The 84,570-nt window shown below is 36.1% G+C and carries 94 protein-coding genes, 3 pseudogenes and 1 riboswitch; of the genes and pseudogenes, 62 read left to right on the plus strand and 35 right to left on the minus strand.

From position 1 onward, the window contains the following. The first annotated feature begins 286 nt into the window (after window positions 1–286). From ACLBXA_RS11250 to ACLBXA_RS11285, 8 genes are all read left to right on the plus strand, one after another. Entirely contained in the window at window positions 287–2,071 is a 1,785-nt protein-coding gene (locus tag ACLBXA_RS11250; RefSeq protein WP_000416287.1) for an acyl-CoA dehydrogenase family protein, read from the plus strand. A 138-nt stretch (window positions 2,072–2,209) separates the two neighbouring features. Beyond that, window positions 2,210–2,932: an MBL fold metallo-hydrolase gene (locus ACLBXA_RS11255; RefSeq protein WP_001242581.1), complete on the plus strand. Its 723-nt coding sequence runs from the start codon at window positions 2,210–2,212 to the stop codon at window positions 2,930–2,932. Window positions 2,933–2,935: 3 nt separating this feature from the next. After that, window positions 2,936–3,484, plus strand: a complete 549-nt coding sequence (locus tag ACLBXA_RS11260) for a TetR/AcrR family transcriptional regulator (protein WP_447617216.1) — start codon at window positions 2,936–2,938, stop codon at window positions 3,482–3,484. A 465-nt stretch (window positions 3,485–3,949) separates the two neighbouring features. After that, entirely contained in the window at window positions 3,950–4,663 is a 714-nt protein-coding gene (locus ACLBXA_RS11265) for a CPBP family intramembrane glutamic endopeptidase (RefSeq protein WP_001232991.1), read from the plus strand. A 143-nt stretch (window positions 4,664–4,806) separates the two neighbouring features. Beyond that, window positions 4,807–4,992, plus strand: coding sequence for a hypothetical protein (locus tag ACLBXA_RS11270; RefSeq protein ID WP_001180555.1), 186 nt, complete (start codon window positions 4,807–4,809; stop codon window positions 4,990–4,992). Between the two features lie 13 nt (window positions 4,993–5,005). After that, window positions 5,006–5,254 carry a spore coat protein gene (locus ACLBXA_RS11275; protein WP_001002992.1) on the plus strand — a complete coding sequence of 83 codons (249 nt, stop codon included), beginning with the start codon at window positions 5,006–5,008 and terminating at the stop codon, window positions 5,252–5,254. 245 nt (window positions 5,255–5,499) lie between these two features. Then, on the plus strand, window positions 5,500–6,450 hold the full coding sequence (locus ACLBXA_RS11280) for an L-lactate dehydrogenase (RefSeq protein WP_000820660.1): 951 nt from the start codon (window positions 5,500–5,502) through the stop codon (window positions 6,448–6,450). Window positions 6,451–6,472: 22 nt separating this feature from the next. Continuing rightward, window positions 6,473–7,486 (plus strand): PTS transporter subunit IIC, encoded by a 1,014-nt coding sequence (locus ACLBXA_RS11285; protein ID WP_000666176.1) that lies wholly within the window; start codon window positions 6,473–6,475, stop codon window positions 7,484–7,486. Window positions 7,487–7,545: 59 nt separating this feature from the next. Here the strand turns inward: ACLBXA_RS11285 and ACLBXA_RS11290 are convergent, their stop codons facing one another. Continuing rightward, window positions 7,546–8,193 carry a phosphatase PAP2 family protein gene (locus tag ACLBXA_RS11290; RefSeq protein WP_000713769.1) on the minus strand — a complete coding sequence of 216 codons (648 nt, stop codon included), beginning with the start codon at window positions 8,191–8,193 and terminating at the stop codon, window positions 7,546–7,548. Between the two features lie 144 nt (window positions 8,194–8,337). Between ACLBXA_RS11290 and ACLBXA_RS11295 the strand changes: the two genes are divergently transcribed. The 16 genes from ACLBXA_RS11295 to ACLBXA_RS11370 all read left to right on the plus strand — a co-directional run bounded on the left by ACLBXA_RS11295 (window position 8,338) and on the right by ACLBXA_RS11370 (window position 24,463). After that, a complete protein-coding gene (locus tag ACLBXA_RS11295) occupies window positions 8,338–8,865 on the plus strand; it encodes a hypothetical protein (RefSeq protein WP_000826875.1) in 528 nt (175 codons plus the stop codon). A gap of 411 nt (window positions 8,866–9,276) precedes the next feature. Continuing rightward, window positions 9,277–9,642 carry an arsenate reductase family protein gene (locus ACLBXA_RS11300; protein WP_000218968.1) on the plus strand — a complete coding sequence of 122 codons (366 nt, stop codon included), beginning with the start codon at window positions 9,277–9,279 and terminating at the stop codon, window positions 9,640–9,642. Between the two features lie 41 nt (window positions 9,643–9,683). Further along, complete coding sequence (gene gcvH / locus ACLBXA_RS11305; protein WP_000026896.1) at window positions 9,684–10,067, plus strand: glycine cleavage system protein GcvH; 384 nt, start codon at window positions 9,684–9,686, stop codon at window positions 10,065–10,067. A gap of 611 nt (window positions 10,068–10,678) precedes the next feature. After that, the gene (locus ACLBXA_RS11310; protein ID WP_000640870.1) at window positions 10,679–11,023 is read left to right on the plus strand and encodes a toprim domain-containing protein; all 345 of its coding nucleotides are present in this window, start codon (window positions 10,679–10,681) and stop codon (window positions 11,021–11,023) included. A gap of 3 nt (window positions 11,024–11,026) precedes the next feature. Beyond that, window positions 11,027–11,335 carry a thioredoxin family protein gene (locus tag ACLBXA_RS11315; protein ID WP_003280640.1) on the plus strand — a complete coding sequence of 103 codons (309 nt, stop codon included), beginning with the start codon at window positions 11,027–11,029 and terminating at the stop codon, window positions 11,333–11,335. Window positions 11,336–11,487: 152 nt separating this feature from the next. Next, window positions 11,488–11,832: a hypothetical protein gene (locus tag ACLBXA_RS11320; protein WP_001242141.1), complete on the plus strand. Its 345-nt coding sequence runs from the start codon at window positions 11,488–11,490 to the stop codon at window positions 11,830–11,832. 125 nt (window positions 11,833–11,957) lie between these two features. After that, window positions 11,958–12,065: riboswitch (SAM riboswitch) on the plus strand. Between the two features lie 180 nt (window positions 12,066–12,245). Continuing rightward, window positions 12,246–13,271 (plus strand): methionine ABC transporter ATP-binding protein, encoded by a 1,026-nt coding sequence (locus ACLBXA_RS11325; RefSeq protein WP_000601782.1) that lies wholly within the window; start codon window positions 12,246–12,248, stop codon window positions 13,269–13,271. Continuing rightward, entirely contained in the window at window positions 13,264–13,929 is a 666-nt protein-coding gene (locus ACLBXA_RS11330; protein ID WP_000359401.1) for a methionine ABC transporter permease, read from the plus strand. Before ACLBXA_RS11325 ends, ACLBXA_RS11330 begins: the two co-directional genes overlap by 8 nt. 23 nt (window positions 13,930–13,952) lie before the next feature. Beyond that, window positions 13,953–14,765 carry a methionine ABC transporter substrate-binding lipoprotein MetQ gene (gene metQ / locus ACLBXA_RS11335; RefSeq protein WP_000735090.1) on the plus strand — a complete coding sequence of 271 codons (813 nt, stop codon included), beginning with the start codon at window positions 13,953–13,955 and terminating at the stop codon, window positions 14,763–14,765. A gap of 71 nt (window positions 14,766–14,836) precedes the next feature. After that, the gene (gene metQ, locus ACLBXA_RS11340) at window positions 14,837–15,643 is read left to right on the plus strand and encodes a methionine ABC transporter substrate-binding lipoprotein MetQ (RefSeq protein ID WP_079246114.1); all 807 of its coding nucleotides are present in this window, start codon (window positions 14,837–14,839) and stop codon (window positions 15,641–15,643) included. A 238-nt stretch (window positions 15,644–15,881) separates the two neighbouring features. After that, window positions 15,882–16,667: a Fe-S cluster assembly ATPase SufC gene (sufC, locus tag ACLBXA_RS11345; RefSeq protein WP_000929162.1), complete on the plus strand. Its 786-nt coding sequence runs from the start codon at window positions 15,882–15,884 to the stop codon at window positions 16,665–16,667. Window positions 16,668–16,682: 15 nt separating this feature from the next. Beyond that, window positions 16,683–17,975 (plus strand): Fe-S cluster assembly protein SufD, encoded by a 1,293-nt coding sequence (sufD, locus tag ACLBXA_RS11350; RefSeq protein WP_000152177.1) that lies wholly within the window; start codon window positions 16,683–16,685, stop codon window positions 17,973–17,975. Continuing rightward, a complete protein-coding gene (sufS, locus tag ACLBXA_RS11355; RefSeq protein ID WP_001020767.1) occupies window positions 17,975–19,195 on the plus strand; it encodes a cysteine desulfurase SufS in 1,221 nt (406 codons plus the stop codon). Before sufD ends, sufS begins: the two co-directional genes overlap by 1 nt. Next, window positions 19,185–19,616 carry a Fe-S cluster assembly sulfur transfer protein SufU gene (gene sufU, locus ACLBXA_RS11360; protein ID WP_000009525.1) on the plus strand — a complete coding sequence of 144 codons (432 nt, stop codon included), beginning with the start codon at window positions 19,185–19,187 and terminating at the stop codon, window positions 19,614–19,616. Before sufS ends, sufU begins: the two co-directional genes overlap by 11 nt. A gap of 48 nt (window positions 19,617–19,664) precedes the next feature. After that, on the plus strand, window positions 19,665–21,062 hold the full coding sequence (gene sufB, locus ACLBXA_RS11365) for a Fe-S cluster assembly protein SufB (protein WP_001118824.1): 1,398 nt from the start codon (window positions 19,665–19,667) through the stop codon (window positions 21,060–21,062). Window positions 21,063–21,307: 245 nt separating this feature from the next. After that, window positions 21,308–24,463 carry an Eco57I restriction-modification methylase domain-containing protein gene (locus ACLBXA_RS11370; protein WP_447617217.1) on the plus strand — a complete coding sequence of 1,052 codons (3,156 nt, stop codon included), beginning with the start codon at window positions 21,308–21,310 and terminating at the stop codon, window positions 24,461–24,463. 270 nt (window positions 24,464–24,733) lie between these two features. On the opposite strand, the gene ACLBXA_RS11375 is transcribed toward ACLBXA_RS11370, so the two are convergent. Then, window positions 24,734–25,480 (minus strand): VanZ family protein, encoded by a 747-nt coding sequence (locus ACLBXA_RS11375; RefSeq protein WP_447617218.1) that lies wholly within the window; start codon window positions 25,478–25,480, stop codon window positions 24,734–24,736. Beyond that, window positions 25,480–25,809, minus strand: a complete 330-nt coding sequence (locus tag ACLBXA_RS11380) for a PadR family transcriptional regulator (RefSeq protein ID WP_144615275.1) — start codon at window positions 25,807–25,809, stop codon at window positions 25,480–25,482. The genes ACLBXA_RS11375 and ACLBXA_RS11380 overlap by 1 nt, the downstream gene beginning before the upstream one ends. Window positions 25,810–26,154: 345 nt before the next feature. Between ACLBXA_RS11380 and ACLBXA_RS11385 the strand changes: the two genes are divergently transcribed. The 3 genes from ACLBXA_RS11385 (at window position 26,155) to yunB (ending at window position 28,700) form a co-directional block, all read left to right on the plus strand. Continuing rightward, window positions 26,155–27,546: a bifunctional metallophosphatase/5'-nucleotidase gene (locus tag ACLBXA_RS11385; protein WP_098900256.1), complete on the plus strand. Its 1,392-nt coding sequence runs from the start codon at window positions 26,155–26,157 to the stop codon at window positions 27,544–27,546. A gap of 65 nt (window positions 27,547–27,611) precedes the next feature. Further along, entirely contained in the window at window positions 27,612–27,914 is a 303-nt protein-coding gene (locus ACLBXA_RS11390; RefSeq protein ID WP_000248466.1) for a YunC family protein, read from the plus strand. Window positions 27,915–27,968: 54 nt separating this feature from the next. After that, the gene (gene yunB, locus ACLBXA_RS11395; protein WP_000021796.1) at window positions 27,969–28,700 is read left to right on the plus strand and encodes a sporulation protein YunB; all 732 of its coding nucleotides are present in this window, start codon (window positions 27,969–27,971) and stop codon (window positions 28,698–28,700) included. Between the two features lie 72 nt (window positions 28,701–28,772). Here the strand turns inward: yunB and ACLBXA_RS11400 are convergent, their stop codons facing one another. Beyond that, window positions 28,773–29,756, minus strand: coding sequence for a M23 family metallopeptidase (locus ACLBXA_RS11400; protein ID WP_000944693.1), 984 nt, complete (start codon window positions 29,754–29,756; stop codon window positions 28,773–28,775). A gap of 189 nt (window positions 29,757–29,945) precedes the next feature. Here ACLBXA_RS11400 and lipA point away from each other — a divergent pair, with 189 nt between their 5' ends. Beyond that, entirely contained in the window at window positions 29,946–30,842 is an 897-nt protein-coding gene (gene lipA, locus ACLBXA_RS11405) for a lipoyl synthase (protein WP_000166367.1), read from the plus strand. A 20-nt stretch (window positions 30,843–30,862) separates the two neighbouring features. On the opposite strand, the gene ACLBXA_RS11410 is transcribed toward lipA, so the two are convergent. Together ACLBXA_RS11410 and ACLBXA_RS11415 are read right to left on the minus strand one after the other, a co-directional pair. Next, window positions 30,863–31,342 (minus strand): YbaK/EbsC family protein, encoded by a 480-nt coding sequence (locus ACLBXA_RS11410; protein ID WP_000272752.1) that lies wholly within the window; start codon window positions 31,340–31,342, stop codon window positions 30,863–30,865. Between the two features lie 74 nt (window positions 31,343–31,416). After that, the gene (locus tag ACLBXA_RS11415) at window positions 31,417–31,971 is read right to left on the minus strand and encodes a histidine phosphatase family protein (protein ID WP_016078135.1); all 555 of its coding nucleotides are present in this window, start codon (window positions 31,969–31,971) and stop codon (window positions 31,417–31,419) included. 133 nt (window positions 31,972–32,104) lie between these two features. Here ACLBXA_RS11415 and ACLBXA_RS11420 point away from each other — a divergent pair. Then, window positions 32,105–32,549: pseudogene (locus tag ACLBXA_RS11420) on the plus strand (hypothetical protein). 24 nt (window positions 32,550–32,573) lie between these two features. On the opposite strand, the gene ACLBXA_RS11425 reads toward ACLBXA_RS11420, so the two are convergent. Continuing rightward, window positions 32,574–33,389 carry a YhfC family intramembrane metalloprotease gene (locus tag ACLBXA_RS11425; RefSeq protein WP_139788894.1) on the minus strand — a complete coding sequence of 272 codons (816 nt, stop codon included), beginning with the start codon at window positions 33,387–33,389 and terminating at the stop codon, window positions 32,574–32,576. Window positions 33,390–33,489: 100 nt separating this feature from the next. Here ACLBXA_RS11425 and ACLBXA_RS11430 point away from each other — a divergent pair, with 100 nt between their 5' ends. Continuing rightward, window positions 33,490–34,224 (plus strand): MerR family transcriptional regulator, encoded by a 735-nt coding sequence (locus ACLBXA_RS11430; RefSeq protein WP_000178110.1) that lies wholly within the window; start codon window positions 33,490–33,492, stop codon window positions 34,222–34,224. Window positions 34,225–34,251: 27 nt separating this feature from the next. Here the strand turns inward: ACLBXA_RS11430 and ACLBXA_RS11435 are convergent, their stop codons facing one another. Beyond that, window positions 34,252–34,830, minus strand: coding sequence for a YhcN/YlaJ family sporulation lipoprotein (locus tag ACLBXA_RS11435; protein WP_000744128.1), 579 nt, complete (start codon window positions 34,828–34,830; stop codon window positions 34,252–34,254). Window positions 34,831–34,945: 115 nt separating this feature from the next. Between ACLBXA_RS11435 and ACLBXA_RS11440 the strand changes: the two genes are divergently transcribed. Next, window positions 34,946–35,257 (plus strand): YutD family protein, encoded by a 312-nt coding sequence (locus ACLBXA_RS11440; RefSeq protein ID WP_000970508.1) that lies wholly within the window; start codon window positions 34,946–34,948, stop codon window positions 35,255–35,257. 45 nt (window positions 35,258–35,302) lie between these two features. Here the strand turns inward: ACLBXA_RS11440 and ACLBXA_RS11445 are convergent, their stop codons facing one another. The 3 genes from ACLBXA_RS11445 to glpX all read right to left on the minus strand — a co-directional run bounded on the left by ACLBXA_RS11445 (window position 35,303) and on the right by glpX (window position 37,428). Continuing rightward, entirely contained in the window at window positions 35,303–35,800 is a 498-nt protein-coding gene (locus ACLBXA_RS11445) for a hypothetical protein (protein ID WP_001174586.1), read from the minus strand. A gap of 373 nt (window positions 35,801–36,173) precedes the next feature. Next, on the minus strand, window positions 36,174–36,440 hold the full coding sequence (locus tag ACLBXA_RS11450; protein WP_000392611.1) for a DUF3055 domain-containing protein: 267 nt from the start codon (window positions 36,438–36,440) through the stop codon (window positions 36,174–36,176). A 16-nt stretch (window positions 36,441–36,456) separates the two neighbouring features. Continuing rightward, on the minus strand, window positions 36,457–37,428 hold the full coding sequence (glpX, locus tag ACLBXA_RS11455) for a class II fructose-bisphosphatase (protein ID WP_000439090.1): 972 nt from the start codon (window positions 37,426–37,428) through the stop codon (window positions 36,457–36,459). A 147-nt stretch (window positions 37,429–37,575) separates the two neighbouring features. Here glpX and ACLBXA_RS11460 point away from each other — a divergent pair, with 147 nt between their 5' ends. The 3 genes from ACLBXA_RS11460 to ACLBXA_RS11470 all read left to right on the plus strand — a co-directional run bounded on the left by ACLBXA_RS11460 (window position 37,576) and on the right by ACLBXA_RS11470 (window position 39,603). Next, the gene (locus ACLBXA_RS11460) at window positions 37,576–38,016 is read left to right on the plus strand and encodes a DUF86 domain-containing protein (protein ID WP_000274010.1); all 441 of its coding nucleotides are present in this window, start codon (window positions 37,576–37,578) and stop codon (window positions 38,014–38,016) included. An 80-nt stretch (window positions 38,017–38,096) separates the two neighbouring features. After that, the gene (locus ACLBXA_RS11465) at window positions 38,097–38,729 is read left to right on the plus strand and encodes a helix-turn-helix transcriptional regulator (protein WP_000503340.1); all 633 of its coding nucleotides are present in this window, start codon (window positions 38,097–38,099) and stop codon (window positions 38,727–38,729) included. Between the two features lie 109 nt (window positions 38,730–38,838). After that, on the plus strand, window positions 38,839–39,603 hold the full coding sequence (locus ACLBXA_RS11470) for a TIGR01457 family HAD-type hydrolase (RefSeq protein ID WP_000276467.1): 765 nt from the start codon (window positions 38,839–38,841) through the stop codon (window positions 39,601–39,603). A 39-nt stretch (window positions 39,604–39,642) separates the two neighbouring features. Here ACLBXA_RS11470 and ACLBXA_RS11475 read toward each other — a convergent pair whose 3' ends face one another. From ACLBXA_RS11475 to ACLBXA_RS11495, 5 genes are all read right to left on the minus strand, one after another. Continuing rightward, a complete protein-coding gene (locus ACLBXA_RS11475) occupies window positions 39,643–40,224 on the minus strand; it encodes an NAD(P)H-dependent oxidoreductase (protein ID WP_016078134.1) in 582 nt (193 codons plus the stop codon). 552 nt (window positions 40,225–40,776) lie between these two features. Next, window positions 40,777–41,592 (minus strand): HAD family hydrolase, encoded by an 816-nt coding sequence (locus tag ACLBXA_RS11480; RefSeq protein WP_081144084.1) that lies wholly within the window; start codon window positions 41,590–41,592, stop codon window positions 40,777–40,779. Continuing rightward, window positions 41,589–42,701, minus strand: a complete 1,113-nt coding sequence (locus tag ACLBXA_RS11485; protein WP_044783123.1) for a cysteine protease StiP family protein — start codon at window positions 42,699–42,701, stop codon at window positions 41,589–41,591. The genes ACLBXA_RS11480 and ACLBXA_RS11485 overlap by 4 nt, the downstream gene beginning before the upstream one ends. A 5-nt stretch (window positions 42,702–42,706) precedes the next feature. Beyond that, entirely contained in the window at window positions 42,707–44,053 is a 1,347-nt protein-coding gene (locus ACLBXA_RS11490; RefSeq protein ID WP_000856294.1) for a phosphoribosyltransferase family protein, read from the minus strand. Next, window positions 43,998–45,101, minus strand: a complete 1,104-nt coding sequence (locus tag ACLBXA_RS11495) for an HpcH/HpaI aldolase/citrate lyase family protein (RefSeq protein ID WP_001106085.1) — start codon at window positions 45,099–45,101, stop codon at window positions 43,998–44,000. Before ACLBXA_RS11495 ends, ACLBXA_RS11490 begins: the two co-directional genes overlap by 56 nt. 161 nt (window positions 45,102–45,262) lie before the next feature. On the opposite strand from ACLBXA_RS11495, the gene ACLBXA_RS11500 reads away from it, so the two are divergent. Further along, window positions 45,263–45,742: a GNAT family N-acetyltransferase gene (locus ACLBXA_RS11500; protein ID WP_000351144.1), complete on the plus strand. Its 480-nt coding sequence runs from the start codon at window positions 45,263–45,265 to the stop codon at window positions 45,740–45,742. A gap of 23 nt (window positions 45,743–45,765) precedes the next feature. Here the strand turns inward: ACLBXA_RS11500 and ACLBXA_RS11505 are convergent, their stop codons facing one another. Then, window positions 45,766–46,257, minus strand: a complete 492-nt coding sequence (locus ACLBXA_RS11505; RefSeq protein WP_000665102.1) for a phosphatidylglycerophosphatase A family protein — start codon at window positions 46,255–46,257, stop codon at window positions 45,766–45,768. A 120-nt stretch (window positions 46,258–46,377) separates the two neighbouring features. Between ACLBXA_RS11505 and yutH the strand changes: the two genes are divergently transcribed. Then, complete coding sequence (yutH, locus tag ACLBXA_RS11510; protein ID WP_000614219.1) at window positions 46,378–47,379, plus strand: spore coat putative kinase YutH; 1,002 nt, start codon at window positions 46,378–46,380, stop codon at window positions 47,377–47,379. A gap of 59 nt (window positions 47,380–47,438) precedes the next feature. Here the strand turns inward: yutH and ACLBXA_RS11515 are convergent, their stop codons facing one another. Then, window positions 47,439–47,654, minus strand: coding sequence for a hypothetical protein (locus ACLBXA_RS11515; RefSeq protein WP_001125497.1), 216 nt, complete (start codon window positions 47,652–47,654; stop codon window positions 47,439–47,441). A gap of 314 nt (window positions 47,655–47,968) precedes the next feature. After that, window positions 47,969–48,205 (minus strand): NifU family protein, encoded by a 237-nt coding sequence (locus tag ACLBXA_RS11520; protein WP_000431159.1) that lies wholly within the window; start codon window positions 48,203–48,205, stop codon window positions 47,969–47,971. Window positions 48,206–48,400: 195 nt separating this feature from the next. Between ACLBXA_RS11520 and ACLBXA_RS11525 the strand changes: the two genes are divergently transcribed. The 5 genes from ACLBXA_RS11525 (at window position 48,401) to ACLBXA_RS11545 (ending at window position 52,804) form a co-directional block, all read left to right on the plus strand. Then, window positions 48,401–48,709: a YuzD family protein gene (locus ACLBXA_RS11525; protein WP_000248588.1), complete on the plus strand. Its 309-nt coding sequence runs from the start codon at window positions 48,401–48,403 to the stop codon at window positions 48,707–48,709. A gap of 52 nt (window positions 48,710–48,761) precedes the next feature. Beyond that, window positions 48,762–49,556 (plus strand): nucleotidyltransferase domain-containing protein, encoded by a 795-nt coding sequence (locus tag ACLBXA_RS11530; protein WP_002162985.1) that lies wholly within the window; start codon window positions 48,762–48,764, stop codon window positions 49,554–49,556. A gap of 273 nt (window positions 49,557–49,829) precedes the next feature. After that, complete coding sequence (locus ACLBXA_RS11535) at window positions 49,830–51,104, plus strand: tripartite tricarboxylate transporter TctB family protein (RefSeq protein ID WP_000506012.1); 1,275 nt, start codon at window positions 49,830–49,832, stop codon at window positions 51,102–51,104. 216 nt (window positions 51,105–51,320) lie between these two features. Further along, complete coding sequence (locus ACLBXA_RS11540) at window positions 51,321–51,989, plus strand: hypothetical protein (RefSeq protein WP_081144088.1); 669 nt, start codon at window positions 51,321–51,323, stop codon at window positions 51,987–51,989. 11 nt (window positions 51,990–52,000) lie between these two features. Further along, window positions 52,001–52,804, plus strand: a complete 804-nt coding sequence (locus ACLBXA_RS11545) for a hypothetical protein (protein ID WP_000483947.1) — start codon at window positions 52,001–52,003, stop codon at window positions 52,802–52,804. Between the two features lie 2 nt (window positions 52,805–52,806). Here the strand turns inward: ACLBXA_RS11545 and ACLBXA_RS11550 are convergent. Then, window positions 52,807–53,445, minus strand: a pseudogene (locus ACLBXA_RS11550) (DUF4304 domain-containing protein). Then, the gene (locus ACLBXA_RS11555; RefSeq protein ID WP_000843111.1) at window positions 53,432–53,902 is read right to left on the minus strand and encodes an SMI1/KNR4 family protein; all 471 of its coding nucleotides are present in this window, start codon (window positions 53,900–53,902) and stop codon (window positions 53,432–53,434) included. Before ACLBXA_RS11555 ends, ACLBXA_RS11550 begins: the two are co-directional and overlap by 14 nt. Before the next feature lie 86 nt (window positions 53,903–53,988). Here ACLBXA_RS11555 and ACLBXA_RS11560 point away from each other — a divergent pair, with 86 nt between their 5' ends. From ACLBXA_RS11560 to phnA, 4 genes are all read left to right on the plus strand, one after another. After that, window positions 53,989–55,647: an outer membrane protein assembly factor BamB family protein gene (locus tag ACLBXA_RS11560; RefSeq protein ID WP_447617219.1), complete on the plus strand. Its 1,659-nt coding sequence runs from the start codon at window positions 53,989–53,991 to the stop codon at window positions 55,645–55,647. A 298-nt stretch (window positions 55,648–55,945) separates the two neighbouring features. Further along, entirely contained in the window at window positions 55,946–56,743 is a 798-nt protein-coding gene (locus ACLBXA_RS11565; RefSeq protein WP_003280627.1) for a DUF2628 domain-containing protein, read from the plus strand. A gap of 70 nt (window positions 56,744–56,813) precedes the next feature. Beyond that, a complete protein-coding gene (locus ACLBXA_RS11570; protein WP_000622252.1) occupies window positions 56,814–57,095 on the plus strand; it encodes a hypothetical protein in 282 nt (93 codons plus the stop codon). A 159-nt stretch (window positions 57,096–57,254) separates the two neighbouring features. Further along, on the plus strand, window positions 57,255–57,596 hold the full coding sequence (gene phnA / locus ACLBXA_RS11575; protein WP_000212735.1) for an alkylphosphonate utilization operon protein PhnA: 342 nt from the start codon (window positions 57,255–57,257) through the stop codon (window positions 57,594–57,596). Between the two features lie 221 nt (window positions 57,597–57,817). Here the strand turns inward: phnA and ACLBXA_RS11580 are convergent, their stop codons facing one another. The 4 genes from ACLBXA_RS11580 to ACLBXA_RS11595 form a co-directional block, all read right to left on the minus strand. After that, entirely contained in the window at window positions 57,818–58,615 is a 798-nt protein-coding gene (locus ACLBXA_RS11580) for an ABC transporter permease (protein WP_447617220.1), read from the minus strand. After that, a complete protein-coding gene (locus tag ACLBXA_RS11585) occupies window positions 58,599–59,258 on the minus strand; it encodes an ABC transporter ATP-binding protein (protein WP_000470267.1) in 660 nt (219 codons plus the stop codon). The genes ACLBXA_RS11580 and ACLBXA_RS11585 overlap by 17 nt, the downstream gene beginning before the upstream one ends. Before the next feature lie 54 nt (window positions 59,259–59,312). Next, a complete protein-coding gene (locus ACLBXA_RS11590; RefSeq protein ID WP_141403422.1) occupies window positions 59,313–59,486 on the minus strand; it encodes an aspartyl-phosphate phosphatase Spo0E family protein in 174 nt (57 codons plus the stop codon). 233 nt (window positions 59,487–59,719) lie between these two features. After that, window positions 59,720–60,790 (minus strand): NAD(P)/FAD-dependent oxidoreductase, encoded by a 1,071-nt coding sequence (locus ACLBXA_RS11595; protein WP_000682066.1) that lies wholly within the window; start codon window positions 60,788–60,790, stop codon window positions 59,720–59,722. A 352-nt stretch (window positions 60,791–61,142) separates the two neighbouring features. Here ACLBXA_RS11595 and ACLBXA_RS11600 point away from each other — a divergent pair, with 352 nt between their 5' ends. The 3 genes from ACLBXA_RS11600 to ACLBXA_RS11610 all read left to right on the plus strand — a co-directional run bounded on the left by ACLBXA_RS11600 (window position 61,143) and on the right by ACLBXA_RS11610 (window position 62,882). Beyond that, on the plus strand, window positions 61,143–61,382 hold the full coding sequence (locus ACLBXA_RS11600; RefSeq protein ID WP_000595025.1) for a YuzB family protein: 240 nt from the start codon (window positions 61,143–61,145) through the stop codon (window positions 61,380–61,382). Window positions 61,383–61,620: 238 nt separating this feature from the next. Continuing rightward, window positions 61,621–62,487 carry a diaminopimelate epimerase gene (gene dapF, locus ACLBXA_RS11605; RefSeq protein ID WP_000077409.1) on the plus strand — a complete coding sequence of 289 codons (867 nt, stop codon included), beginning with the start codon at window positions 61,621–61,623 and terminating at the stop codon, window positions 62,485–62,487. 41 nt (window positions 62,488–62,528) lie between these two features. Beyond that, entirely contained in the window at window positions 62,529–62,882 is a 354-nt protein-coding gene (locus tag ACLBXA_RS11610; RefSeq protein WP_000573830.1) for a HesB/IscA family protein, read from the plus strand. 105 nt (window positions 62,883–62,987) lie between these two features. Here ACLBXA_RS11610 and ACLBXA_RS11615 read toward each other — a convergent pair whose 3' ends face one another. Beyond that, window positions 62,988–63,551 (minus strand): GNAT family N-acetyltransferase, encoded by a 564-nt coding sequence (locus ACLBXA_RS11615; RefSeq protein ID WP_447617221.1) that lies wholly within the window; start codon window positions 63,549–63,551, stop codon window positions 62,988–62,990. A gap of 422 nt (window positions 63,552–63,973) precedes the next feature. Between ACLBXA_RS11615 and ACLBXA_RS11620 the strand changes: the two are divergent. From ACLBXA_RS11620 to ACLBXA_RS11635, 4 genes and pseudogenes are all read left to right on the plus strand, one after another. After that, a pseudogene (locus ACLBXA_RS11620) lies at window positions 63,974–64,051 on the plus strand (hypothetical protein); the annotation flags it as partial. 479 nt (window positions 64,052–64,530) lie between these two features. Then, window positions 64,531–65,355 (plus strand): hypothetical protein, encoded by an 825-nt coding sequence (locus ACLBXA_RS11625; RefSeq protein ID WP_079246073.1) that lies wholly within the window; start codon window positions 64,531–64,533, stop codon window positions 65,353–65,355. A gap of 402 nt (window positions 65,356–65,757) precedes the next feature. Beyond that, entirely contained in the window at window positions 65,758–65,943 is a 186-nt protein-coding gene (locus ACLBXA_RS11630; RefSeq protein ID WP_002083726.1) for a methyltransferase, read from the plus strand. Window positions 65,944–66,048: 105 nt separating this feature from the next. Beyond that, the gene (locus ACLBXA_RS11635; protein ID WP_000833121.1) at window positions 66,049–66,402 is read left to right on the plus strand and encodes a YxeA family protein; all 354 of its coding nucleotides are present in this window, start codon (window positions 66,049–66,051) and stop codon (window positions 66,400–66,402) included. A gap of 30 nt (window positions 66,403–66,432) precedes the next feature. Here ACLBXA_RS11635 and ACLBXA_RS11640 read toward each other — a convergent pair whose 3' ends face one another. Then, window positions 66,433–66,894 (minus strand): DUF523 domain-containing protein, encoded by a 462-nt coding sequence (locus tag ACLBXA_RS11640; RefSeq protein WP_081144094.1) that lies wholly within the window; start codon window positions 66,892–66,894, stop codon window positions 66,433–66,435. Between the two features lie 80 nt (window positions 66,895–66,974). On the opposite strand from ACLBXA_RS11640, the gene ACLBXA_RS11645 reads away from it, so the two are divergent. Next, the gene (locus ACLBXA_RS11645) at window positions 66,975–67,856 is read left to right on the plus strand and encodes a helix-turn-helix domain-containing protein (RefSeq protein ID WP_081144095.1); all 882 of its coding nucleotides are present in this window, start codon (window positions 66,975–66,977) and stop codon (window positions 67,854–67,856) included. A 17-nt stretch (window positions 67,857–67,873) separates the two neighbouring features. Here ACLBXA_RS11645 and ACLBXA_RS11650 read toward each other — a convergent pair whose 3' ends face one another. The 3 genes from ACLBXA_RS11650 to ACLBXA_RS11660 form a co-directional block, all read right to left on the minus strand. Then, complete coding sequence (locus ACLBXA_RS11650) at window positions 67,874–69,121, minus strand: MFS transporter (protein ID WP_000391930.1); 1,248 nt, start codon at window positions 69,119–69,121, stop codon at window positions 67,874–67,876. Between the two features lie 228 nt (window positions 69,122–69,349). Continuing rightward, window positions 69,350–69,826, minus strand: a complete 477-nt coding sequence (locus tag ACLBXA_RS11655; RefSeq protein ID WP_000662574.1) for a GyrI-like domain-containing protein — start codon at window positions 69,824–69,826, stop codon at window positions 69,350–69,352. 125 nt (window positions 69,827–69,951) lie between these two features. Next, window positions 69,952–70,941, minus strand: coding sequence for an NAD(P)/FAD-dependent oxidoreductase (locus ACLBXA_RS11660; RefSeq protein ID WP_000829785.1), 990 nt, complete (start codon window positions 70,939–70,941; stop codon window positions 69,952–69,954). Between the two features lie 461 nt (window positions 70,942–71,402). Between ACLBXA_RS11660 and ACLBXA_RS11665 the strand changes: the two genes are divergently transcribed. The 5 genes from ACLBXA_RS11665 (at window position 71,403) to pepA (ending at window position 75,898) form a co-directional block, all read left to right on the plus strand. After that, window positions 71,403–72,611 carry an NAD(P)/FAD-dependent oxidoreductase gene (locus tag ACLBXA_RS11665; RefSeq protein WP_000856602.1) on the plus strand — a complete coding sequence of 403 codons (1,209 nt, stop codon included), beginning with the start codon at window positions 71,403–71,405 and terminating at the stop codon, window positions 72,609–72,611. Window positions 72,612–72,734: 123 nt separating this feature from the next. Beyond that, on the plus strand, window positions 72,735–73,241 hold the full coding sequence (locus ACLBXA_RS11670) for an NUDIX hydrolase (protein WP_000415307.1): 507 nt from the start codon (window positions 72,735–72,737) through the stop codon (window positions 73,239–73,241). Continuing rightward, a complete protein-coding gene (locus ACLBXA_RS11675; protein WP_000027012.1) occupies window positions 73,238–73,555 on the plus strand; it encodes a YuiB family protein in 318 nt (105 codons plus the stop codon). Before ACLBXA_RS11670 ends, ACLBXA_RS11675 begins: the two co-directional genes overlap by 4 nt. Before the next feature lie 86 nt (window positions 73,556–73,641). Further along, window positions 73,642–74,268, plus strand: coding sequence for a 3D domain-containing protein (locus ACLBXA_RS11680; protein ID WP_000920103.1), 627 nt, complete (start codon window positions 73,642–73,644; stop codon window positions 74,266–74,268). A 145-nt stretch (window positions 74,269–74,413) separates the two neighbouring features. Beyond that, a complete protein-coding gene (gene pepA, locus ACLBXA_RS11685) occupies window positions 74,414–75,898 on the plus strand; it encodes a cytosol aminopeptidase (protein WP_000487966.1) in 1,485 nt (494 codons plus the stop codon). A gap of 181 nt (window positions 75,899–76,079) precedes the next feature. Here pepA and cdaS read toward each other — a convergent pair whose 3' ends face one another. After that, window positions 76,080–76,685: a sporulation-specific diadenylate cyclase CdaS gene (cdaS, locus tag ACLBXA_RS11690; protein WP_447617222.1), complete on the minus strand. Its 606-nt coding sequence runs from the start codon at window positions 76,683–76,685 to the stop codon at window positions 76,080–76,082. A 143-nt stretch (window positions 76,686–76,828) separates the two neighbouring features. Here cdaS and ACLBXA_RS11695 point away from each other — a divergent pair, with 143 nt between their 5' ends. Both ACLBXA_RS11695 and galU read left to right on the plus strand, forming a co-directional pair. Then, a complete protein-coding gene (locus ACLBXA_RS11695) occupies window positions 76,829–78,553 on the plus strand; it encodes a phospho-sugar mutase (protein WP_001104214.1) in 1,725 nt (574 codons plus the stop codon). Between the two features lie 107 nt (window positions 78,554–78,660). Continuing rightward, entirely contained in the window at window positions 78,661–79,548 is an 888-nt protein-coding gene (gene galU, locus ACLBXA_RS11700) for a UTP--glucose-1-phosphate uridylyltransferase GalU (protein WP_000757823.1), read from the plus strand. A gap of 45 nt (window positions 79,549–79,593) precedes the next feature. Here the strand turns inward: galU and ACLBXA_RS11705 are convergent, their stop codons facing one another. Both ACLBXA_RS11705 and ACLBXA_RS11710 read right to left on the minus strand, forming a co-directional pair. Next, window positions 79,594–80,187, minus strand: coding sequence for a biotin transporter BioY (locus tag ACLBXA_RS11705; RefSeq protein ID WP_001252163.1), 594 nt, complete (start codon window positions 80,185–80,187; stop codon window positions 79,594–79,596). A gap of 50 nt (window positions 80,188–80,237) precedes the next feature. Beyond that, entirely contained in the window at window positions 80,238–80,981 is a 744-nt protein-coding gene (locus tag ACLBXA_RS11710) for a DUF3298 and DUF4163 domain-containing protein (RefSeq protein ID WP_000810323.1), read from the minus strand. A 95-nt stretch (window positions 80,982–81,076) separates the two neighbouring features. On the opposite strand from ACLBXA_RS11710, the gene ACLBXA_RS11715 reads away from it, so the two are divergent. Further along, window positions 81,077–81,460 (plus strand): hotdog fold thioesterase, encoded by a 384-nt coding sequence (locus ACLBXA_RS11715; RefSeq protein ID WP_001140616.1) that lies wholly within the window; start codon window positions 81,077–81,079, stop codon window positions 81,458–81,460. 39 nt (window positions 81,461–81,499) lie between these two features. Here ACLBXA_RS11715 and ACLBXA_RS11720 read toward each other — a convergent pair whose 3' ends face one another. Both ACLBXA_RS11720 and ACLBXA_RS11725 read right to left on the minus strand, forming a co-directional pair. Next, a complete protein-coding gene (locus ACLBXA_RS11720) occupies window positions 81,500–82,876 on the minus strand; it encodes a glycine--tRNA ligase (RefSeq protein ID WP_000287148.1) in 1,377 nt (458 codons plus the stop codon). 346 nt (window positions 82,877–83,222) lie between these two features. Further along, window positions 83,223–83,936, minus strand: coding sequence for a DNA alkylation repair protein (locus tag ACLBXA_RS11725; protein ID WP_000553316.1), 714 nt, complete (start codon window positions 83,934–83,936; stop codon window positions 83,223–83,225). A gap of 117 nt (window positions 83,937–84,053) precedes the next feature. Here ACLBXA_RS11725 and ACLBXA_RS11730 point away from each other — a divergent pair, with 117 nt between their 5' ends. After that, window positions 84,054–84,521: a hypothetical protein gene (locus tag ACLBXA_RS11730; protein WP_000390065.1), complete on the plus strand. Its 468-nt coding sequence runs from the start codon at window positions 84,054–84,056 to the stop codon at window positions 84,519–84,521. Window positions 84,522–84,570 lie beyond the last annotated feature (49 nt).

Raw genomic sequence — 84,570 nt, forward strand, 5'->3', positions numbered from 1 at the left:
CCGCTGGAACTGGATTAGATAAAAAGTGCAGGTGGCTCGCTCAGAACAGGAGGGCGTTGGAAGCCCTGACGAAGAGGCGCTTTTTGCCTCACAGGAAGGGGTGAAACGACCGACTGTTCTAGCCACTGGAACTGGATTATAAAAAAAGTGGAAGCGGTTCGCTCAGAACGAGACGACGCTAAAGCAAAGAATGGAAGCAACCAAGGTTTATAAAAAATAAAATTGAGAGCCAGCTTCTTTCAAAAAGAGAGAAGCGGCTCATGAAAATATGAAGGAGGAAATTTTCATGGAAAAAACAGTAGGAAATGCGGTTAAAGGCGGTAGCTTTTTAGTTGATGAGATTACGATTGATCAAGTGTTTACGCCAGAAGATTTTTCATCTGAGCATAAAATGATTGCAAAAACGACAGAGGACTTTATCGTAAATGAAGTTCTTCCAGAGCTTGAATATTTAGAACAACATGAGTTTGATCGTTCTGTTCGTCTTTTAAAAGAAGCTGGGGAGCTTGGTTTATTAGGCGCTGACGTACCAGAAGAGTACGGCGGAATTGGTCTTGATAAAGTAAGCTCAGCGTTAATCGCAGAGAAATTCTCTCGCGCTGGCGGCTTTGCAATTACTCACGGTGCTCACGTAGGTATCGGATCGTTACCAATCGTATTATTCGGTAACGAAGAGCAAAAGAAAAAGTATTTACCATTACTTGCAACTGGTGAGAAATTAGCTGCATACGCATTAACAGAGCCAGGTTCAGGATCTGACGCATTAGGTGCAAAAACAACTGCACGTTTAAATGCAGAAGGTACACATTATGTATTAAATGGTGAAAAACAATGGATTACAAACTCTGCATTCGCTGACGTATTTATCGTGTATGCAAAAATTGATGGAGAGCACTTCTCAGCATTTATCGTAGAGAAAGAATATGCTGGCGTATCTACAAGCCCAGAAGAAAAGAAAATGGGTATTAAATGTTCTTCAACTCGTACGTTAATTTTAGAAGATGCATTAGTACCGAAAGAAAACTTACTTGGTGAAATCGGTAAAGGTCATATTATCGCTTTCAACATTTTAAATATCGGCCGTTATAAATTAGGTGTTGGTACAGTTGGATCTGCGAAACGTGCAGTAGAAATTTCAGCACAATATGCAAACCAACGTCAACAGTTCAAGCAACCAATCGCTCGCTTCCCATTAATTCAAGAGAAACTTGCGAATATGGCAGCAAAAACATATGCAGCTGAAAGCTCTGTATATCGTACAGTAGGTTTATTCGAAAGCCGCATGAGCACATTATCTGAAGAAGAAGTAAAAGACGGTAAAGCAGTAGCAGCTTCTATCGCTGAATATGCAATCGAGTGCTCTTTAAACAAAGTATTCGGTTCTGAAGTATTAGACTATACAGTAGATGAAGGTGTTCAAATTCACGGTGGTTACGGGTTTATGGCAGAGTACGAGATTGAAAGAATGTACCGTGATTCTCGTATTAACCGTATTTTCGAAGGAACGAACGAAATTAATCGCCTAATCGTACCAGGTACGTTCTTACGTAAAGCGATGAAAGGTGAATTACCACTTCTTCAAAAAGCACAAAAATTACAAGAAGAGTTAATGATGATGATGCCAGAAGAAGTAGGCGATGAGCCATTAGCACTTCAAAAATATTTAGTAACTAACGCGAAGAAAATCGGCTTAATGGTAGCTGGATTAGCTGCTCAAAAATACGGTAAAGCATTAGATAAAGAGCAAGAAATTCTTGTGAATATCGCTGACATTGTAAGCAATCTATACGCAATGGAATCAGCTGTTCTTCGTACAGAAAAAGCAATCAAAACAACTGGTCTTGAAAAGAATAAACAAAAAGTGTTATACACTGAAGTATTCTGCCAAGAAGCATTTAACGAAATCGAAGCAGATGCGAAAGAAACACTTATCGCAGTTGAAAACGGCGACATGCTGCGCATGATGTTATCATCATTACGTAAATTAACTCGCCACACACCACTTAACGTAATTCCGAAGAAACGTGAAATCGCTGCGAAAATTTTAGAAGATGAGCGTTACACAGTTTAATATCTTTAAAGAACAGTAGTCGTTTATACGGCTACTGTTCTTTTTTCTGAAAAAATGAAATTTTTAGTGGTATAAAACTAATACCATTAGTATAATAAAACTAATGGTATTAGTTTTCGTGAAGAGGGAGATGGGAATATGAGAATGATGCATGAAAAAACGGTATATCAATTGTCATTTTTGCCAAGAGCGTTTCCTGTGAATTGTTACTTTGTGGAGGAAGAGGATGGTTTAACTTTAATTGATGCTGCTTTGCCATATAGCGCAAAAGGAATTTTACAGGCGGCTGAGAAAATAGGAAAACCAATTACGAATATTGTATTAACACATGCGCATGATGATCACATCGGTGCATTAGACGCATTAAAGGAAGTACTCCCTCATGTTCCAGTCTACATTTCTAAGCGGGACGCAAAGCTGTTAGAAGGAGATACGACGTTACAAAAGGATGAACCAAATACGCCAATAAAAGGCGGTGTACCTAAAAAGATAAAAACGGTACCTGATGTTTTATTGGAAGATGGCGACCGTGTTGGATCGCTTCTTGCGATTATGACACCGGGACATACGCCGGGCTCCATGTCGTTTCTTGATGTACGAAATAAAGCTCTTATTGTTGGGGATGCATTTCAAACAAGAGGAGGTATGGCTGTTTCGGGACAAATGAAATTTTGGTTTCCGTTTCCAGCGATGGCAACGTGGAGCAAAGAAATATCATTACAAAGTGCACAGAAGCTAAGCGAATATGAACCTTCCTTGCTTGCGGCAGGGCACGGAAAAATGATAAAGGATCCAGGGGCTGTCATAGAGCTTGCTATTCAGGAAGCGAAGCGGAATATAGAAAGTAAGAAAGAGGGTTAATTTATGTCACCTAGAATCGGACTTACATTACAGAGAATTGTAGAAACAGCTGCAGAAATTGCAGATACAAATGGAATACAAGAAGTAACGTTAGCTTCATTAGCGCAAAGATTAGGGATACGTTCGCCCTCACTATATAATCATGTAAAAGGGTTACAAGATGTACGGAAAAATCTTGGTATTTACGGAATACAACAGCTGCATAACAAACTGGAAGAAGCAGCCGAGGATAAACAGATGGATGAAGCAATTCATGCATTAGGAGAAGCATATGTAGCATTTGTCCGAAAACATCCTGGACTATATGAAGCAACTTTTTTACGAGATGAAGAAGTAAGAAAAGCAGGTGATGGAATTGTAAAGCTTTGTCTTCAGGTTTTACAACAGTATGGCTTAGAAGGAGAGAATGCACTTCATGCGACACGCGGATTCAGAAGTATTTGTCATGGATTTGCTTCGATTGAACAGCAGGGCGGATTTGGTTTGCCGTTAGATTTAGATATAAGTTTACATGTATTGTTGGAAACGTTTATTAAAGGGTTACGTGAATAAGAAGCGAGGCAAACAAAAACCTTAGAAGTGATTCTAAGGTTTTTTAGTGCATATAATTCGAAAAGAGCGGTAGGCTTTTTCTCATTACATGATATTATTTAGCAGGTTTGAAAAATGTGTATATAGCTACGGAAAGGCAAACGAAAATAAAAGCAATAGGATCTTGATATGGACTAGGCTCAGAGCCCTTCTGGATTTCTGTAAGGAAGTCATGTGTTTTCATGTTCATTGCTCCTTTAACTAATAAGTTTTATATGATGCGAGGGTTATGGTGGATAGATAAGAAATTTTTGGAATTTCATCTAATAATTATTCTATAGTAATCTAATTCCAAAAACTATATAATACAAAGCTTTCATGATATGTAAAATTGCATATTATTCTTTTTGAAAAATTTGTTATATTATCTATATATTTGTATTAAAGGGTTTTTGTTAAGGTAATGAAAACAAATGGAGGAATAGTATGAGAAAAACAGTATTAGACGCGTATAATGCAGAAAGAGAAGTAGATAACATAACATATAAAAATCTAGTTGTAACGATTGCAAGCATTCTAGGGTTCTCACTCTTAGGGGGATTATTCCTTGCTTTAGCCCTTGGGATTTTTGGAGAAGAGGTATTACGTGCTAATTTAGAGGGATATTATTTACTTCTATTTGATGCAGCTGTTGTTACTATTGTTTTATTTGCGTATAAACCAGTGCTTCATTTTATTAAGAACATATGGGATGTATCTATTTTAAAAAATGGGAAAACCTACTTGTATTTATTAATAGGTTTTATCATCATTGCATTAACTCAGTATGTAATGTTAGAGTTGTTTAGCTTTGAAAGTGCAGAGCAGCAACGAGATCAATTAGGGAGCTTAGGACTTCAAAATAGTCTACAAAGTATTATATATGTGTTAAGTGTTGCTATAATTACACCAATTAAAGAAGAAATTTTATATAGAGGTATTTTGTATCGATTTTTTGAAAAGAAATATAGTTTTCTAGTTGGTATCATTATTTCTTCCTTTATCTTTGGGATTCTTCATGGTGGTTTTCCAGTTACGGCAATGATTATGGGGATTGTATTTGCTATGTTATATAAGAAAACACAATCTATTTTACCTAGCATTATTTTACATATTGTATGGAACCTACTTGTGAGTATAAGTATGATTGTTTCTTTATAAAATTGAATGAATATTTAGCATAAAAGATGAATGGCCTAGCTATTCATCTTTTATTTTGTTTATATGTGCGAAAAGTTGATGAATACAATCCAAAAAGAACCAAATACTAATGATGAATGAACAAAGAAAGGCGGGTATGTTATATGCAAAATTTAACAGAGCTTGAAGTAGAAAACTTACGTCATTTAATTGGTGGACACGCAACAATTATTAACAAGTTGGAGCAGTATGCACAGACGTGTACAGATCCACAACTGAAACAAATGCTACAAAAAGATGCGCAAGATGCAAGAAATACGAAACAGCAATTAATGACTTTCCTAGGATAGGAGGAAGAGAAAGATGAATGAAAAAGATATGGTAAATGATTATTTAGCAGGATTAAATGCAAGTTTAACAAGTTATGCAAATTATATTTCTCAGTCTGATAATGAACAGTTACATCAAACGTTAATCCAAATTCGTAATCAAGATGAAATGCGTCAACGTAATATGTATGAGTACGCAAAGCAAAAGAGTTATTATAAACCAGCAGCACCTGCGAATCCGATGATTGTGCAGCAATTGAAAAGTCAGTTAAGTGCAGAATAATAGGATGAAAAAACGAGCGAAAATGAATTCGCTCGTTTTATTTTTTGTATGTCAATAAATACATAATAAATATTTTTCCAGTTGTAACAAATATGACGAAAATGGAATATAACAATTCACAAAAAGGACAAAAACTTTGTTCAATATTTCACAAAGTATCCATGGTTTCTATCGTGGGAACCTCTATAATTAAGAATGTAAAGAACAAAAGAAATAGATTATATGATCAATTAGGAGAGATTGCTATGAAAAGACATACAAGAAAAATTGCAATTATCGGTACTGGATTAGTTGGATCAAGTTGTGCGTATTCCATTGTAAATCAAGGGATTTGCGAAGAGCTATTATTAATTGATATAAATCATGAACGTGCAGTTGGGGAAGCAATGGATTTATCACATTGCATTAACTTTACAAATACAAGAACAAAAGTATATGCAGGAAGCTATGAAGACTGCAAAGATATGGACATTGTCATTATTACAGCAGGACCAGCACCAAAACCAGGGCAAAGTCGCTTAGATACTTTAGGAGCGAGTGCGAAGATTATGGAAAGTGTTGTTGGTGGCGTAATGGAAAGTGGATTTGATGGTATTTTCTTACTTGCATCGAACCCAGTTGATATTATTACATATCAAGTTTGGAAATTATCTGGATTACCTAGAAATCGCGTAATCGGTACTGGTACATCACTAGATTCTTCTCGCTTAAGAACAATTTTATCTGAAATGCTACATGTAGACCCTCGTAGTATTCATGGGTATTCATTAGGAGAACATGGTGATTCTCAAATGGTTGCTTGGTCTCACGTAACTGTTGGTGGAAAGCCAATTCTGCAAATTTTAGAAGAACAAAAAGAACGATTTGGTGAAATAGATTTAGATGAAATCGTTGAGAAGACTGCAAAAGCCGGATGGGAAATTTATAAACGTAAAGGAACTACTTATTACGGAATCGGAAATTCTCTAGCATATATTGCAAGCTCAATCTTTAATGATGATCACCGTGTCATTGCTGTATCAGCCATTTTAGATGGTGAGTATGGTGAATATGATATTTGTACAGGAGTACCAGCTATTATTACTAGAGACGGTATAAGAGAAGTTGTAGAACTCAATTTAACAGAGGATGAAGAATCTCGATTCGCAAAATCAAACGATATTTTACGTGATTATATGAAAACAATTGGTTACTAACTTATAGAAGAAGGTGAAACAAATGAAGGAATATATAATGTCTCGTGTATTTAAAGCATCTGCTGGAATCGCACAAGGTATTTTCGTATCCCTCGGAATTGGTTTACTGATCGAAAATATAGGAAGAATTGTTGATATACCATTACTTATTACAATCGGAGTTGTTGCAAAATCACTTATGGCACCAGCAATTGGTGCCGGAATTGCTTTTATGCTCGGTGCAAATGGCCTTGTAATCTTCTCGGCTATGGTGGCTGGAGCAATTGGTGCCGGATCCATTTCAATTACTGAAGCAGGTCTAATTATTAAAACAGGTGAGCCAATCGGTGCTTTATTAACAGCAACTTTAGCTGTATATATTGGTAAACGTTTAAGCGGAAAAACTGCGTTAGATATGATGCTCGTTCCATTTGCGGCAATATTAGGTTCTGGTTTAGTAGGTATTTGGTTATCTCATAATATTACTCCTGTTTTAAATACAGTTGGAGCATTTATTAAAGATAGCTCAGCTGGTAGCCCGTTTATCGCTTCTATCGTCATTGCAGTAGTTTGGGGATTATTACTTATCTCTCCAGCTTCATCAGCTGCGTTAGCGATCGCACTTAGCTTAGACGGTGTTGCAGGTGGTGCTGCTCTTGCAGGCTGCGTTGCTCAGTTTATCGGATTCTCTGTTATCTCAGCGAAAGAAAACAATTTAGGTGGCATATTAGCTCAAGCACTTTGTACTCCGAAAGTACAGTTACCAAATATCACTAAAAATCCAATGATTCTCGTCCCAACTGTCGTCGCCAGTGCTATAGTTGGTCCAGTATCCGCATTAATTTTCCAACTGGAAGCAGGAAAGGAAATTGCAGGTCTTGGATTAAGTTCTCTTATCGCACCAATTAATTTAATTTCTAGCGAAGGATGGGAAGTTGTCCCAGCGATGGTAATCACTTATATCATCATTCCAGTAGCTGTTTCTTATATACTTTACATTGCTCTTAAAAAAGCAGGTCGTATTCACTCTGGTGATATGACTGTACCGCAATCTTAAATTGAAAATCTCCTTAATAATAGATAAAAGCAGACTGAGCCACAGTCTGCTTTTTTATGTTACATTTTATGATTTTGTTTTACTGGAACTTTTATTGGTTCTTTTGCTAATAAGAGCTGAACGCCGAAGTATAGTATGCTTGCAAGTGTCATTCCAGAAACGGCATCTAAAAAGGCATGCTGCTTCGTAAATAGCGTTGATAAAATAATAAGTGTACCGAAGAAAGTAAGGATGTAATATTCAAAAGCATGTTGTTCTCTACGCTTAAAGGCAGCTAACATAATTACAAATGTAGTAAGAACGTGAATGCTAGGGAAACAGTTTACCGGTTGATCGATACTATAAATATAGCGAACTAGTTCAGAAAATACATCTGTTCCAACGACAGTCGGACGCGGTACAGTTGTTTGCCAAAAATAATAAATAGAAAAACAAGCAAGCTTTCCAAAAATAACACTACTTAAAGTGACATAATATTGCTTTCGGTCAGCGAAGCAGTAATAAATAAGTGCGCCGTATAAGTATGGAAACCAAAGTAAATAAGGAATAATAAATGCTTTTACAAATGGAATCCAATCATCTACTACAGTTGTAACGTCTACTGCGTGAACAGTCGATTTATTTAATACGTCGTAAAGGGGACTTACGAGTACGAGTAGAAGTATATAACTTAACGGAAGAAAAGATGAAAGTTTAAATTTCTTCATGTTGATCTCCTATGTTTAGTAATGTAAGTAAATTCAATTGATTATAATATAGAAACGTGAATTGGGCTATCGATTTTACTTACATTTTCTTGAATTAACCTTACGTTTTTGTCACTTGACTAAAAAGAAGGGGGAGGGTGCTAAATGAAGCGTTTATCGTATTTCTTATTTTTTATATTGATATGCCTAGTCGGTGCTGGGTGTGCAAAGGATAAAGAAGGAGAGAAATTAGAATATAACGGAAGAGCACTCGTAATTGGAGTTGTTGGAGAAAAGCCGAAAGATACGTTTAGGAATGTAAAGTTTGAGGAAATGAAGTTAGAGGCACTGGAAAAGAAATCTAAGGAAGTGGATGGTTTTCTAATAATGAAAGATCACTTTCAAGAAGCCTCAACAGAGCAGTATAAAAATGTATTTTCATCGCTAAAGAAACCAGTATTTTTTATCGGTTTACAAGATAAATTATATTCAATTTTTATTACAAAAGGGATAGAGTATAACAGTGCACGAAAAGATGTAAATGCGATGTATACGCAAGGTTTTGCGAATATCGGAAGTGGTGAAGGGCAACAATGGGCAATTGGTTTATCAAATGGTGGAAACACAGAAGAAAGTATTCATAATATGTATATCGTAGTATTTCAAACAATTGCAGATTATTTGAATAGATGATGAAGGAGCCTGCAAAAGAGGCTTCTTATTTTTTTAAATAAACGTTTGTTTAAGCTGTATGTTCGGTAGGAAGAAACCGATGTAACTTAAGGGTTAAGAAAGAAAAATGGAGAATTAATCAAACGTTTGTTTAAGCTGTATGTTCGGTAGAAAGAAACTCATGTAGTTCAAAGGTTAACGAAGAAAAATGGAGAATTAATCAAACGCTTGTTTAAGATATATGTTTGGTGCAGAATCTAAAAAAATTATATATTTATTTTTTTCTTAACAAATGGCGGAAAAATAAGAAAAATTCGCAGGATTATTAAAAATTATCACGAAATAAGTAAAAGTTTAGCGAATAATGGTTTGAAATAATAAAACGTTTTCTATATGATAAAGGTAAAGGTTAGTAAAAAAGTAGGTGAATTTATGACAGTAACATTTTATTCATATCCAAAGTGTGGCACATGTCAAAAGGCAAAGAAATGGTTTGAGGCAAACGATGTAGCATATGAGATGATTCATATTGTTGAAAATCCACCATCAAAAGAAGATTTACGTAATTTACATGAAAAAAGTGAATTACCATTAAAAAAATTCTTTAATACAAGTGGAATGCGTTACCGTGAACTTGGTCTGAAAGATAAGTTGAAAGATGCAAGCGAAGACGAAATGTATGAGCTTTTAGCATCTGATGGCATGTTGATTAAACGTCCAATTGTAACAGATGGAACGAATGTAACACTTGGTTTTAACGAAGAGCAGTTTGAAAGTGTGTGGAAAAAGTACCAATAAGGTATTTTTACATAATTAATACATTCACTGGAGGTACAGTCATGAGCATTCCAAATAATTTACGTTACTCTGAAGAACACGAATGGGTAAAAACTGAAGGTAATGAAGTTGTTATCGGTATCACTCACTTTGCACAAGGTGAGCTAGGCGATATCGTATTCGTTGAACTTCCTGAAGTAGGTGCAACAATCGAAGCTGACGAGCCATTCGGAAGCGTAGAATCTGTTAAAACAGTTTCTGAGTTATACGCACCTGTAAGCGGTAAAGTTGTAGCAGTAAACGAAGAATTAAGTGACCAACCAGAACTTGTTAACGAATCTCCATACGAGGGTGCATGGATGGTTAAAGTTGAACTTTCTGATGCAAGCCAAGTTGAGAAGTTATTAACTGCAGAAAAATATGCAGAAATGACAAACCAAGACTAATTATAGTCGACTAAAGGACAGCCTTTGTGCTGTCCTTTTTTATTTTGTGTAAAATAATGAATGTAGAATCATATACTAATTATCGTGTAGGAGAACGTTTTTTGAAAAAACTTTTTCGTTTAATCTTTATGCAGGTCTAGCCGTTTTTGTTTTTCGTTGTCTAGCTCCAGCGACTAGATTGTTCGGTGGCTTCGCTTCTTCCTACAAGGCAAAAAGCGCCTCTACGTCAGAAGCTCCATCCCCCTCACAATCTAAACGAGCCGCTTCCGCTTTTCATTGTCCATCTCCAGCGGCTAGATTGTTCGGTGGCTTCGCTTCTTCCTACAAGGCAAAAAGCGCCTTTACGTCAGAAGCTCCATCCCCCCTCACAATCTGAACGAGCCGCTTGCGCTTTTCATTGTCTAGCTCCACCTCCTAGCCCTTCATGTCTAAGAACCTTCCGCACGAGAAGACAAAAAGCGTCTTCTGTACGGAAGAACCTTAGCCAACAGGGCTAAACAGTCGGTTTCGCTTTTCTTTTGCAAAAATAAACAGGAAACAACATGAAAATAACGAATATACTATATACTAAGTTCAAGGTTATATAGTATATGGTGATCGGGTGATGACATATGATTTATGTAGAAAAAGTCATTATTGTAGAAGGTACATCAGATAGAAGAAAGATTGAATCTATTATTCGTGAACCGGTGGAAATTGTTTGTACAAATGGTACAATTGGTTTATCGAAAATGGATGAGCTCGTTGATCAGTTTTTTGATAAGGAAGTGTATGTGCTAGTAGATGCTGATGATGCTGGAGAAAAGTTAAGGAAACAATTTCGAAAAGAATTTCCGCAAGCCGAGCATATCTATATTGATCGCTCGTACCGAGAAGTGGCAACTGCGCCATCTACACACTTAGCAAATGTATTATGGGGAGCCGACATTGACGTTTATACAGAATATTTACGGTAAGGAATGATAGAAGTGATTGATTGGACAGGAGCCGAAGCTACATCCCTAATAGAGAACGAAGAAAAAACAGTGTTATATGTATATACTCCAATGTGTGGAACATGCCAATTAGCAAAAAAGATGTTAACAGTCGTTGAGATGACAATTGAAGAGTTGAAAATTGGGATGTTAGATTTAAATTATGCTCCACATTTAGCAAAAGAGTATGGGATTGAAAGTGTACCTTGTTTACTTGTTTTTGAAAATGGGACACTGATGAAGAAGATATACGCATTTCATTCGGTTGAATATTTATATACGGAATTAAAGTAGGCGGCAAAATTTTTGCCGCCTCGACATATTTCTTGGGAAATATGTCGAGATGCAGGATGGATACAGTATTTGTCGAGCGAAAATAACAGGATTGCTCTTTAGTGAGAGGGAATGGTATGTAATAGAAAGTGATATGAAGGATGTGATTTAGGGTGAGATTATATTCTTTGCTTCAATCATTTGTAAATTACGCTAATGGTCAATATCATTTAGAGCCGCTTTTAAGACAAGAGGAAAAAACTGTTAATTTCCGTTTGGGAGATGAAAGTTGTTCGTTACAAATTTCAAGAGATTATATAGAGCTGGTACATGAGGAAAGAGGAACGGAACAAATCATTTGCTTAGACGAAAAGGATATAGAACAATTGGTTAATGGAAATGTACGATTGCAAATGTTAATGAACGATGGACGTGTACAATATTCGGGAACGTATCGAACGATGCTATTAGTCGAATCGATGTTTCATATATGTAAACCGATGTCAGTAGGTGCTTAAAATTCTGAAGGTTCATTTTTTGCGAAAATTTCTGTTGACATGGTGTTTGGATATTGATACAATTCAATTCATAAAATATAGACAATTTCATAAATTACAAATCAGACGAAAATTGAATCTGATTTCTCTTATCAAGAGAGGTGGAGGGACTGTGCCCTGTGAAGCCCGGCAACCGTCAACTTATGTTGAAATGGTGCCAATTCCTGCAAAGCAAATGCTTTGAGAGATGAGAGAGAGGGATAATGTTGTTATATACGCACATAAACCTTTCTGCTTCTCTAAAGCAGAAAGGTTTTTTTATTGTTTGAATGTGGAGGACATTCAAACAATAAAAGTAGTGATAACGGTGGACTACACGCATTAAACATAAAAAATTGCGGAATCGACCTAAACAAAAAAAGGGGTGATACATCATGATTCTATTAGAGAATGTAAAGAAAATATATAAAGCAAAAAGCGGTGATGTCACTGCTGTAGATAACGCCAATTTAAAAATAGAAAAAGGCGAAATATTTGGTGTTATCGGATATAGCGGCGCTGGGAAAAGTTCTTTAATCAGATTGTTTAATCAGTTAGAAAAACCGACTTCTGGCCAAATTACAATTGCGAATCGTGTTATATCAACAATTACAGGAAGTGAACTTCGTAAGGCAAGGCAAGAAATCGGAATGATTTTTCAACACTTCAACTTACTTTGGTCACGAACTGTACGTGAAAATATTGAGTTTCCACTTGAAATTGCAGGTGTTGATAAAACGAAGAGAAGAAAACGTGTTGATGAATTAATTCATCTTGTCGGATTAGAAGGAAGAGGAGACGCGTACCCATCTCAGCTGAGCGGGGGACAAAAACAACGCGTTGGGATTGCAAGAGCATTAGCTAACAACCCACAAGTACTTTTATGTGATGAAGCAACGTCGGCTCTTGATCCAGAAACGACAGATCAAATTTTGGATTTACTATTAGACATCAATAAGCGCCTTGGTTTAACAATTGTACTCATTACACATGAGATGCACGTAATTCGAAAGATTTGTAATCGAGTGGCGGTAATGGAGAGAGGAAAGATTGTAGAAACGGGTCCAGTACTTGATGTATTCCGTAATCCGAAGCAAGATATTACGAAACGATTTGTACAGCAGTTAACAGATTCTGAAGATACAAATGAAACGATTGAAAGTTTAATTGAAAAATATCCAGATGGAAAAGTAATTCGTTTGCAGTTTATTGGTGAGGCTGTAGAAAGACCAGTGCTTCAACGATTGATGCAACGCAGTGATATAGAAGTTAGCATTTTGCAAGGAAATATCGCACAAACGAATAACGGTTCTTACGGTAGTTTAGTTGTTCATTTAAATGGTGAGGAAACAGCAATCCAGCAAGCAATAGAAGGAATTCATCAAGATCAAGTAGAGCTGGAGGTGATTGCACATGGATAAGTTACTCGCAAATGTTGATTGGAATCAAATGTTAGAAGCAACGGGTGAAACGTTATATATGACGGCAATCGCAGCTCTTGCGACATTTGTTTTAGGACTAATTTTAGGATTGTTACTCTTCATGACAGCGAAAGATAATTTATGGGAAAACAAATCAATTAATACGGTGATTGGAGCATTCGTAAATATATTCCGTTCTATACCGTTCATCATTTTAATTATTTTATTAATCCCATTCACAAAGATTCTTCTTGGAACAATTCTTGGAGCAAGTGCAGCGCTGCCGGCTTTAATTATTGGAGCGGCACCATTCTACGCGAGAATGGTTGAAATCGCACTTCGCGAAATTGATAAAGGTGTAATTGAAGCTTCAAAAGCAATGGGAGCAAAAACAAGCACAATTATTTTGAAAGTGTTAATTCCAGAATCGTTACCAGCATTAGTATCTGGTATTACGGTTACGACAATTGCTTTAGTAGGATATACAGCAATGGCGGGAGTTGTTGGTGCTGGTGGCCTTGGAACACTTGCTTACTTAGAAGGATTCCAAAGAGGAAATAACGATGTAACAATCGTTGCGACAATTTGTGTATTACTAGTTGTATTTTTAATTCAGTGGATTGGTGATAGTTTAACGACTCGAATAGATAAACGATAATAAAAAACGGGAGGATGTTTCAAATGAAAAAATTATTACTTACGGCACTTATTTCAACTTCAATTTTTGGCTTAGCTGCTTGTGGCGGGAAAGATAAAGATGAAAAGAAGCTTGTTGTTGGTGCTTCTAACGTACCGCACGCTGAAATTTTAGAAAAGGCAAAACCGTTACTTGAGAAAAAAGGAATTGAATTAGAAGTGAAAAAATTCCAAGATTACGTGTTGCCAAATAAATCGTTAGCGGATAAGGATTTAGATGCAAACTACTTCCAGCACATTCCGTATTTAGAAAAAGAAATTAAAGATAAAAAGTATGACTTTGAAGTAGCAGGGAAAATTCATTTAGAGCCAATTGGTGTATATTCTCAAAAATATAAGAGCTTAAAAGAACTTCCGGACGGAGCGACAATTATTATGAGTAATTCTGTTGCTGACCATGGACGTGGTTTAGCAATTTTACAAAAAGAAGGTATTTTAAAAGTTAAAGATGGGGTAGATCCAGTTAAAGCAACTCCAAAAGATATTGCAGATAATCCGAAAAATCTAAAATTCAAAACGGATATCGAGCCTGGTTTATTGCCACAAGTGTATAACAATAAAGAAGGCGACGCTGTTTTAATTAACTCTAACTATGCAATTGATGCAAAGTTAAATCCAGAAAAAGATGCAATTGCAATTGAAGGAAATGATTCACCGTACGCAAACATAGTAGCTGTTCGTAAAGGCGATAAAGATAAGAAAGAGATTAAAGCTCTTGTAGAAGTATTACATTCTAAAGAAATTGAAGACTTCATTAATAAAGAATATAAAGGGGCAGTTGTTCCTGTAAAAGAATAATTGCTGAAAAGGGCTGGTGTATGCCAGCCTTTTTTATAACTACATAACTATAGGGGAGAAGGGGACATCATATGAGAAAGATTCTATTGTCAGTTGTTACAGCGCTGTCTGTATTTACATTAGCTGCTTGCGGAGGGAAAGAAGAGAATAAGCTTGTTGTTGGAGCTTCTAACGTGCCGCACGCTGTTATTTTGGAGAAAGCACAGCCAATCTTAGAGAAAAAAGGCATTAAGTTAGAGATTAAAAAGTTCCAGGATTATGTACTGCCAAATAAAGCGTTAGCGGATAAGGAAATTGATGCGAACTACTTCCAACACATTCCTTACTTAGATAAAGAAATTCAAGAAAAGGGATATAAAATTGTAAACGCAGGAAAAATCCATTTAGAGCCAATGGGGATTTATTCTAAGAAATATAAAAGTTTAAAAGAATTGCCAGATGGCGGAACAGTTATTATGAGTAATAACGTAGCGGAGCGTGGCCGTATGCTCGCATTGTTACAAAAAGGCGGCGTTATTAAATTAAAAGACGGTGTAGATGTTGTTAAAGCGACAGTAAAAGATGTTGTAGAAAATCCGAAAAACTTAAAGTTTAAAACAGATGTAGAGCCTGGATTGTCACCAAAGCTGTATGAAAATAATGAGGGAGATGCTTTATTTATTAATTCGAACTATGCAATTGATGCAAAATTAAATCCAACGAAGGATGCAATTGCGATTGAAGGATCAGACTCTCCGTATGCAAACATCATTGCAGTTCGTAAAGGTGACGAGAAGAAAAAAGAAATTAAAGAATTAGTAGAAGTATTGTATTCAAAAGAAATTCAAGACTTTATTAATAAAGAATATAAAGGTGCTGTACTTCCGATAAGTGAATAATTATAAGGAAAGGACTGGGAATTTACCGGTCCTTTTTTCTTTATATAAATAAGAAGAAAGGTGTATCATATAAAGGTGAAAAGGAAATACTTATATACATTTGTGAAAAAACGGTTACTTTTTTTCGTCGTTTGCGATATCATTTTATTTGATATAAAATTAGAATGAGAATAAAATGAGAATATGAACGTTTTAGGAATTTTTAAAATGTATATATAGGATTAATGGAGGTATTGAGATGGCTGGTTCTACATTAACGGTTAAAGACTTACACGTATCAATTGACGGCAAAGAAATTTTAAAGGGTGTAAACCTTGAAGTAAAAGGTGGAGAAATCCACGCAATTATGGGACCTAACGGAACAGGTAAATCAACTTTATCTTCTGCAATTATGGGTCACCCAAAGTATGAAGTAACAGAAGGTAGCATCATCATCGACGGTGAAGATGTATTAGAAATGGAAGTAGACGAGCGCGCACAAGCGGGTCTATTCCTAGCAATGCAATATCCAAGTGAAATTAGCGGAGTAACAAACGCTGACTTCTTACGTTCTGCAATTAACGCACGTCGTGAAGAAGGCGATGAAATTTCTCTTATGAAATTTATCCGTACATTAGATAAAAACATGGAATTCCTAGAAATGGATCCAGAAATGGCACAACGTTACTTAAACGAAGGTTTCTCTGGTGGAGAGAAAAAACGTAACGAAATTCTTCAATTAATGATGATTGAGCCAAAAATCGCAATCTTAGACGAAATCGACTCAGGTCTTGATATCGATGCATTAAAAGTTGTATCTAAAGGTATTAACCAAATGCGCGGCGAAGAGTTCGGTTGCCTAATGATTACGCATTACCAACGTTTATTAAACTACATCACTCCAGACTTCGTTCACGTTATGATGAACGGTCGTATTGTTAAATCTGGTGGCCCTGAGCTTGCACAACGTCTAGAAGCTGAAGGTTACGACTGGATTAAAAAAGAATTAGGTATTGAAGACGAAACAGCAGAGCAAGAAGCGTAAGAGAGGAGCATAAACATGACAATCGGTACATTACCTTTCGATCAAGAAACAATCCGTCAGCGCGCAAGCGAAGTAAACGAAGCTGCTTGGTTGACTGAGTTCCGCTTACAAGCTCTTGCACAAGCAACAGAACTTCCAATGCCAACGCCTGATAAAACGAAAATTGAAAAATGGGACTTTATCGGAAAAGGCGACGCTGCTAAGCAAGAGCCTGTAAGTTCTTTAACAGAGCTTCCAGAAGCAGTGAAAAACTTAATCGATGAAAATAACAGTGTATTAGTACAACGTACTGGTACAACTGCGTTCGTTTCTTTAGCAGACGAAGCAAAAGAAAAAGGTGTTATTTTTACAGACATCGTAACAGCTGCAACAGAGCATGCTGAACTATTACAAAAGTATTTAATGAAAGACGGCGTGAAGGTAGACGAGCATCGTTTAACTGCACTTCATGCTGCATTAATCAACGGCGGTGCATTCGTATATGTTCCGAAAAACGTTGTTCTTGAAACTCCACTTCAAGCTGTATTCTTAGTAGACGGCGAAGAAGCTAACGTATATAACCATGTATTATTCGTAGCTGATGCGAACAGTACTGCAACTTATGTAGAAAACTATGTTGCAAATGAAAATGCTAAAGGTATTGCAAATATCGTAGCAGAAGTAATCGTGGAACAAGGCGCACAAGTTAAATTTGGTGCGGTTGATCTATTAGCAAAAGACGTAACAACTTACGTTAACCGCCGCGGTGTTGTTGGACGCGACGGTCGCATTGATTGGGCTCTAGGCCTTATGAATGACGGAAATACAATTTCAGAGAACGTTACAAACTTAATGGGCGACGGTTCATATGCTGATACGAAAACAGTAACAATTGGCCGTGGTAACCAAACACAAAACTTTACAACTAAAGTTGTTCACTTCGGTAAACACTCTGAAGGTTGGATTTTAAAACACGGTGTACAAAAAGATAGTGCAACATCTATCTTTAACGGGATTGGTAAGATTGAACACGGTGCATCTAAATCAAACGCACAACAATCTTCTCGCGTTCTTATGTTAGATGAGAAAGCACGCGGTGATGCAAACCCAATTCTTTTAATCGACGAAGATGATGTAATGGCAGGTCACGCAGCTTCAGTAGGCCGCGTAGATCCGTACCAATTATACTACTTGATGAGCCGTGGTATTCCAAAACGCGAAGCAGAACGTTTAGTCATCCACGGATTCTTAGCACCTGTAGTAAATGAGCTTCCAATTGAAGGAGTAAAAGCACAGCTTGTTGAGGTAATTGAAAGGAAAGTTCGCTAATGAATATTCATGAAATACGCAAACAGTTTCCAATTCTTGATCAAAAAGTGAACGGCAAACAACTTGTATATTTCGATAGTGCAGCAACTTCTCAAAAACCAATTCAAGTCATTGAAACGTTAGAACGTTACTATAAAGAATATAATTCTAACGTGCATCGCGGTGTTCATACGCTCGGTACGAAAGCTACCGACGCGTATGAAGGTGCACGCGAGAAAGTTCGCAAGTTTATTAACGCGAAATCAATGGAAGAGATTATTTTCACGCGCGGAACGACAACTGCATTAAATACAGTAGCGGCTAGCTATGGTCTTGAAAATGTAAAAGAAGGCGATGAAATCGTTATTTCTTACATGGAGCACCATAGTAACATCATTCCGTGGCAACAAGTTGCGAAGAAAACTGGTGCAACTTTAAAATACCTTCCGCTTCAACCAGACGGTACAATTTCTTTAGAAGATGTTCGTCAAACAGTTACACCGAATACAAAAATCGTTTCTATTATGCAAGTTTCAAACGTGCTTGGAACGATTAACCCTGTAAAAGAAATCGGAGCGATCGCACACGAAAATGGCGCAATTATGGTCGTTGACGGTGCACAAAGTACACCTCACATGAAAGTAGATGTACAAGATTTAAACTGTGATTTCTACGCATTATCTGCTCATAAGATGTGCGGACCTACAGGCATCGGCGTATTATATGGTAAAAAAGAATTGCTGAACAATATGGAGCCAATTGAATTTGGCGGTGAAATGATTGATTTCGTAGATTTACAAGAATCTACTTGGAAAGAGCTTCCGTGGAAGTTTGAAGCAGGTACACCGATTATCGGTAATGCAATCGGACTTGGTGCGGCAATTGATTTCCTAGAAGAAATCGGTCTTGATAATATTGAAAAGCATGAACATGAATTAGCGCAATACGCTTTAGAAAGACTATCAGAAGTAGATGGCGTTACAATTTATGGTCCAAAGCATCGCGCTGGTCTTGTTACATTTAATATTGAAGACGTACATCCTCACGATGTAGCGACTGTATTAGATGTAGAAGGCATTGCAGTTCGTGCAGGACATCACTGTGCACAACCGCTTATGAAGTGGCTAAAAGCTTCTTCAACAGCACGTGCGAGCTTCTATTTATATAATACAAAAGAAGAAATTGATACATTTGTTGAATCGCTAATCAAGACAAAGGAGTATTTCACAAATGTCATTTAATAATTTAGATACGTTATATCGTCAAGTTATTATGGATCATTATAAGAATCCTCGTAACAATGGCGTGTTAGAAGATAGTGTTACTGTTAACTTGAACAATCCAACTTGCGGCGATCGTATTCAACTTACGATGAAAGTAGAAGAAGGTATTGTGCAAGAGGCGAAGTTTGAAGGCGAAGGATGTTCAATCTCAATGTCTTCAGCTTCAATGATGACACAAGCAGTAAAAGGTAAGAAAATTGAAGAAGCACTTCAGCTTTCGAAAATTTTCTCTGACATGATGCTAGGAAAAGAGTACGATGACAGCATCGATTTAGGAGATATTGAAGCATTACAAGGCGTATGCAAGTTCCCTGCACGTATTAAATGTGCAACATTAGCGTGGAAAGCGTTAGAAAAGGGCTTAAACGAAGATAAGTAATGTTAAAGGTTCCTAAAAATGAGGTTATCTAAGGAGGGACACACCAACATGGCGAAGCAACTGCCAGATATCGGCGATTACAAATATGGTTTCAAAGACAAAGACGTTTCGATTTTCCGTGCTGGACGCGGTTTAACAAAAGAGATCGTTGAAGAGATTTCACGTATGAAAGAAGAACCACAGTGGATGTTAGACTTCCGTTTAAAATCACTGGATAAGTTCTATGAAATGCCAATGCCACAATGGGGCGGCGACTTAAATGACTTAGATTTCGATGAAATTACGTACTACGTAAAACCATCTGAGAAATCTGAGAAGTCTTGGGATGAAGTACCTGATGAAATTAAAGCAACATTTGATAAATTAGGTATTCCAGAAGCTGAGCAAAAATATTTAGCTGGTGTATCTGCACAGTACGAATCTGAAGTTGTATACCACAACATGAAAGAAGACCTAGAAGCTCTAGGAATCGTCTTCAAAGATACAGATAGCGCATTAAAAGAGAACGAAGATATTTTCCGTGAGCATTTCGGAAAAGTAATCCCACCAACAGACAACAAATTCTCTGCATTAAACTCTGCAGTTTGGTCTGGTGGATCATTCATCTACGTTCCAAAAGGTATTAAAGTTGATACACCACTTCAAGCGTATTTCCGAATTAACTCTGAAAATATGGGACAATTCGAGCGTACGCTTATCATCGTAGACGAAGGTGCACACGTACACTACGTAGAAGGTTGTACAGCACCTGTTTACACTACTAACTCACTTCACAGTGCGGTAGTAGAAATCATCATTAAAAAAGATGCGTATTGCCGTTATACAACAATCCAAAACTGGGCGAACAACGTATACAACCTAGTTACAAAACGTGCGGTTTGTGAAGAAAACGCGACGATGGAATGGATTGATGGTAACATCGGATCTAAATTAACGATGAAATACCCAGCAGTTATCTTAAAAGGCGAAGGCGCTCGTGGTTTAACATTATCAATCGCGATTGCTGGTAAAGGCCAACACCAAGATGCTGGTGCGAAAATGATTCACTTAGCACCAAACACGTCTTCAACAATCGTTTCTAAATCGATTGCGAAGCATGGTGGTAAAGTAACTTACCGTGGTATCGTACACTTCGGACCAAAAGCGAAAAACTCTCGCTCTAACATCGAGTGTGACACGTTAATCATGGATAACCAATCTACATCTGATACAATTCCTTACAACGAAATCAAAAACGATTACGTTTCACTTGAGCATGAAGCGAAAGTATCGAAAGTATCAGAAGAACAATTATTCTACCTAATGAGCCGCGGTATTTCTGAGCAAGAAGCTACAGAAATGATCGTAATGGGCTTCATCGAGCCATTCACACGCGAACTTCCAATGGAATACGCAGTTGAAATGAACCGCCTAATCAAGTTTGAGATGGAAGGTTCTATTGGTTAAATAGAGTATGTGTTTTAAGGTGTGAAATTTTGGTATGTGGATCTCATACCGATTTGAGTGAAGGAGGCGAACTTTTTAAGTTCGTCTCCTTCTATTTTTTCTGTGATACAAAGGTAAGGTATCTACCGTTGTTTTTATTGTATTAGAATTCAATGGATTTGAAACATAATCATTTTCCGTGCGTATGTATGTTCCTTTTTCCGTGCTATAATCAATTTAATTAAAAGGTTTAAGAGGTGAATACTTTGTACAAAGATTTATTTGATACACTAAATACTGCAAAAAATAAATGTGAGAACGAAGAGGAACTCAGGATTAGTTGGATTAGGGCTCTTTCAGATTCGCTTGGCATAGACCTTCAAGCGGAAAGAGATCGTAATGATTCTAGTTATAACGAGGTAATTATAGAGTTTAAATCAAAAGGATTGTTTAAGGGGAAAACAACAAGTCGTGCTTTTAAAGAGGCAATTTATAGTCGTTTGAAGCCTTATATTGAAAAAAAAGCTAGAGCTGAAGGGTTAAGTGAGGAAGACTATATAGGTATTGCGATTGATGGTGAACATATTTGTTTTGCAAAAATGTTAGATGGAGAAATCAAACATGATGAATTATTACCATTTTCACCTGAGTCAGTAACTATGGTGGCTAATATTTTAAAAGGTTCTTCTAGAAGAGCTGTTACAGCAAAAAACCTAGTAGAAGACTTTGGATTGGCATCTGAAACGGGGCATGAATTGATGCAGGCATTATCAGATGCTTTATCTATAAATTTATTGGATGCAAAAAACAATAAAATAAAGATGCTTTTTGAAGAGTGGAGAACGCTTTTTGGTCAGGTCGCTGATTTAACTAGCACACAAATAAGTGGTATTAAAAAATCCATTGGTTTCAGTGTTTCGTCGAATCTTCCAGTTCATCTTCAAATTCCTTCCAGTCTTTTTGTAATTCATTCTTATAATTCCTTAATTATCAAATTATTGGCTGCTGAAATAGTTTCAGCCCATGGAATGACCTCTAGAAAAGCATTTGCGCAAAATGCTGCTACTTATGATGATCAGAAACTTATGAGTAGTTTAAGTCAAGAAATTGAAAAAGGGAGGCTTTTTGAAGCAGCAGGTATTAATGGTTTTGTTGAAGAAGCTATTTTTGGTTGGTACTTAGATGCTTGCCAGCATAAAGAAATGAAAGAAGTAATTTTATCTTCTTTGCGTAACACCTTGGTTAAAATGTCTGATTATCGTACGGATGTACTTGTGGAAGCAAGAACTCAGGATGTTCTAAAAGGTTTTTATCAAGCGTTGGTGCCAACAGAATTAAGGAAGTCACTTGGAGAATATTATACTCCTGATTGGCTTGTAGAGTTCACGTTAAATAAATTTGAAGAGATTAATTGGCTTGGAAATCGTTTTTTAGATCCTACATGTGGATCAGCCTCCTTTCTACTAGGGTTAATTAAGAAAATTAGGAGTGAGGCTGAAAATGAGAGGTTATCACCTCGGCAAACGGTGCAGTTAATAACAGAGAATGTATGGGGATTTGACCTTAATCCATTAGCAGTTCAAACCGCAAGAGTAAATTATCTTATTGCAATTGCTGATTTGTTAAAGCTTTCACCTGGGCGAAGTATAGAAATACCGATTCTGATGGCAGATGCTATTTATGCTCCAGCTGATGATCCGAAAAGTGATGAAGAAGTGGTAACTTATTCGATTGGTAGTCAGGTAGCGAATTTAACAGTACAAATCCCAAAAGCTTTGGCTTTTGATCGGAATAGGCTAGATAGAGTATTCGAGATAATGGGAGAACAAGTAGAGCAAGGGATAGAGTTTGAAAAAGTGATAGAACGTTTAGTTAGAATTAGGGTATTAAGCGAAGATGAGTGCAAAAATTGGACAGAGCCTTTAAAGGCGACTTATAATCGCATTTTAGAATTACACAGAGAAAATTGGAATGGTATATGGTTCCGTATTATAAGAAATTTCTTTTGGTCAGCTAATGCGGGTGAATTTGACATTATTGTAGGGAATCCACCTTGGGTTCGGTGGTCCAAATTACCGGAATTATATCGTCAGAGAGTAAAACCAACATGTTTACAGTATGAGATATTCTCAAGTACACCATATCATGGGGGGAATGAGCTAGATATATCAGGAATGATAACATATACAGTAGCAGATAAATGGTTAAAGGAAGGTGGCTATTTAGCATTTGTTATCACACAGACACATTTTCAGTCTCCTTCATCTGAAGGGTTCCGGAGCTTCAGAATCAATGATAAGGAAATGCTTGTGCCAATTTCTATTGATGATATGAAGGAATTAAAGCCTTTTAATGATGCAGCCAATAAAACAGCAGTTGCCCTTTTTAAAAAAGAATTTAAAAATACTATTGATTATCCTGTTCTATATAATGTTTGGAGGGCAAGAACTGGTTGTAAGAGAGCAATCCTTCCTTATTTATCTTTATGCAAAGTATATGAACAAATTCAAATGTTTGAGATGGAAGCAAATCCAGTAAATGAAAAGAAATCGCCATGGGCAATCCTTCCTACAGGAAGATTTGAAGATATGAAAAATATTAATGGAAAGAGTAGTTGGGTTCAGGGAAGAAAAGGAATTACTGCAGATTTAAATGGGGTTTATTTTGTTAATATAGTTGCTGTAAATGAAGAGGATGGTTTGGTGCAAATAGAGACTAGACCAGAAGCAGGTAAAAAAGATATTGGTCCTAAAAGCAGGTATTGGATTGAACCAGGTATGTTACATCCATTGTTAAAAGGAGCAAGCGACTTTAAAAAGTTTCAAGTCCAGCCAAAAAATAATCTGTACGTACTTTTGCCTAACGAGGGTATAAAAAAAGATCATTTTGAGATAAGTGAAGAACTTTTAGATACAGAATACCAACTTACTAAGAGATATCTTGCAGACTTTAGGGATTTGCTTCTGCAAAGATCTACGAGAAAACTTTACTTAAAAGACAAACCTTACTATGGAGTTTATAACGTTGGAGATTACACTTTTGCACCATTTAAGGTTGTTTGGGCAGAACAATCGAGCAAGTTTGTATCTGCTGTAGTTACAGAAAAAGATGTTCCTTTGGTAGGGAGTAGGCCTTATGTTCCGGATCATAAAGTGTTTTTCGTTGACTTTATGGTTGCTGAACCAGCGTATTATTTGTGTGGTTTACTGAATTCTAATTTAGTCCGAGAGTTTGTAGAGAGCCATAATATCGCAATACAAGTTGGGAATATTTTTAAACATATGAATTTACCGTTATTTGAACAAGATAATGAACAACATGTTGAACTTGCCAATCTTGTAAAAGAAGCGCATTGTGCAGGTCTTACAAAAGAGTTAGAGCATGACATCGAAGAACTGTCTGATTTGATATTAAGGCTATAAACTATTATGTATAAGAAGCGAATGAAAGATTGAATTGTAGTAAAGGGAATGAGATTGATATAGAAAAGTGTAGAAATTGAATTTAATTTGTCTTGTAGGTTCTTAAAGATTTGATTGCTTATTTTTTAATATATTAAAGAAGCGCCCTGCTATGCAGAGTGCTTCTTTATGTTGGCTGAGTTCCGTTCAGCCAAATATATCGACGATTCAACAAGGGATGTCCATTTATCAACAAATTAAGAATGGTGGAGAGGGAAATATCCCCCGAACCTAAATCGTATCCACCTTATCCACAGACTTAACACGTTCCAAAATATACTTCATCCCAACAAAAGAACCATATCCAATTAAAGCACCTAACATATTCAATATGATGTCATCAATATCGAAAACACCAGTAAAAGTAAGAAGTTGTAACGATTCAATTAATAAAATAAACTTAATAAAAATTGTAGATGCCATTTTTAAATTGTTTATTTGTTTAAATAATAAAGGTAGAAGGAATCCGAATGGGATGAATATGATGACGTTTCCTAATGTATTCATAAGTACGATGTCTATATTATAAGGATCTAGTAGATGAGTAGGATCGAATCCACTTAAATAGCTGATTGTACTTCTGAAAGGAATTAAGTTTATTAATCCGCCGTGTATAGAATGCCAGTCACCTGTTTTAAAGAAGTACTCCAGATTACCAAAGTAAAAAGCTGGCCTCCCGAGCAACAGTTTAAATAACAAAACAAATGAATACGGTAAAAATAATCCCCAACCAAGCCACTGTACATATTTTTGTGTAGAAAATTGCATCGCTTTTTCAATTTCAGTTCCTAAAGTAGAGGCTTCTCCAAAATTTTGAATGGCTAATGTAGTAGCTTCTTCTTCAGATTTTCCTTGATCGAGAAATTCTTGTTTTAAGCTTGTAAGATGATCATAAATTTCGAAGTATAGTTCGTCTCTATCAGATTGGGATAGGTTTGTTTTTTGAACGATACTCTTTATGTATTCTTCAATCGTCATTAATTTAAAGCTCCTTTCTGACAAGTTTTAATAAGAGCTGTAATTGAATCCCACGCTGTTAGTTTTTCTTCTAAAATTTTCTTTCCGCTCGTAGTAATGCAATAAAACTTTCGTTTCATACCAGTTTCAGATTCACCCCAGTATGAATTGATGAAATCCTTTTGTTCCAAGCGTTTGAGTGCGGGGTAGAGTGTACCTTGGCTCATCGTGTATAAATCATTGCTGTTTTCTTTTAGCTTTTGAATCATTTCATATCCGTACGTATCGTGCTGTTTAATGATGGAGAGAAGTAAAATATCAATACTTCCTTTTAATATCTCTTTATCCATTTTATGGTTCACCACCTTATGATGAGATTGTAACACGACATATGTCGTGTTACAAGGTATAAATGTAGAATAATCTTCCATATAGGAGTTGGCAAAACAATCTTCGCCAAGCCACCCAACAAACTTCCTGACAAATGTCGCCCCTCTGACTAATCCACAGATTTGAAAAAATAAAGTTTCTCATATTAAAAGGGCAATCTTTTGCTTTTTCTCTCAATGCGAGTACAATGTAAAATAGCAAGAAAAGACGAAAAGTATTTACAGGATTATTGCGTACGTGTAGCGTAAATGGCAGTAAGGAACTGAGAGGAGGTTTTTTCTCTGAATATAAATAAAGAAACAATCATCCACCTTTATCATACAAACGATATACATAGTCATTTTGAAAATTGGCCGCAAATTTCTCGGTTTGTACAGGGAGAGAAAAAGCGAAGACAGGAAGCGGGAGAGACCGTTTTGACGGTTGATATCGGCGATCATGTGGATCGTTTTCATAGTATTTCGGAAGCGACGAATGGGCTTGGCAATACGAAGCTTTTGAATGAGGCGTTATATGATTATGTAACGATCGGAAATAATGAAGGAATTACGTTAGCGAAGGAGCATTTGAATCGTCTATATGATGATGCTGGATTTGAGGTGCTCGTTGCGAATTTATTTGAAAAAGAAGGGGTACGTCCAGAATGGGCAAAGCCTTATAAATTACATACAACGACAGATGGGATTACGATTGCTTTTATCGGGTTAACGGTAGCTTATCCAGAGTTTTATCATATGCTCGATTGGCATATTGAAGATCCGCTTATCCATTTAGAGTTTATTTTAGAAGAAGTGCGAGATGAGGCTCATATTACAGTTGTCCTTTCTCATCTTGGTAAAAGCATGGATGAGTATATGGCGGAGCATTATGATATAGATGTTATTTTAGGGGCACATACGCACCATTTATTTGAGCGTGGCGTTCTTATGAATAATACGTTACTTTGTTGTTGTGAAAAGTGGGGGCGTTACGTTGGTCACGTACAGCTTACTGTGGATATAGAGACGAAGAAACTACTGAAAAAAGACGGTAGAGCAATTAAGACGGAACGGTTAGGGGCTTATAGCGAGCCGTTATCCACAATTGAAATACTGCAGGAAGAAAGTAAGCATATAATGGCAGAGCCTGTCGTTCATTTAAAAGAGTCATTACCGGTTGATTGGTTTCATGAGGCGCCGTTTTCTCATATGTTAGCAAGTGCGCTGAAAACATGGTGCAGTGCAGAAATTGGAATGGTGAATGCTGGTGTACTTCTTGAAGGATTAGAAGAGGGTGTTGTAACGCGCGGAGATATTCACAGAATTTGTCCACATCCAATTAATCCGTGTGCTTTGAAAGTTCCAGGAAAGATATTAAGAGAAGTTATTTTGAAAGCACGTAAACCGAATATGGAAAACCTTGAGGTAAAAGGATTCGGATTTCGTGGAAAAGTGATGGGGAAAATGATTTACGCTGGTGTAGAAGTAATTCCAGATACGATTCCTGGGAATAAAATTTTATTAGAAGATGTATTGATTAACGGCGAATCGCTGGAGTTAGACCGTATATATACAGTAGGAACAATTGATATGTTTACGTTTGGATACTTATACCCAGAGCTATCCACACTTTCTAGCAAACAATATTATATGCCAGAACTACTTAGAGATGTGTTAACAGATATGTTAATAACTTATACATCTTCCGTTAAACTATAGGCTAGTTAACTTGTAACACTCATTTTTCTCTTGTCATACAGATAAGAAAGAGAGGAGTGTGAACTATGGTTAATGTGGAGCCAATTATAATTGATAATTATACGTTTATTGCGGTTAGCGTCAAACTTCCAAAGACGAATTTGCTAGCTGTAATGAGCGATAAAGGATATATTATGTGTGGTGCATTAGATGTAGGTCTTTTAAATGAGAAGTTAGGTGATCGAGGAATTATTGCTGGCCGTGCGGTTGGTGTAAGAACGATTGAACAACTTCTTGAAGCGCCACTAGAATCGGTAACGACTGGAGCTGAAGCATTAGGCATTCCAGCAGGAACGATTGGAAAAGAAGCATTATTAAAAATGAGATAAGCATATATCGTCCCTCCTTCTTGCATAGAAATGATATAAGAAGGAGGTTTTTTTATGAGTATATTTCGCTCGAAAAACTCGCGGTTTCGAAAGGGACCTATCGCCTTTCGGTATATACTGCTTATGTCGTTTATTCTTTTTGTTATATTACTTACGCAAGGGCTGTGGATTGTGAATAATAGTATTCAGCCGACCTTAATTAAATATGGAGAAGTAGAGACAAAGAAAATGGCGACGGCAATTATGACGAAGGCGGTAAAGGATCGAATTAATGAAGGATTCGATGTCGATTCGTTAATGAAAGTACAAAATGATAAAAACGGGAAAGTATCCACAATTAATTTAAATACGAAGCAAGTAAATGAAATCGTAACGTCAACGACTACGTACATAGAAAAATATTTGCAGCAAGTAGAACAAGGGAAGTTGAAGGAGCTAGGTATTTCTGAAAAAAACGGGGCGACTATGGCAGTTCCTTTTGGGCGTGTAACTGATAATGCGCTTCTTGGTAATATAGGACCAGATATTCCGATTCAGTTCACGCCAATTGGGCATGTGAATACAGATATTAAACAAAAAATTGAGCCGCACGGGATCAACACTACAGCGATTCAAATTGTTATGGAAATGGAAGTAACGTTGCAAGTAATCATTCCATTTCATACGAAAGAGATAACGGTGAAACAAAATGTTCCGATTGCGACGCGTATCGTTCAAGGGGAAGTGCCTACGTATTATGGAAGCGGAAGTGTTGCTGTACCTGATAAAAAGAAAACAGATAGTTAATTGCATATAAAGTGAAACTTGAATCAATCGGGCTTTTACTGGATAAAAAATAACCGTAGCAATGCGCTACGGTTATCGTTTTGTATTTGCTCGTTCTTTGCGTTCCCAAAGGCTTAAATGCATATATGGATCGAAGGCCCATTCTGTATAGCCATTGTCTTTATATATGCCAAAATGTAAGTGGGGTGGGAATTTTCCGGCTGTACCAGGGGGGCCATAGCCAGTGCTACCAACAAACCCGATTACTTTTCCGGGCTCAACAATTTGTCCAAGCTGTATTTCTTTTGAGAACCCGCCTAAATGAGCGTAATAATGGTAATTGTTATGAAGGTCGCGAATACCAATGCGCCATCCACCAAGGCGGTTCCAACCTTTCGTTTCAATAATGCCATAGCAAGTCGATCTTACTGGCACGCCATATCCGGCAAAAATATCGGTTCCTTCATGAACTCGTCTGCCCCCAAAACTTCTTCCAGCACCGAAAGTACTACGGTAGCTATGGTCACTACGAATCGGAAGAGGAAAAGCATTTCCTTCTAAATTAATACGTCCATAATGTTTATAAATTTGGGCGTATTCGCTAATTAAATCAACTGTTTTTGCACGTCTATAATATTCCCAAAGCATAATTTTAATACGGTCTTCTGACGTTCCTTGTTTCCTTAAAATAGTCGCTGCGGTATGCAGAAGATCACGGTCGCTATTTGCATTTGCAAATCCATCTTTGTCACCATCTAAACCTATTCCGCCAAATAGAGAAATTGTATGGGGGAGAGTGTCGTTACTATTAACAGGTCCAGCCCATATTTCTGGTTTGAAATAAAGGGAAATGATGGCATCTGGTTTTTTTGGAATATCTTTTCTTACGCTCCGTATATTTCTTTCATATTGATCCATTGCAGCTAAGTAATACCATGGAATGCCTGAAGACTGCTCGGTTTCTTTATATAGTACCATGCGCTTTTCGTATATGCTTTGCTGATTATCTTCACCGTAGGCGATGTTTTGGTGGAGAAGAAAACAAATAGAAAGCAAAAGAGAAATTTTTCGAAGCATGAAATAGACTCCTTTCACAACATCACTCTTTTTAGTGTGGGATATACGGAGTATTTCATTATAGGGAACGATTGGAAAAAATCTTAGAATCTTCATTTGAGCAAATCGCTTTCATACGTTAGAATAGATATGTTACATTGAAAGAAGCGAACACGGTAAACTATTTCATATTGTGCGGAGTTGATAACCATGACAAAACAAACAGAATATAAGCGCAAGCCCGAATGGTTGAAAATTAAGTTAAACACGAATGAAAACTATACAGGCTTAAAGAAAATGATGCGTTCTAAGAATCTTCATACCGTTTGTGAAGAGGCAAAATGTCCGAATATTCATGAATGCTGGGCTGTAAGAAAAACAGCAACATTTATGATTTTAGGTGCGGTTTGTACACGCGCTTGTCGTTTTTGTGCGGTTAAAACAGGCTTACCAACTGAGCTTGATTTACAAGAACCAGAACGCGTAGCAGATTCAGTAGTACAAATGGGCTTAAAGCACGTTGTTATAACAGCGGTTGCACGTGATGATTTAAAGGACGGCGGAGCAGCTGTTTTTGCTGAAACAGTACGAGCAGTACGTCGTAAAAACCCATTCACGTCTATCGAAGTATTACCATCTGATATGGCTGGGGTAGAAGAAAACTTAAAAATGTTAATGGATGCAAAACCAGATATTTTAAACCATAACATTGAAACAGTACGTCGATTATCTAACCGAGTTCGCGCTAGAGCAAAATATGACCGTTCATTAGAGTTTTTACGTCGAGCAAAAGAAATGCAGCCTGATATTCCAACTAAATCGAGCATTATGGTCGGCTTAGGTGAAACAAGAGAAGATTTAATTGAAGCAATGGATGACTTACGTGCAAACAATGTGGATATTTTAACTCTTGGACAATATCTACAACCATCTAAGAAGCATTTACCAGTTATTAAATATTATCCACCAGCAGAATTTGCAGAGCTTAAAGAAATTGCACTTAGCAAAGGATTTAGCCACTGTGAAGCTGGCCCACTTGTGCGTTCTTCTTACCATGCGGACGAGCAAGTACGTTCTGCAAAAGAAAAAACAGCAGAAGCTAAATAATGAAAAAAGAGAGCTAACGATTAGCTCTCTTTTTGTTTGTACTCTAAAACGGTATTTGGACATGTTAATAAAATCTTTTTTAATTCTTCTGTGGATAATTCAATTGTAAATTCAGGAACACCAGGTGTAATTAAAATTTTATCGTACGCATAAACGGAACTGTCCACAATAATTGTTACATCTTGTGAATAACCAAAAGGAGCTACACATCCTGGAGTACAGCCAGTTTCCATTCTTAGTTCATCAGGAGAACAGAGCGATAAGCGTTCTCCAGTTATTTCTTTCATCTCTCCTCGGTTAAGCCGAGTTCCTTCTAACGTAAAAAACACGTAAAAATTTCCAGATGTTGATTTTAAAAATAAGCTTTTACTTGGAGTACCTTGTAAGCCAAGTCTTTCACGTACAATCCGATCTGTCTCATAATCGAGTACCGGTTCGTGTTCGAACTTTTCATAAGAAACATTTGTTTTATGTAGTAAAGCAAGTACGTCTTCGTACATATGAAATAATACCCCTTTCTATTGTTAGAACAGTCTCTTCTCGTGGCGTCAACTGAATGTTTTTGAAAGGGATATTACTTGGACGATGCTTTCCATAAGCGTGTTATGATACATTGTTCGTCGATTGTAATTTCGTAAATATCAGGATTCGTTAAAGCTCTCCATTCATTAAAGCCAATCGTATGATCAAAATGCTTTAAAATGAGTGTAAGTAAATTGCCGTGTGTAACAAGTAGTGTTGTCGTATGGTTTAATTGTAAAACGTCTTGAATAAGCGATATGGCACGGTCTGTTGCTTGTTTTGTTGACTCTCCGCCTGAAAAGGCAATATCTATGTTCGTAAAAGTGGATTCTAGTTTTTGCATCCAATCATCCATTGGAAAGTTGCTCAATATGCGTTCAGTTAATCGTTCATCTTCTTGGATAGATAAGCTAGCTTGGAGCGCATAGGGCCGAATGGAATCGATAGCTCGGACAAATGGGCTTGAAATAATATGATCGATTTGTAGATGATTTTCTAAGAGGAATGTAGCAAGGTTATTTGCTTGATCTTTCCCATCGGTCGTTAATTCAGCATCACGTTTTTGCCCAGTTGCTGAACAATGTCGTATTACAATAATTTTCTTCATAATTCATCCCCATCTTTCAAGTTGACGCTATATACTTCGACAAATGTGGAAATAATTCCTTTTTATTGGAAACGGCATATGGATTTAAATATGTGGAAAAGTAATGTGGATAATAAAAAATTGAGGTGCAATGATGAAAAAAATGATATGTATCATATTCATTATTTGTTTTCTTACGCAATTGTCCACAACATATGCAGAATCCAACCAAAAACTAAATTATCCAAGCAATCGAAATAAGTCATTTGTGAGTGAGGATGTTTTTTATAAACAGTTAGATAAGAAAATCTATAAAGAATATAAAAATGCAGCATATAGTGTTCGGAAAAAAAATCTTATTTAAAGAAGTGCCTGATGAAGAATTTTCTTTCCTAAAAAAAACAGCTGTCGGTTGTCGAAGTAGAGTGGTGCTTCAAGATTTTTTTGTTCACCCTGATCGCCAAGTTTATTTTTTCGCTTCTTTTACTCAAAATGAAGTAGAAGAGTTTCATAAGTACATCGTTATAGATGCAGAAACAAAGAGGGAGCTAAAGGAGGGTAAAAGTTATCATCATTGTGATAGTCCTTATAAAAAATAACCCACCAACCGGTGGGTTATTTTTTTACTCTGGTACACTCATTAATTTCTCTTTCATTTTGCGAATAAGAACGACAGCACCAATTGTACAGAGAAGTGTAATTCCTTCGGCAACAAAGATATTGATTGTCTTTGTTTGGTAAAGTGCCGCAAAGAAGTCTACAAATGCGTGGAATAGTATAGCGTATACTAGGAAGATATATTTCTTCTGTTTTACTGCGTATAAAACAAGCATTGTAAAGGCGATTTGAAGCACGAGTGCCATAATTCTTTCTATGCTACCAAGGAAGTATAAGTAGGCAGGTTGCTGAATTAACATGTCTTGTAAAATGCTGAGCTCGGGCTTTTGTTCAATCAGTCGAGAGAAGCTACCATCGTTAATAGAATTAGCAAAGATTAATGCTTGTAATGCAGAAAAACCGCCAATTAAAATAGATTCAATTCCGCCGTGACCAATTCCATAAGCGAAGCCATCTTTATATTCTAGATATTTTTTTAGTAAGAAGAAGAAGGCAACGAAGCGTCCTAATTCTTCAAAAATACCAGCAGTCAATCCGCCATAAATTGCGAAGGCAAACGGATTTTCTAAAAATGGAGCGATTGTTGGATTACCGCGCATAAATAGGTGGAATGGTGTTTCAAGAATTTGGGTAAATCCGATAAAGATAAGAACACCAATGCCGACCACTTTCCAATTAATATTATATTTTTTACGGAAATAAACGAGTACGATAATTGGGACCAGAATCGAGACAATGAGTTGAAAGATGATGCTGGCAATTACAGTATTTGAAACCATACTTTCACCGCTTTCTAATATATGTACATATCTATTATGCATGAAATACAGGAGAGATGAAACTTTTAGAAAGAAAATGAATTTACTTATTGACTCTAACGTTGCGTCATACTTTATCGTATGTACTAAGGGGGAGATACACATGACAATGAAGGTAAAAGAAGTAGCTGATTTAGTTGGAATTAGTGTGCGCACACTGCATCATTACGATGAAATTGGGTTGTTAACCCCAGACGAGACGACAGAGTCTGGATATCGTCTGTATTCCAATGAAAATCTAGAGACATTGCAGCAAATTTTGTTTTTTAAAGAGCTTGGCTTCCCTTTGAAGAAAATTAAAGAAATTATCATGTGTCCATCATTTGATCGCGAAGAGGCACTACAGCTTCATAAGAAAATGCTTATTGAAAAGCGTGCCAGATTAGATAAGGTGATTGCGACGATTGATAAAACAATTCAGCATACAAAAGGAGAGATTGAAATGACGAACAAAGAGAAATTTGAAGGATTCGATTTCAGCCATAACCCATATGAAGAAGAAGCACGTGAAAAATGGGGAGACGCAGCTGTAGATAAAGCGAACGAATATGCAAAAGGTATGTCAAAAGAGAACCAAGAAGAGTTTAATACTATTTATAGAAATTTAGCGGTACTGAGACACGGTGCACCAGATTCTAAAGAGGCGCAGGGAGCAATCAAAGTATGGTACGATTACTTGCAAAACTTTAGTCACTATTCATTAGACGCTTTTAAGGGACTCGGTCAAATGTATGTCGCTGATGAGCGCTTCACGAAAAATATCGATAAGTTTGGCGAGGGGTTAGCGCAGTTTATGTGTGATGCGATGGAAGTTTATGCGGATCGTAATAAAAAGTAAAACAGGTGGAGATTTTCTCCACCTGTTTTACTTTTTAATCATATCATTTAAAGTTTGATCCCCCGTATTGTTCAAATGAGGATTTTTACTCATTTCACGTTTTAACATATCGAGGCTTTGCGTATATTCTGTATCATTTAATGCGCCAGATTGAAGGCCTTGAATTTGGGAAATCAACTTTTGGTCTGTTGATACATATGCTTTATAATAGCGAGGGACGATGGACAAGGCAGCTCTATATACTTGATCCGCTACAAGTTTCGGATCCGTTGTGTTTGCACGGTATACAACGAACACTTCATCATCAGTAACGAGTGTAGCAGCGTTTGTAACGTCAGGAAGTTTGACTGTCATGCTTGTAATCATTTCAGCGACTTTCTCGCGATTAATGGCCCCTACTTGTTTGTTAGATACTTCATGCTTTTGTTTAGAAGAATAACCGACTCTTGTGAGTCTTGTATTTGTATTTTCCGTATGATACATGTCGTTTTTATTGGAAACAAGAACACGGCTTCCTTCTTCACGTTCCATTTCAGCTTTGTTCGCTGATTGGCACCCTGCAAATAAGGAAATAGTGAGAAGGGAAAGTAAAATTTGTTTTTTCACGATGTATCACCTCCTTCTCCATAGCATGCACTAATTTTCAATTTTTTGTATTTGAAATTGTTGGTTGGTATGCTTTGTGATACGATAAAAAGAAGAATGCTTAGAGAGGAAGTTAATGATGGAGCAAAAGCAAGAGCAAGAGATTCATGCTACGGTGAGCATTAATAATGTTCAGTACGAAGTAATTAAAAACTTTCGTGACGGTTTTAGTGAAGAAGCATTTAAAGAGCGCTATGCAGAAATTTTAAATAAATATGATTATATCGTTGGAGACTGGGGATATGAGCAACTTAGACTGCGAGGATTCTTTGATGATAGTAACCAACGTGCGACATATGATACGAAAATTAGTACGTTAACGGAGTATTTATACGAGTACTGTAACTTCGGTTGTGCACACTTCGTATTACGAAAAGTGAAGAAATAAAAAAATCCTCTTACAATTGTAAGAGGATTTTTTACATATTCTCGCTTATAAACAAATCGAGATATGATCGCCTTCAGAAAGTATTGTATTTGGCTTCATTTGTTGTCCGTTCAATTGAATATCCCCATTTTTAATTTTATCCACAATGAGTGTACGGCTCCAGTCAGAAATATATGTGGATAAGGTCTTATCCATTCGGTGAGAACCAAAAATGAGGTCTAATACAATCGTGATTTCGGCTATGCCGTTTTCTTTATGTTGCATAATGGAAATAGTAGTACTTGTTTCCGTTTGATCTTGCTGGGTCATATCGATCGTTTCAACGTGATCAGTAAATGATTTATAAATACGCAGTTTTTGATTCCACGTATGATCTTTCGGACATTTATAAATAGCAAAGCGGTATATGTTTTTTCCATTGGCGTTATGCCTACGAATATTCGTATCAGTAAATAGGGTAGTACGTCCGCAATTTTTACAATATTTTTCGATTGTGTGTTGCTGATTTTCATATAAACTCCAAGAAAGTTGTACTTTCTGCATTTTCCTTCACCTCTTATAGTAGTGGCAAAGAAACGTAATACAGCTATTTGGATGTCTTGTAGTATGAAGACATGAGAAAAAGACAAAAATAAAAGGAGGTTCCCCAAAGAGGAACCTCCGTAAACATCATACTACAGATGCAATACGTTCCTTTGTAATGGGAATGGGCAGACTACTCCCTTGAAAAAGCGTGGTGCTTTTTTGAGAGTAATGCTATCCAATTGCTGGTCCATTACAAAGTAAATGTTGGCATACGTAGATAACGTCCTTTCTATCCAAATAGATTTATTCTTAATTATAACATAAAAAATTGAAAATTCGAAACTCTTATAACAGAAAAACACCAGCTAAAATAGCTGGTGCATACGATAAATTATATAAGTTCAAATAAAAATGAGCGTAACTCTTCTGCAATTTCTTCAGTCATAGAAAATGCGTGCTCTAAGTAGCCTGGTTCGTTTAAATCGTCAGCACCGATAATTGCAAATTTATTACTTTGCATATCAAGTACAATTGTTTTACCGTAATGACGATCGGAATATAAAAGCGCTAAATCATGACGCTCATTTTCTCCCATAAAGCTAACGAAACGAGTTTTTGTAGCGACAGTGTCGTCGTACAGAAAGAAACGTTCTTCCATACACATGGCTCCTTTATTAAATATCTAAGTTTAAGTGTGGTTTATGATCTAAATGGTGATGCGTTTTAATGAATCGTACTGTTCTTGTTTTGTAACGCATTACGATAGAGTATGTTTCAGCTAAATCTCCGCCAAGGAATTTAACACCGTCTAATAACTCACCAGCAGATACACCAGTTGCTGAGAAGATTGCATCATCACCAGATACTAAATCGTCTAACATAAGAAGTTGACGAGGATCTTCTAATCCCATTTCACGACAACGAGCTTCTTCTTCTTCGTTCATTGGAACTAAGCGAGCTTGCATTTCACCTTCAAGGCACTTTAATGCTGCTGCAGAAATAACACCTTCTGGAGCTCCGCCAATACCTACGAATAAGTCGATACCCGTTCCAGGTAGTGCTGTTGCGATTGACGCACCAACATCACCGTCACCAAATAATTTTACGCGTGCACCTTTTGCACGAACACGGTCAATAATATCTTGATGACGCTCACGTTCTTGAACGATAACTGTTAGATCACGAATCTTTTTATTGTTAGCTTCTGCTACAATTTCAATTGTTTTTTCAATTGGATCATCTAAGCTAATTTTACCAGCTGCTTTTGGACCAACCGCGATTTTTTCCATGTACATATCAGGAGCATGAAGAAGGTTCCCTTTGTCTGCGATTGCAATAACTGCCATTGCATTTGCAAGACCTTTTGCAACGATGTTTGTACCTTCTAATGGGTCAACGGCGATGTCTACTTCTGGACCGTTACCTGTTCCTAGTTCTTCACCAATATACAACATCGGTGCTTCATCAAGTTCTCCTTCACCGATTACAACTGTACCTGCCATGTTTACTGAATCAAACATATCACGCATTGCTGTAGTTGCTGCATCATCTGCTTCGTTCTTCTTTCCGCGGCCCATCCACTGTGCGGATGCTAATGCTGCTGCTTCTGTTACACGGACAATTTCTAGTGCGAGTTCACGTTCCAAGATTTCATTCCTCCAATTTCAAAAATCATACAAATATAACTATAACAAATAACGGAGAAAAGGTGAATTCGAAAAATTGTCGATTTTTTCAGAAGAAAGCGTTACAATTAAAATGTAAATGCTTTAATTTCCAGGTAGGTGACATTCATGTATTTTGTAGACAGAAAGAAAATAGAACAAATGCTAGTATGTTTAGAACGAGCAACAAGTACATTTCAAGAGAAAAAGATATATGAAACCGAGTTTGAATTTTACGCATTAGAGCGCATAGCCCATCTTATTATTGATACTGTATTAGATGTAGGAAATGCGATGATTGATGGATTTATTATGCGCGATCCAGGAAGCTATGAAGATATTATTGATATTTTAATGGATGAGCGAGTGATAAGTGAAGAAGATGGACAAGGGATGAAAGAAATTATCCTTCTTCGAAAAATGCTTACGCAAGATTATATTCAAATGAATCATGATGAATTATATAAGACGATTCAAAAACATATTGCAGTGGTAGAAAAATACCCAGCAAATATTCGCAGTTATTTAGAAAAGGAATTAGGACCTGTATCTGCATTTGTACCAGAATAATTATGCTTATAAGATCCCCAGAGAATGCCTTTTGGGGATCTTATATTGTATGTGAGAAAGAAAAGGGAGAAGGGTGAAGTATGGGGGAAGCACGTACTACGAAAGACGAGATTGTACAATTGTTGAAAGTAAAGGGAGAGCACACAGTAGCGGAACTAGCTGACGTTTTAGAGATTACAGAAATGGCAATCAGAAGACATTTAAGTAATCTTGAGAAAGATGGACTCATTTATTCTAAGATGGTAAGGCAACATGTCGGAAGACCAACTTATTTGTATGGATTAAGTGAAAAGGGAGAAGATACATTCCCGAAAGAGTATAAGCAATTTGCGATTGATATGCTAGAAGATTTAGCTCGGATGGGCGATGAAAAAATACTTCAATATGTTTTAAAAGAAAGAACGAAGCGTATGGAAGAACAGTTGCAAAAGCGAGTGAGTAATCAAAAGAATTTAGCATATAAAGTGCAAGAGATAGCAGCTATGCAAGAGAAAAATGGTTATATGGTTCAAATAAAGAGAGATGGAGAGAAATCTTTCGTAATTGAAAAACAAAACTGTCCGTTAAAAGAAATTGCAGAGAGATTTCCGCAAGTATGTAAAGATGAAAAAGAGATGTATAAGCGTTTATTTACGAACGCAGATGTGAAAACGCTAGCAAACATGTGCGAGGGCGATTGTAGTTGTTCTTACCAAATAAAAGAGAAAAAATGAACGTTATGGGGCGCTTTAAGGTAAAGCGTTTTTTTCTTTTGGAAAAGCGGGTAATATAAGAGTGGTATGATAAGGTGAGAACGTTAGCATAAAAGGAGAGACATAATCGATGTATAAAGGTTACTTAATTGACTTAGACGGTACGATGTATCGCGGGGAAGAACAAATTGAAGAAGCAAGCGACTTCGTCAAAGCATTAGGAGAGCGCGGCATTCCATATTTATTCGTTACGAATAACTCAACTCGCAAACCAGAACAAGTGGCAGAAAAGCTTGTTCGTTTCGATATTCCAGCGAAAGCGGAGCAAGTATTCACAACGAGTATGGCGACTGCGAACTTCATTTATGAACGTAAACAAGATGCAACTGTATATATGATTGGTGAAGAAGGCTTACACGATGCACTTGTGGAAAAAGGATTTGAACTTGTGGATGAAAATCCTGATTTCGTTGTTGTTGGTTTAGATCGTGACATCACATATGAAAAATTAGCAAAAGCGTGTCTTGCTGTGCGTAACGGCGCGACGTTTATTTCTACAAATGGAGACATTGCCATTCCGACTGAGCGCGGATTGTTACCAGGTAACGGCTCATTAACATCAGTTGTAGCAGTATCAACAGGTGTGGATCCAATCTTTATCGGAAAACCAGAATCAATCATTATGGAACAAGCTTTAAAAGTTCTTGGCATAGAAAAAAATGAAGCATTAATGGTTGGGGATAACTATGATACAGACATTTTAGCAGGAATAAATGCTGGCATGCATACGCTTCTTGTCCACACTGGAGTCACAACTGTGGAGAAGTTAACAGAATATGAAGTACAACCAACGCAAGTTGTGCATAACTTGACGGAGTGGATTGAGAAGATGTAATGAAAAACAGGTAACCGAAGAGGTTACCTGCTTTTTTTATTAAAACGCACGATTCACAACATCTTTAACTTCTTCAAGATATTGTTTACGCACACCATCATCCACAGAAGGAACACTCGTATAGAATGTGTGCTCAATTGTTTCAATGCCTGTAAATTCAAAAATACCAACATCTGCTGTTTTCTTCATTGCGTCAAACATCCCGCCTGCTGTGTATGCCTCTTTCGTATTACCCATTGTAGATAATAACAATCCTTTTTTACCGCTTAATAACTTTTCAATGCCGTTTTCACCGTAAGCATAAGCGAATCCATGGCTAAATACACGGTCAACGTATCCTTTTAAAATAGCAGGAAGTCCCGCCCACCAAACTGGATAAATGAATGTAATGCTATCAGCCCAAGAGATATGCTCTTGCTCTTCTTTAATATCTTCTGGTGTGTTTCCTTGAGAAAATGAGATGAAATCGGAAGCGCTTAATACTGGATTGAAGTTTAATTCGTATAGATCGCGAACGCGTACTTCATGACCTTTTTCTTCTAATTCACTTTTTACCGTTTCTAAAATTGCATGGTTGAAGCTTTCTGGATTTGGGTGTGCATAAACGATTACATGTTTCATTGTTCTTCCTCCTATTTTGTGGATATGTGAATAGTTATTTGTATATATGTAACCATTATGGTTACTCCTTTTATGGAAGTCAAGTAATACATATGTATAAAAAGACGCTCAAAAATCGCCTTTTTATACCCCGCTCATACAAAGTACAAAGAAGACAAATAAAATAATGACAAGACCAATGCCGAAGTTAAATACGAGAGTGCTATCCATATATGTAGCCTCCTTGTTTGAAAGTAAAAAGCACTCTAGTTAAGAGTGCTTTTTTATTTTGAATCTACTTTATAACTTTTAGAAAGTGATTCATGCTTGTAATGATTTACATTATTTTATGTATTTATACTTTGAAATGAGTAAGTCCTTGTTGGATATAGAAAAAAAGACACTCTTTCGAGTGTCTTTTAAGATGACAAAATGTGCCAATTGCTTGAGGTTGATAAGACGCTAATTTCCGTGTTAGCGCCTTTTCTTTAATCAAGAAGTGTAGCAACAGCGATTCAAATAAATTGTACCATTTGTTTAATTGTGGTGCGTATGCAATTGTGCATATTTTAATCATGAGGTAGGTAATGAACTGTGAATAATTTGAAGTGATTTATTTACGATTTCTTCTGCGGCATATATGCCGATTGCGTCTGTTTTTAAAATATAGGATTGTAAGTTATCATGCATTGCTCCTAACTCACCATGAAGTGGTGCGAAGGCATGGTTCGCCTTTTCAAGCATGCATAAATCAAGTAAAGAATCCCCAGCTGTAATAATCGTATCTATTTGCAAAATTTCTTTTATATATTGCACGGCATCCCATTTGTTAATTGGTTTTGGTACAAAGTATAGCTTCCTACCTTGAAGTGAATAATTCCAGCCTTGTTTGTCTAACCAGGAAGTGAAGGATGATAATTCATCATAAGGAATGTTCTCCCGCTTAATGATGCAATAATGGAATAGATCATCGGCTGTTTTTTGTGATATAACCCAATCTTTATGAGCAATTTGTCCAAATTCCTTTAGTATGTCGTTTCTCTCTATACATTCAACCGATAGTCTTTCTTTTACTGTCCTGTTCCAAGTACCATCTTGTTTACCGTTATGAAGGATATTACCGCCGTTACTTGTAATGGCGTATTCGGGAATGATTTCGTTTTGGAATAAAGTAATACGCTGAAACTGCTCAATAGTTCTTGTTGTAACTGGGATGAAATGTGAGTGCAGTTGTAATTTTTTTAGTAGTGAAATGGTTTTATGTGATATGAAAGAAATTTCTTTCCCATCTAAAGTTTCAATGAGTTGAATTGATTCATCTTCTATAGGGGCACGAAACGATTTCCGGGAATAAATAAGCGTTTGATCAAGATCACTGGCGAAAATCATAACGTTTCCCTCCTAAGAGGCTTAATGAGCCCGCAACATGAATAAGTCATATTCTCATAGATTTCAATAGGGACATTCTTTTCTTTAGCGAGAAGTAAAATATGCTTTAAATCGGGATTGTTTTGCTTACATATTAAAATTTTCCACGGTATTCTCCGGAGTAATACGCGAGTTGTTTCGCCGACTCCTGGTTTGATTAAGTTAATATCGTCAATTTCAAAGTGACTTTGGATAGACTGTATATCTTTTAATCCTTGCCAAGAGGGATCAGTGTAAGTTGAAGTAATATAACGTAATTGATTATCTATATGAGAATGAACAGAAGGGAATAAATCTGTCACCTCATCAACGAAGAAATTTGATAAGTCTTCTTGTTCTAGCTCTTTATAATATTTAACACCATGAAAATCATTTGGACCAATATAGGTATCATTTAGTACAGTGCGGCTAATGAGTCCAGAGACGGTTGCATTTAAGCAAGCGCTAGGAATAAGAAAATCTTCACGTGTACCGTAAATTGAAGTACAGTAACCGGGATCAGCAAGCACAGCCATACAATGAGAAATGTGTGTATTATTTCGTTCGTTAAATGTGTGTACTGCATATTCTAATTCTTTTTTTATTGCACCTTTCCCAGTCCATCCATCAATGAATTGAATTGTTTCTTTAGGGTGATGTTCCAAAATATAATGGAGTGCATTTTCATCAATACCGCGTCCGCGAACAATAGAAATACAATAGTGAGGTACATCAAGGTTGTATTGATAGCGTATGTAGCGTTTTATAAGAATGCCAATAGGTGTACCAGCACGAGCTAATGAAACGAGGACAAGGTTAGTTCCTTTAGTCTGTATAATTTGTTCGGCGACAACTCCAACAGCGATGGCTAGTTTGTGTTTGTATTGTTGCAGAGAAGAAAAGAATAAATCCATATACGCTTTAGATGGTTTATATTCCATTGGTAACATTTCAGAATAATGTGTGCCAGCTTGAATTGCTTGTTCTCTAGTTTCTGTGGAACTTTCTTTCATTAAATCACTAATATCTTTTAATAGAAAAATAGCATCATTTGGATCATAACTACTAATGTGAGAATTTACTTTTACCATAATTATCAACCTTCCTTTTCTATGCTATTTGAAAATGAGACGATATGAATAAAAGGAATAACTGTTTGTAACTGCTGTAGAAGAGGAGATAGGGCTTCTTCTCCTAAATCACGTTCAATAAAAACAAATACTTCATCGTAATCATGAGGTGAAATATTATAAAAGTAATTTGTAATAGTAGAATCTTCAGGACTTGGATATGAGAAATGATTATGAATGGCGTAGTTCACATCATTTGAAACAGGATGGATAGGGCTTCTTGTTGTAGATTGATATAAAATATTATCACCCATTTCAGCAGCAATTTTCATTGGGATATACATAAATTCACCCGTTCCGAGGCAGAGTGTTCGTTTTCCAATTCTTTCTCTTTTTAAAGTTTTTCCTGCTTCTTGAGCGAAAGAATGAATGTGCTGTTGTTCATATGCTGAAATGCCAAATCGCCCAGTATATTTTATATAATTTGATGTATAGGGTAATTTTGGGCAGGTAAGGGTATGTTTTTTGAAATCAGGTTTTGTTTCTTCAATTTGAATATCTGTTTTGGCAATATTCAATGGTTGGCCAGTTGTATGAATACTGCCTTCTAATAAAGAAATAACATGAATCTTAATTTGAAGTTCGTCTTCTAATTGTTTAAATTGTCTTCTATTAGTATGAGAACGCCAGTCTAATAAAGAAGCAATAATATATTCTTCTCGTGGGAATTTATTTTGAATCGATCTAATAATATTTAATGCTGTTTTTCCTGTTGTCATCTCATCATCTACGAGAACAATAGGATTGCTGTTTTGAAAAAAGCTTTCATCCACATAACAACGGTGCGATGTTGCATGAGAATGTTCTTCCTCAAATGTAATGACAGATTCTAGGTGGGGTATCGATTCCCTAGTTGTATGTACATACTTTGCATTTTGAAAGCATTGAAACATAGAATGACCAAGTGCTGTCGCTGTCTCAGCGAATCCGATGAACAAAACTTCTTCTTGCAGAGGATATTGATAACGAAATACTTCCTCTGGGATTTCATGAATTTCTAATGAAATGAGATTTAAAATTTCTTTTTGAAATGGATGAGAAGTATTATGTAGCATTTCCATATATCTTGTAGCGAGAGCAAATCCACTTGATAGAGAGACTGCAGGTTTAATAGGAAGATGCTTTCCAAGGATTGTACTCACAAATAAAAAACTACGTTTCTTATTTATTCTAGCAGCCATTTGAAAAAGATTGTCTAGCGCTAAGTTATATGGATTATCACGTACTTCTACATGAACTTGTATATTATTTAAAACGTTATACGTGTTGCTTTGCGTTTGTAATAAGGAGATCGGTGAATTGTTTGTTTTCATGTAGCACCCCATAAATATTAGATTTTAAAATGGTTTTGCGAGCCCAGCCATAATGCGGCTTTACTTCATTCATTTTGTTAGAAAAACTGCTTTTTAGCACTCCATTATACGTATCTGCATTTTGTAAAATTGACCTCGCATCTAAATAATCTTCCATTGTGACAATGTGCATTGCCTGTACAACTTTAATATGAGATGGGTGAATAACTGTCTTTCCGATTAAGCCATTTGCATGGTCAAGTGATACCTCTTGAATGAGCCCTTCTTCATGATCATTAGAAAAATATTCCCATACACATCCTGAAATAATATATTCATTTGTTGCCCTTGAGAAAACGTTAATAATGTCTGAAATACAATCACGGACAACAGTAATATGATAGATAGGTGTGTATTTATTGCGCCGAATACTAAATATACTTGAAAAATCAGTAGCACCAATACGTACATTTAAGATGTAATCGTGATAAGAATCTAGTAAATCTTTTATTTGTAATAATGATTCTGCCCGTGTTTCCTTATACATAATTTCTGGTGATTCTAAAATCGGCATGCCATATAGCGATAATGAGTATAACTCGTTTATACATGCAAGCTGATCGATATAAGTCTTTCCGTTAATCGGTGTGAATTTTGGAAAGACAAAACCACATAAACAATGAACAGCACTACCTAATTCAGTAACAATTGTCTTCATTTGACTTGGCTGTCGAACTCTAATAAAAAGAAGTGGGATGTCTGCTTGATTTAGTATGTTGGCACTGACTAAGTTGGCTATTTGCTGTATTTGAACGACGATGTTTTGCTCTGCAAGTTTTACTTCTTCATCGCTGATAGCGTCCTCTAGACAAAGAATAATTGAGGTAGCATCCACATGTTTCTTTCTAATTATATCTTCCGCAATCGTTTCTTTCGTGCCAGGAGTATATAGTGTAGCGCCTAGTGCGTAAGCTAGTTGTTCTTTTCCTATATTTTTTGAAAAACTAAGAGGTTCTTTATAGAAAAAATTTTGCCGTTCTTCTGAGGAGAGATAAGAAAAGTAATTCAAATTGTCACCACCTTATTTGTAATGATTCTGTTTAATCGTAACATAATAAGAAAAATCTTCCATAAAATGAAGCGAGAAATTAAAAAAATATATTGAGAAAGATGAATTATAAGATGAATATCGAATATTGTTAATAGAAATATAATAGGGGGAAAGAGAAAGTGGATATACATAAGTTAACAGAGGAAGAAGCAAATGAGATAAATACGTGGGCGTACGAGGAACCATATAATTTATATAGTTTTTCAGGCGAGAAAGAAGTAATAAGAGAATTATTAGATGGAACTTATTATGGCTGTTGTAACGATCAAGAAGAGTTCATCGGCTATTTTTGTTTTGGAGAAAATGCACAAGTACCAGGTGGAAGAGATGCTAATTTATATGGTGGAGAAGATGTGATTGATATCGGACTTGGCATGAAGCCAGATTTAACAGGGAAGGGAATGGGAGAAATGTTTTTTCAAGCTGGAATAGCGTTTGCTGCTAAGGAATTTAATTCGAAGATGTTTCGATTAAGTGTAGCAACATTTAATACAAGAGCGATTACGTTATATAAAAATATCGGATTTAAGCAAGGGTCTATTTTTTTGAGTCGTGGAAGAGAATTTATGCTTATGGAATACGAAAGACCGTCAGCATGAAACTGACGGTCTAGAAAACATTATTATTCCGAGTGATCAGCTCGGTGCGCTAAACGGCTTGAGGCAGCGGCAGCAATTCCGCCAACGATATCGTCAAGGAACGTGTGCACTTTTCCAGTTGATTTATCATTTAAGTATTCTAAAATACCAGGTTTTAATTTATCGATATATCCAAAGTTCGTGAAACCGATAGATCCGTATACATTCACGATAGAAAGTGCGATAACTTCATCAATTCCGTATAAGCCTTCATCACGTTTTACGATATCTTGTAACGGCTCACTTAGCATTCCTTTTTCAGCAAGAACATCGAGTTCGATACCTGTAATCAGTGCGTTTTGTACTTCACGTTTTGATAGTACACGTTCTACATTATAACGGCATTCTGACATCTCTAAATTTGGATGATATTTTTTTTGAAGAAAATGAACAAGTTCAGCAATATCGTCAATTGTTACACCGCGTTCTTGTAATAGTTGTAATGCTCTTTCTTGTAGTTGATTTGATTCTTTCATGTTTATCACCTTTTTTTCTTTTTAGTATTTGTATACGTTTCGTTGCTTTATCATGTGCATAGGAATGAAAGGCGAGCACAAGCTCATATATATAAAGAAAAACCATAGGTGGCGACTGCGATGATTCAGCATATTTATGAGCATTATCACATGCATGTTAAAGAATTAATCCCCCTTGGCCCCTATAAAAGCTTTTGGATTCGCAACAAAATTTATGTACTTGTTCCAATTGGAGAAATGGAGGAAGAAGTACTTGTAGAGATGAAAAAGCTCAGTGATTATATGAACCAGCAAGGGGATATAACTGTAGCGACTTTCGTTCCGACTATACACGGCTACTATGTAAGTGAGATAGAAGAACAAAATTACTGCTTATTAAAAGGTATGCGCACGTTAGAACGACATGCTATGTCATTAGGAAGTGAGCTTTCTATATTCCATAAACGAGGTGCATTCTTTCCAGAAGAAATTGAGCAATTAAGCCGTATTGGTGAATGGAAAGCGTTATGGGAAAAAAGGCTCGATCAATTAGAAAAGTTTTGGCAATCACAAGTGATGAACCACCCTTCAGATGTATTCGATCAATTGTTTATTGAATCCTTCCCGTATTACTTAGGAGTTGCAGAAAATGCAATTCAATATGTTGTCGATACAGAAATGGATGATACGCCGCAACTAACGGATGCAGCAACAATTTGCCAAGAACGATTCACACCTTTATTATGGCATCAAACGAAGCGGCTCAAACTTCCTTTTGATTGGGTGTATGATCACCCAACTCGAGATATGGCAGAATTAATTCGCTATATGATGATAGAAAAAAAGAAAGACTGGGAGCAAACAATAATTCAATTTGTTACAGATTATGAACGTAATTATTCGCTATCCTCATTTGGCTGGCGCTTATTATTTGCAAGGCTCTTGTTCCCGCTGCACTATTTTGAAACGGTCGAACGATATTACCAAACTGGAAACGAAGAACAAAAAAGCATATATAGAGATCGCTTAGAAGCCATTTTACACGATGTGAACCGCTCAGAGCAATTTATGAAGCATTTTTATGGCTCACTTCGTTTACCAGTAGATAAGCTTGGGATTAGAAAATTAGATTGGCTATCTTAAACGTATAAAAAAGAGACCGCTGGAGGTCTCTTTTTTATACCACAATTTTATGTAATACATTATGCCCCTACCTGTTGATCTGTACATATATTTAAAACGAATTGATGTTTTTCGAGTTTTTCATTTACTTTACCCAATAATTCTTGCTGGATTTCTTTAAATAAAAATTGATAGCTTGTATTCCATGTTGGTATAACGGATGAAAGGCCTAATAAATACTCTTTTTTCTTTTCTAGTTCTTGAATTGTTAAAAAAGTGTTCCCCATTTTTGGCATGTGTCATCCCCCTATGTTTTCTTACTTTATATGTGTGAACGATTCACTATATAGTATTAATTATCGCATTTTTTGAGAAGGATTTCCAATTTTGTTTTATGATGTTAACGGATAAATGTGATTTGAATAAAAAAGAGACCAAATTTGGTCTCCTTTTAGAAGGCGATTCTGAACGAGCCGCTTCCGCTTTTAATTATCCAGCTCCAGCGGCTAAAATGTTCGGTGGCTTCGCTTCTTCCGCCGAGGCAAAAAGCGCCTCTATGTCAGAAGCTCCATCCTCCTCACATTTTGAACGAGCCGCTTCCGCTTTTAGATTAAAATACTTGTTCTACTTCGATAACGCCTGGTACTTCTTCAAGTAACGCGCGCTCGATACCAGCTTTTAGTGTGATTGTAGAACTTGGGCAGCTTCCGCATGCACCCATAAGGCGTAGTTTTACGATACCTTCTTCAATGTCTACTAATTCAACGTCTCCGCCATCGCGAAGTAAGAATGGACGTAATTTATCTAATACTTCTAATACTTGTTCTTGCATATGTGGGTTTTCCATTTTTATCGACTCCTTTCATCAGTTTTATTATAATCAAGATAGAGGGGAAAATCTATTTTTTCTCTTCTTGTTTTATTGTCGAAATATTGTATCGTGTTTTTTCAGTATAGGGGTATGGGATAAGATTGTAAAATGATGTGCTTATGTAATAAGACATCTGAATATACTGTTGGAACAAGAAGTGGGGGAGAAGAAATGGTTAATGTTCAAGTGTATGGGACGAAAGTAATTTGTGCGAGCTGCGTCGGAATGCCATCTTCAACAGAAACGTTTGAATGGTTACAAGCGGCAATTGGTCGTAAATATGAAGGACAAGAAAATAAATTTAATTTCGAGTATATCGATTTCCAAGAAGAACAAGAAGATGCAGATAAAAAAGCATTCGCAGAGCGCGTAGTGGAAGAAGATTTATTTTATCCGGTCGTTCTTGTAAATGGAGAAATTGTTGGAGAAGGAAATCCTCGTTTGAAGGATGTTTACGAAGAAATCGAGAAATATTTATAAAACAAGAAGTCTTTGCGAATTTGCAAAGGCTTTTTTTATTGGAGGGATAGATATGAAAAATGGAGTGAAGCATGCGTTACCAACGGAAGTACAACAGTTAATGGAGCGGTACACAGTAGAATTAAAAGAAATTTTTTTAGATGAAAAAATAGTCGGGGTATATATTTACGGATCCATCGCACTAGGTGCATTTCATAAGGAAACGAGCGATGTTGATTTTGTTACAGTGATAAGTGATTCCGTGAATGAAGCTGAAAAACAGCAGCTTGTGGAACTACATAAGAAACTTAGTGATAATACGCTAGGTAAAAGAATGGACGGTATGTATATTCCGCTTGTTGATTTAGGGAAATACAATGATGAAATAAACGAGTATGTGTATTGTGCAGATGGTAAAGCTAATGTTGGTCATTGGGACATTAATGCGGTCACATGGTGGACGTTGAAAAATCAAGGCATTACAGTTACCGGAAAAGAAGCAGAAGATCTTCCGTTGCAAATACAATGGAATGATGTAGTAAATACGATGAAATATAACGTAGAACAGTACTGGAGTGAAAAGGCGAAACAACCATATTTATTCTTTGTAGAAGAGTGGGTAGAATCAGCTGTCGTTACGATGGGACGTATTTTATATACACTAGATTATAAAACAATCGTTTCAAAAGATAGAGGATTGCAATACTTGTTAGAAAGTTCAGCGGAAGAATGGGAGCTTTTATTAAAAGAAGTAGAGCGAATACGGCACAATCCAAAAGAAAAGCGAATGCTCTCAAGGTGGAGAAGGGCAGATATGACGAAGAGGTACTTACTGCATTTAATTGAGACGTGTAGAGAGAAATGGTAGTAGCTTTTTATTTTGCATAATTTCATTTGCAAAAATGTCCTATATAGTTGAGGTAGGACTTATAATAAGTCCTATTTTTTGAAAAATTAACAATAGATTAACGAAATGTGGAATTAAAGTTATGAAATAACAAATTGTAACCCCCTGTTTTTATTTAACAAATCTAAAAATTAAATCATCCCCTAAACACCTTACTTCCTTGCGAATAATGAGTTACTATTAATATATCTATATAATACATTTAGTATTGAACAAGACAGAAGGAGACATGTTATGGGATTTTTAGAAGTTGTAGGGAGTTTGTTATTTTTTGCATCACTTGTTTTATTAGTAATTTCATTAGTAAGTAAAATTAGAAAAAAACCAGCAAAAATATGGATAAAAAGAGCTATTATTTCATTTGTATTAGCAATGGTAGTATTAGGATTTAATGTCTCATTTTTAGGTGGAATAGCGGTAATATTTTTCTTTATGGGCTTATATGGTTTAGCTAAAATCATTCAACTATTGGTTAAAAAGAAAGATGGTAAAAAGAAATTTGCTATTCTTATGGTCATAGGATTTGTAGGATACTCTATTTTTGATAGTTCTTTTTTATTAAATGCAACTTACAATAAGCCTGCTGAAAAAGTTGCAAATGCAAAACAAGAAGAAAAGAAAGAAGAAAAGAAAGAAAAGGTTACATACAAGAAATATGGTATCGAAGAAATAAAATCGATGTTTACAGTCGGAATGACTAAAGAAGATTTTTCTAATAAAAAAGAAGAAGCAAGTCTTAATAATCGCTCCTTTGAAGATTACGAAGGATATTCTGTATACACTTTCAATTCCTCTGAAGGTAAAATAGCGGCTGTTGTTTTAAATAAGACTGCTGTTACAAAGATTGAAGTTTTTGATAATGAGGATTCTATTGCAAACTTTATTAAAGAGGAAGAAGTTAGAATTAAAGAAGAGCAAAGGATTATTAAAGAAAAAGAGCAGGAAGAGTTAAAGAAAAAACTTGAAGAATCATACAATAATAGTAAACAAAAACTAGAAGGATCTGGAGATTCTGTTACAAGTAAAATTAATTTGAATTCAGGTTTAGCATTCTTTGAGTTTACCAATCAAGGTTCAAGAAACTTCATCGTTCATCTAAAAGATTCTTCGGGTACAGCTACTCAATTATTAGTAAATACTATTGGGAGCTATAAAGGAACAGTCCAAACAACGGTTCCTTCATCTGGAGAGTACTATTTAGAAGTGAAATCAAGTGGAGGTTGGAGTAGCTCGGTAACCCAAAAGGCTTCTCCAAATACAGAAAAAGCACCAGGCACAGTTAGCGGTCATGGGGACGATGTGGTATTTATCGAAGTACCAAGTGGTAACCACATAATTAAACTTAAACATACGGGCTCAAGAAACTTTATTATTAAAGTGAATGATAAAAACTTGCTTGTTAACAAAATTGGAAGTTATGAGGGCTCAGCTTCTCAAGTATTCCAAGACACAGGAATGTATAGCTTTGGTGTTAAAGCTGACGGAGATTGGAGCATTACAATAGAATAAAAAAAGCGGTCATAGGGATATGACCGCTTTTTTTTATTTGAATGAGATTATAATCAATACAATTTATAGAAGTAATAAAGCATCGGAATTTCATTTGAAATTTCACCTTAAAAAAATCGTTTACTGTTATTTCATGTTGTTACATACCGTAAAAGTACTTTACAAGGAATGAGAATTCGACAGATAATATAAAAAAATATGTAGGCGGGGAAGCGGATGAGTAAATATAAATTACATATAGATAAAGAACAACTATGGAAAGGCTGCGTTTTAAATTCGATTGCCCATGCAATTAATGTAGCACATTGTCCAGATTTCTCACATGAAAGTTCATGGGATGGATTTAACTATAGTATGCAAAATACTCAAGGCGGACAAGGGACAATTACGTTTCATCCGAATTACACGATCGTATGTCTTCAAGATGTGAATAGCGAGAGAATTGATGAGTGGATTGATGCGAAAGATTATTTTGAAGGGGCACCTTCGGAAGTAATAGATATTGCGAAAGAAGAAGCACTTCAATACGTATTAGAAGAAGTAGAAGGCGAAACAGTTCCTTTTATTACAACTGCATTTTGGATTGAGGATAGCGGTGCGTATTCAATTGATTCATTTGAAGAGATGGAAGAGCACGGCGGATTCTTATTAGAAATTCCATTACTTGATACAGAATCAGCAATAGAAAGACTGGAAGAAGAGTATGAACTGACAGAGGAACAAATAGAGCTTTTACAACTCGTGTATAAGAAAAAAATCCAAAGTCCAAATGAGGAAATTAAGTTGTCTAAAGAAGAAATAGCAATGATTGGAACGGAAGATAGCGAAGGATTGGAAGTTAGTAAGGAGTCATTTGAAGAAATGAATATTACTTGGGAGTTGTAGGGGAGGATAACATGTTTCCGATTGGTGATCAGCCCAAGATTATGAAAGACTTAGCAAGTATAGCTGGTGATTTAGAAGAAGTAGCGATTGAGGGGAAAACAAAAAATATAGAACGACTAGCATCTTTGCAAGTTAAAAAGTTATGGGTGTTCACAGTAAATCAAAAGCAGTTTGATCATATTCTTACGTATGTTTGTCCCGATATATTATACGTTTACGAAATGAGGGTCGAGGATTTAAGTAGCCTTCAGAAATTGTCTAATTTACAACAGTTGTATATGTGCTGGAATACAAAAGCGAAGACGTTATGGGATATTGATTATAATAAAAAGCTCAAATCCTTACTAATTGATGATTTTTCTAAGTTAGAAGATTTAAGTGCTTTAAGTAAGTGCACACAACTCAATACTTTCTATATGGGTGGTGGGATAAATACAGCGATGAAAGTACAAACTTTAAAACCACTCGCTGAATTACAGCAGTTGCAAAAGCTTACTTTGATGAATTTAAAGGTTAAAGATGATTCATTAGAACCGTTAATGCAATTGAAAAATTTAAAAGAGTTAAGCATATCTAATCAATTTAAGGTGGAAGAGTATGCAAAACTTTCTGTAGCATTGCCATATACGGTATGCGAGTCTTTTAAACCTTACGTATATATGAACGATGCAATAGATGGGAAAAATATAATGGTGACTGGGAGAAGAAGGCCAGTCCTTAATTCAAAAACGGATACTGTGAAGATGCAAAAATATGAAGAACAATTTAAAAAGCTACAAAAGGAATATAAAGCACTAGTAGAAAGCAAAATGTGAAATCATATTGCACTTTCTACTAGTTTTTTTATATACATATCAATTTCATGAAAGAATACGAGCTCTTTTTCCTCGGTATTCAGATGCACGGAGCAATGTAAATATTGCTGTAAATAGCGATTAGCTTGTTCGTACTGTTTTAATTTGGAGAAAGAAAAACAAGTAAGAAGCAGAAACGCTTTTTCTCGTAATATTGAAACGACAGCTAGTACCGGAGTAATGGAATGTATATTCATTTCCACTAGATTTTCATAAGACGCTCACGTTTGAAACCAGTCGAAAATAGTAGAAAGGTAATTCGGAATAGCGATAGTTTCATGTGAAACATTATGCAATAACTGGTTCTGTTTGATATGCATAGGCTCTATTCTCGTTTGTAGAATGCAATCGAATATTGAAATGTTTTCTTTTAATTGTAATTGGTCCGTAATAAGCTGCGGGAGACCGATAGGGTGGACTCCTATATTTATATAGAATTCATCTCCAAACTGGCTTTTTTGTATGTTAATGAGCTTATAAAATCCGTTTTCAGCTTTGAAAAATGTATGTCTTTTTTTCTTAAAGCCGAGTGGTTTTAAAGTGGCGTGTAAATTTGTAATGAAATCTTGATCCTTTTTAGAGCGAGACTTATTCCTCGTCATATTCATACGTAGTTAAGTTTTGTAAGAAACTTTCAAAGTTAGGTGCTAATTCAATAATTTCCTCAAACTCATTATCGATAAATATAACTGGAGGATTTTCAGCTACATTTCGATAGTCTAATGCAATCCATGTATGTCCATCACCAGATAAAAGTACGATATTATCAGGCATTTCCCATTCTCGAATTAAATAGCGACTCTCTAAAATACTAGATTCATTTTCATCAAAAGAAATACCATATAAACCAGATACATTAACGTGATCGTCTGCCCAAGAATTTGGCTTTGAAGTAGGGTGAGTATCAAGACGAAGAGTTCCCCCATTTTGTTCTTTTAGAAGGTTTATGTATGATTCTGGAAGCTTTACGTTCAGTACCTCTTCTGCTTTTTTGATTAGTTCGTCGTTAATGGGTGCTAGTTTTAAATAGTCATCTTCTGCCCAAATTGTACTCTTCATATTCGGTCACCTCAAATAATAGTTTTAAGAATCTTATGTCATATATTATAGTTAGTTTAGATAACGCGCAATAGAGGGAGAAAATAATGAAAAAGTTTCAAATCGAACTAAATAAACTGCCAACAGAAAATGTCGGAGAAATAGTACTTAGTATAGATGAGAGTATTGTATTTCAAGAAAAGACGGACATAATAGACCCGATTTGTCAGTTGTTTGATGCTTGTATCGAGGTTTTTAAATATGATGACGCTACAATTTTCTTAAATGAATATGAAAAAAAGATGGAATTTAAGAAGAAAGATGGGGAGTTTCTCATTATTAATCAGAGAGGCAAGAAGTTAGCTAGTGTTGATAGCGAGCAATTTTTACGAGTACTCTTTTCGTTTCTTAAAAAGGAGATAGGGCAGATTTACATGAGTGGAGTTGATTCTTTTCGAATCAAAGATGCTTACCATAGAATGTTAGGAATTGATCCATTTGTTCCTAAACTTGTAAATGGAAATGATGAAATTATGTATCGAACTTATCATTCTACAAGTGACAAGTATGAATTAAAATGGAAGTATTTAAAAGGGAGAGAGGTTGACCCGATATTTATTCCGGTACTATCTCATGATAAGAAGAGTATCTTTTATGTAGAGGGAAATAACCACAGAATTCGTAAACTCGATAGTGAAACGAAAGAAGAAATTTGGCAGTGCCATATTCCAATAGTAGAAGATTGTAATTGCATAACTGTGAATGGTGTCACAATTATTTGGCATGCGAATCGATTTGGAGAAAGTATGGCGAAATTGTACGCTATTTCATCAAGTTGTGGGGAGCTTCTATGGGATTTAGAAATAGAAGGGCATATTATACAAGATGTAAAAACTACGGGAGAAGAGTTACCACGTTTACTAGTTATTACACAAGAAGGCTACAATGTTTTATTAGAGCTTGAAAGTGGAGTGAAATTATGGGAAAAGAATGTCCGAGTCGGGGGAGAAATGGCGCAGTGTCATCTTGGCTCAGATTACTATGTGTTAGCAGGAAATTCTTTTGATGAAGATGGGGAAGCTGATGTATATAGTAACGTTGCAATTGCCATTCAATTATTAGACGCTTCTACACTATGGAAACAAATGATGGAAGATTGTAATCCAAATGAACCAGTTACTTTAACTAATGAACATTTTATATGTGTAGCAATAGATTCATTACAAAAGTGGGAATATGGAAAAGAAGGTTGTAACTTAATTTTTGAAAAAGTCTTTGATGAGGTACAGTATTCTTACATTGCATCAATGGAATCAAAAATACTATTAACAAGAACTGAGTATGAATATGAAGATGTAAGTAGACAAATACAATGTTATGACCATAAGAGCGGTCAAAAATTATATGAAGTAAATATGCCTTTTGAAATTGAATTACCTCCATTTCTTACTGGAGAGATGATGGTATTGTCCTTAGGAGAAGGCAGAATTTGCGGTATTAATATTCAAACAGGTAAAGTGATTTGGAACAATACGACTCTACATGATGTTACAAAGGTTCTGTTATATAAAGATGGAGAAATTTACATTGCTACTTCAAATTTAGAATTAATCATACTTGATGCTGAATGTGGCGAAGTGAAAGATATAATTAAACTCCCTAAAAATGTTGTTGTAATAGATTTTATTGTATCAATTGAGGAAGTTAATAATGGACTATTCATTAGTTGTGTAAGTGGAAATATGTTTGAAATAGTAGAAGGCTAATTTGTGAGTTTTCTTAAGTCGAGATGTTTGTTTTAAAATAGTAGTATATATTCACTAAAAAAGATGTATAAAAATGATTTTGATGCATCCTTTTAGTGAATATATAAAATAATTAACTTGGTGTATTAAAGGTATGATACATGATTATTTTAATATATTTAAAAGTAAAATGAAATAAGAAACAGATAATTGTCGGAATATATTCGATTTCCGTTCATTTTTATGAAATATGTGTACTTTTTGTTAGATTCCTTTATTTTGTACATATACAATAAATGTATATAGAAATAAGAAAAGGATGATGTACGTGAAGGACACTGTTTTACAAGAAACAATTTCTCAGCAAGAATTACATAAAGTTGTTCAAAAAAATACAGCTTATTATGATTTTAAGTGGGGTAAAGTAGAAAATCCTGCGCAAGGGAATACATGGAATTGGGTAGCCTTTTTCTTCCCAACCTTTTGGTTAGCTTATCGTAAAATGTATAAGTTATTTATTATATTTGCGTTATTGGCTATACCTAGTATAGTTATACCCCCTTTTATAGATATTCCAGATGGGATTTATGTAACATTTAGTTTAGCTCTTCAATTAGGAATGATGATATTTACTGGATGGCAAGGAAACCGTTTATATTATAAGCATGCTGTTCGTGTTTTTCGTAAGGGAGAAGATGCGTCTGATCATGAGAAGGCGTATTTCTTACAATCAAAGGGCGGCGTTAGTGTAGCTGGTATGATTGGTTTACAGATTATAGTCGGGATTGTGTTTGGTTTAGCTGCGTTAGGGCTGTCCTTTTTACCAACTGAGCCGAATATTAAAAACGTTGTTCGTTCAAGTGATGAAGGGGTTACTTTAGAGATTATGACTGATAATCCAACTTGGAAGTTTGTGAAGAAAGAAAAAGAGTATGACGTAGTAGAGTTTACTGGTTATGATTATACAGAGAAGAAAAATGTGAAAATTAAATTTGCTGTTTATTTCGATGAAGATTATTTCGAGTGGCAAGAGGTATATGAAAATAATAAGAAGTTAAGTGAAGAAGAAGTAGAAGAATATCAAATTTATATTGAAGAAAATAATTGGGGTTTCTAGAGGGAACTCGTTCATTTTGAAAAGAAGAATCTTGTGAAGATTCTTCTTTTGTTTATTAGGGGAGAGAGAAATGATTTCAGCATTAATAGAAGCTCTAATAGGATCTATTAGTTTAGGTACGGGTTTACACACGAAAAAGATTGATGCTAACATACTTTATTTGCAGCAGTATGAGTGGTTTCGAATGATGTATGAAGACGAGAAGTATCAAAAGTTATTTATTACGAACTACAAAGTTCGCTCATATTTACAAAGTAAGCTGAGAGTTCGATTGCTGGTAAAAAATAAAAATGCACAACGAAGATTTTTAAAATTAGTAGAAGAGCAAATGGAAAAAAGGCATACGAATTGAAATTTTGTAAAATACAATAAAAAATGAGAATTTGAGGTAGGGTTGTCAATAACGTGAGACTATGGCACTATAAAGAAATGCTATACAAATTTTATTTATCGAGATGTAAACATCAATTTTGATTTTTACGTATAAATAATGAACGGAGGAAATGAATTTATGGCTACTTTACCAAATTGTCCAAAATGTAATTCAGAATATACGTATGAGGATGGCGTTCTTTTCGTATGTCCAGAATGTGCTCATGAGTGGGGCCAAGACGCAGAAGCTGAAAATAATGATGGTGCAAAAGTTGTAAAAGATGCGAACGGAAACGTTCTTCAAGATGGCGACGCTGTTACTGTTATTAAAGATTTAAAAGTAAAAGGAACTTCTTCAGTTGTGAAGATCGGTACGAAAGTAAAGAGTATCCGTCTAGTTGATGGCGATCACGATATCGATTGTAAAATCGACGGTTTCGGAGCTATGAAGTTAAAATCACAGTTCGTTAAGAAGGCGTAAGACAATAAAAAGAGGGGGCGAATAGCCTCCTCTTTTTATTATGTCACTTTTTGTCGGTAAATCGATATTTCGTGCAAAATCGTTGATATATTCTAAGTTATGATAGATATATTTGAAAAATCGTTGATATATTGCAAGTTATGATAGATATATTGAAAAAATCGTTGATATAATTTCACTCACCGAGAACAGGGCATCATTTACTGAGCGAAAGTTACGATTCACTTCGCATCATAGTCAACCTCTTTCAACTGACATCGCTTATTAAAGAACGTTTTATATCCAAGCTGTAAAAAGGTAATGACAGCGAAAGCGGTACTTCCTGAAATACCGAGTATGATAGCGATTTGATATTGAATGGCTGTGAATGGTGATACACCGGATAATATTTGACCAGTCATCATGCCTGGTAAGCTTATAATTCCCATTCCGACCATAGAATTAATTGTTGGTAAAATAGCAGAATCAAAAGTGTCTCGAATGAGCGGAGCAGCTGCTTCTTTCGGTGTTGCGCCGAGCATAAGTGCACCTTCAATTTGACCTCTTTGCGATTTCATATTGTTTAAGAACGTATTTGCGCCGAGAGAAACACCAGTCATGGCATTACCGACTAACATTCCCGTAATAGGGACGATATATTGCGGAGCATACCAAGGGTCATGACCGATAATAACAAAGATAAATAGTAGAAGTGGCCCAATTGATCCAGCGACCATGGAAAGGGCGGCTACTCGTTTTAATTCTTTAGACATTGGGATATTAACTCGTTTATAAATATTAAAAATTGCAAAGGTAGTAATAGAAGTAATGAGAGCAATTGTATAAAATGGATTACTGTTTTCAAATACGTATGTAAGGACATATGCAACAAGTACGAGCTGAATCGTCATACGGAATGTTGCGAGCGCGATTTGTTTTTCACGAGGTATTCCTTTTAATTTTACAAGTCCAATTAAGATAAGGATAAAAATATAGGCAGCCGCCAGTTGCCAAATTTGGAGTTCAATAACGCCCTTCAATAGAGAGCACTTCCTTTCTAGTTGCACCGTTTGTTTTACTAATTTCAATAATGTCGTCTGCAATTTCTTTTGGAAGTTGTTGCGAGTGTGTGATGAAGATAACTGTTTTTTTCTTTTTTCGTGCTAGTTCAGTAAATTGTTTCATAACGCGGCGTTCTGTATCATTGTCTAGTGCTGAAGTGGGTTCATCTAATAAATAGACAGGCGGATCCATAAGTACAATACGAGCAAAGGCAAGTCTTTGTTTTTCACCGCCGGATAATGAGGAGGCGCTATCTTCTAATTGCTTGTCTAAGCTAACGGTTTGTAATGCACTCCGCAGGGCATCATCATTTGGAAATGGTTTTTCAGAAAGACGAAGTCCCGTTAATAGGTTTTCTTTAACGGTTCCATCAAAAATAGGTGGAGTTTGCCCAAGCATAACTACGTCACGACGTAATTGAATAGGCGGATAATCAGAAATTAACTTTCCGTTATATTCAATTGTACCGGATGTTGGAGATTGTAAATCGTTTAACATGCGAAGCAATGTGCTTTTTCCACTTCCACTTTCACCGATAATGCAAGTGATTTTTTCATTTTGAATCTGTAAATAAGGAATGTGTAGGATATCTTTATATATAACGTCTTTTAATATAAACATAAATCGCTCCTTTCTGATTCTATTTATATCGTATCAAAAAAGGGAGGATAAGGGTTATAAAGAGCAACGTTTTTTCTTCATCTTGAGTTTTATTAATAAGTTAAGTAAACGATCTAATTCTTGGCTGAAAGAAATCACTTTATTATGAGTTAATCCGTATCGTTCACCGAGATAGATTAACTCTTTCTTTTTCGCTTCTATTCGATTGTTTAGTTTCGATAAGTTCATAAGTTGAATGTAATGCCTCCTACAAAAGTATTTATCACATAAAAAATAAGACCGAATGAATTCGGTCTTAAAGGAAATAATAAGACAACTTACAAATAGCATACACTGTTTATCAATAGTTTTTAATATAAAAATGAAAAATAAATCATTATACATATTGAGAAAGATGTGTCTGATAATTTTTAAAAACTGATGCAAAGAGGCTGTCTACATAGTAGACAGCCTGTAAGATATTAACCCTTATGATATTTGTACATCCAAAGTAGACCGGATTTTAATAATCTTGGTACACGTCCCATTAATGGTTGGTTTGCAAGTAAACCGAAGCCATGCTTCTTACCAAGAGAGCCGAGAACACCTTTTAATTTGATTATAGGTAGTTCGTCAGGAAGTGGTTCATTGTTCCAACGTTTTAATAATATTTGGACAATTTGCTCTCCTTGACCTTCAGCAAGTTGGGCAGATGGAGCGTGTGGAAGTGCTGCGCAATCTCCTACAACATACACGTGCTCGTTATTTGGAATATTATGATATTTAGTTAAGACAACCCGTCCGCTACCATCTTGTTCAACTGGAAGGTTTCGAACAACTTCATTTGCTTGAATACCAGCTGTCCAGACGATTGCATCACATTCAAGTGGTTCATCGTGGTTATACACAATATTTGGTTCCACTTTTGTAATGTTAGAGTTTCTTATAATAGTAACTTTATGTTTTACGAACCATTCTTCTACGTATCTACTTAATTTCTCTGGATACGGGAATAAAATTCTATCTTTTCGATCAAATAAATAGATTTTTAAATCAGAACGGCTTTCGCGAAGTTCACTGGCAACTTCCACACCACTTAAGCCAGCGCCAACGACAGCTACTGTTGCATTTGGTTCTAGACTATTTAATTGTTCATATGTCTTACGTGTTTGTTCAATCGATTGTAGGCTATGTGTATATTCTTTCGCCCCAGGAACGTTATGATATTTATCCTCACAGCCAAGACCGATAATTAAATCATCATATTGGATCGCTTCGCCGCCATCGAGATGAACAGCTTTTTCTTCGAGATCAATATTTGTTATTGTGCCGTATTGAATATTGAGTCGTGGGTGCTCGGGAAACGGTATACGAATATGTGTTTCTGAAATAGTACCCGCAACTAATGCATAATATTCAGTTTTGAAGCAATGATATGGTACTTTGTCGATTAATGTCACTTGTACATCATCTGGAAGTTGGTTGCTTGGAAGTAGCCTTTGTAGAATTCTCATTCCACCGTAGCCGCCACCTAGTATTACGAGGTGTTTCATGATGGATTACCCCTTTTCTGTTGAAATATCCCCTAATCATAAAATTTTATATTAATAAAATATTTTGACTTTACTCAATCAAATTATATCGAATTTGTGAACAAATAACAATGCATGAATGAATACTCTGTTGTACAATAAGAAGAAAAGTAAAGTAAACTGTTTTGCCTTTTTAGTTACTATTTTATTGCAAGTAGCATGTTATATAAAATAAAACCATCTACTTTGAAGTGAAATAGTGAAGTAACTAAATAGTTTAGGATGTATAACGAAAACAACAAGAGACAGCTTAGTTTTCTTCTTATAGATGGAGTCAGAAGGTAATTTGTTTTGTAGTACAGGGGGGAGAATTTTGATTAAACCATTAATTGAATTTTGTGTAGGTAACCTTGCAAGTGGTTCACAAGCAGCTTTAGAGAAATTAGAAAAAGATCCGAATTTAGATGTAATGGAGTATGGTTGTTTAGGATATTGTGGCATTTGTTTTGAAGGACCGTTTGCACTTGTAAATGGTGAAGTTGTACAAGGTGCTACAGTAGAAGAACTGGTCAATAATGTATATGATTATTTGGATGAAAATCCAATGTTTTAAGGTGGTGCAATCAGCAGCACCTTTTTCATTAGATAAAATGTTATTTCGTAGGGGAGTTTAATACTATAGATAAATAAAAAAAGGCCCTTTTTAGAAGGGCTTTTTTCTTACACAATGTGTGTAAGAGTGGCTCATCGCCAAACGTTGTCAAATATGAGAAACGGGGGACATTCATATTGTGTTCTAAAAGCATGCATTCTATACTTAAAATAACAAATTATTTTTGGAGTGAATATAAATGAGCCAATTTTCTTTTACAAAAATGCATGGTCTTGGCAATAGTTATATATATGTAAATATGTTTGAAGAACAAATTCCTGAAGAAGATTTAGTTCTTGTGGCGGAAAAGGTTTCAAATATTAATACTGGTATTGGAGCAGATGGGATGATTTTAATTTGTCCATCTGACGTAGCTCCGGTGAAAATGCGCATGTTTAATAATGATGGTTCAGAAGGAAAGAGTTGTGGTAACGGTTTACGATGCGTAGCGAAATATGCGTATGAGCATAAACTAGTAGAAGAAACAGTTTTCACAATTGAAACGTTAGCTGGTATTGTAACAGCGGAAGTAACGGTAGAAGAAGGGAAAGTTACATTAGCGAAAATCGATATGGGAGCACCGCGTTTAACACGTGCAGAAATACCGATGCTTGGTGAAGGTGAAACACCATTTATTCGTGAAAACTTCTTATACAATAATCATCGCTATGCATTTACAGCTGTTTCAATGGGGAATCCGCATGCGGTTATTTTTGTTGATGATGTAGAGCAAGCACCTCTTACAACACTTGGTCCAGTCCTGGAGACACATGAAATGTTCCCAGAGCGAGTAAATGTTGAATTCATCGAGATTTTGAATGATGCAGAGATGAATTTCCGCGTTTGGGAACGTGGATCTGGTGTAACGCAAGCTTGCGGAACAGGAGCGTGCGCTGCAGTTGTCGCTGCTATTTTAAATGGAAAGATGGAACGTGGTAAGGAAATTACAGTCCATTTAGCTGGCGGCGATTTAATGATTGCTTGGACTGAAGAAGGAAACGTGTTGATGAAAGGGCCTGCGGAAGTAATTTGCCGCGGAGTGTATGAGTACAAGATAGAAGCGTAAAGATGTATAATAGAATGAGAACAGAAAGGATGGTGTATTTCATGATTGAAGTAACAGAACAAGCAGCTTTTCAAATTAAAGATATGTTAAAAGATGCTGAAGATGGAGAGAAGTACGTGCGCCTTGCTGTACACGGCGGCGGATGTACTGGCCTTTCTTACGGCTTAGGATTTGAAGTAGAACCAAAAGAAGACGACACAGTTCTTGAGTTTTTCGGTGTTGAATTTGTTATCGATACAGAAAGTGCTCCAATTGTTAAAGGAGTAAAAATTGATTATAAACAATCGATGCTTGGCGGCGGATTCACAATCGACAATCCAAACGCAATCGCATCATGCGGATGCGGATCATCTTTCCGTACAGCGACGAATGCTGGTAAGCCAGAAGAGTGCTAAGTTTTTAGCCGAAATAGAAAAAGACCTTTTTAGCGATGGAATAAAATCGTTAAGGAGGTCTTTTCTTTTGCCGTAAAAGCCCGATTACCAAGGCTAATCAATATTTCACTTTAGTTTTGCATAGATGCAAGTATCAGTTAGTTGTTTGCCGTCAGATGAAAAATCTTCATTACGTAATATCCCTTCAAGTTCAAAGCCTAGTTTTTCAGGGAGTGCACGACTTTTCGTGTTATTACATTCACATCGTATTTCAATCCTTCTAAATTTGAATAACTGAAATCCAAGGTTTGTTAACGCACTTACTGTTTCTGTCATATATCCACTGCCACTAAATTGCGTGTTAATCCAGTATCCAATTTCACATTTAGAAACCTTCCAATCAATTCGATGAAGGCTAGCTGTTCCAACAAAATCATTCGTCTCTTTATGATAGATAAGATAGCGAAAGCTTTCTCTTTTCAAAAAATCTATATGCGCATTTCTCAGAAGAATTTCCGTTTCTTCAACAGTAGGAATGGACTGGAATAAAGACAACCATGGCTTTAATTCACGAATTGAATCTTTAATAGCTTCATGTACTACATTCCCTTCACCTGCTTGAAGTGGTGCTCGAAGAATGAGTCTGTCTGTTTCTATTTGTAACGGAACATCTAATAAAATAGGATTCATATTATTTCTCCTCTCGAAACCTTTAAATTATGACAGAATGAAACTTATATCATAAAAAAACTTTCACCCAAAAGAAATAATTCTTGAGGACGAGAGTCGCAATTTATAATAAATGAATTGAAAAATACTTTATCTCACTAATAGAAAATCACGTCACAGCATCACTATTAGTTATTATAGAACTGTGTGAAGTACAGGAATATAGTAAAGCTTATCTTCCCATAAAGGAACCTCTCAAAAACGAGTAAACAATAAATATATATTCAATTCATCATTTAGAAATCCCTTTTCACATATTGAAAACTAAACTATCAGTTGGTACAGCAGCATTAGGTTGTTAAACTAATGCATATGTTAATTGAATAAGGAATTATTATTTTTTAACCTGCTTTAAATTGAACGCATAATTCAAGATTGATTATCTATACACAATCGCATCATGCAGATTTGGATCATCTTTCCGTACAGCGACGAATGCTGGTAAGCCAGAAGAGTGCTAAGTTTTTAGCCAAAATAGGAAAGACCTTTTTAGCGATAGAATAAAATCGTTAGGAAGGTCTTTTATTTTGGCGTTAAAACAGAAAATGCATGTAAAGTTACTTTAGAATTTAATTTAAATGTTATTATATATGGGATATATGATTAATCGAGTTTCATATTGTTCGTTTTAAGATAAGATTATGCAACAGAAATGTAAATGAATAGGAGAAATATACTATTTATTAGTTATATTTAATGTTAATATTTGTAACGAAGATGATTGGTGACCATGTTTGGATTAGCTGTAGCTGCATCGGTTATGACTAATAGGTAGATTTATTCCATAAAAGCCCGATTGGTGAGGGCTGATTAAAGTTTCACTTTATATAAAAAAGGTGCATGAGGGAGAAGGCTATAGCAAATTGTATAGAACTGAATAGTTCCGTATTAATTAAAATACGTTGATTACTAAATATTAAAAAATACCGGGGGGATTAGAGTGAAGTCATTTAAGAGAGTACTTATAGTAGGGATGGCGTTGACTACAGTATCGATTTTGGGAGCTTGTTCTAGCGATACAGACGTATTAACAAAAGTAGGAGTAAAGCAACCAGCGAAGGCGGAAGGTGACGTACTAAAAGAACAGAAGAAAACACCTATGACTACGAGTAAACGTGAAAGTATTAAAAATGAGGACGCTCCATCATCACAGAAGCGTTACATTTCTCATGATGAATCTAAAAAGATTGAGGAAGGTATGATGTATACGGATATTCTTAATACGATTGACTACGGTGGTGAGAACATAAAACATTATAATAACAATGAAAAACGCGTATTTTATACTGAAAAAGATACGGATGGTACATATGAAATTATGGTTGAATTAAATACATATGGTTACGTTGTGAATATTGAACGTACTGCTATAAAGGATACAGAGAAAGATACAGAGAAAGATACAGAGAAAGATACAGAGAAAGATACAGAGAAAGATACAGAGAAAGGTAAAGAGAATCGGGTATCTACGAAACGTATTGAAGAGCCTGTAAAGGAATATGAAGAAAAAAACGATCGTGTACCGTGGTATAAAGATGTAAATAACAATTCGGCAGCAGTAAGTTACAATCACTATTTGAAAATCAAAAAAGGTATGCCTGCGAATCAGGTAAAAGCTGCAATTGGACAGCCACATGTGATTGAGAAATATAAATCTTATTCAGTATATGACTATACTGGTTATGGTGGAGAAGGATCATTACGTGTAATCTTTGAACCGAATGGAACTGTTACGGATGTAGTGGAAGACGGTTTACCACGATAATAAATTAGTTACGGGAAGAGTTGTAGTAAAGTTTTCGTTGATTTTATAAAGTTTTTGGGAGCATACCCGAATATAGATGGAAAGTGTTTTTATTAGCCATGTTAACTATAGTATCAGTATTTACCGAAGTTTCTTCCAAATTCAATAGCGTTATTGTGGATGTTGTTGTCGTATTATTCTTGTTGGTATATATCGCAGTAGGACAGCGGTTGTAACTGAACGTAAGAGGACGCGTAGTAGCAGCTTCCTTTTGAAAGAAGGAGGAAAATATGATGGAGGATATTCTTGAATTCATAGGGAGATACGTAATTAAACCTATTATTAGTTTAGTGAGATATCTTGTAATAGAGATTATAATTGAGGGCATAATAGAAGGCGTAATAAACGGTATAAGGAAATTACGTGATAAGTGGCGAAATTGGCGTGAAAGACGTTATTGGCGGTAGTGTAGGTGATGAGTGTGCGAAACAAAAACGTTATACAGAAGTTATGAAGAAGTTTAATGAAATAATAGAAAACGACTTGCATTTAGAATCTGTACTCGTTCCAATTGGTGATGGAATGACGATTTCTAAAGTGAAGAAATAATTATTATCTTACAAAAGTGTAATGTTCATGTCATGTTTTTGAATTTCTTCTTTAAGCTCTGCGCTTTAAGATAAGAATATAAGAAAAACATATGAGGTGAAGGAAATGAAAAGATACATTGCACTATTTAGTATTTTAGTTGTATTTGCAAGTCTGTTAGTTGGTTGTGATATTAATCGTTTAGGAAAAGATGAGTATTATCTTCAAATTAAAGCTGATGGAATTGAAAAAAATGAGAAGTTTGATAACGGAGAGCCACATAAATATTTCGAGTATAAATTAAAAGGATTCGATAAAGGTGGAGAAGAAAAAGAATTGGAATTCACAGCACAAAAAAACCTTCGTAAAGAAGCATTCCTACGCGTATACAACTCAGATAAAAAAGGTGTAACAGCTTGGGAAGAAGTGAAGAAAGACGAGCTTCCAGCGAAAGTGAAAGAAAAATTAGGCGTGAAATAAGACAGATAGAAAAGGAATTGACGAACAGGGTCAATTCCTTTTTTTGCTTTCAAATTCTTCTTCTGAAAAGACTTTAAATCCGTATCTTTTAAATAAAGCAGTAGTTACCCCGTAACCAGTTTGCTTATTACCGTTAAATTCTCCAGTATAAATCGTAGAACTACCACAAGATGGACTACGTTCCTTTAAAATAATATATTCTGGTTGTAAATTTTTAATTTGTTCTAATGCTTTATAAGCGCCATTTACGAAAGCTTCTGTGACATCTTCACCATCTTTTGTCATCACTTTCGCTTTTCCGTCCAAAACGTCGTCGCCATTCCCGCCAATAATTTCAGCGGAAGGACGAGGCGTTGGTAGTCCCCCTAATACTTCAGGACACATGAGGACGGTATCTTCTTTTTGCAGAAGCTCCTCTATTTTTGAAACGAGATTGTCATTTCCGTCATATCGACAAGCGATACCACCTAAACAAGCGCTAATTACGATCATATTTTCATCTCCATTAAAAAAATATTAAATTCCACGCCAAATTCTCTTCCTGCCTCTTACTTATAAATGAGGTGATATAAATGGGAAGCTTATATAATTTAATGAAACCATATAGTGAATTTCGAAGTAAAGAAGAGTTTAATACATATCAAAAACAAGTTTTGAAGTGCTACCGATTTCAATTGAATAAAACTGATTCTATCATTATTCATTTTTTAGGAAAGTATGCGGTGAATGAGAAACAAAAAACAGTAGGAGTCGCCTGTCCGTTAATGGAGACGATTGCGAAGAATGTTGGAAAGAGTATTCGTACAGTACGCCGTTCAATTGCAAAGTTAGAGGGACTAGGAATTATAAAGCGTGTTGCAACAAAAGAAAGACATAAGCGCGGCGGGTATAGTGCGAATTTATATATTTTTCTTATATCTGCAATTGACCGCATGGATGACCGTATGAAAATGTCCGCTTGTAAAAGTGAGGATTATGCAGCTGGCTGTAGCGGAAAGGAACAAGAAAACGAGTGGGAAACAATTCTTTCTAAAAACATTCCACAAATAAAAGAGAAAAGAAAAATAACGTACGAGCTTGATGAGACGTATTGCCGTCATGATATACCGAAGCCTTTTATATACGCACTTCTGCCGATGACGAGTAATCCGAAGAAGATTAATATATTTTGGAGTAAGGTAGAACTTGCATATAAAAAGAGCGGATTGCTAGAGCAAGGTGTTTTACTAGAGCAAATATTAGCTGATGAAGAAGTGTATGGAAATTTCATTTGGCGAGTGAAGAGTGTCGTGAGAGCTTATAAATACGGGGAAATCCGTAAAAATGTGAAGGCACTTTTATATAGTACAGTGCGAGATTTATTTTTAGAGGTTGGATTAGAATGGGGAGCAGCACTGAGAAGAAGTAAGGGGATAGCGTTATTTGATCCATTTAAAAAGGAGCCATGCGTATAATACATGACTCCAAGTAGCTAGTCGAACTTTCTTACAACTGGAACACGAATCGCTACAAATAGTACGAAGACGATAACAGCAATTGCACCGCTTTTCATAACGGTTACGATTGGAATTCCCAGTGCAAGTGCGATTGATGTGAATGCATAAGAGAGCGGGATAAAGCCCATTGATGATAGCATAAGTAAGCTCATTACGCGTCCCATCATTTCCTCTTTTACTGTCGATTGAATCATCGCCATAAGCGGAACGATAGCCATTGCAATTGTAATACCATAAAACATGCCGGCTAATAGTGCTTGCCAAAGTACGGTGCTAAAGTTGATGGCTAAGAAGAATACACCAGACAATAGCATCATGATAATACAAAAAAGACCGCGCCTACGATTAATATTTCTTAAACCGACAATGACAGCACCGATTGCCATTCCGCCGCCTACAGATGCTTCTAAGTAACTAAACTGGAGTGAATCACCATGCAGCACGTTTTTAACAAAAAGCGGGAAACCAACTTGCATCGGGCCGATCAAAAATAAGTTTAAAAAGGCGCTACAAATAAGGAAAGTTGAAAGGAATGGTGATTCCTTTACATATAAGATTCCTTCTTTAATGGAAGTGAACATACCTTTATCCGTATCTTTTAGTTCTGGCATCGTAAATTGTATTTTTTGAACGAGTATGGCCGCGACAATCAGTAATAAAATTGTAATAGAAAATATTGTCTCGTAGTTTGTGAATTTGATAAGAATTCCGCCAAGTACAGGGCCTAAGATGACCGATGCTTGGTTCGTCATTTGTGTAAGTGAATTCGCTTGTGTTAACCGGCTTTTTTCTACCAATTCCGGTAAGATAGATCCATCTGCTGACCAGAAGAAAGCATCGGCAAGTCCAAAGAATAAAGCGAATAAAGCAAATGTATATAGTGTTACATCACCAACGATAAACCATGTGAGAATGGTTGCAACAAGAATCGCTCGAATAATATTGGAGTAAAACATAATGTTTTTTTTCGGGAATTTATCAGCTACAGCGCCGCCGATAATCATAAAAATAAGCCTTGGAACACTAAGAGCTACGAAAACAACACCGAGTGAAGCTTCAAGGTTTAATGTTTTTGCTATGTACCACGTTTGTGAAAAAGTAAAAAAGGCTAAAGCAAAGCTTGAAAAAAGAGTAGCTGCCCAAAGAAAAAGGAAATTCGTATTTTTTAATAACGGTTTTCCGCTTCCTTCTAAAGCAGTTTTATTTTGTTGTAGTTCCTCCATATTGCTTCCTTTCTATGTGACAAATTTAAACTAAAAAAACAGTAAACGCCCGATTGGTGAGGGCTAATACTCAATGAGAGATGTCCCTCGCTGATTATAGTTTCACTTTATACAGTTTCTAATATTTCTATACTGCACTTTCTCATTGTAGACAATAATAATGAATTTGCACAGTGGCTATTTAACGACAAAAAAGAAGATACCAAATGGTATCTTCTTTTTTGTCGTTCAGGCTAATGCAATATAAATATCCAATTGTACGTTGGTTGGATCTGTTGCTTTTTCATCATAAAGCTCAAAGTCTGTTGTAAAAGCACGTTTATTTTCTTTCGACCATTTCCAAATATATTCCCAAGCTTCGCAAACGACTTCAGCAACTGGTCCCTTTCTCGTTGTAAATACCGCATACGTAGCGGCGGGTATTGTTAAAGTTGTCATATTTTCAGGAACTTCTTTTAGTGAAGAAACGGGCATACCGATTGTAAATGTATATGTACCAGTTTCATCTGATTCGTAGTTGGAGTAGAAAGCGAGTGTTTCTTTCGTTTGTTGATTTGGGATGTGATGCATCATTTGTTCTTGAAAGTATCGGTTCCAGAGCTCGGGAATTTTTCCTTCAGTAGATGCTTCTTTTTCATTAGTCGTCGTAACCGAAACGCCGATTGCTTGGAAAGCTTCTTTTTTTACGATAATAGGTTCTTTCATCTTTAAAATATCCCCCTTATTAAATAGAACGTTTGTTCTGTTTTATTGTAACATATTTTGGAAGGATACGGTAGCACAATAATAAAAAACTCCTTCGCGTAAAAGGAGTTCTTTTCATTGCTATATTAAAACATACTTGAGCTATGCATCGGTTGAAGTTTTGCATTTGGATCGAAGTAAGCTTTTGCATTGTTTACTGCTGTCGGTGCTTCGCCAAATCCACAAGCGATAAGTTTTACTTTTCCTTCATATGTACAAATGTCACCAGCAGCGTAAATGCCAGGAATATTCGTTTCCATTTTTGAATTCACAAGGATGCTATTTTTTTGTATATCTAAGCCCCAGTTTTTAATTGGACCAAGAGAAGAAACGAAGCCGTAGTTTACAATTACGTCATCAACATCGATGATAACTTTTTCTTCAGTTTTTACGTGCTGAAGAACGACTTGTTCAATTTTGTCATCACCAATGAGTTCAACTGGAACATACGGTGTACTTACTTCTGCACGAGAATTCATTAAGTTTTCGACGCTATGTTCATGTGCACGGAATTTATCACGGCGATGAACGATTGTAACTTTTTCAGCAATCGGTTCTAACATCATCGTCCAGTCTACTGCGGAGTCGCCACCGCCAAATACTACGACGCGCTTGCCAGCAAATTTATTCATATCATCAACGAAATAATGTAAGTTTTTCTTTTCGTATTTTGCTGTACCTTCTAATTCTAAGCGGCGTGGTTGGAAAGCACCATTGCCGGCAGTAATGATGACTGATTTAGAATAGTGAGTTTGTTTATTCGTAACAAGTTTAAATATACCATCAGCTTGTTTTTCAAGCGTATCAACCGCTTCTTCTAAGCAAACGGTTGGATCAAATTTCTTCATTTGCTCTTTTAAGTTATCGACTAATTCTTGTGCACGCACTTTTGGAAATCCAGCCACATCATAAATGTATTTTTCAGGGTAGAGTGCGGATAATTGTCCTCCAAGTTGAGGTAAGCTTTCAATGATTTTTACACTTGCTTGTCTCATACCGCCATAAAATGCTGTGAACAGTCCCGTTGGACCACCACCAATAATTGTTATGTCGTAAACTTTTTGATTTTCTGCCACTTTCATTCCCCCTATAGATGGAATTTTGATATTGATTTCATATATTGTTCATATGTACACGAAAATCCTGCAAATGATGACACTTTCAAATAAATGATAGCATATTTGAGTTCATAATACTTCTGAAAACGACTGAATTGTGTGTAAGTTTTCGCATAGGTTCTTTTTTATTGTATAAAATATACAGAAAGGAAAATACATGAAAAAAAGGCTGAAAAACCCTTGAAAACGCTATGTTATTTTAAAATATTGATAATTCGCCAGATGCTTGAATTCTGGAATAAAACCGACTAATATAGGGAAGTATTATGTTAAATTTCTATGACAAAATTCGTACGATTTTTTGACTGCGTTTTGTTATGATATAGAATGTGATAAATTCCACATTCTTGACAAATAGAGTTTTTAGTACTTGGTATTATTTCTCATTACTATTATATAAAGAAAAGGGTTGTGATTTGGTGAAGACTCCAAAAATCGTAGTTTTAGGTGCAGGTTATGGCGGGATGATTACGACTGTTCGTCTGCAAAAAGCATTATCTGTAAATGAAGCTGAAATTACGTTAGTAAACAACAACAGCTATCACTACCAAGCGACTTGGTTACACGAGAGCGCAGCTGGTACATTACAAGATGAAAAAATCTGTCTAGATATTCAAGACGTTATTGATACAAATAAAGTGAACTTTGTACAAGACACAGTAGTAGAAATTAAAGCTGCTGAAAAACGTATTATCTTAAAAGACGGCGAGTTAGAGTATGACTACTTAGTAATCGGTCTTGGTTTCGAATCAGAAACATTCGGAATTACAGGATTAAAAGAGCATGCATTCTCAATCGCTAACATTAATGCAACTCGTGAAATTCGTGAGCATATGGAAGCTAGTTTCGCTAAATATGCAGATGAGAAGCGCGATGAGTTAGTAACAATCGTTGTTGGTGGTGCTGGATTTACTGGTATCGAGTACGTAGGTGAGCTTGCAAACCGTGTTCCTGAACTTTGCAAACAGTACAATGTACCACGTGAAAAAGCACGTATCATTTGTGTAGAAGCGGCTCCAACAGCACTTCCAGGTTTCGATCCAGCATTAGTAGAATACGCTGTAAAACAACTTGAGAAAAAAGGCGTAGAATTCCGCATCGGTACAGCAATTAAAGAAGCAACTGAAGAAGGAATTATCGTTGCAAATGGCGATGATACGGAATTAATTAAGTCTGAAACAGTAGTTTGGGCTGCAGGTGTTCGTGGTAATGGTATTGTAGAAGAGTCTGGCTTTGAAGCAATGCGCGGACGTGTAAAAGTTGATGAGTACATGCACGCTCCAGGATACGAAGAGGTATTCATGGTTGGTGATGCCGCGTTAATTATTAACGAAGAAATTAACCGTCCATACCCACCAACAGCACAAATTGCAATTCAACAAGGTTACAACATTGCACACAACTTAACTGTATTAGTTCGTGGCAAGGGCGAAATGAAAAAATTCGCATTCGATAATAAAGGATCTGTATGTTCTTTAGGTCATGACGATGCAATGGGTGTTGTTATGGGTAAAAAGTTAACAGGTTGGAAAGCTTCCTTCATGAAGAAAGTAATCGATAACCGCTACCTGTTCTTATTAGGTGGACCTTTATTAGTTCTTAAAAAAGGTAAATTAAAGTTCTTTTAATATATAGTAGAAAAAGCAGAAACGGCTAAGCGCTGTTTCTGCTTTTTTCATATTAAAAATATAGTATAATATATAAAAAAGAAAGAATATTCTGTCCGTTATGATGGAGGAGGTTATTACATCATGGAGAAACGAGGGAAGGTATGGCTAGCTGTTAGCGGTCTAGTAGCTACAAAAGATGGCAGGTGGCTATTCGTTAAGAAGAAATACAGTGGATTAAAAGGGAAATGGTCTTTACCGGCTGGTTTTGTAAATGAAGGTGAGACAGTTGATGAAGCTGTGAAACGCGAAGTGTTAGAAGAGACAGGCATTGTCGCTCATGTGAAGGGGATCATTGGTGTTCGATCGGGTGTTATTCGTGATGAAATTAGTGATAATATGATTATTTTCCTTTTGGAGCCTGAAGGAGAAAATATTATTGTACAGGAGAAAGAATTGTCTGAAGTGGCGTTCTTACATCCAGATAAGATTGCGGACGATCCGAATACGTCTGTACTTATTAAATATTTGTTAGAAGGAAGATCAGAACTACATCTTGAAGTGGACAAAACATTAAATCCAGGAGAATCATTTGGTTATACAGCTTATCACGTATTTACGGCACGTGCGAAGGAGAGGGAAAAAGAGTGAGTATACCGGTACTACTTATTTCAATGATGTTATTCTTTATTTTGTTCTTTGGAATTGGATTTTTACTCAACATGATTTTGCGGGCTACATGGGTAATGGTTATTGTGTATCCGATTGTTTGTATGCTTATTATTAATAAAGCGAGTATGTGGGATTATTTTTCAAAGCCGAAAGAAACATTTTCTTCATTTGGGACAAGTGTATCGCACTTAGGACAAGCAGACTTATTTATTCTATCTACTGGATTAGTAGGGGCTGCTTTAGCAGGAGTCGTAATCAAGAAACTTCGGAAAAGCGGATATCAAATGTTTTAATCTCCAATTCATTTGGAGATTATTTTTTTGCATATTCCTTCATCGTATAGGGAATGATTAACGATGAAGGAGTGTGGAATATAAAAATGTTAAAACGATATTGTATTCGCATTATGATGACTTGTTTACTTGCAATTGCATTATGCGTAACATGGAATGCTTTCACAGGAGTTTCTCTATTAGAGATTGTAAAGAAATATGAGGGAACGAGTGCAAAAGAAGTACATGCAGCAGAAGTTAAGAGAAATGTTGCTCCGAGTAAAGAAGTGATAAATGCTTTAGAGCAGGCAAACGACTGGTCTAAATATCGTTCAATTGAAATGACTGCAACAGGTTATACATCGGGGATTGAGTCAACTGGTAAGAGGCCAGGGCATCCAGAGTATGGTATTACATATTCAGGTGTTAAAGTGAAAAGGGATTTATATTCCACAATTGCTGCGGACTTACGCGTATTCCCGATTGGAACGATTCTCTTCGTGCCAGGTTACGGGTATGGTGTAGTAGCTGATAAGGGCGGTGCAATAAAAGGAAACCGTCTTGATCTATATTATGATACGGTGAAAGATGTTTATAGCCAATGGGGTAAGAAAAAAGTAAATGTGTATGTAGTAAAAGTAGGAAATGGTAAGTTTACAGAAGAAGAGTTAACGATGTTAAATCAAGACGAAACGATGCAAGTGTTTCGTGGTCAATATTTAAAACAAAGATAGTCTAGTTGTAATTACACTAGACTTTTTTTCTTGGCTTATTTCATAATAGAGGAGATTTTACACGTCATATAACTGTAGTTGGAATTGTCGCATTTTATAGAAAATAAAGTTATAATGGTGGTAGAGAAATTTAGGGGGTCTGAACATGTTTCAAGTACAAAAAGAATTAGCAGGTCATGAAGTAGTGATTGTTGCTCTATTTGAAGAAGAGAAAATGAGTAGTTTTGTACAAGAACTGGACAAAGCGTTTGAAGGACAATTACAAGTTTTACTAGAAGAGAAAGAATTATCTACGAAGAAAAAGGCCATTTCGAAAGTACATAGCTTAGGAAAAACAAATGTGAAACGTTATTACTTTGTTGGTTTAGGCAAGAAAGAGTCTTACACGACAGAAACGTTACGTGCGGCTCTTGGAAAAGCGTTTAAAACATTACAAGTAGCAAAAGTACAAGATGCAGCGATCTTACTTGATTCTTTCGTAACAGAGAAATTAGATGCGATTGATGTAGCTCATATTGCAGCAGAAGTACAAGGCCTTGGTACATATGAGTTACAAACGTATAAATCAGATAAAAAGGATCGTGAAGAGTTAGAGAAGTTCACGGCTATTACAGCGGAAGATGCACAAGAAATTGAAGCCGCATTAACAGTTGGCTACGTACATGGACGTGCAACAAACTCGGCTCGTACACTTGTAAATATGCCGCCAAACGTATTAACAGCGACAAAGCTTGCTGAGTATGCTGTTGAGTTAGCGGAGAAGTATGATATGGACTATAAAGTTCTTGAGAAAGAAGAGATGGAAGATCTTGGTATGGGTGCATTACTTGCAGTAAACCAAGGTAGTGTAGAGCCACCAAAAATGATCGCTCTTATTTATAAAGGAAAAGAAGAGTGGACGGATGTCATTGGATTCGTTGGAAAAGGTATTACATACGATACAGGTGGTTATTCTTTAAAACCACGTGAAGGCATGGTTGGTATGAAAGGTGATATGGGCGGTGCAGCTGCTGTATTAGGTGCGATGGAAATTATCGGAGAACTGCGCCCAGAACAAAATGTGATCGCTGTTATTCCTTCAACTGATAACGTTGTAAGTGGTACGGCATTTAAGCCAGACGATGTAATCACATCTATGAGCGGAAAGACAATTGAAGTATTAAATACGGATGCAGAAGGTCGTCTAGCTTTAGCTGATGGTATTACGTATGCGAAAAAACTTGGTGCAAACTACCTTGTTGATGTTGCAACATTAACAGGCGGTGTAATTGTTGCACTTGGAAACTATACGACAGGCGCAATGACAAATAATGAAGAGTTATTTGAGCAAGTGCTAGAGGCTTCTATGGAAACAGATGAGCCAATTTGGCAACTACCGATTTTTGATCGTGATAAAGAACGTGTGAGAAACAGTAAGTTTGCTGATTTAAATAACTCACCAGGCCGTGAAGGACATGCGGTTATGGCAGGTACATTCCTAGGCGAATTCGCTGAAGATACACCGTGGGTACACTTAGATATCGCTGGAACATCAGAAACAAAAGGCGCGCACGACTTAGGTCCAGCTGGAGCAACTGGTGCAATGGTACGTACACTTGCAACACTTGTGGAGCGTTTCGGAGAAGAATAAGAGTATAAGTGAAGACTGTTCCAATATTTTGGAACAGTCTTCTTTTTTATAGGTTTGTTTATCTAGCTATTTGCCGGGCAGTAAGACCCTCACCTCAAAAATTCAGCGGAAGCAAAGAAGTTAAGTGTGGATCGAGCTGCTCGTAAACTCTTGATTGGTGAGGGCTGATTAAAGTTTCACTTTATAAAGAAATCGTATACAAAATCCCATTTAAGGCAAAAGAAGTACGGCCCGTTTCTTCAGAGACAACTAATATAAGTGCATCACTCTTTTCTGATAAGCCAATTGCAGCTCTGTGCCGTGTTCCCAGCTCAGGATCAACTTCTGTACTTTTCGTTAAAGGAAGAATATTAGCAGCTGAGACAATATGATTATTTTTTACGAGAACGGCACCGTCATGAAGAGGGTTACCTGGATAAAATATTGATTCGAGTAATGGTGCAGTTAAGTGAGCGTTTAATGTCGTTCCAGTTTGAAGGAAAGCTTCAAGCGTCTCGTTTCGTTCCACAACGATAAGAGCACCATGTTTTCTGACGCTTAAATGTTGGATAGCTGTTGTAATAAAAGATGAACTTTCCGTATAAGGTGATAAATATGCCTGAATATAGTATGTAGCTGCCAATGTTTGTACATTTGCCAACATATGATGAATATCTTCCATTTTGCATAAAATGCATTCATCTTCTTTATCGATTGCGTTCCTCATAATCGATAGTTCTCTTTCAGCAATTTCAATCATTTGCTTTGTTTGTATTTTGAGCTCTTCTGACAAGCCCCATTCGTGCATAATCCTCATTCCCTTTAGTGGAGTATTTAACAATAGTGTATACAAATATTCCTAGTAAAATCCTGCTAGATTTTATAAAATATTGAGATACGGCATGTTTTTTTCATATAATAAAGGTATGACGAGCGAGAGGAGAGAGAAGAATGAATTGGAAACAAGAATTTAGTCGCTGGCTTTCTTACGCACAATTAGATGCAGAATTAAAAGAACAGCTAGAAAACATGAAGCAAGATGAGAAGAAAATCGAGGATAGCTTTTATAAAAACCTAGAGTTCGGCACAGGTGGTATGCGTGGTGAACTTGGTGCTGGTACGAACCGTTTAAACGTATATACAGTTCGTAAAGCAACAAAAGGATTAGCAAGCTTTATTGAAAAGTTAGGTGAGGAAGCGAAAAAACGAGGTGTTGTTGTAGCCTATGATTCTCGTCATAAATCACCTGAGTTTGCAATGGAAGTCGCTGCTACACTTGGTGCACGTGGTATCACAACATATGTGTTTGAAAGCTTACGTCCAACGCCAGTACTTTCTTTCGCAGTTCGTCATTTACATACAGTAAGTGGAATCGTTCTTACGGCAAGCCATAATCCGCCTGAATATAACGGATACAAAGTATACGGTGAAGATGGTGGACAGTTGCCGCCAAAAGAAGCGGATGAGTTAATTAGCTACGTAGATGCAATAGAAGATGAATTAACAGTTGAAGTCGCTGATGTAGAGCAATTAAAAGCTGACGGTTTATTACATATTATTGGACAAGAAGTAGATGATGCATATGCTGCAGAATTGAACAATGTCATCATTAATAAAGAAATGGTGGAAAAGGCCGGCAAAGACTTAAAAATCGTCTTTACACCATTACACGGAACATCAAATATTTCTGTACGCCGTGGTTTAGAAGAAGTTGGATTTACAGATGTAACAGTTGTAAAAGAGCAAGAGTTACCAGATCCAAACTTCTCTACAGTAAAATCACCGAACCCAGAAGAGCACGCCGCGTTTGAGTATGCAATTCGTGACGGTGAAAAGGTAGGCGCAGATGTATTAATCGCAACTGATCCTGACGCAGATCGCCTTGGTGTAGCTGTTCGTAATCATAATGGTGAGTTCCAAGTATTAACAGGTAACCAAACAGGTGCATTAATGCTTGATTACTTACTATCTCAAAAGAAAGAAAACGGAATACTTCCAGAGAACGGTGTCGTATTAAAAACAATCGTAACGTCTGAAATTGGCCGTACAATTGCAAAAGCATACGGTTTAGATACAGTTGATACGTTAACTGGATTTAAATTTATCGGTGAGAAAATTAGACAGTATGAAGAAAGCGGACAATACGAATTCCAATTCGGTTATGAGGAAAGCTATGGTTATTTAATCCGTCCATTCTGCCGTGATAAAGATGCAGTACAATCTGTCCTATTTGCATGTGAAGTAGCTGCATACTACAAATCACAAGGGAAAACGTTATATGATGGTCTATTAGAAGTATTTGAGAAGTATGGTTTCTTCCGTGAAGACCTTGTATCGTTAACGTTAAAAGGAAAAGATGGAGCGGAACAAATCCAAGAGATGATGGCGACGTTCCGTGAGAATCCTCCGAAAGAAGTAGCAGGCTTAACAGTCGTAGCAGTTGAAGATTATAAAGCAAGCATCATTACATCTTTACAAGATGGACATAAAGAAGAGATTCACTTACCGAAATCAAATGTGTTAAAATATCAATTAGAGGATGGTTCATGGTTCTGCCTACGTCCATCTGGAACTGAACCGAAGATTAAGTTCTACTTCGGTGTACAAGATAGTTCTTTACAAAATAGTGAACAAAAGTTACTTACTATTAAAGAAGACATTATGAATCGTTTATAATACAAAGTAATTTTAAGTAGTAAGGAACAAAAGGGAGCGAAATCTCCCTTTTGTTTTATGTAGGAAATGATTGCTATTAATTCCGACAGGAGAGAGGGTATTTTGTGATGAAAAAAGTAAGAAAAGCGATAATCCCAGCAGCTGGATTAGGAACACGTTTTTTACCAGCAACGAAAGCAATGCCGAAAGAAATGTTACCGATAGTAGATAAACCAACGATTCAATACATTGTAGAAGAAGCAGTGAAATCGGGAATCGAAGATATTATTATCGTTACTGGTAAAACAAAGCGCTCTATCGAAGATCATTTTGATAACGCATTTGAACTAGAACAAAACTTATTAGAGAAGAAAAAATATGAGTTGCTTGAAAAAGTACAAGCTTCTTCAAAAATGGTAGATATTCATTACATCCGTCAAAAAGAGCCGAAGGGACTAGGACATGCTGTTTGGTGTGCACGTAAATTCATTGGTGATGAGCCATTTGCAGTGTTACTAGGTGATGATATTGTCCAAGCTGAGAAACCATGTTTACGTCAATTAATGGATGAGTATGAAAAAACACTTTCTTCTGTTATTGGTGTACAAACTGTTCCAGAAACAGAAACACACCGTTACGGAATTATCGATCCATTAGAACAAGAAGGTCGTCGTTACCAAGTTCGCAATTTCGTTGAGAAACCAGCACAAGGTACAGCACCTTCAAACTTAGCGATTATGGGCCGTTACATTTTAACGCCTGAAATCTTTATGTTCTTAGAACAGCAACATGTCGGTGCTGGCGGTGAAATTCAGTTAACAGATGCAATCCAAAGCTTAAATGAAATCCAACGTGTATTTGCTTACGATTTCGAAGGAAAGCGCTACGATGTAGGTGAAAAGCTAGGATTCGTTCAAACGACAATTGAAATGGCCCTGCAACACCCAGAATTACGTGATGACATGGTTGCGATGATGAAGAAAATTTTAGAAGAACAAGCGAATCAAGAGTCTTAATATAAAAAAGAGTTATTTCAGCTTGTTGAAATAACTCTTTTTTTATTATGAAATCGTCGAATGAGAATGCTGATAAGCAGAACGACGCACAGCATAGTATATGCGAGGTGCGATAATAGCACCGATAATTGTAAATGCAATATCTTTTACTGCGAACCACATCATAATCATCCAAGCAGCTTTATAACTCATATTACCGCCCATAAAGAGATTGACTGCCCCGTACATGTAAGTAGTACCGATTATATAAGTTAAAATAATTCCTGTGAAAGAGGCAATAGCAAATGTAATGAATGTTGGTCTTTCTTTTTGTTCTACTAGTTTTCCCGATACGTAAGCAACGATAATAAATGCGATAATAAAACCACCAGTAGGATCTAAAAGTGCTCCAAATCCAGCTTTGAAGTTAGCAAAGATTGGTGCGCCGGCTACGCCAACGAGCATATATACAGTCATGGATAAGGCACCAAGTCTACTTCCAAGAAGAAGACCTGCTAAAATTGCGAAAAATGGTTGCATAGATAATGGGATGCCCGCTACTTGCAGGAATGGTGCCCAAGATACAATATTTGCACCAATGGCCATAAGAGCGACGAACATGGCAGCTAATGCTAAATCTAAAACATGAAATCTCCTCATAATGTTAACCTCCTGTTGTTTTTAGGTTAACATTATCGTAGCGAAAATATTTACTTGTTGTCAATCAAAATATTTTGATAAGAAGGCTTTAAATAGTCTCTTAGCAATGTATATGGAATACGAAATTGCGGAATTCCACTTGAATACGGAGCAATTTCATATAAAGGGAAATAAATGACGAGATTGTCTGGCTCTAAAAAGAAGTGAAACTTTTTCATACTCATTACCTTTTCAGTTGCATCAGGAAAATAAATACTTTCATTTTGTTTAATTTGTCTTACGATCTCTGCACGGATTACATCTTTATATTTATCTTTTTGTTGAAATAAATCGTCTAAGTGCAGTAGCTTTTTTTCGTTTAAATCAAATGTATTTGCCTTCCACGTATAAAGACCATGTGCTCCGCCAGTATATTGATAGTAATTCACATATAGGCTAAGAAAAGGTGGTTTGTTTAATGAGACTTTATAATCGACATTTGCTACGTACGGATGAAATGGTGTACTAGATCCTTCTGTCTCTTTATAATATTTTTTTGCTTCTTTTTCTAATTTTTTTTTAAATTTGTCAGTGGATTTTTTGTAATATAAATTGAGCTTATTTTGAAATTTAGAGTCAGAAAAGTTGTGAAAAGAAGGCCTATTTATTTGATATTCTATATAAGGTTTCTTACCTTTTTGCGTTACAGTCTTAACATCGATTGTCAGGTTAGATGCTTTGGCTGTTATTGCACAATTTGGTACAATAGTCAGCAAGGAGAACATAAGCAGTAATATACAAAATTTCTGTTTCATTTAGGTGAAGCCTCCTTATATAAGTGTTATAAGTAGTTTGAAAATAAATAGGTAAAATTATACATTTAATTAAAGTAAGAGAAGGAGGAAGCGATATGGCAAAAACTTTAATGGATTCACTTGGAATTGAGTTGTTAGAGATGACAGAAGAAAAGGTGGTTGCTACGATGCCTGTTGATGAGCGTACGCATCAGCCGTTTGGATTTTTACATGGTGGTGCATCGGTTGCATTAGCAGAAACAGTGGCAAGTGTTGGTTCATACAATTTGATTGATCAAGAAAAATGTATTTGTTTCGGATTAGAAATTAATGCAAACCACATTCGCTCAAAGAAAGATGGAATTGTAACAGCGATTGGGACACCGATACATAGAGGACAATCGACAATGGTTTGGGATGTTCGCATTATTGATGAAAATGATGATTTACTATGTATATCAAGATGTACAGTAGCAATTAAAGAAAAACGTGAAAAGTAAAAAAGAGGCGCTCTTATGAGCAGCCTCTTTTTCTTATAATTAGAACTGGATTTTCTTCTCTAAGAAACCTTTTAGTTCGCTAATTGGCATACGAACTTGTTCCATTGTGTCACGGTCACGTACTGTAACAGCTTTGTCTTCAACTGAGTCGAAGTCGTATGTGATACAGAATGGTGTACCGATTTCGTCTTGACGACGGTAACGTTTACCGATAGAACCAGTTTCATCAAAGTCTACCATGAAGTCTTTAGCTAATTCTGCAAATACTTCAGTAGCACCTTCAGATAGCTTTTTAGATAATGGTAAGATAGCTGCTTTGTATGGTGCTAAAGCAGGGTGGAAACGAAGAACTGTACGAGAATCGTTTTCTAATTGTTCTTCTTCATATGCATCACATAAGAATGCTAATGTTACGCGGTCTGCGCCTAAAGATGGCTCGATGCAGTATGGTACGTAACGCTCATTCGTTTGTGGATCGATATAGTTAAAGTCTTCGTTTGAGTGTTCCATGTGACGTTTTAAGTCGAAGTCTGTACGAGATGCAACGCCCCAAAGTTCGCCCCAACCGAATGGGAATTTGAATTCAATGTCAGTTGTTGCATTACTGTAGTGAGATAACTCTTCTTCACCGTGGTCACGAAGACGCATGCTCTCTTCAGTCATACCAAGTGAAAGTAACCAGTTTTTACAAGTTTCACGCCAGAATGCGAACCACTCTAAATCTTCACCAGGCTTACAGAAGAATTCAAGTTCCATTTGTTCGAATTCACGTGTACGGAATGTGAAGTTACCAGGCGTGATTTCGTTACGGAAACTCTTACCGATTTGGCCAATACCAAATGGAAGCTTTTTACGCATAGAGCGTTGAACGTTTTTGAAGTTTACGAAAATACCTTGTGCTGTTTCAGGACGAAGGAAAATTTCGTTTGTGCTAGACTCTGTAACACCTTGGAATGTTTTGAACATTAAGTTGAACTGACGGATTTCAGTGAATTCTTCACTACCGCAATCAGGACATTTTACTTCATGTTCTTTCATTAAGTCAGCCATTTGGTCGAAAGTAAGACCGTCAACAACCATTTCAATGCCTTTTGCATCTAAAGCATCCTCAATTAATTTGTCAGCACGGTGACGAGCTTTACATTTTTTACAGTCGATCATTGGATCGTTGAAGTTACCAACGTGACCAGAAGCGATCCAAGTTTTAGGGTTCATTAAAATAGCTGCGTCTAAACCAACGTTGTGTGGAGATTCTTGAATGAATTTTTTCCACCAAGCTTTTTTAACGTTATTTTTTAATTCGATTCCAAGTGGACCGTAATCCCAAGTGTTTGCAAGACCACCGTAAATTTCAGAACCAGGGAAAACAAAACCGCGATGTTTCGCTAAGTTTACAACTTGTTCCATTGAATACATAAGAAAATCCTCCTTTTGAAAGTTAACGTATTGGCGATGATATACTCTGATACTTTGGAAACGAGCAGTATATGCTAAAAAGAACATAAAAAAACGCTCATCCCAAGGCTTATTTGCCTAGGGACGAGCGTTTGCCCGCGGTTCCACCCTAGTTGATACACAAAAGGTGCATCCACTTTATCATGTATTGCTCGGGACTGCCGTTTCCTTGCGGCTTCAGGCTTTCACTATCCCTGAATCGCTTTTTATGCAAGTACTTATAAGTCCGTCATCGCTACTTATATTAATAATAATGAACATATTCTAACACGTTCTTTTTTAAATCTCAATAGAGGAACGTGTCTATCTATGATAGAGTCTCGCCTATTTTTTCATTATTTATTCCGTAATTTTGTTTAATATGCTTAATTGCTTCACGCTTACTTAATGGAGCGAGTTCATTGTTTTGCACGTATTCCCAAACTACATCCGGATTTGTTTTTGCATATTCACGAAGGACCCAGCCAATCGCTTTTTGAATGAAAAATTCTTTTGAAGAATGTAGTTGCCCAATAATCCAGAAAAGAAGTTCTTCATCCATCTTTTGTTTATATTTCAGTTGGAATAAAATAGCGGCACGTTGTAACCATATGTTATCTGATGCAATCCATTTTGGAATATACGCAGAAATTAATTCTGGGTGTTTTAAAAAGATAGTACCTAAGAATGTAGGGACGATGCTATCGACAGAGTCCCACCAAGATTTTGTGACAATAAGTTCTTCTAAGAAGGGGATATGAGTTTCGTTTATATGCTTTTTATATTTTTGCATGATATCAAGTGCGGCCGCTTGGAATTCACGTTCTGGTAAGTCCCAAAGCTCGCGTACAATAATTTGGAAGTCTTTTTTATCTGGGAGAGTATGTATTTGAATGACGTCTTTTAATAATTGACGCCTTTCCGGTGTTTGAATACCTAGAAATGGGAAGTGATTTTTCATATAACGAGTCATAGGTTCTGCTTTTTCAGGATTTTGATGAGCTGTAAAATGCTCTTGTAATGCTTTTACAAATGGATGCATACGTGTTTCTCCTCTCTTATTCTCTTTCTTCTCTTATTATACAAAGAGTTTGGATAAATTTTAAAACATAACTTGCAATGTAATGAAATATGTTGAAAGTAGAGAGGAGAGGATAAGATGGAGGATCAAGGCGTACTAGCAGGTTTCTTTGCTCTTAGTTTTGCGTTTATTCTTGTTGTATTGATTTGGGCAATTATTGCGTATTTATTAACGGCTTTTGCACTGTATACGATGGCGAAAAATGATGGTGCAACGGATGGTGCTCTTGCGTTTATTCCTTTTTTAAATAGTAAGATATGGGGTGATTTAGCAAAAGACAAATTACCGGATTTCTTAAAAGAAGAAGCGGGATGGAAAGTATTCGGCATATATGTCGCATGTTTCATTTTTAACTTCGTACCAATTCTATATTTATTAGCAACAGCTGTATCGATTGTGCTGTCTATTTATCTTATCTACGCAATTTTAGATAGATACGGAACGAATTCTATATTGTTTACGATTATTCATACAATCACATTTTCGGTTTTCTTACCGATTCATTTATTTATTATTCGAAATGAACCGGTGAGATATAAAGAGTAGATTTTTCGTTTCTGTTGATAAGTCGATATATTTTAGATATAAGTAAAAA

It is taken from the genome of Bacillus sp. D48C, assembly GCF_053345735.1.

Bases quoted from the DNA above. Each gene is read 5' to 3' on its own strand.
- ACLBXA_RS11250 (WP_000416287.1), top strand. From the start codon at position 287: ATGGAAAAAACAGTAGGAAATGCGGTTAAAGGCGGTAGCTTTTTAGTT.
- ACLBXA_RS11255 (WP_001242581.1), top strand. From the start codon at position 2,210: ATGAGAATGATGCATGAAAAAACGGTATATCAATTGTCATTTTTGCCA.
- ACLBXA_RS11260 (WP_447617216.1), top strand. From the start codon at position 2,936: ATGTCACCTAGAATCGGACTTACATTACAGAGAATTGTAGAAACAGCT.
- ACLBXA_RS11265 (WP_001232991.1), top strand. From the start codon at position 3,950: ATGAGAAAAACAGTATTAGACGCGTATAATGCAGAAAGAGAAGTAGAT.
- ACLBXA_RS11270 (WP_001180555.1), top strand. From the start codon at position 4,807: ATGCAAAATTTAACAGAGCTTGAAGTAGAAAACTTACGTCATTTAATT.
- ACLBXA_RS11275 (WP_001002992.1), top strand. From the start codon at position 5,006: ATGAATGAAAAAGATATGGTAAATGATTATTTAGCAGGATTAAATGCA.
- ACLBXA_RS11280 (WP_000820660.1), top strand. From the start codon at position 5,500: ATGAAAAGACATACAAGAAAAATTGCAATTATCGGTACTGGATTAGTT.
- ACLBXA_RS11285 (WP_000666176.1), top strand. From the start codon at position 6,473: ATGAAGGAATATATAATGTCTCGTGTATTTAAAGCATCTGCTGGAATC.
- ACLBXA_RS11290 (WP_000713769.1), bottom strand. From the start codon at position 8,193: ATGAAGAAATTTAAACTTTCATCTTTTCTTCCGTTAAGTTATATACTT.
- ACLBXA_RS11295 (WP_000826875.1), top strand. From the start codon at position 8,338: ATGAAGCGTTTATCGTATTTCTTATTTTTTATATTGATATGCCTAGTC.
- ACLBXA_RS11300 (WP_000218968.1), top strand. From the start codon at position 9,277: ATGACAGTAACATTTTATTCATATCCAAAGTGTGGCACATGTCAAAAG.
- gcvH (WP_000026896.1), top strand. From the start codon at position 9,684: ATGAGCATTCCAAATAATTTACGTTACTCTGAAGAACACGAATGGGTA.
- ACLBXA_RS11310 (WP_000640870.1), top strand. From the start codon at position 10,679: ATGATTTATGTAGAAAAAGTCATTATTGTAGAAGGTACATCAGATAGA.
- ACLBXA_RS11315 (WP_003280640.1), top strand. From the start codon at position 11,027: ATGATAGAAGTGATTGATTGGACAGGAGCCGAAGCTACATCCCTAATA.
- ACLBXA_RS11325 (WP_000601782.1), top strand. From the start codon at position 12,246: ATGATTCTATTAGAGAATGTAAAGAAAATATATAAAGCAAAAAGCGGT.
- ACLBXA_RS11330 (WP_000359401.1), top strand. From the start codon at position 13,264: ATGGATAAGTTACTCGCAAATGTTGATTGGAATCAAATGTTAGAAGCA.
- metQ (WP_000735090.1), top strand. From the start codon at position 13,953: ATGAAAAAATTATTACTTACGGCACTTATTTCAACTTCAATTTTTGGC.
- metQ (WP_079246114.1), top strand. From the start codon at position 14,837: ATGAGAAAGATTCTATTGTCAGTTGTTACAGCGCTGTCTGTATTTACA.
- sufC (WP_000929162.1), top strand. From the start codon at position 15,882: ATGGCTGGTTCTACATTAACGGTTAAAGACTTACACGTATCAATTGAC.
- sufD (WP_000152177.1), top strand. From the start codon at position 16,683: ATGACAATCGGTACATTACCTTTCGATCAAGAAACAATCCGTCAGCGC.
- sufS (WP_001020767.1), top strand. From the start codon at position 17,975: ATGAATATTCATGAAATACGCAAACAGTTTCCAATTCTTGATCAAAAA.
- sufU (WP_000009525.1), top strand. From the start codon at position 19,185: ATGTCATTTAATAATTTAGATACGTTATATCGTCAAGTTATTATGGAT.
- sufB (WP_001118824.1), top strand. From the start codon at position 19,665: ATGGCGAAGCAACTGCCAGATATCGGCGATTACAAATATGGTTTCAAA.
- ACLBXA_RS11375 (WP_447617218.1), bottom strand. From the start codon at position 25,480: ATGACGATTGAAGAATACATAAAGAGTATCGTTCAAAAAACAAACCTA.
- ACLBXA_RS11380 (WP_144615275.1), bottom strand. From the start codon at position 25,809: ATGGATAAAGAGATATTAAAAGGAAGTATTGATATTTTACTTCTCTCC.
- ACLBXA_RS11390 (WP_000248466.1), top strand. From the start codon at position 27,612: ATGGTTAATGTGGAGCCAATTATAATTGATAATTATACGTTTATTGCG.
- yunB (WP_000021796.1), top strand. From the start codon at position 27,969: ATGAGTATATTTCGCTCGAAAAACTCGCGGTTTCGAAAGGGACCTATC.
- ACLBXA_RS11400 (WP_000944693.1), bottom strand. From the start codon at position 29,756: ATGCTTCGAAAAATTTCTCTTTTGCTTTCTATTTGTTTTCTTCTCCAC.
- lipA (WP_000166367.1), top strand. From the start codon at position 29,946: ATGACAAAACAAACAGAATATAAGCGCAAGCCCGAATGGTTGAAAATT.
- ACLBXA_RS11410 (WP_000272752.1), bottom strand. From the start codon at position 31,342: ATGTACGAAGACGTACTTGCTTTACTACATAAAACAAATGTTTCTTAT.
- ACLBXA_RS11415 (WP_016078135.1), bottom strand. From the start codon at position 31,971: ATGAAGAAAATTATTGTAATACGACATTGTTCAGCAACTGGGCAAAAA.
- ACLBXA_RS11425 (WP_139788894.1), bottom strand. From the start codon at position 33,389: ATGCATAATAGATATGTACATATATTAGAAAGCGGTGAAAGTATGGTT.
- ACLBXA_RS11430 (WP_000178110.1), top strand. From the start codon at position 33,490: ATGACAATGAAGGTAAAAGAAGTAGCTGATTTAGTTGGAATTAGTGTG.
- ACLBXA_RS11440 (WP_000970508.1), top strand. From the start codon at position 34,946: ATGATGGAGCAAAAGCAAGAGCAAGAGATTCATGCTACGGTGAGCATT.
- ACLBXA_RS11445 (WP_001174586.1), bottom strand. From the start codon at position 35,800: ATGCAGAAAGTACAACTTTCTTGGAGTTTATATGAAAATCAGCAACAC.
- ACLBXA_RS11450 (WP_000392611.1), bottom strand. From the start codon at position 36,440: ATGGAAGAACGTTTCTTTCTGTACGACGACACTGTCGCTACAAAAACT.
- ACLBXA_RS11460 (WP_000274010.1), top strand. From the start codon at position 37,576: ATGTATTTTGTAGACAGAAAGAAAATAGAACAAATGCTAGTATGTTTA.
- ACLBXA_RS11465 (WP_000503340.1), top strand. From the start codon at position 38,097: ATGGGGGAAGCACGTACTACGAAAGACGAGATTGTACAATTGTTGAAA.
- ACLBXA_RS11470 (WP_000276467.1), top strand. From the start codon at position 38,839: ATGTATAAAGGTTACTTAATTGACTTAGACGGTACGATGTATCGCGGG.
- ACLBXA_RS11475 (WP_016078134.1), bottom strand. From the start codon at position 40,224: ATGAAACATGTAATCGTTTATGCACACCCAAATCCAGAAAGCTTCAAC.
- ACLBXA_RS11480 (WP_081144084.1), bottom strand. From the start codon at position 41,592: ATGATTTTCGCCAGTGATCTTGATCAAACGCTTATTTATTCCCGGAAA.
- ACLBXA_RS11485 (WP_044783123.1), bottom strand. From the start codon at position 42,701: ATGGTAAAAGTAAATTCTCACATTAGTAGTTATGATCCAAATGATGCT.
- ACLBXA_RS11490 (WP_000856294.1), bottom strand. From the start codon at position 44,053: ATGAAAACAAACAATTCACCGATCTCCTTATTACAAACGCAAAGCAAC.
- ACLBXA_RS11505 (WP_000665102.1), bottom strand. From the start codon at position 46,257: ATGAAAGAATCAAATCAACTACAAGAAAGAGCATTACAACTATTACAA.
- yutH (WP_000614219.1), top strand. From the start codon at position 46,378: ATGATTCAGCATATTTATGAGCATTATCACATGCATGTTAAAGAATTA.
- ACLBXA_RS11515 (WP_001125497.1), bottom strand. From the start codon at position 47,654: ATGCCAAAAATGGGGAACACTTTTTTAACAATTCAAGAACTAGAAAAG.
- ACLBXA_RS11520 (WP_000431159.1), bottom strand. From the start codon at position 48,205: ATGGAAAACCCACATATGCAAGAACAAGTATTAGAAGTATTAGATAAA.
- ACLBXA_RS11525 (WP_000248588.1), top strand. From the start codon at position 48,401: ATGGTTAATGTTCAAGTGTATGGGACGAAAGTAATTTGTGCGAGCTGC.
- ACLBXA_RS11530 (WP_002162985.1), top strand. From the start codon at position 48,762: ATGAAAAATGGAGTGAAGCATGCGTTACCAACGGAAGTACAACAGTTA.
- ACLBXA_RS11535 (WP_000506012.1), top strand. From the start codon at position 49,830: ATGGGATTTTTAGAAGTTGTAGGGAGTTTGTTATTTTTTGCATCACTT.
- ACLBXA_RS11540 (WP_081144088.1), top strand. From the start codon at position 51,321: ATGAGTAAATATAAATTACATATAGATAAAGAACAACTATGGAAAGGC.
- ACLBXA_RS11545 (WP_000483947.1), top strand. From the start codon at position 52,001: ATGTTTCCGATTGGTGATCAGCCCAAGATTATGAAAGACTTAGCAAGT.
- ACLBXA_RS11555 (WP_000843111.1), bottom strand. From the start codon at position 53,902: ATGAAGAGTACAATTTGGGCAGAAGATGACTATTTAAAACTAGCACCC.
- ACLBXA_RS11560 (WP_447617219.1), top strand. From the start codon at position 53,989: ATGAAAAAGTTTCAAATCGAACTAAATAAACTGCCAACAGAAAATGTC.
- ACLBXA_RS11565 (WP_003280627.1), top strand. From the start codon at position 55,946: ATGATGTACGTGAAGGACACTGTTTTACAAGAAACAATTTCTCAGCAA.
- ACLBXA_RS11570 (WP_000622252.1), top strand. From the start codon at position 56,814: ATGATTTCAGCATTAATAGAAGCTCTAATAGGATCTATTAGTTTAGGT.
- phnA (WP_000212735.1), top strand. From the start codon at position 57,255: ATGGCTACTTTACCAAATTGTCCAAAATGTAATTCAGAATATACGTAT.
- ACLBXA_RS11585 (WP_000470267.1), bottom strand. From the start codon at position 59,258: ATGTTTATATTAAAAGACGTTATATATAAAGATATCCTACACATTCCT.
- ACLBXA_RS11590 (WP_141403422.1), bottom strand. From the start codon at position 59,486: ATGAACTTATCGAAACTAAACAATCGAATAGAAGCGAAAAAGAAAGAG.
- ACLBXA_RS11595 (WP_000682066.1), bottom strand. From the start codon at position 60,790: ATGAAACACCTCGTAATACTAGGTGGCGGCTACGGTGGAATGAGAATT.
- dapF (WP_000077409.1), top strand. From the start codon at position 61,621: ATGAGCCAATTTTCTTTTACAAAAATGCATGGTCTTGGCAATAGTTAT.
- ACLBXA_RS11610 (WP_000573830.1), top strand. From the start codon at position 62,529: ATGATTGAAGTAACAGAACAAGCAGCTTTTCAAATTAAAGATATGTTA.
- ACLBXA_RS11615 (WP_447617221.1), bottom strand. From the start codon at position 63,551: ATGAATCCTATTTTATTAGATGTTCCGTTACAAATAGAAACAGACAGA.
- ACLBXA_RS11635 (WP_000833121.1), top strand. From the start codon at position 66,049: ATGAAAAGATACATTGCACTATTTAGTATTTTAGTTGTATTTGCAAGT.
- ACLBXA_RS11640 (WP_081144094.1), bottom strand. From the start codon at position 66,894: ATGATCGTAATTAGCGCTTGTTTAGGTGGTATCGCTTGTCGATATGAC.
- ACLBXA_RS11645 (WP_081144095.1), top strand. From the start codon at position 66,975: ATGGGAAGCTTATATAATTTAATGAAACCATATAGTGAATTTCGAAGT.
- ACLBXA_RS11650 (WP_000391930.1), bottom strand. From the start codon at position 69,121: ATGGAGGAACTACAACAAAATAAAACTGCTTTAGAAGGAAGCGGAAAA.
- ACLBXA_RS11655 (WP_000662574.1), bottom strand. From the start codon at position 69,826: ATGAAAGAACCTATTATCGTAAAAAAAGAAGCTTTCCAAGCAATCGGC.
- ACLBXA_RS11670 (WP_000415307.1), top strand. From the start codon at position 72,735: ATGGAGAAACGAGGGAAGGTATGGCTAGCTGTTAGCGGTCTAGTAGCT.
- ACLBXA_RS11680 (WP_000920103.1), top strand. From the start codon at position 73,642: ATGTTAAAACGATATTGTATTCGCATTATGATGACTTGTTTACTTGCA.
- pepA (WP_000487966.1), top strand. From the start codon at position 74,414: ATGTTTCAAGTACAAAAAGAATTAGCAGGTCATGAAGTAGTGATTGTT.
- cdaS (WP_447617222.1), bottom strand. From the start codon at position 76,685: ATGCACGAATGGGGCTTGTCAGAAGAGCTCAAAATACAAACAAAGCAA.
- ACLBXA_RS11695 (WP_001104214.1), top strand. From the start codon at position 76,829: ATGAATTGGAAACAAGAATTTAGTCGCTGGCTTTCTTACGCACAATTA.
- galU (WP_000757823.1), top strand. From the start codon at position 78,661: ATGAAAAAAGTAAGAAAAGCGATAATCCCAGCAGCTGGATTAGGAACA.
- ACLBXA_RS11705 (WP_001252163.1), bottom strand. From the start codon at position 80,187: ATGAGGAGATTTCATGTTTTAGATTTAGCATTAGCTGCCATGTTCGTC.
- ACLBXA_RS11710 (WP_000810323.1), bottom strand. From the start codon at position 80,981: ATGAAACAGAAATTTTGTATATTACTGCTTATGTTCTCCTTGCTGACT.
- ACLBXA_RS11715 (WP_001140616.1), top strand. From the start codon at position 81,077: ATGGCAAAAACTTTAATGGATTCACTTGGAATTGAGTTGTTAGAGATG.
- ACLBXA_RS11720 (WP_000287148.1), bottom strand. From the start codon at position 82,876: ATGTATTCAATGGAACAAGTTGTAAACTTAGCGAAACATCGCGGTTTT.
- ACLBXA_RS11725 (WP_000553316.1), bottom strand. From the start codon at position 83,936: ATGCATCCATTTGTAAAAGCATTACAAGAGCATTTTACAGCTCATCAA.
- ACLBXA_RS11730 (WP_000390065.1), top strand. From the start codon at position 84,054: ATGGAGGATCAAGGCGTACTAGCAGGTTTCTTTGCTCTTAGTTTTGCG.